Here is a 100,896-nt window from a genome sequence, read left to right as displayed (position 1 = left end):
TGTCCGAAAGGACGACCAGGATTCATTCGGTCTCCTTCCCACTTCAAACCATACACCAGAACCAACACACAGGATTCTAGGGTCTGCGCTGCGTCGCTGCGCTTCTTGCTCCGCCCTAGAATGACGAAGTCGAGGGTGGCGCCACACCCGGGAAGCCGTGGGCGGTGGCCTTCGAGAAACAGGTCGCCTGGTCTTGATCACGCCGCCGGGGCGCGCCGCTCCAGAAGGTCGATGCCGAGCAGATGCCGGACATTCGGCCGCGCCGCGACCATGTCGGCAATCGTGTAGCGGGAAAGCACCGCGAAGAAGGCGTTGAGCGCCTCGCGCAGCGCCGAATTCAGGGCACAGCTGTCGACCAGCGGGCATTCGGCGGCGTCGTTCTCGAAGCATTCGGCCATGGCAAAGCTCTCTTCGGTGACGCGCACGACATCGAAAAGATTGATCTGCTCCGCCGCGCGGCCGAGCCGCACCCCGCCGTTGCGGCCGCGCACGGTCTCGACCAGGCCGGCCTCGACCAGCGGCTGCAGGATCTTGAACAGGAACAGTTCCGACACCGAATAAGCGGCGGCGATCTCGGGGATGCGGCTCAGCCTGTCGGTGTTTGCGGCGCAATACATCAGGATGCGCATCGCATAGTTGGTCTGGCGCGTGAGCCGCATGGTATCCTCGCGAAATATTAGCTTGAGCCGAATATGGCCCATAGTTTGGAACAATTCCAGACTGGACCGGTACATAGCTGAATAATCGCGTCAACTTTTTGTGCAAGCTGGCGCGGATAGTCGCCGGATATCGCTCCTGCGCTTCGAGCGAGCGTTTTGGCAGCGCAGCCACTAGATAGATGCGGGTGCAAACAGGAAACGGCCTTTCCATGTCACAGTCAGCTCCGGCTTTCGCGCCGGTTCGATTCGACGCCGATGCCAAGGCGAAGCTATCGGCGTTGCGGCGGACCAAGTTCATCGCCGCCGCAGCGCTCGCGCTGTGCATCCTCGTCTTCGCGCTCGCCAAGTCCTTCGAGGGCAGCCATCCGTGGCTCGGCTTCGTCGCGGCCTTTGCCGAGGCGGCGACGATCGGCGGGCTCGCCGACTGGTATGCGGTGGTGGCGCTGTTCAGACGGCCGCTCGGGCTGCCGATCCCGCATACCGCCATCATTCCGGAGAACCAGCATCGGATCGCCGACAATCTCGGCCGCTTCATCGAGGCCAATTTCCTGGCGCCGGAGCCGGTGCGCGAAAAGCTCGCCGAGGTCGACTTCGCCGCCCTGGTCGCCGACTGGCTGGCCGATGCCGAGCGCGCAGCCGGCCTGTCGCGATTCGTCGCGCGGCTGGTGCCGCAGACATTGACAGCGGTCGAGCAATCCGGCCTGCGCGACTTCGTCACCAGCCGCATGCTGGAGCAGATCAAAAAGGTGCCGCTGGCGCCGCTCGCGGCGGATCTTTTGTCGGCGCTGACCGACGATCGCCGCCACCAGAAGCTGTTCGACGAGTTCACCCGGGTCGTCGGGCGTTTCCTCAACGACGAACAGGCGCTCGAGACGATGCGCGAAAAGATCCGCGAGGAGTTGCCGTCGCTGTTCAACCTGTTCCGCGCCGATGCCTATCTCTTGAAGAAGATCGTGGCGTCGGCGGGCTCGCTGCTCGATGATGTACGAGCCGATCCAGATCATCCGATGCGCGCCGAATTCGATCGTTTCGCGCTCGGCTTCATCGAGCGGCTCAGGACCTCGAAGCAATATGCAAGGCGCGCGGAGAAGCTGAAGCGCGATTTTCTCGGCCGTCCGGAGGTGAAGGCGCTGGCCGGCGATGCATGGACAAGCCTGCGCCTGTTCATCGAGCAGGATATCAATGCGCCGAATTCGACGATCCGCGCGCACCTCGCCAACATGTTCGTCGAGGTCGGCAGGCATCTGGCCGACGACGCCCAGATCAGGGCCGACATGAACCAGGGCTTTGTCGTGGCGCTGGCTTCATTCGTGGAAAGCCAGAAGAGCGGCGTGTCGACATTCATCGCCGACCAGGTCAAGCGCTGGGACCTGACGCAACTGACACGGCTGATCGAGACGAACATTGGCAAGGACCTGCAATATATCCGTTTCAACGGCATGATCATCGGCGGGCTTGCCGGGCTGGCGCTCTATACGGCGGAGCGGCTGTTTCTCGTCAATTGACGCTGGCCCAAGGCGCACTATTCTCCTTCGGGGTCGCCGCAAACGTGGCAAAACGGGAGGCAAGCATGGCAAAACAACCGGAATCCGACTCGTTCCTCGACATGTTCAGCAGGTTCGGCCGCGACCTCAAGCTGCCGAATGTCGATGTCCAGGCGATCCTGGATCATCATCGCAAGAATCTCGAAGCCCTGGAAAAATCGGCAAGGGCGGGCGCGGCAGGGGCATCCTCGGTGCTGGCGAGGCAGCATGAGATGGTGCAGAATGCCATGCACGAGATCACGCGGATGGCGCAGAACTACCAGACGCCCGGCAATCCGCAGGACCTCATGACCAAGCAGGCTGAATTTGCCCGCAGGTCGTTCGAGACGACGCTGAAGAATGCCAGCGAAGTGGCTGGCCTTGTGCGCAAATCCAGCACCGAATCGGTCGAGATACTGCGCGAGCGGATCAGGGATGCGATGGCGGAGATCCGCGCCGGTTACGAAAAGAAATAGCCTATCCGGCGGTTTCGGACCCACCATCGACCGATATGCGATGCAACCGGTCCAGTCGCCCGAGCGTTCTCGGCATGCCGTAAAAGCATCAACTCTACCGGCGAAAATCGCGGGGCGGCGAATTGACAGAGGCCGCCGCTTCATGGTCGGGAGACAGGCAAGAGTGATGGGAAAGCCGGAATGACGGAAGCACGGCCGAGAACGCCGCCGACCTTCGAACAGTTGCGCACGATGTCCGGGCAGGAACTCGGCGTGTCCGACTGGACGACGGTCGACCAGCAGCGCATCGACCAGTTCGCCGAATGCACGGGCGACCATCAGTGGATCCATGTCGACCCCGAAAGGGCGAAACGGCAGAGCCCGTTCCGCACCACGATCGCGCATGGTTACCTGACTTTGTCGATCATCGGCGCGCTGGCGCTGGAGATGGGCATCGTGCCGGAGAACACCCAGGCCGCCTTCAACTACGGCTTCGACAAGGTGCGCTTCCTGGCGCCGGTCAAAGCCGGCGCGCGCATCAGGCTGCGCACCACGCTGCTTTCGATGGAGGACCGCGGTCCCGGCCAGTATCTGATGAAGGCGGCCAACACCGTCGAGATCGAAGGCGAGCAGAAGCCGGCGCTGACGGCCGAAACGCTGGTGATGATGTACGAGCGCCGCAAGCGGGCCTAAGGTCTGCCGATATTCAGGTGGGGCCGGCCTGCGAACGGTGGCGCACTGCGCCTCAGGTGCTCACGTACTTGAAGTACGCTCCGCTCCGGCCTTCGCCGGCCGTAGCCTTCATTGAGCGGAGACACTTATGAGGACTTCGGCCGGCGTAGGCCGGTTCTCGGAAGCCACCATTCTCGGCTCGGCCTGACCTGAATCTCGACAGACCCTGGGATGCCGATCGCTTCCTTCAGGTCAATTTCGGCCTAAACTGCCCCAATGCAAACAGTGTCGCTAGCGCGAAGCTCGCGGCAAAGCCCGCCAGCGGCCATGCCGTATCGCCACCCAACAAGAAGATGAACAGTGTTCCCGCCGTCGCGACGATCACGCTCTGCGCGCAGAAATAAAGCGCGACCGCTGTCCCTGCTGCTTCGCCGAACGGCGCCAGGGCGCCGTTGGCGGTGACTGAAGCGGTCAGCACAATGCCGAGGGCGATGACGCACATCGGCATGACGAAGCTCGCGAAGGATGGCTCGGCGAACAACTGTCCTATGGCCAGCAGGGCAGCACCCAGGAGCAGCATCGCCATGCCGCGCCTGACGCTGCCTTCGATGCCCCAGCGCGCGACGAAGCTTTTGGCGAAGCGGGTGGCGGCGATCATCACCAGTGCCGCGCTGGCGAAGGCCAGGCTGAAGCCGATCTGGGAAAAGCCGGCCTTGCCGATGAGCACCCTGGGCGCCGTCGAAAAGAACACGAAGAACGAGCCCATGGCGGTGGCGAAGGCCAGCGTGTAGGTCCAGAAGCCGAAGCCGCGCAGGATCGGCCCGAAACCAGCCCGGGCAGGGCAATGGGTCAGCGGGCGCGTTTCGCGCCATCTTGGCCAGGCGTTGAGCGTGGCGGCGACGGCAAGAATGCCGAGGGCGACGAAGATCGCCCGCCAGCCGAAACCATTGGCGATCAAAGCCCCGGCGATCGGTCCCAGCGCCGGCACGAAGGACAGCAGCGAGCCGAGCGTGCCATAGATGACGGCGCCTTCCGGCCTTTGCGCATAGACGTCGCGGACAGTGGCGAAGACAGCGACCAGCATGGCCGAGGCACCGAGTGCCTGCGTGATACGAAGGGCAAGGAAGACCGGTGCAAGCGACGTGACGGCGAGCAGGAAGGAGGTGGCCGCGAACGACAGGGCGCCGCCGATCAGCACCGGGCGCCGACCGATCCTGTCGGAGATCGGTCCGAAAGCAAGTTGGCCGAGCCCCAGACAGATCATGTAGAGGCTGAGCGTCAGCTGCACCACGGCCGTCGAGGTGCCGAGCGCGCCCGGCATGATCGGCACTACGGGCAAGTAGATATCCATGGCGAGGGAGGCCAGGACGTCGAAGGGAGACAAAAGCAGCAAGGCTGCTGGCATGGACAAGGTCCATGTCGGCTGGTTCGGAGAAGACATGAGGAGAGTTCCGCTCAAATAGTGACATTCGGCGGCGATCTGCCTGAGTCTTTTCTGAAGCAATCCCGGACGGAGGCTACGGCGAAGGACCGAGCCCAACCACTTTACACTTTTCCTGGAATTGCTCACGGACGGGACAGACTGCCGCAACAACGAAGCGCTGTTGCGGCTTACACGTCTGCTGACTTGCTGGATCCCATGGCCATCGGTCCCGGTGACGATGCGCATGCCGGCTGGCATGCGTGCTCGCGGTTTCACTACCAGCCGAAGACCGCTCGGGCAACCGACGTCGCGCTTATGCCGCCTTGCGGCGGGATGCGGCGACCGCTCTTTCCAGGGCGGTGAAAATCCGCTCATCCCCGCACTGGGCCACGTTGAAGCGCATGAAGCGGCCGGCGGTGTGCGACAGGCTGAAGGCGTTGCCGGGCGCCAGCACGACATTGTCCGAAAGCGCATGGCGGGCAACGTCGGCGGCGTCGATGCCGTCGGGCAGCCGGCACCAGAGGAACATGCCGGCAGGCTGGTCGATCCAGGGCGTGATGCCCATCGCCTTCAGCCTGCCGGCCGTCTCGGCCATGGCGCGCGACAGGCGGGTGCGCAACTGCTCGACATGTTTGCGGTAGCTGCCGTCCTTCAACAGGCTCAGCACCAGTTCCGAGGACAGCCGGGTGCCGCCGAATGTCGTGGCGATCTTGAGATCGGTGAGGCCCTCCATCCAGTCGCGGGGCGCGGCGATGAAACCGCAACGCACGGAAGCCGACAACGTCTTGGAAAAGGAGCCGATCTGGACGACGCGCTGCAGCCCGTCGAAGGCAGCAAGCCTTGGCGCAGGGCTGTGCTCGAAGTCGGCGAAGATATCGTCCTCGACGATGGTGAGGTCCGCCTGGTCGGCGAGTTTCAGGAGCCGATGCGCGGCGACCGGCGACAGGATCGCGCCGGTCGGATTGTGGATGCCGGAATTGGTGATGTAGAGGCGCGGCCGGTGCTCAGTCAGTGCTTCGGCGAAGTGCTCGATATCCGGCCCCGAAGGCGTGTACGGCACGCCGATCACCTTGGCCTGATGGGCGCGCAACAGGGCGTGGAAGTTGAAATAGCAGGGGTCGTCGACCAGCACCGCGTCGCCGGGCTCGAGCAGGAAACGGCACAAAAGGTCGATCGACTGGGTGCCGCAATCGGTCAGCATGATCTGGTCGGGCGAGGCTTCGACGCCGTGCTCGGCCATGCGCCGTGCCAGCAACTGGCGAAGCGGCGGCAGGCCAAGCGGCGTGCCGTAGTCCGCAAGCGCCACGTCGTCTGCACGGGCCGCGGTCCTCAGTGCCCGGCGCAAGGCGGCTTGCGGCATCCAGGACGCGGGCAGCCAGCCGCAGCCGGGCTTCAGCATCTCCTCGCCCGCTTCGAGCGATTGCCTGGACACCCAGAGCGGATCGACGGCCCGGTCGAGCTTGGGACCGATCTCGGCAAGCGACAGTGGCGCGAGCTGGCCGGCGGCGTAGAAACCCGAGCCCGGCCGCGAACGGATCGCGCCTTCCGCCGCAAGCCGCTCATAGGCTTCGACCACCGTTGATTTCGACACCTGCAAGGACTTGGCGAGAGCCCGGATCGACGGCAGGCGAGCGCCGGGCGTCAGCGTGCGTGCCGCGATGCGATGGCGGATCGTCGCCATCACGCTTTCGAGGAGCGTGCGCGAGCCGTCATTTTCAAGAGCGAGATCTGTCATCCGTACTGCCCGAACTACCATTACAGTTTCGTGGAATTGTACCCCATTGTCTCTGGTAATGCCATGACCTGCCTCGTACGGAAGCGCAAACGGAGCAGATGATGGACAAGAGTTTTGACGGCTGGCTCAGCGGCTTCATCGGGGTGCTGATCTTCAGCGGGTCGCTGCCGGCGACGCGGGTGGCGGTGATGGATTTCGACCCGACCTTCCTGACGGCGGCCAGGGCGGCAATCGCTGGTCTGCTCGGGATTGCGATGCTGCTGCTGTTCCGCGAGAGGCGTCCGGAGCGCAGCGACCTGGTCTCGCTCGTCGTCGTCGCGCTGGGTGTCGTGGTCGGCTTCCCGTTGCTGACGGCGCTGGCGCTGAAGCATGTCACCTCGGCGCATTCGATCATCTTTGTCGGCCTGCTGCCGCTGGCGACCGCCATCTTCGGCGTGCTTCGCGGAGGCGATCGTCCGCGCCCGGCTTTCTGGCTGTTCTCGTGCCTGGGCAGCGCTTTGGTCGCGGGCTTTGCCCTGTCGCAAGGCTTGACTGCCTCGCCGGTCGGCGACGGCCTGATGCTCGGCGCCATCATCGTCTGCGGGCTGGGCTACGCCGAAGGGGCCAAGCTGTCGCGCAAGCTCGGCGGCTGGCAGGTGATATGCTGGGCGCTGGCGCTGTCGCTACCGGTCATGCTGGCGCTGAGCTTTTTGACGCTGCCGCCGTCCTTCGCCGGCATCGGCTCCGGCGCCTGGATCGGCCTCGCCTATGTCTCGCTGTTCAGCATGCTGATCGGCTTCGTGTTCTGGTATCGCGGCCTCGCGCAAGGCGGCATCGCCGCAGTCGGGCAGCTGCAATTGCTGCAGCCCTTCTTCGGCCTGGCGCTGGCGGCGAGCCTGCTGCACGAGAAGGTCAGCCCGATGATGGTGGTCGTCACGCTCGGCGTGGTGGCCTGTGTGTTCGGCGCGAAGAAGTTCGCGCGGTAGGCGCCTACTGATTTGTTTTGACGCAATTCCGGACGGAAAACCGTTTCACACTTTTCCTGGAATTGCTCAGAACTCCGTCACCACCCCGATGCCGATGCCCTCGAAACCGCCCATCGCCATCAGGGCGGCAGGCGCCTCATCTAGGCTGATCTTCTTGCCCACCAGCAATTCGGGCTTGAGCTTGCCGGTGCGGATCATCTCCATCATCGCGGAGTAGCGGTAGGCTTGCATGCCGTGGCTGCCGAGGATTTCGAGCTCGAAGGCGATCACCTTGTCCATCGGCACCTGCGGCCGGGCGTGCTCGCCCAGCATCAGGCCGACCTGAACGTGGCGGCCGCGCCGGCGCAGGTTGGCAATCGAGTTGAAGGACGTGGTCGGGTGTCCCAGCGCGTCCATCGACATATGCGCGCCGCCATTGGTGATCTGCTTGACCGCCTTGACCACGTTCGGCGTCGTCGAGGCGTTGATCGTCGCCACCGCGCCGATCTTCTTCGCAAATTCCAGTTTCTCGTCGGTGAGGTCGATGGCGATCACATTGGCGCCCATGGCGCTGGCGATCATCACTGCCGACAGGCCGACGCCGCCGCAGCCATGCACCGCCACCCATTCGCCGGGCGTAACCCGGCCCTGGTCGACGATGGCCCGGAACGAAGTGACGAAGCGGCAGCCGAGGCTGGCGGCGGTAGCGAATTCCATCTCTTCCGGCAGGCGCACGAGATTGGTGTCGGCGTGCTCGATGCCGACATATTCGGCGAACGAGCCCCAGGCGTTGAAGCCCGGCTGGGATTGATGCTCGCAGACCTGATGGTTGCCCGACGTGCATTCGAAACAGCGGCCGCAGCCGACGGCGAAGGGGACCGTGACACGGTCGCCGGCCTTCCAGCGGCTGACCTGCTTGCCGGCGGCGACGACGACGCCCGCCAACTCGTGTCCGGGAACATGCGGCAGCGTGATGCCGTCGTCATGGCCCATCCAGCCATGCCAGTCGCTGCGGCAAAGACCGGTCGCCTCGACCTTGATGACCACCCCGTCGGCGGCCGGCTTCGGATCGGGCACGGTCTGGATCGTCGGCGCCTCGCCGAATTTCTCGAAGACGACGGCTTTCATCGGCAACTCCCACCGTTGGTGCGTTTTGAGTTGACGATAGCCGATTCCACCGCTGGTCGGCCGGAAATCGATTCTGCCAGGGCCGCGACTGGCGGACTGATCAGTTACTCCGGTTGCTGGCGGAAGTCGGCGCTGGCGTTCTGGGCCGCGACGGTGAGGGTAGGGCGCTAGTTATGGCGGCGGAGTATCGAGCAGCGGCTGCCGTTCGCGAAACCATTCATCAGCCTCGACATCCCACGGCCAAATCCCGGAAGTTGTCGGAAAGATAAGCTGCACGATCCGGAAATCCGGCCCGTCGTAGAACCATATGTCCCAACCGAAATATTCCGGGTGGTGATCGGGATGGACCGCACCGAACTGACAATCGAAGCCTCCTCCCAGGAAACCCGACGCCCGCGCACCGACGCTGAACCTCTCGCCGCCGCGCACGCGTCTGCAGTACTCGTTGATGATGGTTAGCGAAAGGTCCGGCTTGAGCCCGATAACGACCAATTCAGGGACGCCAAAATTGTGCTCTATCCCGACCGAGTATGCGAACGGCGGATGCTCGTCCTCCTCCAGCACATAGAGAATGTGGCAGCCGTACTCTTCGATGTCGGCGAGTGCCTTGGCCTCCTCGGCGTCCTTGGCTTCCCTACTCGGCATCGATCTGGTTCCGCGGCGCAGCCTTCTGGAACGCCGGCAGCGCCATGCAGGCGGCGTTGATGCGCGCGATCACCGGATAGGGGGCCATGTCGACGCCGAAACGGGCATTGTTGGTCACCTGGGCGGCGAGGCAGATGTCGGCCAGGCCCGGCGTGTCGCCATGGCAGAACGCGCCGGTCTCGGGCGACGAAGCCAGAATCTTCTCAAGCGGCTGGAAACCTTCATTCACCCAATGCCGAAACCAGTTGACGACGTCCTCGTCACCGGCCCCGAACAAGGTGCGCAGCGAGGTAAGCACGCGCAGATTGTTCACGGGATGGATGTCGCAGGCGATCATCTGCGCCAGCATCCGCACCCGCGCCCGGCCCAGCGCATCCTTCGGCAGCAGTTGCGGCTCCGGCCGGATCTCGTCGAGATATTCGATGATCGCCAGCGACTGGGTCAAAAGCGTGCCGCCGTCCAGCACCAGCGCCGGCACCAGGCCTTGCGGGTTCACAGCGAGATAAGCGGGCTCGAGATGTTCGCCGTGGCGCAGGTGGTGCGGCACATAGGTGTAGTCCAGTCCCTTCATCTCCAGCGCAATCCGCACCCGGTAGGAGGTGGAGGAGCGGTAGTAGTTGTGAAGGACGAGGTCGCTCATCGCCTCGGCTGCCCGATGGTCACCGTGATCTCGCCGATGCCGTCGACGCCGCCGGTGATCCTGTCGCCGGCCTGGACCGCTCCGACGCCGGCCGGCGTGCCGGTGAAGATCAGGTCGCCGGGCCGAAGCTCGACCGCTTCGCTGCAAATCGAGACGATATCGGCGATCGGCCATATCAGCTCGGCAAGGTCGCCGTCCTGTTTCACCGCGCCGTTGACGGCAAGCCAGATACGGCCTTTTTCCGGACGTCCTGATTTCGCGGCCGGAACCAGCGGGCCGCAAGGCGCCGACTGGTCGAAAGCCTTCGACCAATCCCAGGGACGCGCCGCCTTCTTTGCCTGATCCTGCAGGTCGCGGCGGGTGAGGTCGACGCCGACGCCATAGCCCCAGACATGGGCGAGCGCCTCGGCGCGCGGAATGCGGAAGCCGGCCTCGCCGATCGCGACGACCAGCTCGATCTCGTGGTGCAGGTTCGAGGTCAGCGGCGGGTAGGGGATATCGGCGCCGCTGTCGACCACCGCGTCGGCCGGCTTGGTGAAGAAGAAGGGTGGATCGCGCTCGTCATTGCCGAGCTCGCGCGCATGCGCCGCGTAATTGCGGCCGACGCAGAAGATGCGGCGCACGGCAAACCGCTCCGCCGAGCCCGCGATGGCAACCGAAGCAATCGCCGGTGGCGGAAGGACGAATTCTGGCATGGTTTTTCTCTGTGTTGGCATGAATCGCCCGCACCTTCGGCCGATTTTGCCGGGCGGGCAAGACTCGGGCGTTCCGGCACTTCGGCCTGTCGTTTCAGTGACAATGCGCTGTACCATTGGGCGTATACTATTTGCCAATAATCTGGCCATGGTCATGGGACTATCCTGTGCCGGCTGGAAAACCGAACCGATGCCTGAACCCGTGCAATGACCTCCGTCAGCGATCGCGCCCGCTTCCTGATCATCGACGACCACCCGCTGTTTCGCGAGGCGCTGCACAGCGCGGTGCAGATGGCCTATCCAGACGTCGACACGGTCGAGGCACGCTCGATCGCGGAAGCGATCGAGCTTCTTGCCGACGCCAAGCCGTTCGACCTCGCGCTGCTCGATTTGAGCATGCCCGACGTGCATGGCTTCGAGGGGCTGTTGCAGCTGAGGACCCGTTATCCGCGGCTGCCGGTGGTGATCGTGTCGGGCTATGAGGAGCCGAAGATCATCTCCGAGGCGCTGTCCTACGGCGCCGCCGGCTTCATCCCGAAATCGGCCCGCAAGAGCGATCTCGCCGCCGCCATCCGCTCGGTGATGGATGGCGCGGTCTATGTGCCGGAAAATTACGAGGGCCAGCCGCCCGATCCCGACAGCACCGACCGCGCCGACATGGTACAGCGCCTGGCCAGGCTGACGCCGCAGCAGCTGAGGGTGCTGCAGATGTTGCGCCAGGGCATGCTCAACAAGCAGATCGCCTACGAGCTGCAGGTGGGCGAGACCACCGTCAAGGCGCATGTCTCGGAGATTTTGCGCAAGCTCAACGTCTACAGCCGCACGCAAGCGGTGATCGAGGTCTCGAAGCTCGACAATGCGGAGCTGTTTCGCGACCAGGCCGGGTTTTGAGGGCGGCTGAAAAGTGCACTGTCACCGTAATTCCTCCGATCCATTCGGTGAGATAAACTCCAGCGGCGGCAGAGGATGGTAACTACAGGTCGGCTATTTCAAGAGTTTTAAACATAAAACTAATACTGCCACGTTCCCTACCCCAGCTAGAGCTCCCGCCTCCGAGATTAAGGTTAATATTTGCTAAAATCAAGTCGCCCGTGATGTTTGCGCTTATGTCTCCTATTCTTACTCCTTCCAAATCAACAACATCTATGAAATACGCGGTCGTCCCTCCAAATATTAATCTGCACGGTCTCTTAACATATCCATGACTACCTTCGTAATTCCAATTCATGTCCGGTGTAGAGAGCTCCGCGATCTGACTATCGAAATCGATACTTATTCTATCTAAACTAACATCGTGGAATGAAAAGGAATTTATGAAATCCTCTGGTTTGTCGATTTTCTCCGTTGCCATTATAATATCCGATCTCTGCAAAGCCTGACCCGAAACTTGAGATCAGGGGTGGACGCTGTTGAGTGGCCTCGTCCGTTGTGATCGCTTGAGTTGTCTAGACTTGATCGGATCACAACATGCGTCGGACGGAGACTACCCGGCGGCAGTATTGCCGCACGGGGCATCGAGATGCAAATGCAATGACGGACCGGGAATGGGCGTTGATCGAGCCGTCCTGCCCGGAGCCAAGGCGTACGACCGAGCTGCGGGGGTTGTGGACGCGCTCCTCTATATCGCCTGAACGGGCTGCCAGTGGCGGGCGTTGCCGGACCGCTTTCCGCCGATTTCGAGGGCTCAACGCTATTTCTATGCCTGGCGAGACAACGGGCTGTAGAGAACTATCAACTTCCCACAAGCCTGGTTCATTGGATAGCCTCTCAAGCCAACAGATGCGCCAGCAGCGCTCGCAATTGCGCCGGCTTCAGCGGTTTGCGCATCAGCTCTATGCCGGCGGCGCGGGCGGCCTTGGCGACGAACTCCGAGCCGTCGGCGGTGACGATCAGCGCCGGTACGGGGCGGCCGAGATAGTCGCGCACCTCGGCGATCGTCGCGGTGCCGAGGTCGCCGCCGTCGAGATGCTGGTCGGCGATGACTATGTCGGGCACCCAGGCGGTGTCGCCGAGCAGGTCGAGCGCGTCGTCGGTCGAGGTGGCGGCGCGTACCTGGCACTGCCAGCGCTCAAGCAGCGAGGTCATGGCGGCGAGCACATCGGCGTCGTTCTCGACAAGCAGCACCTTGGTGCCGAACAGGCCGTAGCCGCGCGGGCGATCCATGTCGGCGCTGGCCGTCGCCGGTTCGGCCGGCGCCATGCCGATCGGTACGTCGATGTGGAAGATGGTGCCGCGTCCCACCTTCGAGGAAAAGGTTACCGGGTGGCCGAGCGCAGCCGCCATGCGGCGCACGATGGCGAGGCCGAGGCCAAGCCCGCCGGCAAGTCCGGCATCGGCAAGCGTCGCGGTGCCGCGGTGGAATTCCTCGAAGACCGCCTCGCGCTGGTCCTCGGCAATGCCGCAGCCGGTATCGGCGACGTCGATGCGGATGGTGTCGCCGCGATGCCTGGTGCCGACCAGCACGCCGCCGGAGCGGGTATAACGGAGCGCGTTGGAAAGGATGTTCTGCAGGATACGTCTAAGCAGTGTGCGGTCGGAGCGCACGACGACGTTGACCGGCCGGAATTTCAGCGACAGGCCTTTCTTTTCCGCTTCGGGAAGGAAGTCCGAGCGTAGCGAGGAAAACAGCGCCTCCAGGCCGACATCGCCTATTTCGGGCTGCACTACGCCGGCGTCGAGCTTGGAGATGTCGAGCAGCGTGCGCAACAGGTCTTCCATCGTCTCCAGCGAGCGCTCGACCTGGCGCACCAGCTTCCTGCCTTCGTCGCTGGTCTGGACCTCGGCCAACGCCGAGACCGACAGATGCGCGGCGTTCAGCGGCTGCAGCACGTCGTGGCTGGCGGCGGCAAGGAACCTGGTCTTGGAGAGGTTCGCCAGTTCGGCGCTCTCCTTCGCCTCGCTGAGGTCGATGTTCGACTGTTCGAGCCGGCGCAGCGTCGCGTGCAGTTCCTCGGTGCGGTTGCGCACCCGGTTTTCCAGCGAGATGGCGGTCTGGAACAGCGAGAAGGCATTGCCTTGCTGGTCCATCGAACGCTCGACGCGGCTGACGAGGGCCGCGTTGATCTTCTTCAGCCGTTCGAGGTCGTTGATGTCGCGAAGCGGCATCTCGCTACTCGGCTGCCTGGCGCTCGCCGAAGGCGATGCCGGTAAAGGTCTGGTTGAGGTGCATCGAGCGGTACTGCTCGCCATAGGTGCCGAAGCCGACGACCTTGTTGGCCCGGTAGAGCTCCGAAATGTCACGGTAGACCTGGCGGTTGCGCGCATCGAGCCGGCGCAGCACGCAGTCGAAGCCCAAGATCATGTCGATGCCGCCGAGCTTGCGTTCGGCGTCCTGCAACGCGGCGCGCGTCGCTTCCACCATGTTCTTCGGCTGGGCTATGGACAGAACGACGCCGTCGTCGATGGCGCAGAAGAACGACAGCGAGCCGTCGACATGCATGCGCTGGATGGAGCGGCAGTAATATTCGCCGCCGACCTTCACCACGACCGGGTGCGAGGCGAAGCTCAGCGGCGTCAGCGTCTGCGGCACGATGCCGACGGAGGCGGCATATTCTTCCGCCGCGTTGGTGGCGTTGAATTCGCGCACGATGCGATGATCGGGGTCGGACGCCGTCACCACCAGCTTCTCGTCGGTCGGAATGAAATTGTCGGTCTTGAAGACGTGGAAAGGGATCTCGGTCGCGACCAGCACGATGATGGCGCTGTCGGAAGCGACCTTGCCGTTCGAGATCAGGCTGGTCGTCTCGAATTTCAGGTCGTCGCCCGCCGAGCCGCCTATCAGCGGGATGTCGTCAAGCCCCCAGTGGATGGCCGAGGTCACCGCTTCCTCGGCATAGGAAAGCCCGTCGATGAAGCAGAGGGCGAAGAAGCTCTTCGCCCGTTCCTGACCGGCGCGGCAGCGCAGCAGGCGCCGCAGTTCCACGACCTCGCCGGTGATCCCGTCCATGCCGGAGGAGGAAAGGTTTTCGACCATGGTGCTGACGGTCGAAAACGACGCCGACGGCAAAAGCAGGGCAAGGGCATGCCCTTCCTCCAGTCCCTGCGGCGTGATTTCGCCGGCGGTCGAGCAGCCGGCATAGGCGAGCGACGGCGCATGGACCTTCAGCGCTTGCGCAAGCGCCGCCGCGTCGACCAGGCTTTGGGAGAAGAACAGAAGCGCAAAGCCGGCGTCGACGGCTGCCGCTTCGGCCGCGATGGCCCGTGCAAAGGCATTCGGGTCGGGCTCATCCGTGGTGAGCGCCGAAAGGCCCGATGCATAGCGTGTGCTCGAACTGGCCAGCTGCCGTCTCCGCAATTTCCTCCAACGCTGTTTTGTGCGTGTCTTTTCTTATGCGTGTCAGGCACGCTTCGCGTCGAAGGCATCTTTGCCTTCAATCCCCGATTTGGCAATGGGGCCGGTTGCTGCGTTGCACATAGCTTTTGCCATGATCGAAAGTACAATGGAACCGGCGCTGGCAGCGCTGTTTTGCCCGTTGTACGCTACCCGAATAACGCACTGCCGAAGCACAAGCGCGGCATTCGGCAATGACCAAGGTTGATACCCAGGGAGGTTGCATGTCGGACGTGTCGTTGACTGTGAACGGGAGGCGGGTCAGCGGGAACGCCGAGGACCGAACGCTTCTGGTGCATTTCGTCAGGGAACATCTCGGCCTCACCGGCACGCATGTCGGCTGCGATACCTCGCAGTGCGGCGCCTGCGTCGTGCATGTCGACGGCAGGGCGGTGAAATCCTGTTCCATGCTTGCAGTGCAGGCGTCCGGATCGACCATCGTCACCATCGAGGGGCTCGCCGACGGCGCCGAGCTGCATCCGGTGCAGGCCGCGTTCAAGGAGCATCACGGGCTGCAATGCGGCTTCTGCACGCCGGGCATGATCATGACGGCGACCGACCTGATCGCGCGCCATCCCGAGGGCCTTGACGAGGCGACGGTGCGCGCCGAGCTCGAAGGCAATATCTGCCGCTGCACGGGCTACCACAACATCGTCAAGGCGATCCTCGCCGCGTCGGAGACGATGGCGAAGGGCGCCAAGGGCAGGGCGAAACAGGCAGCTTAGGGAGTAGGCAATAGGCAATAGGGAATAAGGCAAACGGCGATACGACCGGGAGCCCCTCACTACTGCCTAACCCCTACTGCCTATTCCCTTAATTCCGGAGGAATTTCCGCAAATGGGTATCGAAGGCGTCGGCGCCCGCGTGGCGCGCAAGGAAGACAAGAGGTTCATTACCGGCGGCGGCCGCTATGTCGACGACATGGTGGTTCCCGGCATGAAACATGCCGTGTTCGTGCGCAGTCCGCACGCGCATGCGCAGATCAAGAAGATCGATGTGAAAAAGGCGCAAGCGATGCCCGGCGTCGTCGGCGTGCTCACCGGCAAGGAGCTCAAGGCCGACGGGATCGGCAACCTGATCTGCGGCTGGATGATCCATTCCAAGGACGGCACGCCGATGAAGATGGGCGCATGGTCGCCTTTAGCCGTCGACAAGGTGCGCTACGTCGGAGATGCCGTGGTCATCGTCGTCGCCGACACCAAGGGCCAGGCGCGCGACGCGGCGGAAGCGGTCGAGATCACCTACAAGGAACTGAAGGCCGTGGTCGACGCGACGAAGGCCATTCAAGCCGGCGCGCCGCAGATCCACGCCGAGTCCGACAACAATCTGATCTTCGACTGGGAGCTTGGCGACGCCAAGGCGACCGACGCGGCGATCAAGTCGGCGGCCCATGTCACGCGCATGAAGATCGTCAACAATCGCCTCGTGCCCAACGCCATGGAGCCGCGCGCGGCGCTCGGCCATTACGACAAGGCCGAGGATCACTATACCTGCTGGACGACGTCGCAGAACCCGCATGTCGCGCGGCTGGTGATGAGCGCCTTCTACAACGTCGCCCCGGAGAACAAGCTCAGGGTCATCGCGCCGGATGTCGGCGGCGGCTTCGGCTCCAAGATCTACATCTATCCGGAAGAGATCGTCTGCCTGTGGGCATCGAAGAAGACCGGCGTTCCCGTCAAATGGGTCGCCGATCGCACCGAAAGCTTCCTTTCCGACGCGCATGGCCGCGACCATGTCTCGACGGTGGAGATGGCCTTCGACAAGGACAACCGCATCACCGGTCTGAAGGTCGACACGATAGCCAATCTCGGCGCCTACATGTCGCTGTTCTCGTCCTGCGTGCCGACCTATCTTTACGCCACGCTGTTGTCGGGCCAGTACAACATCCCGGCGATCCACGCCAATGTGCGCACCGTCTATACCAACACCGCGCCCGTCGATGCCTATCGCGGGGCAGGGCGGCCGGAGGCCACCTACGTGCTCGAGCGGATGATGGAAACCGCGGCGCGCGAGCTTGGCGTGCCGCCGGCGGAACTCAGACGCCGCAACTTCATCACGTCCTTCCCGCACCAGACTCCGGTGATCATGGCCTATGACGCGGGCGATTATAACGCTTCGCTCGATGCGGCGATGAAAGCCGCCGACTATGCCGGCTTCACCAAGCGCCGCGCCGACGCCGCCAAGCAGGGCAAGCTGCGCGGCATCGGCATGAGCTGCTACATCGAGGCCTGCGGCCTGGCGCCGTCGTCGGCGGTCGGCTCGCTCGGCGCCGGCGTCGGCCTCTGGGAATCGGCGGAGGTGCGCGTCAATGCCGTCGGCACGATCGAGGTGCTGACCGGATCGCACAGCCATGGCCAGGGCCATGAGACGACCTTCGCGCAACTGGTCACCCAGCGCTTCGGCGTGCCGATCGACTCCGTCTCGATCGTGCATGGCGACACCGACAAGGTGCAGATGGGCATGGGCACCTATGGTTCGCGTTCCGGCGCCGTCGGCATGTCGGCCATCGTCAAGGCCCTCGATAAGGTCGAGGCCAAGGCCAAGAAGATCGCCGCGCACCTTCTCGAAGCGGACGAGGGCGACATCGTCATCGAGAATGGCGATGTCAAGGTCGCGGGCACCGACAAGAGCCTGCCCTGGTTCCAGGTGGCGCTTGCCTCCTACACCGCCCACAACCTGCCGGCGGGCATGGAGCCCGGGCTGAAGGAAACGGCCTTCTACGATCCGTCCAACTTCACCTTCCCGGCCGGCTGCTACATCTGCGAGGTCGAGATCGATCCGGAAACCGGCGTGACGGAAATCATCCAGTTCGTCGCGGCGGACGATTTCGGGAACATCATCAATCCGATGATCGTCGAGGGGCAGGTGCATGGCGGCATCGCCCAGGGCGTGGGCCAGGCGTTGCTGGAAGGCACGCATTACGACTCAAGCGGCCAGCTTCTGACGGCAAGCTACATGGATTACACCATGCCGCGCGCGAGCGACCTGCCGTCCTTCAAGGTCTCGACCTCGAACACGCCATGCCCTGGCAATCCGCTCGGCGTCAAGGGGTGCGGCGAGGCCGGCGCCATCGGTTCGCCGCCGGCGGTCATCAACGCCATCACCGACGCGCTCGGCGTCGTCGACATCGCCATGCCGGCGTCGCCCGCGACGGTGTGGGCAACCATCCGCGCGACGAAGCACTGAGGAGGAACGAGCATGTATTCCGTCAACTACCATCGCGCTTCCTCCGTCGCCGACGCCGCCAGGCAACTCAAGAATGGCGACGCCAAGCTGCTCTCCGGCGGCATGACACTGATCCCGGCCATGAAGACGCGGCTCGCGGCGCCCTCGGACCTCGTCGACGTCTCGCGGCTGAAGGACCTGCAAGGCATCAAGGTGTCCGGCAAGACGGTCACCATCGGCGCCGCGACGACGCATTACGACGTCTCCACCGACGACAGGCTGAAGAAGGCCTGCCCGGCGCTTGCGCATATGGCATCCCTGATCGGCGATCCGGCGGTACGCTATAAAGGCACGATCGGCGGCTCGATCGCCAACAACGATCCGGCCGCCGACTATCCGGCTGCGCTGCTGGCCCTGGACGCGACGATCGTCACCAACAAGCGCGAGATCGCGGCGGACAAATTCTTCAAGGGCCTGTTCGAGACGGCGCTGAAGGAAGGCGAGATCGTCACTGCGGTAAGCTTTGCCGCTCCGGCCAAGGCGGCCTACCAGAAGTTCCGCAACCCGGCTTCGCGCTACGCTATCGTCGGCGTGTTCGTGACCAAGGGGAAGGATGGGGTGAGGGCGACGGTGACCGGCGCCGGCGAGGACGGCGTTTTCCGCTCCAAGGAAATCGAGGCGGCGCTGGCGAAGAATTTCGACGTCGCGGCGCTCGGCGGCCTCAAAGTGTCGGCAAAGGGGCTGATGAGCGATATCCATGCCTCCGCCGACTATCGCGCCAATCTGATCGCGGTGATGGCCAAGCGTGCCGTGGCCGCCGCCAACGCCTGAACGCTCTCAGCCTGGGTGAAGGAAAGGGGCCCTCGCGGCCCCTTTTTCTTTTGTATTCGCAACGACTTGGCGGGAATTACCTGAGTATCCGCGGTTTCGCACTTGCACAATAATATCCCGCACTGCAAAATGACCGCGGCGGGAATACCAGACGGTCCCAAACGCGGGCAACGCTTCGCATCCGGACCTCGAGTTGCGAAGGCACGGTATGACCGACATCTCCGCAGCGTCCGTTGTCCTGCCGCGGGCCGCAATCGACAGGGAAGCCAGGGCAAGACTGGCTTACCTCGACGGCTGGCGAGGCCTGTCGATCGCCATGGTGCTGATCGGCCATTTCTTTCCGGTCCCGGGACTCAATCTCGGCGTGCTCGGCGTCGAGTTCTTCTTCGTGCTGAGCGGCCGGCTGATGGGCGAGATCCTGTTCATCGAGCGCTTTCCGCTGAAGAAATTCTTCAAGCGCCGCTTCTCGCGCATCTATCCCGCGCTGCTGGTGTTCGTGATTGCCGCCATGATCGGCCTGATCGGGACCTTCATCGCCTTCAAGTGGAAGGCGGCGCTGACGGCGCTGACCTTCACCTACAATTACGCCGGCGTCCTGATCACCCGTGCCGGCGCGCTCGACCACATCTGGTCGCTCTGCGTCGAGGAGCATTCCTATATCCTGCTCGCGCTGATCAGCGTGGTGGTTACCGGAAGAACGAACGTCGTGCGGCTGCTGATCGTGCTGGCGCTGCTGGCGATGGCCAACGGCGCCATTTCGTACGGGGTTCTCGGCATGAGCTACGAGACCACCTACTGGCGCACCGACGTGCATATCGCCTCGATCCTGCTGTCCGCCGCGATCTGCCTGCTCAAGGCCGACGGGCGCCTGCCGGCTTTCCTGCAAAGCCAGCATGTGGCGCTGGCGGCGGCGGTTGGCGGCGTGTTGCTGTTCCTCGATCCGGTGCCGACCACGATCCACTATCTTGTCGGCGTGCCGCTGCTGGCGCTCGCCGTCAACACGCTCGACTTCGCGGGCGGCTATGTGAAGGGGCCGTTGTCGTCGCGGCCCATGGTTATGCTCGGCCTGTGGTCCTATTCGCTTTATCTGTGGCAACAGCCTTTCTACAAGTTCGTCGATGAACACGGTCGCGCGCCGATGCCGATGCTGGCGGCTGTGTTCGCCTGCGCGCTGGCCAGCTACTACATCGTCGAAAAGCCCGCACGCGGCTGGCTCAACCGCAACTGGTGAGATCAGGTTCCTGCGGCGTGCTTTCGGGGATGTCCCAGCTTTCGTCGAAGCGGAAGACATTGCTCGCCATGATGTCGCCCCCAGCCAGCGGAGCCGCTATATTAGCTGTGGCTTGTTTTCCTAGCCAGCAGCGTTCGGAGCGCCGTTCAGGCGGCGATGGGCTTCGCCCAATAGCGCACCGATTTCTTGCCGCCATGGATCACAGCATCGCCGACCTCGGCGAAACCTAGCGCGGCATGGAAGGCGTCGGAGGCCGGGTTGGGCGGATCGGCATTGACCTCGCAAGTGACGATGGTGTGGCCGGCGAGGCGGGCCTGCTCGAACAGGTCCTCATAAAGCCGGCGGGCGTGGCCCCGGCCGCGGGCGTCCGCGGCCACGACGACACGATCGACATAGACGAAGCGCGGATAGTGCTCGCGAAACCAGAGGAAGTTCGGACTGTCGTAGCTTGCATCCTGGTCGAAGCACAGGATGAAGGCCTCGAGCGCGCCGATGCGGCGGGTGTAGAACGCTTCGCTGAGCAGGAATGAGAGCCGTTCCGGCTCGAGCCAGGACAGTTCGGCCGCATGCTCGTTGTTGAGCGCGAGGATGACGGCCCCGTCGGCGGGCGAAATGCGTTCGATCGGCAGCAATTCCTTGCTCATCGTCTTCGCCATCAGGTTCTCGCGGCTGCGATCGTCGCCGCCACCTTGGCTTGGTCGGTCACCGTGTTGCGGTATTCGCGGTCGAGGTCGGCGCCGCCCATGCCGACATTCGGGTTGCGGTAGCGCATGGCGCTCGGCACGTCCGCCAGTGCCGCGAAATGCATCTCGGTCAGTCCGGTCCGCCTGCGCACCTCGCCGATGGTGTCGGGCGCGAGGGCGCCGCAGCCGAGGATGACGATGCGTGCGCCCGCCTGGCGAACGAGCTCCGCCAGAAGCTTTACGCCTTCGACCGCCGTGTCGCGCTGGCCGCTGGTCAGCACGCGGCCGACCTTGCAGCGGATCAAGGCTTCGAGCGCCTCGGCCGGATCGCGCGTCATGTCGAAGGCACGGTGGCAGGTGACGTTGAGCGGGCCGGCAGCCTCAACCAGCGCGCCCATGCGCGTCTCGTCGATGGCGCCGTCGGCGGTCAGGCAGCCGACGACCACGCCGGCCACGCCGAGCTCGCGAAGCGCTTCGACATCGGCGAGCATCGAGCGGTATTCGGCCTCGCTGTAGAGGAAATCGCCGCCGCGCGGACGCACGATGACATGGAAGGGAATGGTCGCGCTTTCGAGCGCGGCGCGCACCGTGCCCATGCTCGGCGTGATGCCGCCTTCGATGAGGCTGGCGCAGAGCTCGACCCGGTCGGCGCCGGCGGCCTGGGCGGCAAGCAGCCCGTCAATGCCTTCGACGCAGATTTCGATCAGGGGTTTTTGCGTGTCCGCCACCGTTTTCCACCCATGCTTTCGACCAGATGCGCAGCCCTAGCATCGGGCGGGTCGTCGCGAAAGCCGCAACGATCGGTCCAGCCATGGAGGTGCTTGACAATACATAACTGTAAAGTTATGGATAACTCATAACTGAAACGTTATTGATTGATGCGAGCCTTATTGGCCAAGGAGACCGACGATGGAAGCAAGATTGAAGAACCCGGTTATGCTCATTCCCGGCGCGCTGCAGGCGCTGCTGGCGCTCGACAAATCGACCGAAGCCGGCGACGTGCCTTATGTGACGCGCAAGCTCGTTCATCTGCGCGCCAGCCAGATCAACGCCTGCGCCGTCTGCGTCGACATGCATGCGCGTGAGCTGAAGAAGGCCGGCGAGAAGGACGAGCGGATTTTCGCGGTGTCGGCATGGCGGGAGACGCCGTACTTCAACGAAGCAGAACGTGCGGCGCTAGCGCTGACGGAAGCCGCGACGCGCCTGGCCGATCGTTCCGACGCGGTGCCGGACGAGGTCTGGAACGAGGCCGCGCGCCACTATGACGACAAGGCGCTCGCCGCCCTGGTGATCCAGATCGCGCTGATCAATGCGTTCAACCGGCTGAACGCCACCACGCGGCAACCGGTAGGCGCCTGGGGGTGAGGCGAGAGGAGGGTGCCCGCTTCGAAGCCGGCGCTTCGCCGGCTACTGTTTCAGGATCGTGTTCTTGGCGCCTTGCTCGATCTGGTCGATCACCAGAAGCTTCACCGGATCGACACCGGTATTGGTGGCCTGGTGCCATTGGCCGATCATCTCGACGATGAAGTCGCCTGTCTTGTAGGTGTTGGCAGCGCCGGTCTCGACATTGGTGACCTTGAGCGTGCCTTGCTCGACATATGCGTAGCGCGGGAAGGGGTGCTTGTGCATAGGCAAGGTCGCCCCCGGCGCGATCTGGTAGGACGAGACCTGAACCTCGACGTTCTTCTGCGGCAGCGTGATCGGCTGTCCGGAAGCGGTCGTGGTCTTCGACGCCAGCGGCGTCACGACGACCGGCGTATTGCTGCTGTCCAACGCGTTGGCCGCGGTCGCATGGACGGTGGCTATCGCCAGCAGCGCCGATATCGTGATGTTGCGCATGGTCCCCTCCAAAGTTGCCGCACCATCGCCCGACGGAAATTGACGCGCAAGCATCCTTTTGCACGTCAGATTTCGGACGCTGCGGTCTAAGCTGCTCTGGAAGACGTGAAAGGCCCCGGACATGCCGGGGCCTCGCCACTGTATCATCGCCTCAGCCGTTCGGCCGGCTGTTTCGCTGTGCGATGGAAATCAGGGGCGCGCCGGGAAGGTGATCCGGCGGATCAGCTCGGTGCCTTGCCGCCGTTCTTCTTGCAGGCCGAGCGGAACTTCTCGCGATCCTTGCCGTGGAGACCTTTTTGATCCGCGAGCGTCGAGCATTGCTTTGAGATCGCGGTCTTTTCGGGCGTCATGGCGGTTTTCGGTTTCTTCGTGGTTGGCGCCATGGTCGTTGTCGTGGTGGCGGCGGGCGTGGTTGTCGTTGTCGACGTCGCCGCCATGGCTCCGGTGGTGACAAATCCCGCGAGAGCGAAAGAGGCAAGAAGACGAGCTGCTACTTTCATTGCGATCTCCATTGTTTTGAGCTCCCCCCAAGCGGCGGCTAGCATCGGACTGAGGCTCTACCGTGCCGAGCCGTAGCGCGGGGTGGACACTTTGTCGTTACCGGGAGTGGCGCTTAGTGAGCACGCCATCGTGTTGCGGTGAACACTCCAAGCGGCTCTGTCACGCGGCGGGGCTGTCCTGCTGTTTGGCAGGCCCGGGCTTCGGCGCCCGGAGCAGCAAAGCGAGCGGCACGAGCAGCGCCGTCGCTATCGCGCAATAGAAGAAGACGTCGACATAGGCGAGCAGCGAAGCCTGGCGACCGATTTCCTGTCCGATCCAGCCGACGGCCTGCTGCCTGGCTTCGACCAGCGGCGAGCCCTCGGCGACGAAATGGTCCGTCACCTGGCGGAGAGTCTGCTGATAGGCCTCGCTCGACTGCGCCGTGTGGCCGACCAGCACCGACTGATGCAACTGGGCGTCCTGGGCGATGACCGTGTTGGACAGCGATACGCCGATGCTGCCGCCGATGTTGCGGGCGACATTGATCAGCGAGGATGCCTGGTCAGTCTTCTGCGGCGGCAGGCCGACATAGGCGGCGGTGGAGATCGGAATGAACAGGAATGGCAGGCCGATCATCATGTAGACGCGGGCATAGGCGAAGAAACCGAAGCTGACGTCGGGCGTCAGCGAGGTCATGTGCCAGAGCGCGACCGCGACCACCGACATGCCCATCATGATGAGATAGCGCGGCTGCACGACACCGGCGGCAAAGCCCGAGATCGGCATCAGCATCAGCATGGCGATGCCGCCCGGCATCATCGACAGGCCGGAAAGGGTGGCGGTATAGTCGAAGGTGGTCTGCTGCAGCTGCGGCAAAAGCTGCGTGGTGCTGAAGAGCACGGCGCCAACCGCCATCATGACCAGGAACGACATGCCGAACTGCCGGCTGAAAAGCAGACGGATGTCGACGATCGGATCGCGCCTTGTCCATTCCCAGGGAACAAGCAGCAGGAACGACACAGCCGAGATCACGGCGAAGGCGGTGATGAAGGCCGAGGCGAACCAGTCGTTGCGCTGGCCCTCGTCGAGAAAGACTTCGAGGCAACCGAGCGCCATCGCCACCAGGATGAAGCCGATCCAGTCAACCTTCAGCCCCTTGCTCAACCGCTCGCGGCGCTCGCGCTCGAGAATGTCGGGCTCGATCACCAGCCATTGCACGAGCGCCAGCGACATGACGCCGAAGGGCACGTTGATGAAGAAGATCCAGTGCCAGGAGAAATTGTCGGTCAGCCAACCGCCGATGGTCGGCCCCACCGTCGGGGCGACGATCACCGCGATGCCGTAGAGCGCAAAGGCCTGAGAGCGTTTCTCAGGCGGGAAAGTGTCGGCGAGGATCGATTGCTCGCTCGGCGCCATGCCGCCGCCGCCGAGCCCCTGCAGGATGCGGAAGGCGATCAGTGTCGGGAGATTGGGGGCCAGCCCGCAAAGCAGCGACGCCAGCGTGAAGGTCGCCACGCAGATCATGTAGTAGCGCTTGCGGCCGATGACGCTGGTGAGCCAGCCGCTGACGGGGATGATGACGGAGTTGGCGACGAGATAGGTGGTGATCACCCATGTGCTCTCGTCCATGCCGGCGGCGAGGCTGCCGGCGATGTTGCGCAGCGCGACATTGGCGATCGAGGTGTCGAGCACCAGCATGAAGGTCGCGATCGAGACGACGATCGCGATCAGCCAGGGGTTGCGCCCGCCGGCCGCCGACCGGCTTTCGTTACCCTGGGCTGCTGCGGCATCGCTCATCGTACCTTGACCGTCGGCACCACCGACATGCCGGGGCCGAGATAGACGCCGGGCGGCTGGTCGAACACGATCTTGACCGGCACACGCTGCACCACCTTGACGAAATTGCCGGTGGCGTTTTCGGCCGGGAGCAGGCTGAATGCCGTGCCGCTGCCGGCCTGGACGCTGTCGACATGGCCGTGGAAAGTCTTTTCCGGATAGGCGTCGATGGCGATATCGACGGGCTGGCCGGGCCGCATCAGATCGAGCTGCGTCTCCTTGAAATTGGCCTTCACCCAGACGTCGTTGGGCACGAACATCATCAGCACCTGGCCGGGCTGCGCATAGGTGCCTTTCGCCGCCGTGATGTTGGTGGCATGGCCCGCCACGGGCGCCGTGATCGTCGTGCGGGTGAGGGTGGTCTTGGCCTGATCCTCGGTGGCCTCGGCCTGCCGAAGCTTGGCCTCGGCGCTCTTGCCTTGTGCTTGCAATACCGCAACCTGGCTTTTCGCCGCCTCGGCATTGGCGTTGGCCGTGTCCAGCGCTGCCTGGTCCTGGCGTAAGGTCGAAGCGGCCTGCTGTGCCTGCTGTTGCGTCGCCGTGCCCTTGGCGAGTAGCTCGCGGTTGCGCTGGTCCTCGGATTTGGCGAATTCGAGCGCTGCCTGCGCCTGGGCGACCTGTTTCTCAGCGGCATCGATCTTGGCGTTCTGCGCCTGGGTCTGGGCCTGGACGTTGGCGATCTCGGCCTGCGCCGCCACCACGCCGGCTTCCGCTTGTTTGAGCGAAGCCTGATAATCGCTGTCGTCGATGCGCAGAAGCACGGCGCCGGCCTCGACCGGCTGGTTGTCTGTGACGGCAACATCGGTGATGCGCCCGGCAATTTCCGCGCCGATCGTCACGGTGCGGGCGTCGATGAAAGCGTCGTCGGTCCATTCGTACTGACGCGCGTTGATCCACCAGATGACCACGGCCGCGATGACCAACAGAACAAGGATGGCGACGATCGCCGCTATGTAGGGATGGCGTCTGATGAGGCCGGATTTGTTGTCGTCCGACGGACTGTCATTCGACTGCGTGTCTTGCGCTCGCTCGCCGTCGCGCTCGTTATCCATGCGCTTTTCGTCGTCCGGCGGACGTTGCTGCCGATCGGACCGGGGCTGACCCCGCGTTTCCTCGGCGGGAGCGGTTTCGCGCTCTTTTCTTTCAGTTTTTGCGTCCAAGGCAACGGGTCCCAGATATCGTTGGCCCCCTCGCAGCAGGGTCAACGGGCGGTCTCCGCAAAGGTTCCTGCCCTCGGATGCCGGCCGTGGCCCGGCTGGCAGCGTCAGCCCGCCATCCAGCCGCCGTCCACCATCAGGTTTATGCCGGTGACATAGCTCGCCATATCGCTGGCGAGAAAGAGCGCCGCGCCCGCCACGTCGTTCGGATGCCCGAGCCGTGGCCAGGGCGTGCGGCGGCGCGAATAGTCGAGCGCGTCGGGATCGTTGGCGACGCCCGGCTTGCCGGTGATGATCTTGCCGGGAGCAATCGCGTTGCAGACGATCAGGTCGTCGGCATGGTCGACGGCGATCTGCCGGGTCATCTGCACGATGCCGCCCTTGCTCACCGAATAGGGCAGGTCGCCGGGGCAGGCGACCATGCCGTGCTGCGAGGAGATGTTGATGATGCGGCCGCGCACCTCGTTAACCGGCGCCTGGGTCAGCATCTGCATGACCGCGCATTTGTTGCAGTAGAAGAAACCGGTCAGGTTGACGCCGATGACGCGGTTCCACTGTTCCGGCGTGGTCTCGATCAGGTTGGTGCTGGTGTAGATCGCGGCATTGTTGACCATCACGTCGAGCCGCCCGAATTGCGCGACCGTCACGCCGACCAGCGCGTCGACGGCGCTCCAGTCAGAGATGTCGGTCTTGAGGAAGATGGCTGTGCCGCCGGCCGAACGGACCATGTCGACGGTGCCTTGGCCGCCCTCGATCGGCTGCTCCGCCGTGTCGGCGACGACGACGTTGGCGCCTTCCGCCGCGAATTTCAGCGCGATGGCGCGGCCGATGCCGGAGCTCGCTCCGGTGACGATGGCGGTTTTACCTGCGAGCAAGGCCATGGTGTTCAACTCTCCCGAGTGACGATCTTTCCCCGCGCCCGGCCGACCAGCAGGCCTTCGCGCACGATCTCGCGGCCGCGCAGGAAGACACTGGTCAAGCGCGCTTTCACGGTCCAGCCGTCAAAGGGCGTGTAGCCCGCCCGCGACACCTGATCGGCATTGGCGATGGTGCTGGATTGGCGCGGATCGAGGATCAGCAGATCGGCGTCGTATCCGGTGGCAATGCGGCCCTTGCGCCGGCCGAGGCCGAAGCGCTCGGCTGGACTGCTAGCGCACATGCGCACCAGATCGGGCAGGGCGATGAGCCCTTCGTCGACCAACCTCAGCATGGTTGGAAGCAATGTCTGCAGCCCCGGCATGCCGCCCGGAATTTCGGCGAAAGCCGCATAAGCCGCTGCCTTCTCGGCCGGCGCGTGCGGGGCATGATCGGTGGCGACGACGTCGATCAGTCCCGCGCTGAGAGCGGCGCGCAGCGCGTCGGCGTCGTGCGGCGAGCGCAAGGGCGGCGAGGCTTTCAGGTTGGCGCCCTGCGCCTCGTAGTCCTGCGCCGTGAAGAACAGGTTCTGCGGCGTGGTCTCGACGCTGGCGTCGGCCATGCCGCGGAGCCGGCTCCAGGTCTCGACACCGAGCTCGGAATTGATCTGGCGGACATGGATCCTCGCCTCCGCGGAGGCGGCGGTGACAAGGGCGCGGGCGATGCCATTGGCTTCGGCGAGCGGCGGCCGGCTGTCCAGGAAGGCGGCGATGCTGCTGAAGCGATTGCGCTCGCTCCTGCCAGTCAGGATCGATTGATCGCCGGGCGAAATGCCGATCAGCGTGTCGGCGCCGGCGAAAGCCTTCAGCGCCTCAGCGACATTGTCGAGCGAGGCAAAAAGGAAGGCGTCCGGCACGTCGGCGGTGAACAGTTCGAAGGAGACCGGTGCGAGGTCGAGCAGGCGAGGGACGAGCGACAGGTCGCGGCTGACCACGGCCTGCAGGCCGACATCGACATGGATGCAGCCTTCGGCGACCGCCATCTTCTCGGCGAGTTGATCGGACGTGGCCGTCCATGGCTCGTCGGTCGGCATGTCGAGCACCGTGGTCACGCCGCCGAGCGCCGCCGCATGCGTTCCGGAGGAGAAATCCTCCTTGTGGGTCAGGCCCGGGTCGCGCAGATGCGCATGCGTATCGACAAGGCCCGGTAGCAGGAAGCAACCTGAGGCGTCGATGAGCGTGCTGGCTTCCGCGGCTTCGCCGGGCGCGATGAGTGCGGCGACCTTGCCCGCGGCGATGCCTATATCGCGCCGGCCGAGGCCATCGGCGTTCACCACCGTTCCACCGCGGATCAAGGTTTCGAACATGCCCTCAGCCGCGTTGCTCGAAGCGCGTATGGTTCGCGTGCCAGAAGCGGGCAATGTCCTCGCGGCGCGTGAAGGCGGCGCCGTCGGATTTCTGGACATGCTCGATGACCTCGCGCAGGCCCGAGGCGCGATTCGGCTGACCCGTCCAACGGGCGTGGATGCCGATGGTCAGCATGCGGCCGCCGGTCTCGTCGGCTTCGGAGAGCATATAGTCGATGGCGGCGCGGCAGTCCTCGGCGAAGTCGCGCGGATTGCTGTAGCCCGGAGCCACCAGATAGCGGCTGTCGTTGAGCGTCTTGGAGTAGGGGACCACCAGGATCTCGGTGCCCCGGTGATCGAGGAAATAGGGCAGGTCGTCATTGCAGGGATCGGAGTGGTAGAGGAAGCCGCCTTCCTCGACCAGCAGGTCGCGTGTGTTGACACTGGGCAGCGAGCGGCAGTTCCAGCCCAGGGGCCGCTTTCCCAGCAGCTTTTCGTAAAGCGCGATCGCCTCGTGCAGATGGCGCTCTTCCTCGCCGCGCTCCATGGTCGTGTAGTCGATCCAGCGCAGGCCGTGGCCCATCAGGTCATGCCGGCGGTTCTTCATCCATTCGACCAAAGGCGGGTTGCGCTCCAGCGCCACGGCGCAGGCGGAAAAGGTGACTGGAATGTCGTAGCGATCGAACAGCCTGGCCAGGCGCCAGACGCCGGCGCGGCTGCCATATTCGAAATGCGTCTCGGTGCCGAGATCGCGCACCGGCATGCTGCCGCTGAGATTGTATTCGCCCCAATTGTCGTTGCGGCCATCTTCGAGCCACGAATATTCCGAGCCCTCCTCGTAGTTGAGCACGAGGTTGACGGCGAGCTTGACGCCGCCCGGCCAGACGACGAAGGGCGGGTGCGGACCGTAGCCGACGAAATCGCGCGGCTGCTGGAAATCGATCGGCATCTTGCGTTCTCCCTGTCGTTGTTTCTGCGCAATTCCGAACGGAACCGCTCACACTTTTCCTGGAATTGTTCTAGCTCTCGTTGGCGGCAATCCAGTCCATATAGTCGTGGAACGCTTCCTTGCCGGGACGCGGCCGCCATGCTGTGTCGCGCATGATGCGGGCGATGTCATAGGCGCCCCACATGCCGCCTTTCAGCCTCACATCCTGGACGATGTTGGCGTCGTCTCCAGGCGTCACCTCGGCCTTCAGTCCCGGCACGCGTTCCCTTGCCCAGCCGATGATCTCGCCGATGGTCTGGCTGGACCCGGAGCCGATGTTGTAGTGGCGGTAGTTGAGGCGGGGCGCGTCGATCAGCGCGAGGACCGCGGCGGCAACGTCGGTCGAGGCGACATAGTCGCCGACGGGCTCCAGGCTGTTCGGCCTGATCGTCTCGCCGGCCAAAGCCATATGCGCGACGCGGTTGGGGACATGGCGGAAGTTGCGGCTCTCGGTGGCGCGGTCCATCGGGCCGTAGACGGAAGCGAGCCGCACCGAGACCGCCGAGAGGTTGAACAGGTCGGCATAGCGGTTGGTGACCATCTCGGAGGCGAATTTCGAAATGCCGTAGAGCGTCAGCGGCGCGACATAGCCGTCTTCCGGCAGCGGCTCGCCGCCCCAGTCGGGTCCGTTGTGGCGATAGACTGAACCGGAGCTGACATAGACGAAGCGTTTCACATCCGGCCTCTCGCGCGCCCAGTCCAGCATGCGCACGGTGCCCATGAGATTGACCTCAACGATGCGGGCGGGGTCTTGGGCCTCCGGCTGGCGCTTTGCCTCCGAGGCGCTGCCGCGCGAGATCGGCGTGATCGTCGCGCCATGGACGATTGCCGTGATGCCTTGCCTGTCGAGCGTCTCGGACCAGGCTTGCGGGTCGAGGATATCGGCGGAAATCACCGTCAGTCGGTCGCGCACCGGAGCGAAGTGCTTCTCGGCCGCCGCGTCGAGGCCCGACCGGTCGAGGATAACGGCACGGGCGTTGGGATCGCGGTCCAGCCATGCGCGCGCGACCACGCTCATGACAAAGCCGGTGCCGCCGGTGACGAGCAAGGTCATGGAAACTCCTTTGGAAAGGTTGCTGCCTCAGCGCGTCGCATACCCGCCGTCCACGAGCATGTCGGATCCGGTGACGAAGGATGCGTCGGAGGAAAGCAGGAAAGCCGCCGCCGCGGCGATCTCGTCGGGCTCGGCGATACGGCCGAGCAGATGGGCAGGACCAAGGCCGACATTGGCCGCCTCGAAATCGGCGAACCGGCGCAGCAGCCGCGTCGTCGCCACTGCGCCGGGCGACAGGCTGTTGACGCGGATTTTGTCGGGCGCGTGGTCCACGGCCATCGCCTTGGCGAGGTGAATCACTCCGGCCTTGGCCGCGCAATAGGCGACGGCCCTGGTGGTGGCGACGCGCCCGAATTGCGAGCCGATAAAGACGACCGAACCGCCGCCGCTTGCCGCGATCAGCGGCACGGCGAACTTGCTCATCAGGAAGGCGCCGGTCAAGCCGACATCGATCTCGCGCCGCCAGGCGCTTTCGTCGAGATCGACGACGGTGGCGCTGGTCGAGGGTGCTGCGGCATTGTGCACCAATCCGTCGAGCCGCCCGAATTTTTGGCGGGCGAATGCGACCGCCGCCTCCGCGGACTCGATATCCGTCACGTCGCATTGGCAAGCGACGGCGGCAGGCCCCAGTGCGTGAGCAAGCTCGGTGGCCGGCCCGAGGCTGTAATCGGCACAGATGACCTTCGCGCCTTCGGCAATGCAGCGGCGGGCGATTGCCGCGCCGATGCCGCTCGCAGCGCCGGCGATCAGGATGACGCTGCCTTCGAGGCGGTTCGTTGCTGCATCCGCCATCAGGCCCGCTCCTCTACCGCTTGCATCGCCGGCGCGACGACCGGCCGGCGCAGGAGATTGTAGCAAGCAGCTATCGTCACCAGCACGGCGCCGCCGCCCAGAAGCAGGAACATGGCCGGCGCGCCCATATGCTCCATCAGGCCGGCCGAAATGCCCGGCGTCGCGACATTGCCGATCGAATAGAGGAGGAGCAGCGTGCCGGAGGCGCCGACCATGTGCCGGCTGTGCAATTGCGAAGCGCCGAACGCCATCGCCACGGGATAAACGGTAAGCGCCGTGCAGCCATAGAGGAAGAACAGCACGAAGAGCAACGGGACCGAAAAGTTACCGAGCCAGGCGATCGCGGCGCAGAGCGTGACCGACAGGATGCCCTGGACAAGCAGTATGATCCTGCGCTCAAACCTGTCGGACAGCCAGCCGACGGGCGTCTGCGCCAGCATGCCGGCGATGCTGATTGTCGTGACCAGCCCGACGGTCGTTGCCGCCGACAGCCCGATCTGCGTGCCGTAGATCGGCGTCAGCACAAAGATGTTCATATTGGTGATGCCGCCCTGGAAGATCGCCACGACCGTCACCGGCGCCAGCCGGAAAAGCGCCAGCGGGCCGAGGCGCTTGACGGGCCTTGCCGAACTTGCGTGCTCCGGATCGGTGGCAGGCAGCGCGGGCCAGCGGCCACCGGCGAATTTGGAGATCAGCGCCAGCAGCACTGTCGCCGCCGCCACCGGGAACAGATGCGGCGATTGCGGGCCGACCATCGCGACCAGAACCTGCCCGAGCAACACGGCGATTGCCGTTGTCAGCATATAGATCGAAAACATCGCGCCGCGATTGTGGTGCTCGGCATAGAGGTTGATCCAGCTTTCGCAGACGACGAAAAGCGATGCCATCGCGAGGCCGCCGAGCAGGCGAAAGCAGATCCAACTCGGCAGGAAGTCGGTGAAGACGAAACCGGAAGCCGCCAGCAGCGCGACGACGACGATGGCGACGAAGGTTCGCTCATGGCCGTATTGGGCGACGGCCGGGCGGGTCACCAGGCATCCGATGAGAAAGCCCACGGGATAGGCCGTCAAGACGATCTGCACGACCTGGGGAGAAATGCCGGGCTTGCCAAGATGCAGCGAGACGGCGGTGGTCAGCATGGCGCTGCCGATGCAAGCGAGGCAGATGCCGACCATGATCGGCAGCATGGCGCGGGAGCGCTCTGCATTTTGCCAAAGCCTCATCGCGGATTGAGCGATCGACCTCATGAATGCGGCTGCGGCGGCTCCCTGGCGGCACCGTTGACCGACGGCAGCCCGAGCAGAAGCTACACTTTGTGGCGATTGCCACAAACGAAGATTGGCGCGGCTATGGCTAAAATTTTTTTGGCCATGCCGGCGAGGGAAAGCAGCGTCTCGGCGCGCTGTGGGCTTTACAGCGGTTTTGCACCCTCCTTACCATAGGCAAAACCAAATCTGGAAACCAGCGGAAGGGAACATCATGACGATCGAACGCCTGGAAAACGGACAGCGCTTCTGCCGGGTGCTCCGCTATAACGGCACCGTCTATGTGGCCGGGCTGACCGCGGACGATCTTTCGGGCGACACCACCAGCCAGACCAAGCAGATCCTTGCCAAGATCGACGCGCTTCTCACCAAGGCCGGCAGCGACAAGTCGAAGCTGCTCAGCGCGCAGATATGGCTCAGGGACATCGCCGATTTCGAGATGATGAACACGGCCTGGGACGCCTGGATCGACAGGAGCGCCATGCCGGTGCGCGCCACGGTGGAAGCGCGGCTTGCCGGCGACCAGTATCGTGTCGAGATCATGGTGACGGCGGCCGTCGGCTGAGCCGGCCGGCGAGGGTACGCCAATGCATGAGCTGGTGATCAAGGGCGGGCGCGTGGCGCTCGACGACGGCTGGGCCGAGTGCGACGTCGGTATCGACGATGGCCGCATCGCCTCCATCGGCAAGGCCCTTTCCGGCGAGAAGGCGATCGATGCCGGCGGCCGCTGGGTGATGCCCGGCGGCATCGACGCGCATTGCCATCTCGACCAGCCGGCCTGGGGTGGAGCCGGCAATGCCGACGATTTCTATTCCGGTACGATCTCCGCCGCTTTTGGCGGCACGACCTGCATAGTCCCGTTCGGCATGCCCGGGCAGGATATGACGACCGTCGGCGCCATGGACCGCGCGCTGGAGCGCGCGGCGGGACGCACGGTGATCGACTACGGGCTGCATGCCGTGGTCACCATGGGCACCGGCGCGGATGTCGAGGCTCAGCTTGGCGCGCTCGCCCAGCGCGGCATCGCCTCGGTCAAGCTGTTCATGACCTATCAGGGTTTCGCCGTTGACGACGACCTCTTCTTCAAGGTTCTCGATACGGCAAGGCGGTTGGGCTGGATCGTCATGGTCCATGCCGAGAACGACGCCGCGATCCGGCGCACGCGCCAGCGGCTGATCGATCTCGGCCGCATCGACATCCGCTATCACGTCGTTGCCCACAGCGAGACGATGGAGCGCGAGGCGACGCATCGCGCGCTGGCCTTCGCCGAGATGACCGGCGCGCGCATGACCATCGTGCATGTCTCGTCCTGGCAGTCGGCCGAGGAGGTGGCGCGGGCAAAGATGCGCGGCGTCGACGCTATCGCCGAGACCTGTCCGCAATATCTCTTTCTCGGCGCGGCCGATCTCGATCGCTCGGCAATCGATGCGGCGCGCTTCGTCTTCTCGCCGCCGCCGCGCTCGCCGCGCAGCCATGAGCATCTGTGGCAAGAGCTGATCAATGGCGGCATCGACCTCTGGTCGTCCGATCATTCGCCATATTATTTCGCCGACAAGATCGGCCGCTCCGAGACACCCGGTTTCACCACGACGCTGAGCGGCATTCCCGGCATCGAGACACGTCTGCCGCTGCTGTTTTCGGAAGGGCTGCTCACCGGTCGCCTGACGCTCGAGCGCTATCTCGACCTCACTTCGCGCAATGCGGCCTCGATCTACGGCTTCGCCGACCGCAAGGGCAGTGTCGCCGTCGGGCTCGACGCGGACCTGGCGCTGTGGGATCCGACGGCGCGCTGGACGCTCGGGCACAGGGCGCTGCATTCGCGCGTCGACTTCACGCCCTACGAGGGCAGGGTTGTCACCGGCAAGCCAAGCACCGTCCTGGTGCGCGGCGTGCCGGTGGTCGCCGAGGGCAAGCTGCAGGCGGAGCCGGGCTTCGGGCGTTTTGTGGCACGCACCGCCGCCGATCCGGCGCATCTCAGAAAACCAGTCGAGGATTGGACACCATGGCTCGATGCCTGACCATCGCCGTTTGCCAGACCGGACCGATCCAGCGCACCGCCACGCGCGCCGAAACGGTCGGGCGCCTGGTGCATCTCCTGGAGAAGGCTGCTTCCGCCGGCGCCGAGATCGCGGTGTTTCCAGAAATGGCGCTCACCACTTTCTTCCCGCGCTGGCGCATCGACGACCAGGCCGAGATCGATGCCTTCTTCGAAGCCTCGATGCCGGGGCGGGAAACGCAACGGCTCTATGATGCGGCGGCGCGGCTGAAGGTCGGCTTCGCGCTAGGCTATTGCGAGCTTGCGCAGGAAGAGGGCCGCACGCGCCGTTTCAACACAATGGATCTGGTCGGGCCGGACGGCGCCTTCATCGGCCGTTACCGCAAGATGCATGTGCCGGGCTCCAGCGAGCCGGCGGCGGGCACGACCACGCATCTCGAACGCCGTTACTTCGAACCGGGCAATCTCGGCTTTCCGGTCTTCGACTATCGCGGCGTGCGCGTCGGGCTTGCCATCTGCAACGATCGCCGCTGGCCGGAAACCTATCGCATGCTCTGCCTCAACGGCGCCGAGGTGGCGTTGCTCGGGTACAACACGCCGCTTTTGCTCGACGAAGCGCCGGCGCTGGCGCATCTGAGAATGTTCCACAACCATCTGCCGATGCAGGCCGGTGCCTACCAGAACACGCTCTGGGTCGCTGCCGCGGCAAAGGCGGGCCTGGAAGATGGGCAGGCGCTGATCGGCGGCTCCTGCATCATCGCGCCGACCGGCGAGATCGCGGCATTGGCGATGTCGCTCGACGACGAAGTCATCGTCCATCGCGCCGATCTCGATCTGATCGAGGTCTGCCGGAAGGTGAATTTCAACTTCGCGCTCTATCGCCGCCCCGATCAATACAAGCGCATCTCGGAACCGGTCTGAGGCCGCGATGGGCCTCGTCGAAACCAGTCACAACCAGGCCTCGATGCCGCCGTCGGTCGAGCCGCTGACGCTCGGCGAGATCGTCGAGAACGGCCTTTGCATCGGCTGCGGCCTCTGCCGTTCGATCGCAGGGGCGGGCCACATCGACATGGTGATGACGCCGGAGGGGCGCGAGCGGCCCGTGGCGTTGCAGGAATTGGACAAGTCGACATTGGCGAAGATCAACGCCGTGTGTCCGGGAACCCGGATCGCCGGTCCGATACAGGCGCAACTGCATGAGGCAAAGCTGTCGGACCCTGTCTGGGGGCCTGTCGAGCGGCTGGCGCTTGGCCGCGCGGGCGACCCCAAGGTTCGGTTTATTGGCTCCGGCGGCGGGACGCTGACGGCGCTCGGCCAATTCCTGCTCAGTTCGGGACGGGTCAAGTTCGTGCTGCATGTCGCGGCATCGCAATCCATGCCGATGCGCACGGAACGCAAGCTGAGCTTCGACGCCGCCTCGGTGCTCGAAGGCGCCGGCTCGCGCTATGGGCCGGCGGCGACCCTGGTGGATTTCAACGACATTCTCGACCGCGGCGAGCCTTTCGCGCTGATCGCCAAGCCCTGCGACATCACCGCCGTGCGCAATCTGGCGCGGCTCGATCCGCGCGTCGACGAGCATATGCGCTATGCGCTCGCCTTCGTCTGCGGCGGCGCCTCGGAGCTGACCAAGTCGGAACAGGTGCTGCAGCGTTTTGGCCTCGGCGAGGACGAGCTTGCTCTCTTCCGCTACCGGGGCCATGGCAATCCGGGACTCAACCGCATCGAAACTCGAGACGGCCGCGCCTTCGAGATCAGCTACCGGCAGCTCTGGGAAGACGAGGACAAATGGATGATCCAGCCGCGCTGCAAGATCTGCCCCGACGCGATCGGCCAGGTGGCGGATATCGCGGTATCGGATTCCTGGCTGAATGGCGGACCGGCCGTCGAGGATGAGCCGCTCAACGGTATCATCGTGCGCACCAAGCGCGGGCTGGAGCTTTTCGACGCCGCGGTCGAAGCCGGCGCGCTGGAGATCAAGCGCGAGAGCGGGATCGCCGAGATCAGCGAATTGCAGTCGCATCAGGTGCGCAAACGCCGCGCGGTCTGGGCGCGGCTGAAGGGTATGGAGATCGCCGGCAAGCCGGTGCCTTTCGTCACCGGTCTCGCCTTGCGCGAATGCGCGTCGCAGAATTCAGCGGGCGAGAATCTGGCCGAGGGACGTGGCGCCCGCGATCGAGCCCGGCGCGGCCGCCTGGGCGAGCCGCCTGCGGTGGCACGCGAAACAGTTTCAAAGGATGGGCAACCATGAGCGAGCAGACCGACGTGATCGTCATCGGCGGCGGCATGGCCGGGGCCGGTGCTGCCTTCGAGATTTCACGCACTTCGAAAGTCGTGCTGCTCGAGCGCGAGAGCCATTGCGGCTACCACACCACGGGACGTTCGGCCGCAAGCTTCACCGAGAACTACGGCAATGGCGTCATCCGCCGCATCGTGCTGGCAAGCCGGGCGTTTCTCACCGAGCCGCCGACAGGTTTTTGCGATTATCCGCTGCTCAGCAAGCGCGGCATGATCACCGTGGCGCGCGCTGATCAGCTTGATCTGCTGCGCGAGGATCTGGAGGCGGCGCAGGCGCTGGTGCCATCGATTGTGGCGATGACGCCGGCCGAAGCGATCGCGCGCGTGCCGGTGCTTCGCGAGGACTATCTGGCCGGCGCCTACATCGAACCGCATTCGATGGATATCGACGTCAATGGCCTGCACCAGGGGTTCTTGCGCGGAGCGCGCGCGCGCGGCGCCCGCATCCTCACCAAGGCCGGCGTGCGAGCCATCGGCAGGCAGGGCGGGCAATGGCGGGTCGAGACGGAAGCGGGAACATTCCTTGCACCGTTGATCGTCAATGCGGCCGGCGCCTGGGGCGATGAGATCGCGGCGATGGCCGGAGTGCGTCCGGTCGGCCTGCAGCCGAAACGTCGCACCGCCTTCAACATTCCAGCGCCGGCCGGTCTCGACATTAGCGACTGGCCGCTGGTCAACGATGTCGGCGCGGAATTCTATTTCAAGCCGGATGCCGGGCAGCTCTTCGTCTCGCCGGCCGATGCGACACCGTCGGCGCCGATCGACGCCTTTGCGGAAGACATCGATGTCGCGGTCGGCGCCGAGCGTCTCGAACGGGCAACGACGATCGAGGTGCAACGCGTGTCGCGCTCCTGGGCGGGTTTGAGAACGTTCGTCGCCGACGGCTCGCCGGTGGTCGGTCCGGACGACGAGTTGCCGGATTTCGTCTGGCTGGTCGGGCAGGGCGGCTACGGCATCAAGACCTCGCCGGCGTTGTCGCGTGTCTGCGCCAGCCTGATCGCCGACGGCGGGCTGCCCGACGATGTCGCCAGGCAAGGCGTTTCTTTGGACGATCTGACGCCGCACCGGCTGCGCGGCACCGAGGACGAAGCTCGACTGGTTGGTTCATGAGCAAGGCCGCACTGACAGCCGGTGGCAAACTGGCGGGACGCATCCTGGACGCGCTGGCCGAAGCTACGACGGACGCGCCGGGAATCACGCGCGTCGCCTACGGAGCCGGCGAGCGCTTCGCCCATGATCTCGTGCGCAAGGAGGCGGAAAAGCTCGGCGCTGTCGCGCGCGTCGACGCTGCCGGCAACCTCTATCTGACGCTGAAAGGCCGTGACCCGGATTTGCCGGCGATCTTCATCGGCTCGCATCTCGACAGCGTGGCGCATGGCGGCAATTTCGATGGCGCCGCCGGCGTCGTGGCCGGGCTCGCGGCAATGGCCGAACTGGTCGGGCAAAATATCCGCTTGGCGCGCGATCTCATCGTGCTGGCGACTCGCGCCGAGGAAGCGGTCTGGTTTCCGCTCTCCTATCCCGGCAGCCAGGCGGCGCTTGGCCTGCTCGATCCGCAGGCGCTCGAAGCCAGGCGTTCCGATAGCGGCCGTATGCTGGCCGAGCATATGCGCGAGGAGGGTTTCGACCCCGACGCGGTGCGACGCGGCGTGCCAGGCATCGATGCAGGCCGGATCGCTGCCTTCGTCGAGCTGCATATCGAGCAGGGGCCGCGCCTGGTCGCCGCCGGAGCGCCGGTCGGCATCGTTACGGGTATCGCCGGCGGCTTCCGCTATGTCGACGCGAAATGTCTTGGCGCCTATGCCCATTCCGGCGCCGAGCCGCGCTTCGCCCGCCATGACAGCGTGCTGGGCTTTGCCGATCTGGTTGCGGGCCTTGAGGCAGAGTGGGACGCGCTCGAACGCGACGGCCACGAGGCGACGATCACCTTTGGCCGCGTGCAGTCCGATCCGACACAGCATGGCGGCAGCCGTGTGCTTGGCGAGCTTGGCTTCACGCTGGATGTCCGCAGCGCCGAAGCAGCCGTTCTGGATCGCATCGAAAATCGGCTCCAGACCATTTTCGCCAAGGTGGGCGCCACGCGCGGCGTCACCTTCGAGCCCGGGTCCCGCTTCACCTGGGAACCGGCGACCATGTCGCCGAACCTGATCGGCAGGCTCGACCGTGCGGCCGCCGAACTGCAAATCCGCGCCCCGCATGTGCCGAGCGGGGCCGGGCACGATGCAGCCACATTCGCCGGCGCCGGCATTCCGACCGCGATGCTCTTCGTGCGCAATGAGAACGGCAGTCATAACCCGCATGAAGCGATGGAGATCGCCGACCTCGATCAGGCAATCCGGCTGCTCCTGCGTTTCGTCACCGATTTCGACAACTCACCGGACCAGCCATGAACCTCGCCAAGACTGCCTTGCTCGTCATCGACCTGCAGAATGAATACCGTCCCGGAGCGGCCTGGCCGGTCGTCGGCTACGACGCCGTGCTCGCCAACGCTGCCGCGCTGATCGAGGCCGCGCGCAAGGCGGGCGTGCCCGTCATCCATGCGCAGGCGTGGGTCAAGCCGGAAGAGCGTGAAGGCTATGCGCGGCAGGAAGAGATACTGACCGAGGAATTCCGCTCGGCGATCGCGGGCAGCGACGGCGCCGCGATCTGCGCCGAGGTAGCGGCGCAGCCGGGCGATATCGTCATCCACAAGCACTGGCCGAGCGCCTTTCGGCGAACCGAGCTTTCGCAACGGCTCGCCGCGCTCGGCATCGAAAATCTTGTCGTCGCCGGCGTGCTGACCGACAGCTGCGTGACCGAGAGCGTGTTCGATGCGGTCTACCAGGGCTTTCGCGTGTGGCTGGTGAAGGAAGCCTGCGGCAGCATGACGGAGGCGATGCACCGCACCGGCATGCTCGACATGGCGAACCGGCTCTATGGCGGCGGTATATTGCATCTGCCCGAAGCCCTGAAGGCGCTGACCGGCCAGTCCTTCGATGGCTGGCGCTGCACGCGGCCGGTGGAATTCGCCTACACGCTGGAGAGCGTCGACCGGATTTACGAGGCGCTGTGATCGGCGCCGCAGCCGCACGCGCCTCTGACGACCGTTTTTGAAGCCAAAGGCTTGAGAACCGCGCCGGGCAGCGCTCCGGTCGCCATGCCGCCGCGCCAGACCGAGATGCCGTTGACGAAGACATGTTCGATGCCGGCGGCGGGTCGGCGCGGCTCCTCAAAGGTGGCGGTGTCGATGACCGTCTTGGCATCGAAGATGACGAGGTCGGCGAAATTGCCTTCGGCCAGAATGCCGCGCTCTTGGATGCCGAATTCACGCGCGGGCAGGCCGGTCATGCGGAACACGGCCTCCTCCAGGCTGAATAGCCCGATGTCACGCGCGTAGTGCCCGAGCACGCGTGGAAAGGTGCCCCACAGACGCGGATGTGGATGGATGTCGTGCGGCAGGCCGTCCGAGCCGATCATGGTGTGCGGATGCGCGATGATGTTGCGGACGTCGTCCTCGTCGAGCTGGAAATAGACAGCACCTGCCGGCAGCAGACGCTCACCGGCCTCACGCTCGGTGCAGTTCCATTCGCGGGCGATGTCGGCAATCTCGCGCCTGGCCATCTCAGGATGCGGATCGGACCAGGTGACGAGGATCTTCAAGCCGGTGTCGCAGCGCTCCAGCCGGAGCACCGTCGAGCTCGCGGCATAGGGATAGACGTCCATGCCGATGTCCATCGTCTCGCGCGCCTGGTCGATCCTTTCCAGCGAGGGCCGGCTCTTGCCGAAATTGGCGCGGCCGGTGCACTGGTGGTGTGAGATGAACAGCTTGCCGCCGGCATGGTCGGCAATGTCGATGGCTTCCTCGATCGCCTCGTCCATAGTCTCGAAATAGTTACGGGTATGGGTGACGTAAGGGCCGCTAAGGCCGGCCGCCGTCGCGGCGAGCGCCTTCACTTCCTCGGTCGAGGAATTGACGGCCGGCGGATAGTCCAGCCCGGTGCTCAGGCCGAAAGCGCCTTCGGCCATGGCTTGAGCCACGGCTTCCTGCATCAGCGCTGTTTCGGCCTCGTTGGCGGGGCGGTCGGTCACCGGCATGCAGCGCTGGCGTAACGTCGTGTGGCCGACGAGCAGGGCCGCGTTGGTGGCGATGCCGCAGCGTTTCAGCTCGGCGACATAGTCGGCAAAGCGGTCGAAACGGAAATTCTCGCGACCGCCGACCAGCGTGAAGGGCGGTGGCGGCGTCCTGTCGAGCAGCAGCGGCGCCAGGCTGACGCCGCAATTGCCGGCGATCACCGTCGTCACGCCCTGGCTGATCTTCGGATCCATGCCGCGCGGTGTTAGCAGCGCGCCGTCGTCATGGGTGTGCACGTCGATGAAGCCGGGTGCGACCACCTTGCCCTTTGCATCGATTTCCTCGATGCCCTGCGCGTCTTCCAGCCGGCCGATGGCGGCGATCCGGCCCATCGTGACGGCGATATCCGCCTCGAAGCGGTCAGAACCGTCTCCGGAAATCAGCGTTGCGCGGCGGATGAGGAGATCATAGGGCATTGGGCGGCTTTCCTAGCTTTCCGGGTTGGCGGCGATCTCCTCGCGGCGGCGCGCGACATAGGCGTCGAGCTCTTCGCGGATCGCGGGGTCCATCGCCGGTTCCTCGTAGTCGTGCAGGGCCTGCTGCCAGAGCTCGGTCGCCCGCTCCAGCGCATCCTTTCCGCCCGCTTCTTCCCAGGCGCCATGGTTCTGCCAGTTGGACAGCATCGGCTGATAGAAGGCGGTGGTGTAGCGCGACATGGTGTGCTCGGCGCCGAAGAAATGGCCGCCGGCCGGCACCGACTTGATCGCCTCGAAGCCGAGATCGTCCTCCTGGAATGGCAGCGGCCGCAGGAACTCCATCATGTTCTGCAGGATCTCGACGTCGAGCACGAGTTTCTCGTAGGACGCCGTCAGCCCGCCCTCCAGCCAGCCGGCCGCGTGGTAGATCAGGTTGGCGCCGCCGAGAACCGCGCCCCATGTGGCCATCTCGGTCTCGTAGGCGGCTTGCAGGTCGACGACATTGGAAGCGTTCGCGTTGGAGGTGCGGTAGGGCAGGTTATAGCGCCGCGCCAACTGCCCGGCGATGATGTTGGCTTTGGCGTTCTCCGGCGTGCCGAAAGCCGGCGCGCCCGACTTCATGTCGACATTGGAGGTGAAGGCGCCGTACATCACCGGCGTGCCGGGATTGACGAGCTGCGTCAGCACGACGCCGAACAGCGCTTCGGCGTTCTGCTGGCAGAGTGCCGCGGCCAACGTCACCGGCGTCATCGCGCCCATCAGAGTGAAGGGCGTGACGGTCACCGGCTGGCCGTGCTCGGCCATGGCGATCAGCCCTTCCGCCATCGCATCGTCGAATAGGCGCGGCGAGTTGATCGAGATGATCGTCGTCACGCCCGGCGAGGCGCGCATCTCCTCGACGCCGATGCCGCGGGCGATCGCCATCATGTTGATGCCGTCCATCGCCCTGGCGCGGCCGATCGCGGTGCAATGGAAGGAGAGATCGCTGAGCGTCAGATTGGCGTGGTAGGTGTCGAGATGACGCGCATTGGCCGGCAGTTCCATCGGCGCCACCACCTGGTTGCCGATGATGTGGATGGCGTTGAAGTGGTGCGCCAGCCGGATGAAGTTCTGGTAGTCGGGAAGACTGCCCTGGCGGCGGCCATTGATGCGGTCATGCACGTTGGGCGGGCCGGCGACCAGCCCGAAAACCAGCGAATTGTCGCCGAGATGGACCTGCTTTTCCGGGTTGCGGCTGGTCAGCGTGAAGGACGACGGCGCGTTGCGCAGGGCCTCGGTCACCAGGCATTCATCGATCCTGATGGTCTTTTCCTCGCGATCGACGATGGCGCCGGCAGCGGCGAACAGGTCCATCACCTTCTCGCTCATGACGCGGATGCCGAGCTCCGACAGGATGCGCATCGAGGTCTTGTGCAGCTGTTCCATACGCTCCTCGTCGAGAAGCTGCATGGGCGGGTAGGGGTTTTTCACGCTCTGCCAAGGCAGTTGCGCGATGCCACCACCGCTGCGCCCGAGTTTCGATCGGCGACCGCCGCCACGCCTGTCCTGTGACATAAGTTTGTTCCCTTCCGGCTTCAGTACCCGCGCTCCGGATTGACCGCGTTCTCCAGCGGCTCGCCTTTGCGGTAGCGCGCCAGATTGTCGGCGAACATGCGCACCGATTTGATGTCCCAGCCGTCATAGACCGCCGCGCAATGCGGCGTGACGGCGACGTTGTCGTAGGCCCAGAGCGGATGCTCGGCCGGCAACGGCTCGGTGGCGAAAACATCGAGCGCCGCGCCCTTGATCTGCTTGTTGTCGAGCGCGCCGAGCAGTGCGGCTTCCTCGACGACGCCGCCGCGCGAAATGTCGATCAGGACGGCGGAAGGCTTCATGGCGGCAAAGGCGGCCTCGCCAAGCAGGCCGCGCGTTGTGGGCAGCAATGGCACGCAGCAGACGATGAAATCGGCGCGGCCCATCAATGCCAGCAGCCCATCTGGACCGTGCACCTCGTCGAGCGCCGGCATGGCTTTCGGTCGCGCGCGGATGCCGAGCGCGCGCATACCCATTGCCTGCGCGCGGCGCGCGACGGCCTCGCCGGTCTTGCCAAGGCCGAGGATAAGGACGGTCTTGCCCTCGATCGGCTCAACGTGGCCGCCGCCCCATTGGCGGGTCAGCTGCCGACGCTCGAAACCGCGCAGGTCGAGCGAGAAGGAGAGCATCGCGCCGAGCGCATATTCGGCCAGCATGCCGGCGGCGACGCCGGCCGAGTTCGTGACGGTCACATGCGCAGGATCCCAGCGCCCGAGATGGTCGGTGCCGGAGCCGCCGATCGACACCCATTTCACCGTCGGGCTCTCGACGAGCGCCTGGCGCGGATAGCGCGGCGTGCCGTCGAAGCGGATCGAATAGACCACTTCCGCGGCGGTCCGCTCGATCAGCGCGGGAAGACCGGCATAGGTGTCGCAGGCATGGACATCGAGGTCCGGATGCGTTTCGGCGAGCACGGCAAGCGCGCCGGCCGGCTTGTCGGTGTGCAGGATGACGGTTGGGCGCGCCGACATCGCGACCTCACTTGCCGCCGATATGGTCGGCGGCGCTGCCGAGGGCGGCAAGCAGCGCCTGGCCGTTTTCCAGCGTCGCGTTCTCATGCGGCGCGCGCAGGTTCAGCCAGCGCCGGTCGCCGGACTTGACCGCAAGCACCGCCTTCATCGCCGGGATCAGCCCGGCATCCTGGATCACCTTCCGGAACGCCTTGATCGCGGCATCCGCCTCCGCGACGTCCTCGCCCTTCCGGGCCGCGTCATAGAGGCGGCGGATGGCGGCGGCGTTCAGATTGACGGTGGCCGAAATACAGCCTGCAGCGCCGCTGGCGAGACCCTTGGTGAGCTGCGCCTCCGAGCTCGGAAAGACCGAAATACCGGGCGCGGCGGCGATGACGGCGGCCGTGTTGTTCCAGTCGCCGGCGCTGTCCTTGTAGGCGACCACCGTGTCCGGAAAGGCCTTGCTCAGCCTGGCCGTCAGGGCGGGGCTGACCGGCACGCCGGAGTTTTGCGGGATGTGATAGAGGATCACGCGCATCGACGGCTTTGCCACCTTCTCGATCAGTTCGCTGTAGTAGCGCGCCTGACCGTTGTCGCCGGCGCCGGTGTAGAAGAACGACGGCAGCACCATGACCGCGGCGCAGCCGAGGCCAACGGCATGGGCCGATAATTCGACCGTTTCCGGCAGCGCGGTGACGCCGGTGCCGGGCATCAGCCGGTCCGGCGCGATGCCGGCCTCGACCAGCCATTCCAGCGCCTGCATGCGCTCGCGCAGGGAGACAGACAGCGCTTCGCCCGTCGTGCCGAAGGGCGAGAGGAAATGCGCGCCCTGGCCGAGCACCCATTTGGCGTGGGAAATCCAGAGATCGCGCGCGATGCGGCCATCGTCTTCGAACGGCGTCAGGATCGGGGCGATGGTTCCGTGCGGGCGGGTCATGAATGTCCTCTATGCTGGTCTATGTGGCCGGCCATCGCCGCGACGGCGCGAGCGAAGTAGGCCGAGGCGGCGATGTCGAAGAGTATGTCGAAACCTGCCGGCGAACGAAACGTCACGGCCTCGATATGGCCGACGCGCGTCTGTGCGATATCGTCAGCACCGAATTTTTGGGGTCTCAGGTCCAGCGCGCAAAGACTGCTCATCGCTTCGGCATGGCGAGGACCGGAAAGGCGCATCCACGCCCAGCCTTCCTCGCGCCATGAGGAGTAGCCTTTCGGCGCCGCCGCGACATGCCAGGTGTTTTTGAAGTCGGCGACCGTCTCGCCGGCGTCCTCGGCGAGAAGCAGGATGTCTTCGTTGCCGAGGCGAAGGACCCGCATGCCGCGATGGTCGCCGATGCGATTGACGGCCGGCAGCGTGACGCCTTGCGCGGCGAGCCAGGCGGCGCTGCCGCCGCCTTTCAGGCCGAAGCGCGGCTTGTCTGCAAGATCGCTGAGCGCGACCGCGCCGGAAATCAGCTTCGTGCCGGCGGCCGCGCCGCCGGGCATGAAGGGGTAGACGCGTGTCGCGGTGCCGGCGGCCATCTAGATCTCCTGCCGCGCGTTGGTCGGGTCGAAGAAGGCGTGAGCGACGACCGGCGCCTCGACCAGCTCGCCATTGCGGCACTTCACCGTCACGCGGCTGCCTTCCGCCTGGTCGTCGACATGGACATAGGCGAGCGCGATATGAGCCTCAAGCGACGGCGAGTATCCGACCGATGTGATCTGGCCGACAGGGGCGCCGGCGCGCAGCACCAGGCAGCTCTCGCCGGGAATGTTGCGGCTGCCGGCGGGGAATTGCAGGCCGACCAGCTTGCGCGTCTGCCCGAGCCTTGCGCGCATCTCGATGGAGCGCTTGCCGACGAAGAACGGTTTCTTCTTCGAGACCGCCCAGCCGAAGCCCAGCTCGTCGGGCGTGGTGATCGCATCCGTGTCCTGGCCGATCAGGATATGGCCTTTCTCCAGGCGCAATATGCGCGACGCCTCCAGCCCATAGGGACGCAGGCCATGTGGTCCGCCCGCCGCCATCACCGCGTCCCACAGGCTGGACGCCAGGCTCGAAGGGCAATGCAATTCGTAGCTTAGCTCGCCCGTGAAGCCGATGCGCATGACCCGCATCGGGATGCCGCCGACGACGCCTTCGCGGCCGCTGAGATAGGGGAAGGCGCCGCGGCTGAAATCGATGTCGCTGTCCAGCGCCTCAAGCACCAGGCGCGCCTTGGGTCCGGTGACGTTGAGGCCTGAAAACGCGCCGGTCAGGTTGAGCACGTCGACCTTCAGCCGCCATTCGGCATTCCAGAACAGCATGTCGGCATAGACGCGCGCGACCGCGCTGGTGGTCGCCGTCACATAGAACTGGTCCTCGGCCATCCGGTAGGCGACGCCGTCATCGATCACTGAGCCCATCTCGTTGAGCATCAGGCAGTAGCGGACGCGGCCGGTGGGCTGGTTGGCATGCGCCATCGTGTAGAGGCGGTCGAGAAATTCACCGGCGTCCGGTCCGCGGATCTCCAGCTTGCCGAGCGTGGAGACGTCGAGCAGGCCGACGCCTTCGCGCACGGCGAGGATTTCCTCGCGGACAGCTTCCTCGGCACTGCTTGCGTCGCCATAGTAGTAGGGCCGCCACCACGCGCCGACCGGCTTCATCGCAGCCTTCAGCGCGATGTGTCGCGCATGCAGCGCCGTGCGGCGCTCCAGCGCCTCGTGATGGCCGGCGAGCACGCCGAGCGTTTCCGGCCCCACCGGAGGACGCGCCGTGGTGATGCCGATCTCGCCGACCGTCCTACCGGTCGCCTCGGCGACGATGCGGGCCGTCGCAAGGGCCGAATGACGTCCCTGGCTCGGGCCCATGCCGACCGTGGTGAAGCGCTTGACGAGCTCGATCTCGCGATAGCCGTCCCTGGTCGCGTTCTGCAGATCCTTGACCTGGAGGTCCTCGTCGAAGTCGACGAAGTCGCGTCCCTTGGGATCGGCGACGACCGGCTGCACATAGCGTGGCCGAGCGCTCTTCGGCGTGACCGGAGGTTCTGCCGCCACCGCATGGCCGAGCCGCGAAAGCGCTGTTGCAGCCGCATGCCGGCCGCTGGCGATTGCGTCCTGCAACTCGTCCGTTCCGGCAACGGCGCCGGCGAGTTGGACGGGACCTTCCGGGAGCGTGATCGTCATCGTTTGCGTGCCGGCATCGTAGCCGACCTTGCCGCCGGCCTGGCACGGCAACTGCCATGCCGGCGCCTGGCCGACCGAAACGGCCAGCAGGTCGCAGGCGATCCAGTTTCCGCCGACACGGACACGGGCGAGATGGCGGTTTCCGGCCGTGCCTTCCGCCGCCTCGACGGTTGCGCCTTTCCGGACGGCGACACCCTTGCCGCGGAGTTCGGCCTCCAGCGGGCCGGCGTCGCCGGCCGATCCCGGATCGACGAGCTCGACGACCGATACGCCTGCGTCCAGCAGATCGAGCGCCGTCCGATAGCCGTCTTCATTCGCGGCCAGAACCACGGCGCTGTGACCGGGCCGCACGCCATAGTGCCGGATCAGCCGCTGGGCAGCGCCGCCGAGCATGATTCCCGGCAGGTCGTTGTTGCGGAAGACGGCCGGCTGGTCGATGGCGCCGGTCGCCAGGATCACCTCGCGGGCGCGTGTGCGATGAAGCCGATTGCCTTCGATCAGCGGCAGCCAGTTGTCTTCGTACCAGCCATTGCAGACAGTGCCGGTCAGCACCTTGAGATTGGGCAGCGCCTCTAGCCGCGATGACAGGCCGGAAAGGGTGGCTGGATCGCAGCGGCCGTAGCTCAGCGAGCCGCCGACCTCGGGATTCTCGTCGCACAGCACAACATCGGCTCCGGCCTCTGCGGCGGCAATCGCGGCGCTCAGTCCCGCCGGGCCGGCACCGACGACGAGCACATCGCAATGCAGATGCGTCTTGTCGAAATGCCGATGCGGAGCCTTGGTGTCGACCACGCCCAGGCCTGCCTTGCGGCGGATGATCGGCTCCCAGAATTTCAGCCAGCTGTCGCGGCGCGGACCCATGAAGGTGCGGTAGTAGAAGCCGACCGGCAGGAAGCGGCCGAACCTGTCCATGACGGCGTCGCGGTCGCGTTCGAGCGAGCCGTTGACGTTCTGCGCGCTGACCCGCAGCCCTTCGCTGATCGGCGTGCGCTCAGCGGCGGCGTTCGGCTCCGACGGCAGTTGCACCAGCGCGTTGGCGTCGGCCCCGGTCATCGACAAGATGCCGCGCGGGCGATGGTATTTGAACGAGCGCGACAGCACCCATTGACCGGAAGCGGCGAGTGCGCTGGCGATGCTGTCGCCCTCATAACCTTCGAACGGTTTGCCTTCGAACGTGAAGCGGATGCGGCGGCTTCGATCGATCCGACTTCCGAAAGGCGCGGGCAGCCGGTTCATGCGCGATCCCGCTGCTCGGACGCATCGAAGGTGCGGATGATCTCGTTGCTGACGAGATCGCGCTCGGCCAGGAAGAAATAGTTGCTCGGCACGTGCCGCCACCACTCGACCACGATGCCTTTGCGGTTTTCGGCGCGGAACAGGTGCCGCGACCATTCCCTGTCTGCGGTTGCGTTGGGATCGGGCCGCGCGCGCACCGGTCCGAAGGACTGGAACTCGTCGATGTTGCGCGGGCCGTTCATCGGGCAGGTCAAAAGCTTCATCGTCAATGGCTCGCGGCGGTCGCGCCCATTTCATTGAGCGGCCTGAAGGTTTCGAACCGCTCCAATGCAAATGGTTTCAGGATGTCGGGCACACGGCCGTCGGCGATGGTCTGTGCCATGCGTTTTCCAGCGACCGGCGTCGCCTTGAAGCCCCATGTGCCCCAGCCGCAGTCGAGCCACAGATTGGCGAGCGGGCTCGCGCCCATGATCGGGCTGTAGTCCGGCGTCATGTCGGTGATGCCGGCCCATTGCCTCAGCAGCTGCACGCCCTGCAGGAAGGGGAAGAGGTGGACGGCGCCTTCGGCGAGGTGCTCCTTCATGTCGAGTGTCGAGCGCGTCGAGTAGAGCTGGTAGGGATCGGAGCCGCCGCCGATGACGACCTCGCCGCGCGACGACTGCACGAGGTAGGTGTGCAGCGAAACCGACGAGACCAGCGTGTTGAGCCAGGGTTTCAGGGGCTGGGTCACCATCGCCTGCAGCGGATAGCAGCGGATGGGAAGCTCGACGCCGGCCATCAGCGCAACGTCGTAGTTCATGCCGCCGGTGGCGACCAGAACCTGGCCGCAGGCGACGCGGCCCCTGTTCGTCTTGACGGCCTGGACCCGGTCGCCGACGACCTCGAAGCCCAGCACCTCGGTGCGTTGGTGGATCTCGACGCCGCGCCGCGACGCCTGGGCGGCGTAGCCCCAGGCGACGGCATCGTGGCGCGCCGTTCCGCCGTCGGCATGCCAAAGCCCGCCGAGGATTTCGAGCGGGCCGCCATAATCCATATTCAGAAGCGGACAGAGCTCCTCGACGCCCTTCTGGTCGACGACCTCGGTGCGGGTGCCCATGTGCTTGCCCATTTCGGCGCGCATGTGGAAACTGCGCATCGTCGCCTCGCTATGCGCCAGCGTGAGCTGGCCGCGCTGCGAGAACATGACGTTGAAGTCGAGCTCCTGCGACAGGCGCTCGAACAGTTCGACGCCTTCCTTGTAGAAGGCGATGCCTTCCGGCGTGATGTAGTTGGAGCGGATGGTGGTGGTGTTGCGCGCCGTGTTGCCGCCGGCGAGATAGCCTTTCTCCAGCACCGCAACGCTCTTTATGCCGCGATATTTGGCAAGATGATGCGCGCAGGACAGTCCATGCCCGCCGCCGCCGATGATGACGACGTCGTAGGCCGGCTTCAACTCGGGCGTGGCGGGGATGTCGCCGCTGACCGGATAGTCCCTGCTGAGACCGTATTTCAGAAGCCTGAAGGGCATTGCGCGCTCAGCTCAAAGTCTTGGGAGGATCGTAGAGCAGCGCCGAGAGATCGGAGAAGCGGCTGTCGCGGTCGTTGAGCGAGAGCACCGCGTTGCGGATCGCCGCGGCGCGGCCGGATCCGAGCACTGGTGCTGCGAACTGCATGTATTTGGCCTCGACGTCCTGCGCCGTCATCGGTGCTTCCGGGCCGCCGCGCGCATGCACGTCGCCCGACGCCAGCACGCGTCCGTCCGTGGTCGAGATGACGACGTCGGCCCAGCGGCCGGCCGGGAAGCGGGCGGTGTGGCGCTCGGATTCGGTCACCGCGATGCGGGTGAGCATGTCGGCGACCGCGGCGTCGGCGAGCCCGGCGCCGGAAATATGCCCGAGCCCGATACGCCCATGGATGATGAAGGTAGCGACGGCGAAGCGCAGGCTGTATTGCGCCTTCGAAGTCGTGTCCGGCATGCCGTCGAACAGCGTGGCCGCATAATGGAAGCTGTTGACCTGGACGCGGGCGATGTCGGACGGAGCGAGATTGTGCGCCTGGCAGAGCCCGCGCACCGCGTCGATCGCCGCATGCGCCCAGCGGCAGATCGGGTAGGGTTTTACATATTGGTGCAGCGCCTGCCAGAAGACGCCGAGATCCTGCCAGTGCGTCGCGACGTCAGGCGCTTCCACCGTGATCGCCGGCGCGCCGGTGAAGCCGCGCTCGGCAAGCACCGCCGCCGAAAGGCCGATGAGGGCTCCGGGACCGGAGCCGTCATGCAGCATCGTCGGGGTGGCGATCTCGCGCATCATCTGGCTGCGCGGGCCGTGATACTCGGCAATGCCGAGCGCTTCGCGCAATTGCGTTTCATCGAGCCGCCGCAGCCGCGCCGCCACGGCAGCCACGCCCAAGGCGTTCCAGGCGCCGGAGGTATGGTAGTCGCTCACCGTCGCATGCAAGGCGATGCCGGCCCGGCCGGCAACTTCGTAGCCGATCACCAGGGAGGCCAGCGCCTCCGGCCCGGTAAGGTCGGGCCTCGCTTCCGCGAGCGCGGCAAGCGCCGGCACGACCGCGACGCCGATATGGCCCTTGGTCGGGCTGTAGCCGTCGTGGCCGTCGAGATTGTCGGTCTGCGTGGCGACGGCGTAGGCCGCGCCGGCAATGCTGGCGCGGCGTCCGTCGAACAGCATGCGGGCCGAATATTGCGGATCGCTTGAACCATAGAGCAGCACGGCGGCGTCGCGCGCGATCCGGCCCGCGTCCATCGGCCCGGCCGCGATGGCGATGCCGAGTGTGTCGAGCAACAGGTAACGCGCCTGTGCCAGCACCGGTTGGGGAAAGACGGAAGCGGGGCGCCGCAGCACGAAATCGGCGAGGCGCGTGAACGTATCGGAACTGACGACAGGCCCCTCACGCCGGTATGACGGCACAGCCACGCGCTAATCTCCCCTGTCTCTCCACAACATCAATAAATTGGGTTCATCGCGCAAGCACGCGATTAGTTTGGCGGCTTTGACCAAAAATATTGATGCCATGTCGCTTGTCTGCGATTGAATGGCCGGTTGCCCATGCGATAGCTATGGCGATCGTGGAGCAGGAGACCCGGATGAAGCCGCCGCCCCCGTTGAATTATATCCGCTCGTTCGAGAGCTCGGCCCGCCATTTGAGCTTCACCACGGCGGCCAAGGAACTGGGCTACACGCAAGCGGCGGTCAGCACGCATGTGCGTGCCCTCGAACATTATATCGGCCGGCAGCTGTTCATTCGCTATCCGCGCAGCCTGAAGCTGACCGAGATGGGGGAGGCGTTCCTGCCGACCTTGCGCCAGGCGCTCGACCAGATCGACCAGGCGACCGAGGCGATCGTCGCGTCCTCGCGCAACCGCACGGTGGTGGTTTCCTGCCCGATGAGCCTTGCCGAAAACTGGCTGGCCGGCTGCATGGCCGCCTTCCGCAAGAAGCACCCCGAGATCGAGATCGTGCTGCACGGCACGATCTGGGAAGACTTGAGCGAGCAGATCGCCGACATCACCATCTCGACGCGGCGCTTCGACGACAGGCCGCCTTCGGCGATCCCGCTCTGGAACGACGAACTGGTCCTGCTCTGCGCTCCCGCCGTGCTCGAGGGCGAGCATGCGCTGAAGACGCCGCAGGACATGCTCAAGGTGGACTGGATCTTCGTGCATGGCCGTCAGGAATATTGGCAGGTGGTGACCGATGCGCTCGGCGTCGACCTGGAGGAGCACGACAAGGGCCTGTCGACCAATGCTTCCAACATCGCGCTCGAGCTTGCCGCCATGGGGGCCGGCCTCGTCGCCACGCAGCGCTCGCTTGCGCATGCCTATATGCGCCGCGGATTGCTCGTCGAGCCGTTTCCGATCCGGCCGCCAAGTCCCTGGAACTACTATCTGACCGAGAGCCAGTTTTCGAAGGGAAACATAGCGCGCACGGTCAAGGAGTGGATCCTGTCCAGGGCCAGGGAAGACGCCGCCTAAACGCGGCAGCGCCGTCGCCTTCAAAAATTTGACGGGCCAATGGCATTGTTTTTTTAGGCCTTCAAGGCCGGCTTTCTGCGGTTTGTGAAAGGCCGAGCCCTTCCGGGATTTTTGCATCGCCCCTAACATGCGTAACCGCAAGGGGAATGTAACGGGCGGAAAAGCCCTGAACCGGAGAACAACGATGACAATGTTCAAGAGCAACGGTGACCGCGTCCCGACGGTCATCGAAAGCTACGCAGCCGAAGTCAAAAGCGGCCGGATGGACCGCCGCGAATTCCTGGCCATGGCGAGCGTGATGGGCGCTTCCACGGCGCTGGCCTACTCGATGGCGGGGATCGAGCCGGCCAAGGCCGCGGCGATCGTGCCCGGCAAGAAGGGCGGCATCCTGAAGATGCAGATGATCATCAAGGATATGAAGGATCCGCGCGCCTGGGACTGGTCGGAAATCGCCAATGTCATGCGCCAGTGCAACGACTACATGATCCGCTACACCACCGATTTTACCTTCGAGGGCCACCTGGTCGAAAGCTGGGAGGTGAGCGATGACGCCATCGAATACACGCTGCATCTGCGCAAGGGCGTGAAATGGTCGAATGGCGACGACTTCAACGCCGACGACATCGTCCATAATATCGAACGCTGGTGCGATAAGGCGGCCGAGGGCAATTCGATGGCCGGCCGCATGGGCTCGCTGATCGACCCCGCCACCAAGAAGGCGGCCGCCGGCGCCATCACCAAGATCGACGACCACACGGTGAAGCTGAAATGCAACCAATCGGACGTCACCATCATTCCGGGTTTTTCCGATTACCCGGCGGTCATCGTCCATCGCGACTTCGACAAGAACGGCGCCGACATGCTCAAGACGCCCGGCACCGGCCCGTATGAACTGATCTCCTACAAAGTCGGCGAGTCGGCTTCGGTGCGGCGGCGCAAGGACTTCACCTGGTTCGGCGGCGAGCCCTATCTCGATGGCGTCGACTGGACCGACTACGGCTCGGATGCGTCCAACCCCGCCATCGGCAGCGCCTTCGAGGCTGGCGAGATCGATTGCAACTACCAGACCGTCGGCGGCACCGTCGACCTCTATGACAGCATGGGCCTGGTCAAGGAGCAGGTGGTCACCGCCGGCACGATCGTGCTGCGCACCAACGTGACCAACAAGCCTTACGACGACAAAAGAGTGCGCAACGCCATCCAGCTCGCGGTCGACAACGAGACGGTGCTCAAGCTCGGCTATAGCGGCTTGGGCCAAGTTGCCGAGAACCACCATGTCTGCCCGATCCATCCGGAATATTACGCGCTGCCGAAAGTCCCGCGCGACCTCGCCAAGGCAAAGGCGCTGATGGCCGAGGCCGGCCAGACGGACCACGTGTTCGAGCTCATTTCCTATGATGCCGACTATGTGAAGGATCCGGCCGACGTCGTTGCCGCGCAGATGCGCGACGCCGGATTCAAGGTCAAGCGCACCATCATTCCAGGCTCCTCGTTCTGGAACGACTGGACGAAATATCCGTGGTCGACCACCGACTGGGGCATGCGGCCGCTGGGCGTGCAGGTGCTGGCGATCGCCTATCGCAGCGGCGAGGCGTGGAATGAGTCGGGCTACGCCAATCCGGACTTCGACAAGAAGCTCAACGCGGCTATGGCCATCGCCGACCCCGAGAAGCGCAAGGAACTGATGAAGGACGTCCAGTTCATCCTGCAGGACTCAGGCATCCTCGTCCAGGCGTTCTGGCGCTCGCTCTACCGTCACCACGCCGCTTACGTGAAGAACCTTGGCATGCATCAGACGTTCGAACTGCAGCTGGATAAGGTCTGGCTGGACAAGGCCTGAAGCGGTCAATCGCGACAAGTATCTCAGGGGCGCATGTTGCGCCCCTGAATTCGCCGGCGACTGTGATTGCCCAGTCGGCTAAACCAACTCGCAGAGCGTTTCGAAAGAACGCGAGACAAGTCGCCGAACAAAGGAAGAAACCTCGATATGCGTACTCATGCACAAGCCGTTGTCATTGGCGGCGGTCTGATCGGCTGCTCGATCCTCTATCACCTCGCCAAGTTCGGCTGGACGGATGTCGTCCTCCTGGAGCGCAGCGAGCTGACCTCCGGTTCGACCTGGCACGCGGCCGCCAACATCCACGGCCTGCATGATTCCACCAATATCAGCCGCCTGCAGCATTACACGATGGCGCTCTACAAGGAGCTGGAGGCCGAGACCGGCCAGGGTTGCGGCATCTTCCAGCCGGGCTCGCTCTATCTCGCCCAAACGGAGGCGCGCGAGCATCAGCTGAGGCTTCAGGAAGCCAAGGCGCGGCGCTACAAGATGAATTTCTACGAAGTCGGCCGCGACGAAGCCGAGCGGCTGCATCCGCTGGTCGATTTCGACGGCATTCGCTGCATCATGTATGAGCCGGAGGGCGGCAATGTCGATCCGTCGGGGGTGACGGCGGCCTATGCGGCGGGTGCCCGCCAGCGCGGCGCCGAGATCCATCGCTTCACACCGGTCACGGCGACCGAGGCGCAAGCCGACGGCAACTGGATCGTGCGCACGCCGAAGGGCGACATCCACACGCAATGGGTGGTCAACGCCGCCGGCCTATGGGGCAGGGAGGTCGCCGCCATGGCGGGGCTGCAATTGCCGCTGATCCCGACCGAGCACCAGTATTTCGTCACCGAGACCATTCCCGAGATCGCCTCGATGGGCCGGCGCCTGCCGTCGGTCGCCGATCGCGACGGCGAATATTACCTCCGCCAGGAAGGCCTGGGGCTGCTCATCGGCGCTTACGAGCGCAACATGAAGTTCTGGGCCGAGGACGGCACGCCGATGGATTTCGGCCACGAGCTGTTTCCCGACGATCTCGACCGCATCGAGGAGAACATGATGCGCGCCATCCAGCGCGTTCCGGCGATCGCCGCCGCCGGCGTCAAGAAGGTGATCAACGGCCCGATGATCTGGTCGCCGGACAGTGCGGTGCTGTTCGGGCCGGTGCCGGAGCTCAGCAACTATTTCTGCTGCAACGGCATCATCCCGGGCTTCTCGCAATCGGGCGGCATGGGCAAGCTTGCGGCCGAATGGATGATCGAGGGCGAGCCGACGCTCGACATGTTCGGCTGGGACATGGCGCGCTTCGGCCATTGGGCCGGCAAGGCCTTCACCAAGGCCCGCGTGCAGGACCAGTACAGCCATCGTTTCAAGATCCATTTCCCGAACGAGGAGCGCGCCGCCGGCCGTCCGGTGAGGACCCGTCCGGTCTACGAGATGCAGAAGCAAATGGGCGCCGTGTTCGGCCTCAATTTCGGCTGGGAACATCCGCTGTGGTTCGCCGCGGAAGGCGAGCCGCGCGAGGAGACGATCGGCTTCACGCGCCAGAACTGGTGGGGGCCGGTCGGCCGCGAAGCCCGCATGTTGCGCGAGCATGCCGGCATCATCGACATCTCCAATTTCGCCAAATACGAGGTGAAGGGGCCGGACGCGGAAGCCTGGCTGAATGCGGTCTTCGCCAACCGCATGCCGACCACGGTCGGCAACTCCTGCCTGACGCCGCTGATCGGCAAGCGCGGTGGCATCGCCGGCGACTTCACCGTGACCAGGCTCGCGGACGACGCGTTCATGGTGATCGGCTCGGGCATGGCCGAGCGCTTCCACCAGCGCTTCTTCAAGTCCGTGCCGCTGCCGGCGGGCACGACCTTCCGCTCGCGCACGGAGGAGCTTGGGGGCTTCAACGTCGCCGGGCCGAAATCGCGCGAATTGCTGCAGCGGCTGACCAATGACGACCTGTCGAACGAGGCCTTCCCGTTCATGCGTTCGCGCCAGATTACGGTCGCCGGCGTCGATGTCGTGGCGCTGAGGGTCTCCTTCACCGGCGATCTTGGCTGGGAGCTGCATTGCCAGGCAGCCGACCAGATCGAGCTCTATCGGGCGCTGCTCAAGGCAGGCGCGGAGGTCGGCGCCGGGCCGGTAGGCTCGCGGGCACTGATGTCGCTGCGCGTCGAGAAGGGCTACGGCAGCTGGAGCCGCGAATATTCGCCGGAATACTGGCCGCAGGAGGTCAAGCTCGACAGGCTGATCAAGACGGACAAGGAATTCCTCAACCGCGAAGCCTATCTCGCCATCGCCGGCAAGCCGGCCCGGGACGAACTGATCATGCTTTCCGTCTCGGCAAAGGACGCCGATGCCACCGGCGGCGAGCCTATCTTCCTGCCGGACGGCACGCCGATCGGCCAGGTGTCGTCCGGCGCCTATGGCTATTTCGTCGATCAGTCGCTGGCCATGGGCTACGTCAAGGCCGGAACCGCCAAGGCCGGCGACAAGGTAACCGTCGCCATCCTTGGGCGGCCGCATGACGCGGTGCTGCTCGCGCATCCGCCGTTCGACCCGGAAGGCAAGCGGCTGCGCTCGTAGCGGCCGCTATTGTTTGAGAATTGGTCGGCGGCGACCGTGCCGCCGACGGCTCAGCCGCCGAACCGGTCAAGCCAATGGCGGGCGAGGTCGGAGCGGCGGCAGACCCAGATGTCGGGATGGGACGTGACCTTGTCGAGGAAGCGCTCCAGCCCGATCATGCGACCCGGCCGCGCCGCCAGCCGGCAATGCAGCGACACCGTCATCATGCGCGGGGTCTTCTGGCCTTCCTTCAGAAGCCAGTCGACGCCGTCGCTGACATATTCGAAGAACTGGCTGCCCGTCTCCAGGCCTGAACCGCGCGAAAAACGGCTGTCGTTGTTGTCGAAGCTATGCGGCACGACAAGGTGCCGCCTGGCGCCGACATCGACGAAGTAGGGAAGGTCGTCATTGTAGTCGTCGCAGTCGAACAGGAAGCCGCCATGTTCGACCACCAGCCGCCTCGTGTTGAGGCTTGGCCGGCCGGTGTACCAGCCCTGCGGATCGATGCCGGTGACCTTGCGGACCGCATCCACCGTCATGGCGATATGCTGGCGCTCTTCCTCTTCGCTGAGCGGCGCGTAGTCGATCCAGCGCCAGCCATGGCAGACAATGTCGCTGCCAAGTGCCGCGATCGCCTTGCCCGCCGCCGGGTTGAGCTCCAGCGCGCGCCCGACGACGTAGAAGGTCGGGATCACGCCCTTGTCCTGGAACAGCGAGATCAGCCGCCAGACGCCGACGCGCGAACCGTACTCGTAAAGCGATTCCATGTTGCGGTTGCGCAGGCCGGGTGCGGCGGGCGCCACGGCAAGGTCGGACAGGATCGCTTCGGAGACGCCGTCGCCTTCGCCGATGCTGTATTCGGCACCTTCCTCGTAGTTGACGACGATGTTGAGCGCCAGTTTCGCGCCGCCGGGCCACTCAGCCTGCGGAGGCTGGTCGCCATAGCCGATGAAATCGCGGGCGGGCAGATACGGCATATGGGACGTCACGTCTTGTAAACCCCTCAGATGGAGCCCTACCAGCATTGCCGGCCGCGTATGGCGATCAGGGCGCGCAGCGTGCGGTCCATGACGTCCTGCGGCCCGACCGTTATCCTCAGGCAGTCGGCGAGGCCGTAACCGGAGAGGCCGCGCGCGATGATATCGGCGCCGCGCAAAGCGTTGTCGGCGGTGGTGGCTGCCGCCGCGTCGGCAAAGCGGACCAGGACGAAATTCGTCCGGCTTTCGGGGACCTCGTACCCGGCGGCCCGCAAGCCCTGCGCGAAGTGGTCGCGGATATCCGCGGTGCGCGCCACGATGCCGCGCGTATAGGCCTGGTCCTCGACGGCCGCGACGGCCATGGCGAGGCTGACCGTCGAGACCTGGTTCGAGTTCTGCATCTTGCGCACTTCGGCGGCGATCTGGGGCGCGAACAGCCCCCAGCCGATGCGCGCGCCGGCCAGTCCGTAGGCCTTGGACAGGGTGCGCAGGACCACGGTGTCGCCGCGCCCGGCCAGCGCAAAGACGGCTTGCGGATCCTGGTCGTCGAATTCGCCATAGGCCTGGTCGATCACCAGGAGAACGTCGCCGGGAAGTGCCGCGCGCAGGCGCAGCAGCTCGGCGTTCTTGATTCGCGTGCCGGTCGGGTTGCCCGGATTGCAGACGAACACGATGCGCGTTGCCGGCGTGAGAGCCGCAAGGATGGCATCGATAGACACTTCGAAGCCGCGCTCCGCAGCCTTGACATAGGTCGCCCCGACGCGCGCGGCCGCCGAGGCGGCGAAATTATAGGCATAATCCGTGCCCAGCACTTGCGTGCCCAGACCGGCGAAGGCCGCGATGGTGCAGGCGATCAGCTCCATCGAGCCCGCGCCGCACAGGATAAGATCGCGCTCGACCCCATAGGCCCTGGCGATCGCGCCGCGCAGCAAGGTCCAGTCCGGGTCCGGATAAAGGTGGCTGCGCGCCACGGCGTCGCTGCCGGCCTCGATCGCCTTGGGGCTGGGCGGGAAGGCGCTCTCGTTCTGGGCCAGCGTCGGCCGGTCATACCCGCCGAAATTCGCCAGCGCGAAAGCGGACATGGCCTCGATATGGGCGGTGGCTTTCAGGGGCACGGCATAAAGTCCGGCTATCGGCTTGTCGGCAAGGTGTCGCGCAGTGAAGGCTAAGGCAGGGCGGCCAACCCGCAAAGCAAAATTCGCCGGCACAATGACTATGGGAATTTGGCCCATGCGGGGTGTGGAGGCAGCGGCCGACCAGGCTCTCTTTTCTCGACTAGCGGGGCCAGCCAGCCTTATTCGCTATCAGCATGATCGAGACCGTCATCAAAAGCACGATGAATGTCCAAATCACCACGTTTGCGGACAGGCGCCAGCGGCGACCTTGTCTCATGCGTTTTCGCCAACGATCGGCTTGATTGGCGCCCTTGTATTCCCCCAAGCTATCCCCACAGCCGCGGCCTAGCGCGAGCAAGAGCAGCCTGGCGCAGGGGGGTCGGAATTGTGGGAAGGAATGAGGCCGCCCCAATGGGCGCCACGCGGGCACTGACCGCCGATTCCGATTCCCCGCCATGCGCTGCTCAGTGTTTTGGCCAGAGATGGCTAGATGTCGTATCGGGGGACTATCTTCGGCGACCGCAGTTCTTGCGCGATCTTTGCCGCTTGGAAGATTGTCATGAGAACGTAGGTCGTTTCACCTTCGGTCGAGTTTATGGCCAAGACCACGCGGCCAATTTCGTCACTCATGGCGCACGACCAGTCTTTGACTGCAATTGTCCGTTTTCCCGCCATGTGCCCTTGCCTTCCCGTCGCGAGGTTACTTGGCGTTGTGAAGACCAGCAATTTGGACTGAATGCCCATTCCGTTGGGCCTAACGTCGTTCTCTCCCTTGTTTGCCTTCAACTCAGGAGCAATCGAAATGCCCGTCGTCAGATTGGCGAATTGCGGTGGCTAATGATCAAAGCCAGCGCTTCTGGTTCAGCAATCCGAGGCTGGCTGCAAAGTGATAAGGTTCACTGTCACCGTAATTCGTTGTTACGGCGCTTGACGTTCATGCCGCCAAAATTGTGCGCGCGGATTGATCGCCTTACGCAGAGCGCGCGAATTAACCGGTGAAACCAATATGTTAGAAGCGATGGAAGTGAGTTGTGAGCGCAGAATTGGCTCCCCGGGCCGGATTCGAACCAGCGACCAACCGGTTAACAGCCGGTTGCTCTACCACTGAGCTACCGGGGAACGGAGGCTCTGACGTAAGTGGCGCAGCCTATAGCAAACACCTTTCGGCTTTGCAAAGCAGCAATTCGCAATTTTTCTCCAGTTTTTAATGCGGCTATATGTGGCATCGTTTCGGCGCGCACACATATGAAGGGCGTCACACCGGCGCGAAACAAAGCGGTCGGTTACCGCATTGATACGGCATCGGTCGTAGATGGGATCTGATTTTTGAATGACGGCAACTGACGACGACAGCGCCCCGGCGCGGAAAATCACGGTTTTCGGCCGCGAGTTCGCCATGCCCCGGTCGCGCGGCCTGCGGATCGCGATCGGGGTGCTGCTGACCATTGGCGGAATTCTGGGATTCCTGCCGATTCTCGGCTTCTGGATGATTCCGCTTGGCCTCCTGGTGCTGTCCTACGAATTCGCACTGGTGCGGCGTCACCGGCGGCGTTTCGTCGTCTGGTGGGAACGCCGGCGCCGGCCCGACTGAGCGCCTGCGGCGGCTCCGCCTCAGCGATGCCGGACCCATGACAAATGACGCGCGAGCGCTTGACGACCTTTGAGCGCCAACATAATGAGTTCGCTCGGAACGCCGGGAGCATTGCGAGGCCTCGTGGCGGAGTGGTTACGCAGAGGACTGCAAATCCTTGCACCCCGGTTCGATTCCGGGCGAGGCCTCCAGATGCTTGCGGGCTCCAGCGCAACCGCGCCGGAGCAGGGGTTCCAGTCGAAGTTTTGGCCGCGCGTCTGGCGTGGAGAGCGGATTGTTGGGACATGAGCGCTGATTTCTCCGAACGCCGCGTGAAGATGGTCGACGGCCAAGTCCGGACCACCGATGTGACCAGCGCGCCGCTCCTCGAAGCGATGCTGGCCGTTCCGCGCGAGGCCTTCGTCGGTGCCGGGCAGCAGGATCTGGCCTATATCGACGAAGACATCCGCATTTCCGACGGCGCGAATGGCGACGCACGCTACCTGATGGAGCCGTCGCCGCTCGCCAAGCTTTTGCAGCTGGCTGAAATCGACGCGGGCGATTCGGTGCTGGATGTCGGTTGCGGCACCGGCTATTCCGCCGCGTTGCTGTCGCGGCTCGCGCGCTCCGTCGTCGCGCTGGAGAGCGATCCCGCGCTGGCGGAGGCCGCCAAATCCACGCTTTCCAGCCTTGGCTGCCAGAACGTCACGGTGGTCACCGGGCCGCTGCCGCAGGGACAGGCCGCCAAAGGACCCTACAACGCCATCCTCATCGGCGGCAGCGTCGAGGAAGTGCCGTCGGCATTGCTCGACCAGCTTGCGGAAGAAGGCCGCCTGGTTGTGGTCGAAGGGCGGGGCAACTCTGGCGTGGCCCGGCTGTTTTTCAAGGCAGGAGGGGTTGTAACCGGAAGAAGGGCCTTTAATGCGGCAATTAAGCCACTACCGGGCTTCGAACGTGCTCACGCGTTTGAATTCTGAGCGTTTTTGCCTTGCAGCGAATGCGCTGTCATGATCGCTTGCGCCTGACAATCGTTGCTGATTTGGTTAACCGGGTGTTTTCGGGAGGCCGTCAGCGGGGGAACGATAAACAACGCGGCGCCGGCCGATCCGTATGGGTAGGCTGACGTGGCGTGGTTCCCATGCAAAACGAATGAGGGAAATAACGTGCCGCCTCTACGCAAGAGTGTTTTAGTAGCTATCCTTGTTTCGGCCACAGCGCTTTCGCCGTTGGCCGCCTCCGCCGAAACCATTACGGGCGCGCTCGCCAAAGCCTATCAGTATAACTCCCAGTTGAATGCTGCCCGCGCTGGCGTGCGCGTCACCGACGAGGGCGTCGCCATTGCCAAGTCGGGCTGGCGTCCGACCGTCACCGGTTCGGCCAACATCGACTACACCAACATACATGGCTTTGGCACCAGCAGGAGAATAACGACGGGCAGCTTCGGCGTGCAGATCAACCAGACGCTGTTCGACGGGTTTCAGACCAAGAACAATGTGGCCGCCGCCGAATCGCAAGTAAAGGCTTCGGTCGAAAGCCTGCGCAACACTGAAGAGAACATCCTGTTCAACGCGGCCAGCGCCTATATGGACGTGATTCGCGACCGCCAGATCGCGGTGCTGACCGAGCAGAACCTGCAGTTCCTGTCCGAGCAGGCGCGCGCCGCCCGCTCGCGCTTCGAGGTCGGCGAGGGCACCCGCACCGACGTCGCCCAGGCCGATGCCTCCCGCGCGACAGCAGTGGCGCAGTTGAGCGCCGCCCGCGCGACGGCGCTGGCAAGCGCCGCCACCTACCACCAGATCGTCGGCGACGAGCCTGGCAAGCTCAAGGCAGCCTCGCCGCTTGGCAAGCTGCTGCCCGGTGGCGTCGATTCGGCCTTGGCCATCGCTTCCGCCGAACATCCCGCCATTCTGGCCACACAGCATCTCGTCGATGCCGCCGCCTTTTCGGTGAAGTCGTCGGAAGGCGCGCTGCTGCCGCAGGTGACGGCCTCGGCCGGCGTTTCGGACGACTACAGCCACACCGTTCCCAGTTCCATCAGCAGCCCCAACGGTAGTTCGACATCGGCCAATATCGGCGCTTCGCTCACCATTCCGATCTATTCGGGCGGTCGGACCTCGGCGCTGGTGCGGCAGAGCAAGGAATCACTGGGCGAGGCGCGCATCCAGGTCGATGTCAGCCGCGACCAGGTGCGCCAGGCCGTGGTCTCGGCCTGGACGCAATATGTCGCCGCGCGCCAAAGCGTGGATGCCAACAGGCAGGTGATCGATGCCGCGCAACTGGCGCTCAACGGCGTCATCGAAGAGCGCAATGTCGGCCAGCGCACAACGCTGGATGTGTTGAACGCGCAGAACGCGGTCATCACCGCCAAGATCAACCAGGCCAGCTCCGAACGCGACGTGGTCGTGGCGAGCTATGCCATCCTGTCGGCGATGGGCCGGCTGTCGGTCGATCGTCTTGGGCTGGCGGTCACCAAATACAGGCCCGAAGAGCATTACAACGCCGTCAAGGACAAGTGGTTCGGACTGCGCACGCCCGACGGACGCTGATTTCCGGTATGCTTCCAGCAAGCGCCGCGTGTCCGATGGACACGCGGCGTTTTTCTTTCCGGGCGGCTCATGGGGCTGCGTCGCCTAATCTGTTGAAATCCAACGCGTCCCAAGATTGGGGATTCTCGGATGACGATCGGTCGGTTACGCTGTCGCCATTGATTCGAATTCCGACCTGGGCAGGAACGGAATTCCTGAATGGGTCAAGTTCTTGAACGGGTCAGTTCTCGGACAGGGTCGAGTTCTTGGGCAGGTCACTGGGGCGGCGGATGTGACGATGGCGACGGCAAGCAGCGCGCAGCGCGAACCTTCCATGGAAGAGATACTGGCTTCGATCCGGAGGATCATCGAAGACAGCGACACCGGGCGCAAGCAGCCGGCCGAGGCCGGTGAACTGCGTCAGGATCTGGAGCCGGCCGCGGTTAGCGTACCCACGGTCGAGGTCGACGCCTTTCGTTCCGAATTGCATGCCGACACCGGCCCGCGCAAGCCAGCGACGCTGGCGGAGGTCCAGGCCCAGCTGGCCGCGGCCGATCCGGCGGTCGCACGCGTCGAGGCTCGTCCCGAGCCGGTCAAGGCGGCTGCGGCTGCGGTCGATCCCGAGGGCGCCGAGCCGAGCGCGCAAGCGGCCACGAGCAGGCCGGCCGCGGCAAATGCGCCGCAGGCAGCCGAGACCATTGTCGCCGATTGGCGGCGCGAAATAGCGGCGGTCGGCGGCAGCACGGTTACCGCAAGACCGGCCGTCCGGGTCCCGGAAGCCGCGCCGAGGGTCGAGATCGAGAAGCAAGAGCCGGCGTTTGAAGCTGCCGCGCATGCCAGCGCTCCCCGGGCATCCGAACCGGAGGCACAGCCGGCCCGGCCCGCGATCCTTTCCGAGCATACGGGCCGGCAGGTTGCCGCGGCCTTCGGCGAGCTTTCCGATGCTTTTGCCAGCCGCGGCAAGAAGAGTTTCGACGAGATGGCCGAGGAGATGCTGCGGCCGATGCTGCAGGATTGGCTCGACAACAATCTGCCGACGCTGGTCGAAAGGCTGGTGCGCGAAGAGATCGAGCGCGTGGCGCGCGGGGCGCAGTAAGCTGCCGCAACACGCAAGCTGAAAAGCGCCGCCTTCGGGCGGCGCTTTTGCTTTGGGACCCGCTGCGCCCTGCAGTTGACATGCATCAGGCGAGCCGCCATTGCGGCACCGGCCGGGATTGTCGCCGGTCGCGGCATGCCTATCTGTACGAGCGATCGCAGTTCTCGCGGTTGACTCGGCCAAGACCTTCCGATTTACACCGGACGCTTGTTCCCGACAGTTCGGACCTCCTCCATGCTTGATAAGACCTACGACGCCAAAGCCGTCGAGCCGAAGATCGCCAAAATCTGGGAAGAGGCCGATGCCTTCCGGGCGGGCGCCGGCGCGGAGGAAGGGGCCGAAGCGTTCACCATCGTCATCCCGCCGCCGAACGTCACAGGTTCGCTGCATATGGGCCATGCGCTCAACAACACGCTGCAGGACATTCTCGTGCGCTTCGAGCGCATGCGAGGGAAGAACGTGCTTTGGCAGCCCGGCATGGATCATGCCGGCATCGCCACGCAGATGGTGGTCGAGCGCCAGCTCATGGAAAAGCAGATCCACCGCCGCGATCTGACGCGTGAAGAGTTCATCGAGAAAGTCTGGGAGTGGAAGGCCGAATCCGGAGGCGCGATCTTCAACCAGCTGAAGCGGCTCGGCGCCTCGGCCGATTGGTCGCGCGAACGCTTCACCATGGACGAAGGCCTGTCCAAGGCGGTTCTGGAAGTCTTCGTCACCCTCTACAAGGAAGGCCTCATCTACAAGGACAAGCGCCTTGTGAACTGGGACCCGAAGCTGCTTACCGCCATTTCCGACCTCGAGGTCGAGCAGCACGAGGTCAACGGCAATCTCTGGCACTTCCGCTACCCGATCGAAGGCGAGGCGTTCGACCCTGAGAACCCGAAAACGTTCATCACGGTGGCGACGACGCGTCCCGAGACGATGCTCGGCGACACCGCTGTGGCCGTGCATCCGGACGACGAACGCTTCACCGATCTGGTCGGTCGCAACGTCGTGCTGCCGATCGTCGGCCGCAAGATTCCGATCGTCGCGGACGAGTATTCCGATCCGGAGAAAGGCTCCGGCGCGGTCAAGATCACGCCTGCGCATGACTTCAACGACTTCGAGGTCGGCAAGCGTCACAAGCTGCCGGCGATCAACATCCTGACGGTCGAAGCGGACATCAAGCTCAAGGACAATGAGGACTTCCTCGCCGGTCTCGAGGTCACGCCGGAGCGCCAGGCGGTGTGGGACGAGCTGGACGGGCTCGACCGCTTCGCCGCGCGCAAGAAGATCGTAGAGCTGATGGAGGCCGGCGGCTTTCTGGAAAAGGTCGAGCCGCATCGCCATGCCGTTCCGCATGGCGACCGCGGCGGCGTGCCGATCGAGCCTTTTCTGACCGACCAGTGGTATGTCAACGCCGCCGAGCTCGCCAAGCCGGCGATTGCCTCGGTGCGCGAAGGTCGTACCAACTTCGTGCCGAAGAACTGGGAGAAGACCTATTTCGACTGGATGGAGAACATCCAGCCCTGGTGCATCTCGCGCCAGCTCTGGTGGGGACACCAGATCCCGGCCTGGTACGGGCCGGACGGGCGCGTCTTCGTCGAAAAGACCGAGGAGGAGGCTTTAGCCGCGGCGATCGAATATTACCTTGCGCTGGAAGGGCCGTGGAAGGCGTGGGTCGAGGACAAGCTGGAAAACTTCCAGCCGGGCGAGATCCTGACCCGCGACGAGGACGTGCTCGACACCTGGTTCTCGTCCGCGCTGTGGCCGTTCTCGACGCTCGGCTGGCCCGATCAGACGCCGGAGCTCAAGACCTATTACCAGACCGACGTGCTGGTGACCGGCTTCGACATCATCTTCTTCTGGGTCGCCCGCATGATGATGATGGGCCTGCACTTCATGGACGAGGAGCCGTTCCACACCGTCTATGTGCATGCACTGGTGCGCGACAAGAACGGGCAGAAGATGTCGAAGTCGAAAGGCAACGTCATCGATCCGCTCGACCTGATCGACGAATATGGCGCCGACGCGCTGCGCTTCACGCTGACCGTCATGGCGGCGCAAGGGCGCGACGTGAAGCTCGATCCGGCCCGCATCGCCGGCTACCGCAATTTCGGCACCAAGCTGTGGAACGCGACGCGCTTCGCCGAGATGAACGAGGTCGCGCGCGACGACGAGTTCTGGCTGAACGACGCCAAGCTGCCGGTCAACCGCTGGATCCTGACCGAGCTGACGCGGGCGGCGCGCGCTGTCACCGAAGGCATCACCAGCTACCGGTTCAACGAGGCGGCGGGCGCGGCCTATCGGTTCGTCTGGAACCTGTTCTGCGACTGGTACCTGGAACTGTTGAAGCCGGTGTTCATGGGCACGGACGAGGCCGCCAAGGCCGAGAGCCGGGCCTGCGTCGCCTTCGTGCTGGACGAGATCTACAAGCTCCTGCATCCGATGATGCCGTTCATGACCGAGGAACTGTGGGCGCAGACCGCCGGCGAGGGCAAGCAGCGCTCGTCGCTGCTGTGCCACGCCGCCTGGCCGTCGCCCGACTTCGGGGACGAAGAGGCCGCCGCCGACATCAACTGGCTGGTCGACCTCGTTTCGGGCATCCGCTCGGTGCGTTCGGAAATGAATGTGCCGCCGGCGGCGATCGCGCCGCTGATGGTGATCGGCGCCAACACGCTGACGCAAGAGCGGCTGGAGCGTCACGCCCAGGCGATCAAGCGGCTGGCGCGCGTCGGCGATATCGCGCTCACCGATGCGCCGCCCAAGGGCTCGGCCCAGATCGTGCTTAACGAGGCGACGGTGAGCCTGCCGCTCGGCAGCCTGATCGACCTCCAGGGCGAGGCCGCGCGGTTGCAGAAGGAACTGGCGAAGGTGACCGAGGAGATCGCCCGCCTGCACAAAAAGCTGTCGAACGAAAAGTTCGTCGCCAACGCGCCGGAAGAGGTGGTCGGGGCCGAGCGTGAGAAACTCGCCGAATACCGCGAGGCGCAGGAGAAGCTTTCGGTGGCTCTGACCAGGGTCCGCGACGCCGGCTGAGCGTCAAGATTCGGCCTCCCTCCAAAGGCGCTTTCCGGTACGTTAGCTGCCTCGAAAATGGGCGTGCCGCTACGTTAATTTTGACGTAAACGGAAAGTTTGCGCCCCATTGTTGCCATAATGTAACAATGGGAACCGCGAGCCCTAAAATCGGCTGTTTTTGCCCTTTTTTGGGTAGTTTCTTCGGGTTTTTTCGACCGTTCGACCCCGGTTGGCGTGATTCAGACGCCGATTGCGGTGCCAGCCACCATGGCGAAAATACGTGCTGTCAAGATGTACATGTACAGCTCCTGAAATCGTTGTTGCGTCGTTAACCCGAATTGGTTCTAGCTTGAGCCACTTGTATTTCGGGGAGGGATTTCCATGAACATCTTGCGGCTCAAAGCTCTGGCGGGGGCAGGCTGCTTTTCGATCGCGTTGATCGGCGCGGCGATGCATCCCGCGCATGCCGGCGGCCTGGAGCGGGGCGGCTACGACATCGACCTGCTGTTCGACCCGGCGCCGGTCGCGACGGAGGCGGAAGCCACGTATGTGATGCCGGATCGCAAGTACAAGAATGCCACTGGTCCGGGGGGCTTCAACTTTCTCAGTTCCACGGCAGATGGGGCCGAGCCCTATTGGGTACCGCGCATAGGGGTCAAAGCCCAAGTTGTTCAAGGCGTCGACTGTATGGTCGACTATTCACAGCCTTGGGGCGCCCACACCGCTCCTGGCACGTCGTGGAACGGCGCGTTCTCCAATGTCGAAACGGATATCAAGAGCAACAACTACGCCGGTACATGCTCCTACAAGTTTGATGCCGGTAAGGGCCAGCTACGTTTTATCGGCGGCGTGTTTTATCAGGACATTTCAGGCTTCAAGGAAAGCTTGGTGGGTTTCAATCCATTTGGGCCGTCACCGATTGGTCGCGTCGACCTAGAGGCCAGCGGCTGGGGCTGGCGAGCCGGTGTTGCCTACGAAATCCCTGAGATCGCGCTTCGGGCCAGTTTGGTCTACAATTCGCAGGTCAAGCTCGACAACATCTCTGGAACGCTGACTTTGCCGGACGGCTTGGGAGGGACTGCAGCCACGCCAATCTATGGCTCGACGCAGTACATGCCTGACTCGGTCGAGTTGAAATTGCAGTCGGGTATCGCTCCCGGCTGGCTGGCCTTTGGTTCGATTAAGTGGGTTAACTGGAGCACTCTGCAAAGTGTTCCGATCTGTTCCGAACAGACCAAAGGTTTGGCTGCGTGTACAACCGTTTCTCCCCTTCCGGTTCGGCTTACCTCTCTTGACCTGATGTATCGTGACGGCTGGACCGTTTCCGGCGGCATAGGTCACAAGTTCACTGATCAATGGAGCGCCGCTGGTCAGCTTACCTGGGATCGCGGCACGTCGCACGGCTATGGCGTCCAAACCGATACCTGGACGCTCGGCGGCGGTGTTGCCTACACGCCTCGGCCAAACATCGAGCTACGCTTGGCTGGTGCTATCGGCGTCATGACCAGCGGCCATTCTGGCACGCTTACCGACGAGAATGGCTATACCGCGGGCGAAGACGCTACCTATGACGTCGGCAATGATCTGATCACGGCGATTTCAGGCGGAATCAAGATCAAGTTCTAAGTTTCTGAAAATTCATCGAAAAGGCCGGGCAGTGCTCGGCCTTTTTTGCTGTGTCAATGATGCTTTTGGGTTCGCCGCTCCGCCCGCTGTTGCAAATTCGCCGCGCAACCGGCGCCCCGTACGATTGTGGCGTTTTGGCAACAGTTTATGAACAACCCCCGCGCTAAAGGACTTGCCGAGGGAACTGCCCATTTCCCGCCATAAACCCGGAGCACCCGAGATATGTTCCGGGATGCGTGCCAGGTTGGCGCGGCGAGGGGACCGGCCGCGGGGTGTGCGGCAAGGACGATGATGGACGCCAAGGCAATCTCCAAGGCCAAGCTGCCCAGCCGCCACGTGACCGTTGGTCCGGCGCGCGCGCCGCATCGTTCGTACCTCTATGCCATGGGCCTGTCGGCGGCCGAGATCGCGCAGCCTTTGGTCGGCGTCGCCAGCTGCTGGAACGAGGCCGCGCCCTGCAACATCTCGCTGATGCGCCAGGCGCAAGTGGTCAAGAAGGGCGTTGCGGCCGCCAACGGCACGCCGCGCGAGTTCTGCACCATCACCGTCACCGACGGCATCGCCATGGGCCACCAGGGCATGAAGTCGTCGCTGGTGTCGCGTGAGGTGATCGCCGATTCGGTCGAACTCACCATGCGCGGCCATTGCTACGATGCCCTTGTCGGCCTAGCCGGCTGTGACAAGTCGCTGCCCGGCATGATGATGGCGATGGTGCGCCTCAACGTGCCCTCGATCTTCATCTATGGCGGCTCGATCCTGCCCGGCAGCTACCGCGGCCGGCAGATCACCGTGCAGGACGTGTTCGAGGCGGTCGGCCAGCATTCGGTCGGCACGATCAGCGATGCCGAATTGCTCGAGATCGAGCAGGCGGCCTGTCCTTCCGCCGGTTCCTGCGGCGCCCAGTTCACCGCCAACACGATGGCCACGGTCGCTGAAGCAATTGGCCTCGCACTGCCCTATTCCTGCGGCGCGCCGGCGCCCTACGAAATGCGCGACCGCTTCAATTTCGCTTCGGGCGAAAAGGTGATGGAGTTGATCGCCAGGAACATCCGGCCGCGCGAAATCGTCACGCGCAAGGCGCTGGAGAACGCGGCGACCGTGGTGTCGGCCACCGGCGGCTCGACCAACGCGGCGCTGCATTTGCCGGCGATCGCGCATGAGGCCGGCATCAAATTCGACCTGTTCGACGTGGCGGCGATCTTCGAGAAGACGCCCTATATCGCCGACCTCAAGCCGGGCGGCAAATATGTCGCTAAGGACATGTTCGAGGCCGGTGGCATTCCGCTCTTGATGAAGACGTTGCTCGACCACGGCTATCTGCATGGCGACTGCATGACGGTCACTGGCCGCACTTTGGCCGAAAATATGGAGCACGTTGCCTGGAATGAGAGCCAGGATGTTGTGCGTCCCGCCAATCGGCCAATCACCAAGACAGGCGGCGTTGTGGGCTTGAAGGGCAACCTTGCCCCTGAAGGTGCGATCGTGAAGGTCGCGGGCATGTCGGAACTGAAATTCTCCGGTCCGGCGCGTTGCTTCGATTCGGAAGAGGAGTGCTTCGAAGCGGTCACGCAGCGCAACTACCGCGAAGGCGAGGTTCTCGTCATCCGCTACGAGGGGCCGCGCGGCGGTCCGGGCATGCGCGAGATGCTGTCGACGACGGCGGCGCTCTACGGCCAGGGCATGGGCGGCAAGGTGGCGCTGATCACCGACGGGCGCTTCTCCGGCGCCACGCGCGGCTTCTGCATCGGCCATGTCGGGCCGGAGGCGGCGGTCGGCGGGCCAATCGGGCTGATCAAGGATGGCGATTTGATCTCGATCGACGCCGTGAAAGGCACGATCGAAGTGGCCCTGTCGGACGCCGAACTGGCGGCCCGGGCAAAGAGTTGGAAGGCGCGCAAGACCGACTATCAGTCCGGTGCGATTTGGAAATATGCGCAGGCCGTAGGGCCGGCCCGCGACGGCGCGGTGACCCATCCGGGCGCCGCAGAAGAAACGCACTGCTATGCGGACATCTGAGGTGTTGAGGTCGTCTGTCTTGTCGGCACTGGTCGTGATCGCCGGTCTTGGCGCGACCTTGGGCGCCGTCGGGCAGGCCATGGCCTTCGACGACAAGGTGTTCGACGACAAGACCGGCGTGAAGCCGCAGTCGAGCCCCTGGGCGGTGTTCCAGTTCGGCTTCTCCGCCTACAAGAGCGGCCATAAGGAACAGGCGGTCGAAGCCTATAAATACGCCGCCGAGAACGGCCAGATCGGCGCCACCTGGAAGCTTGCGCGCATGTATGCCGAAGGCGACGGCGTGACGCGCGACGACTACGCCGCCTTCAAGTTCTTCTCGGAAATCGTCGATCAGGATGTCGAGCCCGGCTCGCCGGAAGAGAGCTATGTGTCGGACGCGCTGGTGGCGCTGGGCGACTATCTGCGCAAGGGCATTCCCGGCACGCCGGTCGAGGAGAACGACGTCGCGGCGCAGGAATACTACATGCGCGCCGCCGCCAACTACCGCAATCCGAACGCCCAGTTCGAGATCGGCCAGATGTTCCTCAAGGGCGAGGGGGGCGTGAAGGCCAGCGTCAAGCAAGCCGGTCGCTGGCTGCAGCTCGCGGCCGAGAAGGGCCATGCCGGCGCGCAGGCGACGCTCGGCAACCTCCTGTTCCAGAGCGGCAAGGTGGTGCGCGGCCTGGCGATGATGACGGCCGCGCTCGAGCGGGCTCCGGTGGCCGACCAGCCCTGGATCCGCAACATGCAGGAAGAGGCGTTCGCCGCGGCCGGCGAGGCCGATCGCCGGACCGCGATCTCGCTCGCCGACGATATCCTGACCAAGGGCAACAACGGCGACCAGTAAGCGCCGCTTTTCTCACGCGAATTTCAAGAAGATGCCAGCGTCCGGCCTGCGTCGACAAACGTAGCGCAGGATCAGTTCTCGGTCGGCTCCGTCGGCGCAGGGCCAGGCGACGGGGTCGACATCGACGTCGGGTGGGGTTTTGGGGCGTCTCCCGGACATTCGTCCTTGATCCCGGTCCAGGACGTGTTGTTGAGAACCATGTCGCAGCGGGCGAGGTGGCTCTCGCCGGCCAGCGTCAGGCACGCCGTCTCGCCGACATTGAAAGACTTGCCGTTGGCAAGACAGGTTGGTGCCGCCAGCAACGGCGTCGGCGCGACAAGCGCCAAAGCAAGGCCGACCGGCCCAAAAAGAAATCGGATCGCCATTCAACCCCCGAGCAAGCTGTATCAGAGACGGGATTTGTGGCGATATCTGGGTCCTGGAAACTTAAAGCGCGTCGCGCTGAAGCGGATTCAGGCGACGCGCTTTAAGTCTTTGTTTTCATGCATGTCGTTATCGCAAAACCGCTGCACACTTTTGCGCGACATGCATTAACCGTCAGGCGGGCAGCAGGCTGAGCTCGATCGCGACCGGCACATGGTCGGACGGTTTTTCCCAGGCGCGGACATGTTTTTCCACCGAGGCCGACGCAAAACGGTTGGCGGCTTCGGGTGACAGCAGCAGGTGGTCGATGCGGATGCCGTTGTTCTTCTGCCAGGCGCCGGCCTGATAATCCCAGAAGGTGTAGACGCCGGCCGAGTCGGTCACGGTGCGCACCGCTTCGGTGAAACCGAGATTCTTCAACCGGCGGAAGGCTTGCCTCGTCTGCGGCTGGAACAGCGCATCGCCTAGCCAGTTTTCGGGAAACCGGGCATCGGCGGGTTCGGGAATGACATTGTAGTCGCCGGCCAGCACCAGCGCCTCCTCGAGCCGCAGCCGTTCCTGCGCCCAACGCTCCAGTCGCGCCATCCACGCCAGCTTGTAGGAAAACTTCCTCTCATCGTCGATCGGGTTGCCGTTCGGCAGATAGAGCGAAGCGACGCGCAAGGCGCCCTGGTCGGTGGAAAAAACGCCTTCGATGAAGCGGGCATGATCATCCGCATCGTCGCCAGGTAGGCCGCGATTCACCTCGTCGAAGGGAAGCTTCGACAGGAGAGCGACGCCATTAAAACTCTTCTGGCCATTGGTCTCGACATTGTAGCCCAGCGCCTCGATCTCGGCGCGCGGGAACTGGTCGTCGACCGTCTTGATCTCCTGCAGGCACACGATGTCCGGCGCGCTTTCGGTTAGCCAGTGGGTGAGGTTGCCGATGCGGGCGCGAACGCCGTTGATGTTCCAGGTGACGATCTTCATGCAGGCCCCGATGCGGTTCGGACGGAGGGCGTTCGACGGGCTCGATCGTATTGCGTGCGCGGGCCTTTAGAAAGGCTGTCCATTCGCATTCCTGCCAATAGCTGGGCGACAGCATCGGCTGGTTCGCACCGGTCACAGGCTTGCGAAGTTTCGGTCGATCAGATGGAGAAGCTGGTGCCGCAGCCGCAGGAGGCGACAGCGTTGGGGTTCCTGATCTGGAAGGACTGGCCCATCAGGTCATCGACGAAGTCGATCACCGAGCCGCCCATATAAACCAGCGACAGGTCGTCGATCAGGATCGTCGCGCCATCCTTCTCGATGGCGACATCGTCATCGTTGCGGCTGCCGACGAGATCGAATTTGTAGGAAAAGCCGGAGCACCCGCCGCCTTCGACGGAGACGCGCAACGCCGTCTTGCCCGGTTCGCCGGCAACGATCCTGGCGATCCGCTTGGCCGCGGCATCGGTCATTTCGACCTTCATGGCAGTCTTGGCATCCGCGCCCATCGGCGTCACCTTGCTTTCGGTTTCACATGATAGGTATGAAGCGGGCGTGGCCAAGTCAACTGGTGGATCAATGGACGAGCGGCAGGGCAAGGATGCTCTCGGCGACATCGGGTTCGGCTATCGGCCGCGCGCGGTCTATGCGAGCGATCCGGCGCGCTCGCGCGGGCGCCTGTTCGAGGAGGCCGAAAGTCCGACCCGCACGCCGTTCCAGCGCGACCGCGACCGCATTATCCATTCCACCGCCTTCCGCCGGCTGAAGCACAAGACCCAGGTCTTCGTCGCGCATGAGGGCGATCACTACCGCACGCGGCTGACGCATTCGATCGAGGTGGCGCAGATCGCACGCGCACTGGCGCGGGCGCTGCGCGGCGACGAGGATCTCGCCGAAGCAGTCGCCCTTGTACATGATTTCGGCCACACGCCCTTCGGCCATACCGGAGAGGACGCGCTCAACGAGAAGATGGCCGCCTGGGGCGGCTTCGACCACAACGCCCAGTCGCTGCGTGTGGTCACGCGGCTCGAGCGGCGCTATGCCGAGTTCGACGGGCTGAACCTCACATGGGAAACGCTGGAAGGGCTGGTCAAGCACAACGGCCCGCTGACCGATGCGAGCGGGAAGGGATTCAAGGGTCCGGTGCCGCAGGCGATCCGCGACTATTCCGAACTGCACGACCTCGAGCTCGACCGCTTCGCCGGCATCGAGGCGCAGTGCGCCGCGATCGCCGACGACATCGCCTACAACACCCATGACATAGACGACGGCCTGCGTGCCGGCCTGCTGACGCTGGACATGCTGGGGGAGGTCGGCTTGCCCGGCTCGATCCTTGACGGCGTGCGCGCCAGATATCCTCAGCTCGACGATGTCCGCACCGGGCACGAACTGATGCGCCGGCAGATCACGCTGATGGTCGAGGATGTCATTGCATCGACCACCGCCAACATCGAGCGTCTCAAACCGGACAGCGCCGATGCGGTGCGCGCGGCGGGCGAGACCCTGGTGACCTTTTCGCCAGGGATGGCCGCGGCCGAAAAGGAATTGAAGGCTTTCCTCTACAAGCATCTCTACCGGCACCCGGAAGTGATGCGGGTGCGGGCCGAGGCCGAGCGCATCGTGCGCGAGCTGTTCGACGTCTATTTCGCCGATCCACGCGCCATGCCCGACGGCTGGCGCGAAGGGCTCGACAGGGCCGAGGATCGCATCAAGGCGCGCAGCGTGGCCGACTTCCTGGCCGGTATGACCGACACCTATGCGCTCAAGGAACATCGACGTCTGTTTGACCATACGCCCGATTTGAGCTAGGGCGAGCCTCGATTTTGCCGGCCAGGCTGCCGGTCGTCTCTTAAAGCCCAGAGCATATCCAATGAATATCTTCGCCGATTTCAACGCGCGGATCGTAAAGGCCGTCGAAGCCCTTGATCTCAAGGACAAGGAGGGGGCCGCGCTCGACCTGTCGCGTGTCGCGGTCGAGCCGCCGCGCGATGCAAGCCATGGCGATCTCGCCACCAATGCGGCGATGGTACTGGCCAAGCCCACCGGACAGAACCCGCGCGCGCTTGCCGAAAGACTGGCCGAAGCGCTCCGCGCCGATGAAGACGTCGCCTCGGCCGAGATCGCCGGGCCGGGCTTCGTCAATCTCAGGCTCAAGGACGCGTTCTGGCACGTGCATCTGACGACGTTGCTCGGCGAGGGGCGCAACTATGGCCGCTCGACCATCGGCGGCGGCCGCAAGGCCAATGTCGAATATGTTTCGGCTAACCCGACCGGCCCGATGCATGTCGGCCATTGCCGGGGTGCCGTGGTCGGCGACACCTTGGCCAATCTGATGGCCTTCGCCGGCTACGACGTGACCAAGGAATATGTCATCAACGACGCCGGTTCGCAGATCGACGTGCTCGGCCGCTCGGCGTTCCTGCGCTATCGCGAGGCGCTCGGCGACAATATCGGCGAGATCCCGTCCGGTCTCTATCCGGGCGACTATCTGGTCCCCGTCGGCCAGGCGCTGGCCAAGGAATTCGGCCGCGGCCTGCTGCAGATGCCGGAAGAGGAAGCGCTGGCGATCGTCAAGGACCGCACCGTCGACGCGATGATGGCGATGATCCGCGAGGATCTGGCGCTGCTCAACGTGCATCACGACGTGTTCTTCTCCGAGCGCACGCTGCATGCCGACAACGCCAAGAGAATCCGGGCGGCGATCGCCGACCTGACGCTCAAGGGCCACATCTACAAGGGCAAGCTGCCGCCGCCGAAGGGCGAGAAGCCGGACGACTGGGAAGACCGCGAGCAGACGCTGTTCCGCTCGACGGCGGTCGGCGACGATATGGACCGGGCGCTGGTCAAGTCCGATGGCTCGTTCACCTATTTCGCCGCCGACGTCGCCTATCTGAAGGACAAGGTCGAGCGCGACTTCGTCGACCTGATCTATGTGCTCGGCGCCGACCATGGCGGCTATGTGAAGCGGCTGGAGGCGCTGGCGCGGGCGGTTGCCGGCGACAGGGTCAAGCTCACCGTGCTGCTTTGCCAGCTCGTGAAACTCTTCCGCGACGGCGAGCCTGTCCGGATGTCGAAGCGGTCCGGCGATTTCGTCACCCTGCGCGACGTGGTGGAAGAGGTCGGCCGCGACCCGATCCGCTTCATGATGCTTTACCGCAAGAACGACGCGCCGCTCGATTTCGACTTCGCCAAGGTCACGGAGCAGTCGAAGGACAATCCGGTGTTTTATGTGCAGTACGCGTCGGCGCGCTGCCATTCCGTCTTCAGGCAGGCGAGCGAGCAGCTCGGCGAGGCGAACTTCGACCGCAACCGGCTGGCGGCTTCCGTGGCTGCGCTGACCGACGAGGGCGAAATCGCGCTGATCCGGAAGCTGGCTGAATATCCAAGGTTGATCGAATCCGCGGCGCTTTCGCTGGAGCCTCACCGGCTCGCATTCTACCTTTACGATCTGGCTTCCGGCTTCCATGCACAGTGGAATCGCGGCCACGACAACCAGGACTTACGTTTTGTTAAGGTTAACGACCGAGAATCAACTTATGCCAGACTAGGGCTGGTGCAGGCTGTTTCGGATGTTTTGACCTCCGGCCTGACGCTGATCGGGGCAGACGCGCCCACTGAAATGCGTTAGGTTTAACTAAAAAACCTGTCACCTTTTGCCCACATTGCGCTGGTAAGGGCCAACCCTGCGCGACGTCCATGGCGTCCGACTGTGTGCGAGTTCGGGAACAATAATGGCAGACAGAACCCCGCTGAAAGTAGCCGACCACAACGACATCGCCGACGATGATCCGTTCGCGGAGCTGACCCGGATCATGGGTTTCGACCCGCGCCAACCGGTGAGGCAGCCGGCTCCCGCGGCCGAGATGGCCGCACCGGCCAATCAGGCTCCGGCGGCGGACGATTTCGACATCGACCTCGAAAAGGAGTTGATGGGAGAGTTCGATTCCGTCGAGGAAAGCGAGCCGGTCGCTCAGCAGGCTGCCTTGCATCAGATCGGCCATGAGCCGGCTTTCGAGGCCGCCAGCGCCGCTGCGAATGACGACGAGCTGACTGCGTCCTTCGAGCAGGATTTCGTGTTCGACGATGCGGCGGATCATGCCGATTTCGCCGTGGCCCATGTGCCGGAGGCGGATTTCGCGCTGGAGGCGCATTTTGCAGCTGAGCCGCATTTCGCGCCGGAGCCACAAGAAGCTCCCGAGCCGGAAGTCGCTTTTGACGATGATTTCGACAAGGCCGTCGCCAGTTCGCTGGATGTCTCGCCGCTCGAAGACGAGCTTCCGATCGATCAGGAAATGGCGGCTTCGCTGGACCAGGATTTCCAGCTCGACCATCACGAACCCGCCAACCTCGACTATCACGAGCCGGCTGAGGCCCGTCAGGCCGCCGTCGAAGCCGTGCAGGCCGCCAGCGAAGAGGCGTTCAACGCCGATTTCGACAATGCCGTCCAGATGTCGCTCGAAGACGAACTGTCGTTTGAGAGCCACGAGCCGGAGCAGCAGGCGCAAGCCGTCGAGCCGGTCGAAGTCTCCGCGGCCGATCCGCTGATTTCCGAGGACGATTTTGCCGGTCACTTCGACCAGGCGATGACCGATGTCGATGTCAATCTCGGCCAGGCTCAGGATTTTCAGGAGCCGGAGCTGGCGGTTGACGATGACCCGGCGCCGATGGTCGAGGCAGCGACCGAGATGGCCCATTTCGCCGCCGAGCCGGAGTTCGCCGCGCCTGAACCTGCCGCGGCGCTGACCCTCGATGACGATTTCGAACTGAGTTTCCGCGATGCGCTGAACGAGGAGCCGCAAGCTCCGGCCGTCGAGCCCGCCGCCGCGGTCGAGCCGGCTCCTGTCGTCGCCGCTCCGGTTCCGCCTGTCGCCGCCGCTCCGGTTCCGCCTGTCGCCGCCGTCGAACCGGCGAGGCCGGCGGCCAGCGAACGAAGCCTGGAAGACGAGCTCAATGCGCTGCTCGGCGCCATGACCGCGCGACCGATGCCCGCGGTCAAGGAGCCCGCTCCCGCGCCACGTCTGGTTGCGGAACCCGCAAGCTACGCTGGCGGGAAGGCGGCGGCTGATGATCTCGACTGGGATCTCGACGAGCACCAGTCGGCGCAAAACGGGCAGGGCGCTCAGCCGGCAGAAAGCGACATGGACGACCTGCTTGCCAGCGAACTCGATCGCCAGGATTTCTCAAGCTCGGCCAAAACCGAGGCCGATGTTGATTTCGATGACGATTTCGGCGCTGCTTTCGCCAAGAGCATCGAAGCTGAACAGGCAGCTGCCGCCACCGCAAGGTCTCCGGTAAATTCCTCCGATTGGCTGCATTCGACGCCTACGGAATCAGGCAAGTCGTGGAGCCGCTCGACCCCGACCTCGGCTCCGCCGGTGCAGGCTTCGTTTGCCGCGCAGCCGGCGCCCTCGGCTCCGGCGCAGATGGCCGCGCCTTCAGCGCCAGTGCAGATGGCGGCGCCAGCCTACCGCAGCGAACCGGCGACGGATTATTCCGCCTATGCCATGCCGGCGCAGCCGCCGGCGCCTTCGTCGCCGCCTCGCCAGCACGAAGATGTGCCGGATGTCGAGACGGTCGATGTGCCGGAGCGCGTGGTCGCGCTCGCGGACGACCTCGACATTCCGGAGCTCAGCTTCGAGGAAGACCAGCCGGCGGCGGCCGCTTATGACGATCTCGATGCGGAATTCGCCAGCCTGCTCACCGACATGAATGCGACGGAGATCGCGTCGGCGCCCGCGCAGAACCGGGGCTATGATGACGAATCCTACAGCGCCGGCTTCAACGGTTATGACCGTCGCGACTTGCGCACCGAGGCTCCGGCGGCTCCGGTAGCCCCGGCGTCGTTTGCCGTCGCCAACGATTACGACGCCGACGACCTGCCCGGCAGCCGGCCGGTTTCGCAGGCGGAGGATTTCGCCGCCGATGAGCTCGACTACGATCCCGAGCTCGAGGAAGCGATGGCGATCCCCGGGCTTGCCGAGCGCGAGGCGGCGCAGCCGCGCCGGCGCGGCGTGATGATCGCGGCGCTGGTCGGCGCCGTGGTGGTTCTCGGCGGCCTTGGCGCGCTGGCCTTCTCCTTCGGCGGCAAGGGCGGCAGCGAGGCTCCGGTTATCGTCAAGGCCGACAATTCGCCGATCAAGGTGAAGCCCGAAAATCCGGGCGGCACGGTGGTGCCGAACCAGGACAACAAGGTTTATGATGCGGTGGCCAAGGGCGGCGGCGCGGCCAAACCCGCCGAGCCGGTGCAGCAGAAGCTGGTGAACACCACCGAGCAGCCCGTGGACCTGGCATCGAAGGAACCGCCGCCGAGCCGGGTCGTCGATCTCGCGCCCAACGACAACGACGCCGCGGCCGGCACTGACGCCGCCGACGATTCAGCTGCAGCCCTGCCTGGCGTCGCGCAAGCGACCGTGCCGCAAAGCGCGCAACCTGCCGCGCCGGCAAGCGCGCAGCCGGCAGCGCCGGCGCCGAAGGCGGAAGACCGCATCGCCCAGGTGCTGCAGCAGGATGCCGACAACGCCGTCAACAACGACGTCGTCGCCGTCGCGCCGCGCAAGGTGAAGACCATGATGGTGAAGCCGGACGGCTCGCTGGTGCCGCGTGAAGACCCGGCCCCGGCCGCCCCGAAGGTCGCGGCGGCCGAGCCGAGCGATCCGGCGCCGCAGCATGTCGCGCCGGCCTCCGACGGCCAGCAGACGGGAACCGTGGCTTCCGACGCGGGCCAGGCCGGTACGGACCAGGCCGATGCGCCGGCCGTCAAGCCGGCGAAGCCCGCGAAGAAGGCTGAAGCCAAGGCTCAGTCGGCCAACACGCCGGCGGTGGTGCCGGTGGCGCCGGCGCGTCCGTCCGACCAGCCGGTGGATATCGTCGGTGAGGTCAAGCCGGACCAGGTCGCTTCGATCGATCCGGCGGTAGCCGCCGGCGGCGGCTCGTGGTCGATGCAGATCGCCTCACAGCCGACGGTCGAAAGCGCGCAGTCGACCTATCAGGACCTGCAACGCCGCTACGGCAGCGTGCTCTCCGGCCGCACCGCCAACATCGTCAAGGCCGAGGTCGCGGGCAAGGGCACCTTCTATCGCGTTCGCGTTCCGGCCCAGTCGCGCAACGATGCGATCAACCTTTGCACCAGCTACAAGGCGGCCGGCGGCAACTGCTTCGTATCGCGCTGATTGAATCAAGCCTATCAAAGCCGGCGCCGCCGCAAGGCCGCGCCGGCTTTTCGTTGTGGACGGTCGTGGGCTTTGGCTGGTCGGAGGGCAGGGGTGATTCCCTTTGCCCGCTCAAAGCCTTAAGCTTCCGTGCATGAGCGAATCAAAATCCATGATCCTCGGCTGCGCCGGGAAATCCCTCACCGAAGACGAAATCCGCTTCTATCGCGATGAACGTCCCTGGGGCTTCATCCTGTTTGCGCGCAACATCGGCGAAGCCGGGCAGATCCGCGACCTTGTCGCCTCGATGCGCGACTGCGTCGGCCGCCCGGACGCTCCGGTCTTCATCGATCAGGAAGGCGGCCGGGTGCAGCGCCTGCGTCCGCCGCTGGCGCCGAACTATCCGGCCGGCGGCGCGCTTGGCGCGTTGTGGCGCGACGATCGCGAGGCCGGCCGCCGCGCCGCCTGGCTTATGGCGCGGCTGCATGCCTTCGATCTCTCGCGCCTGGGCATCACTGCCGACTGCCTGCCGGTGCTCGATGTGCCAGTCGAAGGCGCCAGCGACGTCATCGGCGCGCGCGCCTATGGCAAGGAGCCCAATGCCGCGATCGAGCTTGGCCGGGCTTCGGCCGAGGGGCTGATGTCCGGCGGCGTGCTGCCGGTGATGAAGCATATTCCCGGCCACGGCCGCGCCTTTGCCGACACGCATTTCGCGCTGCCGACCGTCGATACGCCGTTCGAGGAACTCAGCCGGCATGATTTTGCCCCGTTCAAGGCGTTGAACGAGCTGCCGATGGCGATGACGGCGCATGTCGTCTACAGCGCCGTCGACCCCGACAATCCGGCGACCACATCCGCCAAGGTCGTCGACCAGGTCATCCGCGGCGAGATCGGTTTCGACGGGCTGCTGATGAGCGACGACACCTCGATGAAGGCACTTTCTGGGGATTTCCCGACAAAGGCGGCCTCGATCCTTGCGGCCGGCTGCGATCTCGTCCTTCACTGCAACGGCGTTTTCGAGGAGATGTCGGGGATCGCCTCGCGCACGACGGCGCTGTCGGGCAAGTCCTTGGCGAGAGCCGAGCGGGCGCTGACCTATATAGAGGATCGCGACGTCGCCGACGAAACCGCGATACGCGCAGAATTCGCCACCTATTTCGAAGCGGTGGCCTGAACCGAAGGGACGAAAAGCAAGTGGCGGAGACATTGGAAAGCAAGGCCGCGAAGGCCGCACCGATGGACCGTCTATGGGCCGAGAACGACGATTCACGCCTGACCGGCGACCCGTCGCTGGTCGTCGACGTGGCCGGCTTCGAAGGCCCGCTCGATCTTCTGTTGCATCTTGCACGGAACCAGAAAGTCGATCTGGCGCGCATTTCGATCCTGGCGCTCGCCGAGCAATATCTGGCCTTCGTCGAGAAGGTGCGGGCGCTGAGACTCGAGCTCGCCGCCGACTATCTGGTGATGGCGGCGTGGCTCGCCTTCCTGAAGTCGAAGCTGCTGATCCCGAAGCAGCCGGGCGAAGAGGGCGAAAGCGGCGAGGAACTCGCGGCGGTGCTGCAATTCCGGCTGAAGCGGCTGGAAGCCATGCGCGACGCCGCGGCGCGCCTGGTCAACCGCAACCGTCTCGGCCGCGACGTCTTTTCGCGCGGCCTGCCGGAAATGGTGATCATCGAGAAGCGCAACAGCTTTTCGGCCTCGCTCTACGACCTGCTCACCGCCTACGCGCAGCAGCGCCAGAAGCAGGCGATCAACAATGTGACGATTGCCAGGCGCGCCGTTTGGTCGTTGAAGGATGCGCGTGAGGTGCTGGCGCGGCTGATCGGCTCGGTCGGCGACTGGACGACGCTCGACAGCTTCCTGATCGAATATCTGGCCGCGCCGGAAGAGAAGCGCACGGCGATGGCCAGTTCCTTCGCGGCGACGCTGGAAATGGTGCGCGAGGGGAAATTGGACATGCGGCAGGACCAGGTGTTCGCGCCGATCTATCTGCGCGGCCGCGCGCAAAGGGTAAGGGCAGTCGAGGTGGTATCATGAGCGAACGCGCCAACGCTTCGGTCATCCCGTTCAAGGTCGAGGACGAACCGGAAGACGAGATGGCGGAGCAGGGTTCCATCGAAAACCCGGCCGAGCGGCTGCAATTGTCGGAGGCCGTGCGCATGGCAGAGGCGATCATTTTCGCCAGCGCCGAGCCGGTCAGCGAAAAGCAGCTTGCCGCGCGCCTGCCGGAAGGCATGAACATTGCCGCCGCCATGGCGGATCTGCAGGAAATCTATGCCAAGCGCGGCGTAAACCTGGTACGGGTCGGCGATGCCTGGGCTTTCCGGACCGCAGGCGACCTGGCTTTCCTGATGAGCCGGGACTCGGTCCAGCAGAGAAAGCTTTCGCGCGCGGCGCTCGAAGTGCTGGCGATCATCGCCTATCACCAGCCGGTCACGCGCGCCGAGATCGAAGACATCAGAGGCGTCGAGACGTCGAAAGGCACACTCGATACGCTGCTCGAAACGGAGTGGGTCAGGATGCGCGGCCGCCGCCGCACGCCCGGACGGCCGGTGACCTACGGCACCACCGACGCTTTCCTCGATCATTTCGCGCTGGAGGAGATCCGCGATCTGCCCGGCATGGAGGAGTTGAAGGGGGCTGGCCTGCTTTCGACGCGCATGCCGGCGAATTTCTCGATGCCGGTGCCGCCGGCCGATCCGGACGCGCTCGCCGAAGACGAGGACGCGCTGACCGATATCGACCTCGAGGAGCTCGGGCTGCTGACGCCGCGCGTCACCGACGAGTGATCATCAAATCGCCGCGAATGGTCTATTAGCAGAGGCTGCGCGGATTCGTAGCAAGCCGCTCACGCCGAAAGTGCGTGACATCCGCTAGCCATTTTATCAACTTCGAAGCGGTTGTGTTTGAATCCCCGAGCGAAAACGCATAGATCATCGCCAGGGAAAAACATTCGAGAGAGATTTAGCAATGGGTTCATTTTCGATTTGGCACTGGATGATCGTGCTGGTCATCGTGCTTCTGGTGTTCGGCCGCGGCAAGATCCCGGAACTGATGGGCGACATGGCCAAGGGCATCAAGAGCTTCAAGAAGGGCATGGCGGACGACGACGCCGACGACAAGCGTACCGTCGAACATCGCTCCGACGAGACCGTTTCGCCGGCCAAGGAGAAGGTCAGCAAGAGCTGATCTCGGTTGTTGCTTTGAGCCTGCCGTTGTCCCAAAACCGCTTGGCATTTTTGGGCGGCAGGCGCTCGTCGGAATAGATTGTCATGTTCGAAGTCGGTTGGAGCGAACTGCTGGTGATCGCGGTCGTCATGATCGTGGTCGTTGGGCCCAAGGATTTGCCCAACATGCTGCGCACCTTCGGCCGCACCGCGGCGAAATTGCGCGCCATGGCCGGCGACTTTCAGAAGCAGTTCAATGAGGCGCTGAAGGAAGCCGAACTCGACGATGTGAAGAGTTCGATCGATAGCCTTCGCGGTCTCAATCCGCTGAACGAGGTACGCAAGCAGCTCAATCCGTTCGAGCAGGCCGCGGCCGACGTGCGGTCCGGCGTCGATACGATGATGAAGCCCAAGCCGGCCGCCGATCCGACAGCACCGGCCGCTGAGACTCCGCAGGCCGCCGAGCCGCTCAAGAATGGCGCGACGGACATGCCCGGCGGTAATGGAGCCGAGGCTGCTGCGGCCGCTCCGATCTTCCCGGCCATGACCGACGCCTCCGTCACCGCATCGGTTTCTGAGACCGCCGCGCCGGCCCGGCCGGCGAAAAAGGCTGCGACCGTCAAGGCAAAGACGACCGGCGCCACGGCAAAGGCAGTTGCGGCGGCGAAGGCACCGGCCGCAAAGGCGCCGGCCAAACCCTCGCCGGCCTCGGTTAAAGTCGCGGCGCCCGCCAGGAAGGCGGCGCCCAAGGCTGAGGCAAAGCCAGCCACGGCGAAGAAGCCGGCTGCGAAGAAGGCAACCGACAGCAAGAAGATGGCGGGCGACACCAAGTGAGCGTTTCGGACAAGGAAAAGGAAGAAATCGAAAAATCGTCCGCGCCGCTGATCGAACACCTGATCGAGCTGCGCCGCCGGCTGATCTGGTCGCTGGGTGGCTTTTTCGTCGCCTTCCTCGTCTGCTTCTTCTTCGCCAAGCGCCTGTTCAACCTGCTTGTCGTCCCCTTCAAATGGGCGACACAGTGGGCAGGGCTCGACCCGCACAAGGTCGAGCTGATCTATACCGCGCCGCAGGAGTTCTTCTTCACCCAGGTGAAGCTCGCCATGTTCGGCGGCATGGTGATCGCCTTCCCGCTGATCGCCACGCAGATCTACAAGTTCATCGCGCCGGGTCTCTACAAGAACGAGCGCGGCGCCTTCCTGCCGTTCCTGATCGCTTCGCCCATCCTGTTCCTGATGGGCGCCTCGCTGGTCTATTTCTTCTTCACCCCGATGGTGATGTGGTTCTTCCTGGCCATGCAGCAGACCGGCACCAACGACCAGGTGCAGATCTCGCTGCTGCCGAAGGTGTCGGAATATCTCAGCCTGATCATGACTCTGATCTTCTCCTTCGGCCTGGTGTTCCAGTTGCCGGTGGTGACCAGCCTTTTGACGCGCGTCGGCATATTGTCGTCGCAGGCGCTGGCCGAGAAGCGCAAATGGGCGATCGTCCTTTCCTTCGTCGTTGCGGCGGTGCTGACGCCGCCCGATCCGATGAGCCAGTGCGGCCTCGCCATTCCGACCATCATCCTCTACGAGGTCGCCATCTGGTCCTCGCGCATGATCGAGCGCGCCCAGGCGCGCGACCGCCTGGCGCGCGAGCAGGCGGAGGCGGGGAGTTCGGTTTCGAGCGACACGCCGGACACCTCGGCCTCCTGACCTAAACGGCGCCGCCTGGGGCAGGAAATCGCAGCGGTCCATTTACCGGCCGTCTTGCATCGACGACGGATGCGGTTTACGCCCTCGATCCTTAAAGCGCGCGACGCGGTTTAAGTCTCTATTTTCATGCATGTCGTTGCCCAGAACCGCGGCACACTTGTGGGCGACATGCATTAGTTTGAGGATCGATCATGCTTGACATCAAATGGATTCGCGACAACCCGAAGGCCCTTGTCGAGGCGCTGGTGAAGCGCTCGTGGCCGGCGGGCGAGGCGCAGTCCACGGTCGACGATCTGGTCGCGAAGGACGAGGCGCGGCGTTCGCATCTCAGCGAGTTGCAGGTCAAGCAGGAGCGTCGCAACGCCGCCTCGAAGGAGATCGGCAACGCCATGCGTTCGGGCGATTCAGCGCTTGCCGAGAAGCTCAAGAGCGAAGTCAGCGACATCAAGGTGTTCATCCAGAATGGCGAGGCGCGCGAGCGCGAGCTCGACAAGGCGCTGGAAGACGCGCTTGCCGTGCTGCCCAACGTGCCACTCGAAGACGTGCCTGTCGGCAAGGACGAGCACGACAATGTGGTCAAGCGCATCGTCGGCGAGGTGCCGACGCGGCCGAACTGGGTGAAGGAGCATTTCGAGGTCGGCGAAGCACTCGGCATGATGGATTTCGAGCGCGCGGCGAAACTGTCCGGCTCGCGCTTCACGGTGCTGAAAAGCCAGCTGGCGCGCCTGGAGCGCGCGCTCGGCCAATTCATGATCGACCTGCACACCACCGAGCACGGCTATGAAGAGATCATCCCGCCGCTGATGGTGCGCGACGAGGTGCTTTTCGGCACCAACCAGCTGCCGAAATTCGAGCTGGACCTGTTCTTCACGCCGCATGGCGACAGTCGCCTCGGCCTGATCCCTACCGCCGAGGTGCCGCTGACTAACCTCGTGCGCGAGGAAATCACCGCGCATGAGAAGCTGCCGCTGCGCTACACCGCGCTGACGCCGTGCTTCCGCTCGGAAGCGGGTTCCGCCGGTCGCGATACGCGCGGCATGCTGCGCCAGCACCAGTTCTACAAGGTCGAGCTGGTCTCGATCACCGACCAGGAAAACTCGATCGCGGAGCATGAGCGCATGACGCAATGCGCCGAAGAGGTGCTGAAGCGGCTCGGCCTGCCGTTCCGCACGGTGACGCTATGCACAGGCGACATGGGTTTCGGCGCGCGCAAGACCTACGACATCGAGGTCTGGCTGCCGGGGCAGAACGCCTATCGCGAAATTTCGTCCTGCTCGGTCTGCGGCGATTTCCAGGCCAGGCGCATGGATGCCCGCTACAAGGACAAGGACGGCAAGGGCAATCGCTTCGTCCATACGTTGAACGGCTCGGGCACCGCGGTCGGCCGCGCTCTCATAGCCGTCATCGAAAACTACCAGAATGAGGATGGCAGCGTAACCATTCCTGAAGTGCTGCGGCCTTACATGGGTGGTCTTACCAAGATCGAATCGAAGTGACCGCATGCGCATTCTCCTGACCAACGACGACGGCATCCACGCCGAGGGGCTGGCGTCGCTCGAACGCATAGCCCGCACGCTGTCGGACGATGTCTGGGTGGTGGCGCCCGAGCAGGACCAGTCCGGCTATGCGCATTCGCTGTCGATTTCGGAGCCGCTCCGGCTGCGCAAGATCGGCGAGAAACATTTCGCCGTGCGCGGCACGCCGACCGACTGTGTCATCATGGGCACGAAAAAAATCCTGCCCGGACGGCCGGACCTGATCCTGTCCGGCGTCAATTCCGGCGCCAACATCGCTGACGACGTCACCTATTCCGGCACCGTTGCGGGCGCCATGGAAGGCGCGCTGCTCGGCGTGCGCTCGATCGCGGTCAGCCAGGCCTATTCCTATGTCGGCGAAGACCGCGTCGTTCCTTATGAGACGACCGAGGCGCTGGCGCCGGCGCTGCTCAAGCGCTTGGTGGAAACGCCGCTGCCCGAAGGCGTGCTGCTCAATGTCAATTTCCCCAACTGCGCGCCCGACGAAGTGGAGGGCACCGTCGTTACCGCGCAGGGCAAGCTGGTGCACAGCCTGTGGGTCGACGAGCGGCGCGACGGGCGCGGCCTGCCTTACTACTGGCTGCGTTTCGGCCGCGAGCCGGTCGAAGGCAAGAAGGGCACGGACCTCCATGCGATGCGCAACCGGCTGGTGTCGGTGACGCCGCTGCAACTCGACCTCACCGCCCATGAACTCCGCGACCAGCTGACTAAGGCGCTGTCATGAACAAGGGGTTGGCATGAACACGGTTTTGGCATGAACACGGGCATCGACGACCGCGAAGGTTTCGCCGCTTTCCTGCTCAGGCTGCGCGGTAGGGGCACGGCGCCGAAGGCGCTGGTCGCGGCCTTCGAGGCGACGCCAAGGCGTGGTTTCCTGTCGGCCCAGTTCCATGCGATCGCCTGGTCGGACGGCATGTTGCCGATCGAATGCGGCGAGGCGATCGAGGGCGCCGATCTGCAGGCGGCGGTGATCGCGGCGCTTCATATCGAGCCGGGCAATCGCGTGCTCGAGATCGGCACCGGCTCGGGTTACACGGCAGCCGTCATGTCGAGGCTTGCGGCGCGCGTCATCACCATCGACCGCTACAAGACCCTGACCGAGCAGGCCAAGCAGCGCTTCGAGGCGCTTGCCATCAGCAACGTCATCGCCCGCCAGGCCGACGGCTCCAACGGCCTGCCCAATGAAGGGCCGTTCGACCGCATCGTCGCCTGGGCGGCCTTCGAAAGCCTGCCGCGCTTCCTGCTCGACCAACTGTCGAGCGGCGGCATCGTCATCGCGCCGATCGGCCCGGAGGAGGGCGAGCAGGTGCTGGCCAAACTCACCAAGGTGGGCAGCCGCTTCGAGCGCGAGGACATCGGCATGGTCAGGCTGCAGCCGATCCTGCGCAGCGTCGCGATGGTGATTTAGCGGGCCTCACAGCCCTCGCCAAAATTTCCGCCAATGTTTTAAGAAAATTTTCGTCGGATTCTAATGGGTTAACCGCCCAGTAACATTAACGCGCTTTAATCGTGACCAGTTTGTACCGGGTCTGTGCGGGTTAGTGCGATGCAATTCAATCACTTGAAGGCAAACAGACGTAATCTGGCGCGCGGTTGCGCTGTCCTGATGATTGCCGGCGCGGCGGCCGGGTGCAGTTCCCAGTCGATGCGCTTCAACGGTGTCGATGATGTCTTCACATCCTCCACCAACAATCAGCGCGCCATCATCAACAAGCAGAATGTCGACCAGCCCTATCCGGGCGACACGGTCGCGCCTGCGCCGGTCGACGGCACCCATACCCAGTCGGTGAGCCGCTCGAGCCTCGATCCGGTTACGGCCCAGCAATTGCCGCCTCCCTCGGCGCCGGCTCCAGCAAAGCCGATGCGTACCGCCTCGGCTCCCGCCCTCGCGCCGGCTCCGGCGCTTGCTCCGGCGCCGCATCTCGACAGGACGGCCACCGGCACGGTTGCCACGGCCAAGCCGTTCAAGACCGCGGAGCCCGATGCGGTGCGCAATGCGAGCGCTGCGCCGCACGCGACCGAAATCGTGGTGCGGGACGGCGAGACACTTTCGGGCCTGGCGGCGCACTACCATGTGCCGGCCGATGCCATCGCCAAGGTCAACGGGATCGATCCGAAGAAGGGCATTCGCAGCGGCCAGAAGATCGTCATCCCCGCCTATGCCTATTCGAGCAAGGCGGAGCCGAAGGTCGCCGAAGGCAAGCCGACGAACACGCCGAAGCAGCCCGCTCCGGAGAAGGTCGCCGTGCTGCCGCAGCAGCCCAAGGTCAAGGACGGCAAATCCGCCGCTCAGGTCGATACGTCGGCCGCGGCCGCAGGTTCCAAGAACCCGAAGCCCGCGCCGCAGATGGCCGAGGCCAAGCCGGCAGGCGCCGGCGGCTCCTACACTGTGCAGTCGGGCGACTCGCTGTCCTCGATCGCCAGGAAGACCGGCGTCAGCGTCGTGGCGCTGAAGCAGGCCAACGGCATGCAGGACGGCTTGCTCAAGATCGGCCAGACGCTCAAGGTCCCGGCCGGCGGCACGGTCGTGGCGACCGCCAAGCCTGCCGCTGCCAAGCTTGCCGTCGATCCTGTAACGACGGCGACGACGCAGCCGCCGGCGAAGACCACGCCGTCGCAAACGCTCGCCTCCTACACGCCACCGAAGAAGGACGCCAAGGTCATCCAGCAGGCCGAGGAGGACGATGCGGTGGCGCCCGACGCGACCGGCATCGGCAAGATGCGCTGGCCGGTGCGCGGCCGCGTGATCTCCGGCTTCGGTTCCGGCAAGGACGGCGTCGACATCGCGGTGCCGGAAGGAACGCCGATCAAGGCGGCCGAGAACGGCGTCGTCATCTATGCCGGCGACGGTCTCAAGGAATTCGGCAACACCGTGCTGGTGCGGCACGAGAACGGCTTGGTCACCGTCTATGGCCACGCGAGCTCGATCGAGGTGCAGCGCGGCCAGAAGGTCAAGCGCGGCCAGGAAATCGCGCTGTCGGGCATGAGCGGCACGACCGACTCGCCCAAGCTGCACTTCGAAGTGCGCAAGAATTCGGCCCCGGTCGATCCGACCGGCTATCTCGAATAGAACAAGAACCGTTTTGCGGGCCGCCTGACCTCCAGTCCGGCCCGCCGTCTTCAGCTCGCTCCGCAAGGAGCGGGCTTTTTCAGTTTGTTTCGGCCGTGAGAACCGAAGGTTCGGTTCGCGATCATGGCTAGGCCTAATCCTTCAGCGGCTTGCCAAGCCGACCGGCGAGGTCCTGGGTGAACTGCCAGGCGACACGCCCGGAGCGGCTGCCGCGCGTGGTTGCCCATTCCAGCGCCTCGGCGCGCAACTGCTCGGGGTCGGTCGCCAGGCCGTGATAGCGGACATAGCCGTCGATCATGTCGAGATACTCGTCCTGCGAGCATTTGTGGAAGCCGAGCCACAGGCCGAAACGGTCGGAAAGCGAGACTTTTTCCTCCACCGCTTCCGAGGGGTTGATAGCGGTCGAGCGCTCATTGTCGATCATGTCGCGCGGCAACAGATGCCGCCGATTGGACGTGGCGTAGAAGATGACGTTGGTGGGGCGGCCCTCGACGCCGCCTTCGAGCGCCGCCTTCAGCGACTTGTATGACGTGTCGTCATGGTCGAAGGAGAGGTCGTCGCAAAACAGGATGAACCGATAAGGCGCTGCCTTCAGGAGGCCCATCAGCTTGGGCAGCGTGTCGATGTCCTCGCGGTGGATCTCGATCAGCTTCAGCGGCCGGTCGAGCTTGTCGGAGGCGTTGACGGTGGCATGCACGGCCTTGACCAGGGACGATTTGCCCATACCGCGCGCGCCCCACAAAAGCACGTTGTTGGCCGCGTAGCCGGACGCGAAGCGCTCGGTGTTGTCGAGCAGGATGTCGCGCACGCGGTCGACGCCGCGGATCAGGCCAATGTCGACGCGGTTGACCTTGCGAACCGGTTCCAGATAGCCGGGCTCCGCCTGCCAGACGAAGCAGTCGGCAATGCCGAGGTCGGTCTGCGGAACCGGCGGCGGGGCGAGGCGGGATACCGCCTCGATCAGGCGGTCGAGTTTCTTGTTCAGGGCGTCCAGGCTGTCGGTCATATCAGGTCTTTTTGTTGTGATATTTCAGCACGTGGGAGCAGCTTCCACGGCGTCGCTGCAAGAACCAGGCCCAAGCTTTTGTTGGAGCATGATTTTTTCGGTGGCCTCGAAGCCGCTTCCGCTGCGACGCTCTAGCACGCCGCAAACGGCTGGAAAAGCAACGGATTGGCCTCGCAGCGCAGTTGCATTGGCTAGTTTACCGACTATATTCCGGCCAAATTTTCGCGGGGCCGCTCCGGCGGTATTTCACCATCCAGGAGTTTCTTGATGTTCGTTACACCGGCATACGCCCAGGGCGTCGGCGCTTCGCCAGACATGCTTATCTCGATTTTGCCGTTTGTCCTGATTTTCGTGATCATGTATTTTCTGATCATCCGGCCGCAGCGCGGGCAGCTGAAGAAGCGCCAGGAAATGCTCGCGGCGGTGCGCCGCGGCGACACGGTGGTGACCGGCGGCGGCTTCGTCGGCAAGGTGACCAAGGTGATCGACGACAATGAACTGGAGATCGACCTTGGCGGCGGAACCAAGGTGACCGCGCTGCGCTCGACGATCTCGGACGTGCGCGTCAAGGGCGAACCGGTGGCGAACCAGAACGCCAAGAAGTAGGCGAAATCCAGCGGTGATGGCCGCGGGCAGGGTTCTGACGAACGGCGGCAAATGGTCTATCTTTCGCGCCTGAAGGTCATTTTGATCGGGCTTGCCCTGATCTCGATGGTCTTCGGCGCGCCGAATGTTCTCGCCGCGGTGCCCGGCGCGCATATCTTGTTTCGCCTGGATACCGACCAGGTAAAAAGCCGCCGGCTGGAAGCAATGCGCGACCAGGTCAGGACGCTGCTTCGCGACGCCGAACCCAGGATCAACTATAGCGGCCTTGTCGTATCGGGCCTCACGGTTCAACTGCGCATTGGCGATCCCGTGCAAATCGAGGCCGCCAAAGCGGCACTCAAGGCGGTGGTCGATCCCATTGCCGGCAAGGAAGGCCCGGTCCAGGAATTTGCGCTGGACGATAGCGAGCGCGGCCTGTTGAAATTCACCATGACCGATGCCGGCGCGAAGTATCGAACCTATGCCGCGCTCACACAGTCGATCGAGGTCATCAAAAATCGCCTCAACGAACTTGGCGTTGCCGATCCCGCGGTCCAGTTGACGGATGACGGCATACTGGTTCAGGCGCCAGGCGTCGCGGATCTGCACAGCCTGGCGCATACCCTTGTGCGGCAAGGCCGACTGAGCTTCCAATTGGTCGATACGTCGACGCCTGTGAACGATGCGGTCAACGGCCAGGCGCCTGCCGGTTCAACGGTGCTTTACACGCAGGATGATCCGCCAGTTCCCTATCTGGTCGAAGACCGGGTGCTTGTCTCGGGTGAGAGCGTGCTGGGCGCGGAAGCGATCCGCGACAGTTCGACAGAACAGTTTGTCGTCGCATTCCGGCTCGATTCCAAGGGTACGCAACGTTTCAAGTGGGCAACCACGCGGAATATCGGCAGGCCATTTGCGGTGATTTTGGACGATCAGGTGATTTCAGCGCCTATCATCCGGGAACCCATCGAGCATGGCACTGTCCAGATATCGGGAAATTTCACGGCTGAAAGTGCCAGGGAACTCGCGCTGTTATTCCGCACCGGCGCGCTGCCGGCGAGATTGACAATCGTCGAGGAAGCACGATAGGGCCGGCCATGGCCGGAATGACAACCATAGCTGACTACGAGCCGATGGCGGAACGCTGCCGCTTGTACGCCTGAACGGATAAGAACGAATGCTCTATTTCTCGCGCCTGAAGATGATCCTGATCTGGCTCGCAGTGGCCATTACAGTGATCCTTGCCGCGCCTAACCTTTTCCCGGCAAGCACGCTGGCGCAACTGCCGAGCTGGGTGCCGAAACGGCAGATGACGCTCGGCCTCGACCTTCAGGGCGGTTCGCACATTCTGCTGCAGATGGATCAGAACGACCTGATCAAGGATCAACTGCAGACGACGCGCGACGAGATCAGGACGCTGCTGCGCGACGCCAAGATCCAATATACCGGCCTTGGCGGAACAGGCCGAACCGTGCAGGTGCGCATCAACGATGCGAGCCAGGTCGAGGCCGCCAAGACCGCGCTGAAGCCGATAACCAACCCGGTCACGGCCGGTCTGTTTGCCGGTGGTTCCGTGCAGTCGATGGCGCTGGACGATTCCGAGCCTGGGCTGTTGAAGTTCACCGTTACGGATGCCGGCATCAAATATCGTACCTCGACCGCTCTCTCGCAGGCGATTGAAGTGGTGGAGCGACGCGTCAATGCGCTAGGCACGACCGAGCCGATCGTGCAGCGGCAGGGCGACGATCGCATCCTGGTCCAGGTGCCCGGGCTTCAGAATCCGCAAAGGCTCAAGGACATTATCGGCCAGACCGCGAAGCTGACGTTCCAGATGGTCGACACGTCGGTGCCGGTCCAGGATGCGATGAAGAATCGCCCGCCGGCCGGCGACTCGATCCTTTATTCGCAGGACGATCCTCCGGTTCCTTACCTCGTCGAGAACCGCGTCATCGTATCGGGCGAAGACCTGTCGAATGCGACGCCGACTTATAATTCACAGACCAATGAGCCGGTGGTTTCGTTCACCTTCAATTCCCGCGGAGCGACGCGGTTCGGTCAGGCGACCCAGCAGAATGTCGGCAAGCCATTCGCCATCGTGCTCGACAACCAGGTGATTTCGGCGCCGGTGATCCGCGAGCCGATCCTCGGCGGTAGTGGGCAGATATCCGGCAATTTCACGGCCGAGAGCGCCAACGACCTCGCCGTCTTGCTGCGCGCCGGCGCCCTGCCGGCCAAATTGACCATCATCGAAGAGCGTACCGTCGGCCCGGGCCTTGGTCAGGACTCCATCCACGCCGGCAAGGTGGCTGGTGTGATCGGCTCGATCCTCGTCGTCGCCTTCATGTTCGTCGCCTATGGTTTCCTCGGTTTCATCGCCAATGTCGCTTTGGCCGTGCACGTGGCGATGATCGTCGGCGCGCTGTCGCTGCTCGGCGCAACGCTGACCTTGCCCGGCATCGCCGGTATCGTGCTCACCATCGGCATGGCGGTGGACTCCAACGTTCTGATCTATGAACGCATCCGCGAAGAGCGGCGCAACGGCCGCTCGGTCATCCAGGCGATCGACACCGGCTTCTCCAAGGCGCTTGCGACAATCGTCGATTCCAACGTCACCTCGCTGATCGCGACCGTCGTGCTGTTCTTTCTGGGCACCGGTCCCGTGAAGGGCTTCGCCATTACCTATGCCATCGGCATTCTGACGACGGTCTTCACCGCCTTCACCTTCACCCGCATGCTGGTGTCGATCTGGCTGCGCCGCGCTCGTCCGAAGGAATTGCCGCGCGCGCCGGTCACCTTCATTCCGCCTGGCACCAAAATCCCGTTCATGGGCATCCGCCGCTGGACATTTGCTCTCTCCAGCACGTTGTCGATCCTGTCGGTCGTCGGGTTCCTGACTCTTGGCATCAACTACGGCATCGACTTCAAGGGCGGCTCGCTGATCGAAGTGCAGTCCAAGCAGGGCGATGCAGATCTTGGCGATATCCGCAGCAGGCTGTCCGAGCTCAACATCGGCGAGATCCAGGTGCAGCAGTTCGGCGCGCCGAACGACGTGCTGATCCGTGTCGGCACGCAGGACGCCGGCGAGAATGCCGAGCAGACCGTCATCGACAAGGTGCGGGGCGAGTTGCAGGATCAGTATGATTTCCGCCGCGTCGAAGTGGTGGGTCCGACGGTTTCCGGCGAGCTCGCCAAGCAGGGCACCATCGCCATGCTGATCGCGCTGGTCGGCATCCTGCTTTATGTCTGGTTCCGCTTCGAATGGCAGTTCGCCGTCGGCGCCATTGTCGCCACGGTGCACGATGTGGTGATGACGATCGGCTTCTTCGTCCTCACAGGACTTGAGTTCAACCAGTCGTCGCTGGCGGCGATCCTGACCATCATCGGCTATTCGCTGAACGACACCATCGTCGTCTATGACCGCGTGCGCGAGGATCTTCGAAAATACAAGAAGATGCCGCTGCCGCAGCTCCTGAACAACGCCATCAACGAGACGCTGTCGAGAACCACGCTGACCTCTGTCACCACGTCCCTGGCGCTGTTGGCGCTGGTGCTGTTCGGCGGCGAGGTGATCCGCTCGTTCACGCTGGCAATGCTGTTCGGCGTGGTGTTCGGCACCTATTCGTCGATCTTCATCGCCGCGCCGCTGCTGATTCTGTTCCGCTTGCGGCCGCAGGCCGCCACCGAAGAAGAAAAGAAGCCGGTGAACGGCAAGGCCGTGGCGACCTGACGCCGTCAGAGCCGGATGTTTTCAGGTCGAGCCGACCTGAAATCATCCGGCTCAAATCAAAGAGATAGAGCATGATGTCGCCCGAAAACCGCTCCACACTTTTCGGCATCATGGTCTAGACCCATGGCCAAAGGCATCATCATCCGCGAGGCGCATTTCCCGGGCAAGGCGCCGATCGAGGCCTATGGCAATGGCGGCTTCCGTTTTGCCGACATGTCGCATCGGGGCTCGCTGCTTGTCCTGCCGTCGGGTATCCATGGTTGGGAGCCGGCCGATCCACTGGCGCTGAAGGCCTCGGACTTCGACAGGCTGTTCGCCGAGGTCGGCAGGGTGGAGATCCTGCTGGTCGGCATGGGCAAGGAATTGCGGCCGCTGCCGACGGCGCTGCGCGCCGCCCTCAAGGAGGCCGGCATCTCGGCCGACCCGATGTCGACCGGGGCGGCGGTGCGGACCTACAACGTGCTGCTCGCCGAAGACCGCGCGGTGGCCGCTGCGCTGATCGCCGTAGACTGAATGGCCGGCACGTCCAACATCGTCAAGAATGGCGACGTCGTCATGGATGCGGTGCGCGCCGCCGACCATGACCGGTATCTGTCGGCGCTCTACGCGCCGGCCGACAGGCGCGACGTGCTGCTCGCGCTCTACGCCTTCAACGCCGAGATCGCCGGCGTGCGCGATCGCATCCACGAGCCACTGCCGGGCGAGGTCAGGCTGCAATGGTGGCGCGACGTCATCGCGGCCGACGGGCCGGAGGAGACCGGCCATCCGATTGCCGATGCCCTGAAGGCCGCGATCGTCGGCAATCATCTGCCGAAATCCGCTTTCGACAACATGCTCGAGGCGCGCATCTTCGATCTTTATGACGATCCGATGCCGTCGCGGACCGACCTCGAGGGCTATTGCGGCGAAACGGCCGCTGCACTGATCCAGCTTGCGGCCATGGTGCTCGATCCGGTCGCGGCGCCGCGCTTTGCCGAACTGGCAGGCCGGGCCGGTTGCGCTCAGGCCATCACCGGCCTGCTGCTTCTGCTGCCGCTGCATCGTCGGCGCGGCCAGTGTTTCGTGCCCGCGGACATTCTGGCGGCCGCCGGCACGACGCCGGAAGAGTTCGTCAAGGGCGAGGGCGGGGCTGCCGCGGAACGCGCGGTCGCTGCGATGATCGCGCTGGCGTGGGACCATCTCAACGCCTTCGCGAAAGGCGCGCCGGCGCTTCCTGTTGCGCTGCGGCCTGCTTTCCTGCCGTTGGCGCTGACCCGTATCTATCTCGACAAGATGGAGAAGGCGGGGGGGGCTCCGCTCGGCTCGACGGCGACGCTCTCCGCCCTGCGCCGCCACTGGCTGCTCCTGCGTCATGCGATGCGGGGCTGGACGCCCCTTTGACGTAAACGTCAATCGTGCTAGGGGTTCCGTTTATGTGGACTCGCGTCAAAGAAATGCGGGCCGCCGGAGGAGCCGTCTTTCCATGAGCCTGCCAGTCCTGGTCGTCCTTGTCGTGTTCGGCATCGCGCTATCGGTCGCGGCCGTGCATTTCACCGGCGGCACGACGACCGCGACGCTTGCCGGCGCCGATCATGCGCTCGCACGCTTTGCCGAGGATTTTCCTGACGAAAGACCGGGTTCAATACGGCTGACAGCCGACAGCCATGCCGCGTTTCTCGATCTTGGCCCGCAGCGCTGCGGCATCGTCCGGAGCATAGGCGATTGTTTTCTGACGCGCATCGTCACGCCCCAGGACATTCTGGCGCTGACCAGGGAAGGCAATGTGGTCTCGCTGCGGCTCAATGATTTCACCTGGAAAGGCGGGCGGTTTGCTTTTGCCGACGAAGCCGGCGCGCTGGCCGTGGCGGCGGCATTGCAAAGCCATGATCGGATCCGGGAGGCGGCGTGATGGACGAGTATAATTTCCCGCAGGTCACCCAGCTTGCGATCCCGTTCTTCGTCGCGGCGATCCTGATCGAGCTCTGGCTGGTGCGCACCGGCCGCGCCAGGGGATCGTTCGAAACGCGCGACACGCTGACCAGCCTGATGATGGGGACCGGCAATGTCGTCGCAGGCTTACTGCTCGGCGTCGTGTCCTATTGGGCGCTGCTGTGGCTGTGGCAATTCCGCTTCTTCAATCTCGGCCTGCAGATCTGGGTGTTCGTCGCCGCCTTCCTGCTCGACGACCTGCGCTACTATGTCTATCACCGCATCGCGCACCGGGTGCGATGGGTGTGGGCCGAGCACGTCAACCATCATTCCAGCCAGCACTACAATCTCTCGACGGCGCTGAGACAAAGCTGGACAGGGCTGTTCACCTTCACCTTCATCCTGCAGGCGCCGCTGGTGCTGCTCGGCTTCCATCCTGCGGTGATCGCCTTCGTCTTCGGCTTCAACCTGGTCTGGCAGTTCTGGATCCACACCGAGACGATCGGCAAGATGTGGGGCTGGTTCGAATTCATCTTCAACACGCCTTCGCACCACCGCGTCCACCACGCCACCAATCCGCGCTATCTCGACGCCAATTATGCCGGCACGCTGATCGTCTGGGATCGCATGTTCGGCACCTTCGTCGAGGAATTGGAGGAGGACCGGCCGCGCTACGGCATCGTTAAGAACATCGGCACTTTCAATCCGCTGAAGGTGGCCTTCCACGAATGGATCGGCATGTTCAAGGATGCGCTGGCGCCGGGCCTGACGCCTGGTCAGCGTGTCAACTATCTCATCCAGCCGCCAGGCTGGAGCCATGACGGTTCGCGCGATACGTCCGAGACGCTGAAGGCGGGTTATGTGCGGAGGAATCCGGGAGAGGCGGGCAAGCCGGGATTGCCAGGGCGGGTGCCCGAGCCGGCGGAGTAAGACCCCTTCAGGATGGAGCGCTCGACCCACCGTCTCGAATCAACGTCTCGTAGTCGCGACCGCCGTAGAAGATGTTGATGATGCGAACGACATCGCTTTCGACAATATAGGTGATGACGGCAGAATGCTCGAAAGGGACGGTTCGCAAGCCTAGTACGATATCGTCGCGAGTTCGGCCGCCGCGAGGGGCGTTTCCGATGTTCTGGCAGCGGTCTTCGATGCGCAGAACGAATTTCAACGCGACGTAGCCTCGACTATGTGTCTGAAAATATTAGCGAGATCATCTCTCGCGCTTTGGCTGTATTCGACTTCAAGCCGCTGAATCATCGTCGGGGCTCGAATACTCGGCAAACAGCCCTTGAAGATGAGCGCGCACCTGTTCTCCTGAAAGATTCGGCCTCTTGTCCTCGATCGAAGCCTTCACCCGCGCCCGGATCGATGCCATGCGCTCGGCATGCTCTTCCTCTTCGCGCTGGAAGGCGCGGAGCGCTGCGCGGACGACTTCGCTGGCGGAGCCGAAAGACCCGTCCTCGACTTTCTCGCGGATCATGCGCGCCATGGCAGGCGTGACGGTGATGGATAGTTTCTCGGCAGATTCCATGGCATCGCTCCATGCATATAAAGTGGGATGATATCCTACTTTATATGCATGGCCAATGGGACAGAAAAGCTTATTCGGCTGCCTCAGCCCTGCCCGGCAGCCCCAACCATGCCCTGCATTCAGCCAGGGCGCGGGAGGTGATGGCGTGCCTTTTGGCGACGGTCTTGTCCTTGCCGCGCAGACGCTTGCCTTCGGTCTTCGGTGCTTCCACGGGTGGGAACAGACCGAAATTGACGTTCATCGGCTGGAAGGAGCGTTTGCCGGGCTCGTCGTCGGAGACGATATGGCCGCCGGTGATGTGGTTGAGCAGTGCGCCGAAGGCGGTGGTCGAGGGCGGCAGCGAGGGCGTCTGGCCAAGCCGTTCGGCGGCGGCGAAGCGGCCGGCGAGCAGGCCGATGGCGGCACTTTCGACATAGCCTTCGCAACCGGTGATCTGGCCGGCGAAACGCAGGCCCGGCCGCGATTTGAGCTGCAGCGACGGATCGAGCAGCGTCGGCGAGTTGATATAGGTGTTGCGGTGCAGGCCGCCGAGACGCGCGAAGTCGGCGTTTTCAAGGCCGGGGATGGTGCGGAAGATGCGCACCTGCTCGGCATGCTTCAGCTTGGTCTGGAAGCCGACCATGTTGTAGAGCGTGCCCAGCGCATTGTCCTGGCGAAGCTGCACCACCGCATGGGCCTTGACCGTCGGATTGTGGACGTTGGTCAGGCCCATCGGCTTCATCGGCCCGTAACGCAGGGTCTCGACGCCGCGCTCGGCCATCACCTCGATCGGCAGGCAGCCGTCGAAATAGGGCGTGCCTTCCCACTCTTTGAATTCGGTCTTTTGGCCGTCGAGCAGCGCCTGGACGAAGGCGAGATACTGGTCCTTGTCCATCGGGCAGTTGATATAGTCCTTGCCGGTGCCGCCGGGGCCGACCTTGTCGTAGCGCGACTGGAACCAGGCGGTGTTCATGTCGATCGTGTCGAAATGCACGATCGGCGCGATGGCGTCGAAAAAGGCAAGCGCATCGGAGCCGGTGGCTTCCGCGATCGACTGCGCCAGCGAAGGCGCTGTCAGCGGGCCGGTGGCGATGATCGCCTGGTCCCAATCCTTGGGCGGCAGTCCCGGCACTTCCTCGCGCTGGATGGCGATCAGCGGATGCGCCTCGATCTTCGCGGTGACCGCGTCGGAAAAGCCGTCGCGGTCGACCGCCAGCGCACCGCCGGCCGGAACCTGGTTGGCGTCGCCGGCGCTCATGATCAGCGAGCCGGCAAGCCGCATTTCGGCATGCAGCAGGCCGACCGCATTGTTTTCGGCGTCGTCGGAGCGGAAGGAGTTCGAGCAGACGAGCTCGGCCAGACTGTCGGTCTTGTGGGCGTCGGTGCCGCGCACCGGGCGCATTTCATGCAGCACGACCGGAACGCCGGCCTCAGCGATCTGCCATGCGGCCTCGGAGCCGGCGAGGCCGCCGCCGATGACATGTACGGGATTTTTGCTCATGAGGGGAATTATAACCCCGCGAAGTCGAATGCAATGGCGCACTGGTAGCACTCATCAGTGGAGACTGCCAGTTTGTTCTTGCTTTATTCCTTTGACTGCACATCATGGATTGATTCGCTAAGGAGTCGATCAATGACGCAGTTGGCATACGTCCAATTTTGTTCATTAGTTGGAACGCTCTCAGAAAACCTCACGGCACGTGAGACTATTGCTGCAATTCGAGAAAGCCACAGTAATCAGCTAGAAGCGATTACCCCTCACATTGTCGAGAACGCGATAGTCAATATTCGACGTAACGTTCTACGTCGGAAGGCAAAACTCTTTGTAGAAGGCTATGGCGATCTTTTCGAGCCATACAACGTACCGGCTCGGCTACCCCGACCCGGGGTCGGAAATGCAAGGCCAACCAAAGTACCGCCCGATAAACTGACTAAAGATGAGCTGTGGCAACTCATATTGGAATATCGGCTGCGGCCGCCGAAAAAGGAACGGTACTTGTCTGAGTTGGAAAAAATACACTCGGACATAGATTCCTACTGCTCTGGTGAAGAGACTGTGGAAGCCGGTCTGAAAAGGCGGAAAGGGGAGTAGGAATTCAAAACAACAACACCCGCCGGGGGAGGAGGTCCGGCGGGTGTCGTTTTGGGGGTCGATCCTCGGGAGGAGGTGAAGATCGACCTTATTCGTCATTGCCGGGGAGGAGGTCGGCTTTGACGAAATTCCTTATCGCCCTTGAGGACGAAAATTCTTTTCGTCTTTGAGAAGGGGCGAAGCCTTCGAAGACGAACTACGTTCGCTTCTGGAACAACGCCCGCCGGGGGAGGAGGTCCGGCGGGCGCCGTTTTGGTGGTCAACCCTCGGGAGGAGGTGAGGGTTGGCCGTATCCGTCAGGGTCGGGGAGGAGGTCGACCCTGGCGAAATGCCTTGCTTAGATCGCCTTGCGGGCGACCATCTTGATCTCGTCGCGAACGATGCCGAGATCGTGGAGCTGGCGGTTCGAAAGCCGACCCAGCTCGGTAACGGTGTCGCGGTAGACGCGCCAGTTACGATAGCTGCGGATCAGGTTCATTGTCGTTACTCTCTTCAAAACTGGTTCGGACCATTTGCGGTCCGAAGCGGATTAGACCGCCTTGCGGGCGACGTAGTGGATGTCGCTGCGGCTGATGCCGAGGTCGGTCAGTTCACGGTTCGACAGGCGGCTCAGCTCGGAGACGGTGTCCCGGTAGCGGCGCCAGTTGCGGTAGTTGCGGATCAGGTTCATGGTACTTCTCGTTTCGTCTTTGGTTCGGATCATTCCGTTTGCGTACGAACAGAAAATAGGTGGGATCATATCGGTTTAAAAGTGCCGTTGGCGCATGGCAGCAATGCAAATTGTGCAATGCAACATTAACGGCCATTCACGCCTGCGTCACAAAGAAGACCGAATCGGAAAATGCCGCCGCGTCAACGGCTTGGCTGTTCCGGCTAAGGAAATGACCAGGCTTCGGGGGAAAGCATGGCGGGCTATGCAACACAGGTTAGGGCGGAT

At 64.2% G+C, this 100,896-nt stretch carries 92 protein-coding genes, 2 tRNA genes and 1 pseudogene (1 of these 95 cut by a window edge); 52 read left to right on the top strand and 43 right to left on the bottom strand.

Features of this window, described 5'->3' with window-relative positions:
- Nucleotides 1-197: 197 nt before the first annotated feature.
- Nucleotides 198-659, bottom strand: a complete 462-nt coding sequence (gene rirA / locus FJ957_RS09950) for an iron-responsive transcriptional regulator RirA (protein WP_140830834.1) — start codon at nt 657-659, stop codon at nt 198-200.
- A 209-nt stretch (nt 660-868) separates the two neighbouring features.
- On the opposite strand from rirA, the gene FJ957_RS09945 reads away from it, so the two are divergent.
- The 3 genes from FJ957_RS09945 to FJ957_RS09935 all read left to right on the top strand — a co-directional run bounded on the left by FJ957_RS09945 (nt 869) and on the right by FJ957_RS09935 (nt 3,330).
- Nucleotides 869-2,164 (top strand): DUF445 domain-containing protein, encoded by a 1,296-nt coding sequence (locus FJ957_RS09945; protein WP_140830833.1) that lies wholly within the window; start codon nt 869-871, stop codon nt 2,162-2,164.
- Nucleotides 2,165-2,229: 65 nt separating this feature from the next.
- Nucleotides 2,230-2,658: a TIGR01841 family phasin gene (phaP, locus tag FJ957_RS09940; protein ID WP_140830831.1), complete on the top strand. Its 429-nt coding sequence runs from the start codon at nt 2,230-2,232 to the stop codon at nt 2,656-2,658.
- A 180-nt stretch (nt 2,659-2,838) separates the two neighbouring features.
- Nucleotides 2,839-3,330, top strand: a complete 492-nt coding sequence (locus FJ957_RS09935; RefSeq protein WP_140830830.1) for a MaoC family dehydratase — start codon at nt 2,839-2,841, stop codon at nt 3,328-3,330.
- A gap of 226 nt (nt 3,331-3,556) precedes the next feature.
- On the opposite strand, the gene cml is transcribed toward FJ957_RS09935, so the two are convergent.
- Entirely contained in the window at nt 3,557-4,750 is a 1,194-nt protein-coding gene (cml, locus tag FJ957_RS09930) for a CmlA/FloR family chloramphenicol efflux MFS transporter (RefSeq protein ID WP_140830828.1), read from the bottom strand.
- Nucleotides 4,751-5,045: 295 nt separating this feature from the next.
- Nucleotides 5,046-6,467, bottom strand: a complete 1,422-nt coding sequence (locus FJ957_RS09925) for a PLP-dependent aminotransferase family protein (protein WP_140830826.1) — start codon at nt 6,465-6,467, stop codon at nt 5,046-5,048.
- 101 nt (nt 6,468-6,568) lie between these two features.
- Between FJ957_RS09925 and FJ957_RS09920 the strand changes: the two genes are divergently transcribed.
- A complete protein-coding gene (locus FJ957_RS09920; RefSeq protein WP_140830825.1) occupies nt 6,569-7,432 on the top strand; it encodes a DMT family transporter in 864 nt (287 codons plus the stop codon).
- Between the two features lie 66 nt (nt 7,433-7,498).
- Here FJ957_RS09920 and FJ957_RS09915 read toward each other — a convergent pair whose 3' ends face one another.
- The 4 genes from FJ957_RS09915 to FJ957_RS09900 form a co-directional block, all read right to left on the bottom strand.
- The gene (locus FJ957_RS09915) at nt 7,499-8,539 is read right to left on the bottom strand and encodes a zinc-dependent alcohol dehydrogenase family protein (protein ID WP_140830823.1); all 1,041 of its coding nucleotides are present in this window, start codon (nt 8,537-8,539) and stop codon (nt 7,499-7,501) included.
- A gap of 171 nt (nt 8,540-8,710) precedes the next feature.
- Nucleotides 8,711-9,184: a DUF4262 domain-containing protein gene (locus FJ957_RS09910; RefSeq protein WP_140830821.1), complete on the bottom strand. Its 474-nt coding sequence runs from the start codon at nt 9,182-9,184 to the stop codon at nt 8,711-8,713.
- Nucleotides 9,174-9,824, bottom strand: coding sequence for a maleylacetoacetate isomerase (gene maiA, locus FJ957_RS09905; RefSeq protein WP_140830820.1), 651 nt, complete (start codon nt 9,822-9,824; stop codon nt 9,174-9,176). The genes FJ957_RS09910 and maiA overlap by 11 nt, the downstream gene beginning before the upstream one ends.
- Complete coding sequence (locus FJ957_RS09900; protein WP_140830818.1) at nt 9,821-10,519, bottom strand: fumarylacetoacetate hydrolase family protein; 699 nt, start codon at nt 10,517-10,519, stop codon at nt 9,821-9,823. The genes maiA and FJ957_RS09900 overlap by 4 nt, the downstream gene beginning before the upstream one ends.
- Nucleotides 10,520-10,726: 207 nt before the next feature.
- Here FJ957_RS09900 and FJ957_RS09895 point away from each other — a divergent pair, with 207 nt between their 5' ends.
- Entirely contained in the window at nt 10,727-11,410 is a 684-nt protein-coding gene (locus FJ957_RS09895) for a response regulator transcription factor (RefSeq protein WP_040981753.1), read from the top strand.
- 82 nt (nt 11,411-11,492) lie between these two features.
- On the opposite strand, the gene FJ957_RS09890 is transcribed toward FJ957_RS09895, so the two are convergent.
- On the bottom strand, nt 11,493-11,870 hold the full coding sequence (locus FJ957_RS09890; RefSeq protein WP_140830816.1) for a hypothetical protein: 378 nt from the start codon (nt 11,868-11,870) through the stop codon (nt 11,493-11,495).
- 116 nt (nt 11,871-11,986) lie between these two features.
- On the opposite strand from FJ957_RS09890, the pseudogene FJ957_RS32170 reads away from it, so the two are divergent.
- Nucleotides 11,987-12,240 (top strand): annotated as a pseudogene (locus FJ957_RS32170) (transposase); the annotation flags it as partial.
- A gap of 46 nt (nt 12,241-12,286) precedes the next feature.
- Here FJ957_RS32170 and FJ957_RS09880 read toward each other — a convergent pair.
- Nucleotides 12,287-13,624: a hybrid sensor histidine kinase/response regulator gene (locus FJ957_RS09880; protein ID WP_140830814.1), complete on the bottom strand. Its 1,338-nt coding sequence runs from the start codon at nt 13,622-13,624 to the stop codon at nt 12,287-12,289.
- Between the two features lie 4 nt (nt 13,625-13,628).
- A complete protein-coding gene (locus FJ957_RS09875) occupies nt 13,629-14,813 on the bottom strand; it encodes an FIST signal transduction protein (protein ID WP_140830813.1) in 1,185 nt (394 codons plus the stop codon).
- A 260-nt stretch (nt 14,814-15,073) separates the two neighbouring features.
- On the opposite strand from FJ957_RS09875, the gene FJ957_RS09870 reads away from it, so the two are divergent.
- From FJ957_RS09870 to FJ957_RS09855, 4 genes are all read left to right on the top strand, one after another.
- A complete protein-coding gene (locus tag FJ957_RS09870; protein WP_140830811.1) occupies nt 15,074-15,574 on the top strand; it encodes a (2Fe-2S)-binding protein in 501 nt (166 codons plus the stop codon).
- A gap of 112 nt (nt 15,575-15,686) precedes the next feature.
- Entirely contained in the window at nt 15,687-18,035 is a 2,349-nt protein-coding gene (locus FJ957_RS09865; protein ID WP_140830809.1) for a xanthine dehydrogenase family protein molybdopterin-binding subunit, read from the top strand.
- A 12-nt stretch (nt 18,036-18,047) separates the two neighbouring features.
- Nucleotides 18,048-18,845: a xanthine dehydrogenase family protein subunit M gene (locus tag FJ957_RS09860; protein WP_140830808.1), complete on the top strand. Its 798-nt coding sequence runs from the start codon at nt 18,048-18,050 to the stop codon at nt 18,843-18,845.
- Between the two features lie 208 nt (nt 18,846-19,053).
- Entirely contained in the window at nt 19,054-20,076 is a 1,023-nt protein-coding gene (locus tag FJ957_RS09855) for an acyltransferase (protein WP_140830806.1), read from the top strand.
- A 146-nt stretch (nt 20,077-20,222) separates the two neighbouring features.
- Here the strand turns inward: FJ957_RS09855 and FJ957_RS09850 are convergent, their stop codons facing one another.
- On the bottom strand, nt 20,223-20,732 hold the full coding sequence (locus FJ957_RS09850) for a GNAT family N-acetyltransferase (protein ID WP_246685797.1): 510 nt from the start codon (nt 20,730-20,732) through the stop codon (nt 20,223-20,225).
- The gene (locus FJ957_RS09845; protein WP_140830804.1) at nt 20,732-21,487 is read right to left on the bottom strand and encodes a copper homeostasis protein CutC; all 756 of its coding nucleotides are present in this window, start codon (nt 21,485-21,487) and stop codon (nt 20,732-20,734) included. Before FJ957_RS09845 ends, FJ957_RS09850 begins: the two co-directional genes overlap by 1 nt.
- A gap of 181 nt (nt 21,488-21,668) precedes the next feature.
- On the opposite strand from FJ957_RS09845, the gene FJ957_RS09840 reads away from it, so the two are divergent.
- Nucleotides 21,669-22,124: a carboxymuconolactone decarboxylase family protein gene (locus tag FJ957_RS09840; protein WP_140830803.1), complete on the top strand. Its 456-nt coding sequence runs from the start codon at nt 21,669-21,671 to the stop codon at nt 22,122-22,124.
- Nucleotides 22,125-22,166: 42 nt separating this feature from the next.
- Here FJ957_RS09840 and FJ957_RS09835 read toward each other — a convergent pair whose 3' ends face one another.
- From FJ957_RS09835 to FJ957_RS09790, 10 genes are all read right to left on the bottom strand, one after another.
- Nucleotides 22,167-22,598 (bottom strand): cupin domain-containing protein, encoded by a 432-nt coding sequence (locus FJ957_RS09835; RefSeq protein ID WP_140830801.1) that lies wholly within the window; start codon nt 22,596-22,598, stop codon nt 22,167-22,169.
- 221 nt (nt 22,599-22,819) lie between these two features.
- Nucleotides 22,820-23,110: a hypothetical protein gene (locus tag FJ957_RS09830; protein WP_246685796.1), complete on the bottom strand. Its 291-nt coding sequence runs from the start codon at nt 23,108-23,110 to the stop codon at nt 22,820-22,822.
- A gap of 148 nt (nt 23,111-23,258) precedes the next feature.
- On the bottom strand, nt 23,259-24,875 hold the full coding sequence (locus tag FJ957_RS09825; RefSeq protein ID WP_140830799.1) for a DHA2 family efflux MFS transporter permease subunit: 1,617 nt from the start codon (nt 24,873-24,875) through the stop codon (nt 23,259-23,261).
- Nucleotides 24,872-25,966 carry an HlyD family secretion protein gene (locus FJ957_RS09820; protein ID WP_140830798.1) on the bottom strand — a complete coding sequence of 365 codons (1,095 nt, stop codon included), beginning with the start codon at nt 25,964-25,966 and terminating at the stop codon, nt 24,872-24,874. The genes FJ957_RS09825 and FJ957_RS09820 overlap by 4 nt, the downstream gene beginning before the upstream one ends.
- A gap of 212 nt (nt 25,967-26,178) precedes the next feature.
- The gene (locus FJ957_RS09815; protein WP_140830796.1) at nt 26,179-26,952 is read right to left on the bottom strand and encodes a glucose 1-dehydrogenase; all 774 of its coding nucleotides are present in this window, start codon (nt 26,950-26,952) and stop codon (nt 26,179-26,181) included.
- A gap of 5 nt (nt 26,953-26,957) precedes the next feature.
- Nucleotides 26,958-28,292: a dihydroorotase family protein gene (locus FJ957_RS09810; RefSeq protein ID WP_140830794.1), complete on the bottom strand. Its 1,335-nt coding sequence runs from the start codon at nt 28,290-28,292 to the stop codon at nt 26,958-26,960.
- A 4-nt stretch (nt 28,293-28,296) separates the two neighbouring features.
- Complete coding sequence (locus tag FJ957_RS09805; RefSeq protein WP_140830793.1) at nt 28,297-29,220, bottom strand: allantoinase PuuE; 924 nt, start codon at nt 29,218-29,220, stop codon at nt 28,297-28,299.
- Nucleotides 29,221-29,290: 70 nt separating this feature from the next.
- The gene (locus tag FJ957_RS09800; protein WP_140830791.1) at nt 29,291-30,313 is read right to left on the bottom strand and encodes an NAD(P)-dependent oxidoreductase; all 1,023 of its coding nucleotides are present in this window, start codon (nt 30,311-30,313) and stop codon (nt 29,291-29,293) included.
- Between the two features lie 27 nt (nt 30,314-30,340).
- On the bottom strand, nt 30,341-31,105 hold the full coding sequence (locus FJ957_RS09795) for an SDR family oxidoreductase (protein ID WP_140830789.1): 765 nt from the start codon (nt 31,103-31,105) through the stop codon (nt 30,341-30,343).
- Nucleotides 31,105-32,292, bottom strand: coding sequence for an MFS transporter (locus tag FJ957_RS09790; protein ID WP_246674087.1), 1,188 nt, complete (start codon nt 32,290-32,292; stop codon nt 31,105-31,107). The genes FJ957_RS09795 and FJ957_RS09790 overlap by 1 nt, the downstream gene beginning before the upstream one ends.
- Nucleotides 32,293-32,584: 292 nt before the next feature.
- On the opposite strand from FJ957_RS09790, the gene FJ957_RS09785 reads away from it, so the two are divergent.
- Genes FJ957_RS09785 through FJ957_RS09755 form a run of 7 tightly spaced genes read left to right on the top strand, consistent with a single transcriptional unit; the run spans nt 32,585 to nt 39,713 of the window.
- Nucleotides 32,585-32,935, top strand: a complete 351-nt coding sequence (locus FJ957_RS09785) for a RidA family protein (RefSeq protein ID WP_140830786.1) — start codon at nt 32,585-32,587, stop codon at nt 32,933-32,935.
- 22 nt (nt 32,936-32,957) lie between these two features.
- Nucleotides 32,958-34,388: a dihydropyrimidinase gene (hydA, locus tag FJ957_RS09780; RefSeq protein ID WP_140830784.1), complete on the top strand. Its 1,431-nt coding sequence runs from the start codon at nt 32,958-32,960 to the stop codon at nt 34,386-34,388.
- Complete coding sequence (locus tag FJ957_RS09775) at nt 34,373-35,287, top strand: nitrilase-related carbon-nitrogen hydrolase (protein WP_140830782.1); 915 nt, start codon at nt 34,373-34,375, stop codon at nt 35,285-35,287. The genes hydA and FJ957_RS09775 overlap by 16 nt, the downstream gene beginning before the upstream one ends.
- A gap of 7 nt (nt 35,288-35,294) precedes the next feature.
- Nucleotides 35,295-36,614 carry a Coenzyme F420 hydrogenase/dehydrogenase, beta subunit C-terminal domain gene (locus FJ957_RS09770; protein ID WP_140830781.1) on the top strand — a complete coding sequence of 440 codons (1,320 nt, stop codon included), beginning with the start codon at nt 35,295-35,297 and terminating at the stop codon, nt 36,612-36,614.
- The gene (locus FJ957_RS09765; protein ID WP_140830779.1) at nt 36,611-37,771 is read left to right on the top strand and encodes an FAD-binding oxidoreductase; all 1,161 of its coding nucleotides are present in this window, start codon (nt 36,611-36,613) and stop codon (nt 37,769-37,771) included. The genes FJ957_RS09770 and FJ957_RS09765 overlap by 4 nt, the downstream gene beginning before the upstream one ends.
- Complete coding sequence (locus tag FJ957_RS09760) at nt 37,768-39,051, top strand: Zn-dependent hydrolase (RefSeq protein ID WP_140830777.1); 1,284 nt, start codon at nt 37,768-37,770, stop codon at nt 39,049-39,051. Before FJ957_RS09765 ends, FJ957_RS09760 begins: the two co-directional genes overlap by 4 nt.
- The gene (locus tag FJ957_RS09755) at nt 39,048-39,713 is read left to right on the top strand and encodes an isochorismatase family cysteine hydrolase (RefSeq protein ID WP_140830776.1); all 666 of its coding nucleotides are present in this window, start codon (nt 39,048-39,050) and stop codon (nt 39,711-39,713) included. Before FJ957_RS09760 ends, FJ957_RS09755 begins: the two co-directional genes overlap by 4 nt.
- Here FJ957_RS09755 and FJ957_RS09750 read toward each other — a convergent pair.
- The 9 genes from FJ957_RS09750 to FJ957_RS09710 are packed head-to-tail and all read right to left on the bottom strand — an operon-like array spanning nt 39,698 to nt 50,999.
- Complete coding sequence (locus FJ957_RS09750; RefSeq protein ID WP_140830774.1) at nt 39,698-41,188, bottom strand: D-aminoacylase; 1,491 nt, start codon at nt 41,186-41,188, stop codon at nt 39,698-39,700. The two genes, FJ957_RS09755 and FJ957_RS09750, sit on opposite strands and share 16 nt — an antisense overlap.
- Before the next feature lie 12 nt (nt 41,189-41,200).
- Complete coding sequence (locus FJ957_RS09745) at nt 41,201-42,742, bottom strand: trimethylamine methyltransferase family protein (protein WP_140830772.1); 1,542 nt, start codon at nt 42,740-42,742, stop codon at nt 41,201-41,203.
- Between the two features lie 20 nt (nt 42,743-42,762).
- Nucleotides 42,763-43,731: a D-2-hydroxyacid dehydrogenase gene (locus FJ957_RS09740; RefSeq protein WP_140830771.1), complete on the bottom strand. Its 969-nt coding sequence runs from the start codon at nt 43,729-43,731 to the stop codon at nt 42,763-42,765.
- Between the two features lie 7 nt (nt 43,732-43,738).
- Nucleotides 43,739-44,647 carry a dihydrodipicolinate synthase family protein gene (locus tag FJ957_RS09735; protein WP_140830769.1) on the bottom strand — a complete coding sequence of 303 codons (909 nt, stop codon included), beginning with the start codon at nt 44,645-44,647 and terminating at the stop codon, nt 43,739-43,741.
- Nucleotides 44,644-45,231, bottom strand: a complete 588-nt coding sequence (locus FJ957_RS09730; RefSeq protein ID WP_140830767.1) for a hypothetical protein — start codon at nt 45,229-45,231, stop codon at nt 44,644-44,646. Before FJ957_RS09730 ends, FJ957_RS09735 begins: the two co-directional genes overlap by 4 nt.
- Complete coding sequence (locus FJ957_RS09725) at nt 45,232-48,087, bottom strand: 2Fe-2S iron-sulfur cluster-binding protein (protein ID WP_140830765.1); 2,856 nt, start codon at nt 48,085-48,087, stop codon at nt 45,232-45,234.
- Nucleotides 48,084-48,350, bottom strand: a complete 267-nt coding sequence (locus FJ957_RS09720) for a sarcosine oxidase subunit delta (protein ID WP_140830763.1) — start codon at nt 48,348-48,350, stop codon at nt 48,084-48,086. The genes FJ957_RS09725 and FJ957_RS09720 overlap by 4 nt, the downstream gene beginning before the upstream one ends.
- A 2-nt stretch (nt 48,351-48,352) precedes the next feature.
- Complete coding sequence (locus tag FJ957_RS09715) at nt 48,353-49,594, bottom strand: FAD-dependent oxidoreductase (protein WP_140830761.1); 1,242 nt, start codon at nt 49,592-49,594, stop codon at nt 48,353-48,355.
- A 7-nt stretch (nt 49,595-49,601) separates the two neighbouring features.
- Nucleotides 49,602-50,999 carry an MmgE/PrpD family protein gene (locus FJ957_RS09710; RefSeq protein WP_246685795.1) on the bottom strand — a complete coding sequence of 466 codons (1,398 nt, stop codon included), beginning with the start codon at nt 50,997-50,999 and terminating at the stop codon, nt 49,602-49,604.
- Nucleotides 51,000-51,169: 170 nt separating this feature from the next.
- On the opposite strand from FJ957_RS09710, the gene FJ957_RS09705 reads away from it, so the two are divergent.
- The 3 genes from FJ957_RS09705 (at nt 51,170) to FJ957_RS09695 (ending at nt 56,462) form a co-directional block, all read left to right on the top strand.
- Complete coding sequence (locus tag FJ957_RS09705; protein ID WP_140830759.1) at nt 51,170-52,057, top strand: LysR substrate-binding domain-containing protein; 888 nt, start codon at nt 51,170-51,172, stop codon at nt 52,055-52,057.
- Between the two features lie 184 nt (nt 52,058-52,241).
- On the top strand, nt 52,242-53,897 hold the full coding sequence (locus FJ957_RS09700; protein WP_140830757.1) for an ABC transporter substrate-binding protein: 1,656 nt from the start codon (nt 52,242-52,244) through the stop codon (nt 53,895-53,897).
- A 147-nt stretch (nt 53,898-54,044) separates the two neighbouring features.
- Nucleotides 54,045-56,462: an FAD-dependent oxidoreductase gene (locus FJ957_RS09695; protein WP_140830756.1), complete on the top strand. Its 2,418-nt coding sequence runs from the start codon at nt 54,045-54,047 to the stop codon at nt 56,460-56,462.
- Nucleotides 56,463-56,512: 50 nt separating this feature from the next.
- On the opposite strand, the gene FJ957_RS09690 is transcribed toward FJ957_RS09695, so the two are convergent.
- The 3 genes from FJ957_RS09690 to FJ957_RS09675 all read right to left on the bottom strand — a co-directional run bounded on the left by FJ957_RS09690 (nt 56,513) and on the right by FJ957_RS09675 (nt 59,652).
- Nucleotides 56,513-57,430 (bottom strand): allantoinase PuuE, encoded by a 918-nt coding sequence (locus FJ957_RS09690; protein WP_246685794.1) that lies wholly within the window; start codon nt 57,428-57,430, stop codon nt 56,513-56,515.
- A 26-nt stretch (nt 57,431-57,456) separates the two neighbouring features.
- Nucleotides 57,457-58,533 (bottom strand): histidinol-phosphate transaminase, encoded by a 1,077-nt coding sequence (locus FJ957_RS09685; RefSeq protein ID WP_246685793.1) that lies wholly within the window; start codon nt 58,531-58,533, stop codon nt 57,457-57,459.
- A gap of 1,044 nt (nt 58,534-59,577) precedes the next feature.
- Nucleotides 59,578-59,652 (bottom strand) — tRNA-Asn (locus FJ957_RS09675).
- Between the two features lie 211 nt (nt 59,653-59,863).
- On the opposite strand from FJ957_RS09675, the gene FJ957_RS09670 reads away from it, so the two are divergent.
- From FJ957_RS09670 to FJ957_RS09630, 9 genes are all read left to right on the top strand, one after another.
- Nucleotides 59,864-60,124 (top strand): hypothetical protein, encoded by a 261-nt coding sequence (locus tag FJ957_RS09670; protein ID WP_140830754.1) that lies wholly within the window; start codon nt 59,864-59,866, stop codon nt 60,122-60,124.
- A gap of 117 nt (nt 60,125-60,241) precedes the next feature.
- Nucleotides 60,242-60,315 (top strand) — tRNA-Cys (locus tag FJ957_RS09665).
- A 93-nt stretch (nt 60,316-60,408) separates the two neighbouring features.
- On the top strand, nt 60,409-61,080 hold the full coding sequence (locus FJ957_RS09660) for a protein-L-isoaspartate O-methyltransferase (RefSeq protein ID WP_140830752.1): 672 nt from the start codon (nt 60,409-60,411) through the stop codon (nt 61,078-61,080).
- A 186-nt stretch (nt 61,081-61,266) separates the two neighbouring features.
- Nucleotides 61,267-62,649, top strand: a complete 1,383-nt coding sequence (locus tag FJ957_RS09655) for a TolC family outer membrane protein (protein ID WP_140830750.1) — start codon at nt 61,267-61,269, stop codon at nt 62,647-62,649.
- A gap of 277 nt (nt 62,650-62,926) precedes the next feature.
- On the top strand, nt 62,927-63,724 hold the full coding sequence (locus FJ957_RS09650; protein ID WP_140830749.1) for a PopZ family protein: 798 nt from the start codon (nt 62,927-62,929) through the stop codon (nt 63,722-63,724).
- Between the two features lie 234 nt (nt 63,725-63,958).
- Nucleotides 63,959-66,742: a valine--tRNA ligase gene (locus FJ957_RS09645; protein ID WP_140830747.1), complete on the top strand. Its 2,784-nt coding sequence runs from the start codon at nt 63,959-63,961 to the stop codon at nt 66,740-66,742.
- A gap of 362 nt (nt 66,743-67,104) precedes the next feature.
- Nucleotides 67,105-68,349: an OmpP1/FadL family transporter gene (locus FJ957_RS09640; RefSeq protein WP_140830745.1), complete on the top strand. Its 1,245-nt coding sequence runs from the start codon at nt 67,105-67,107 to the stop codon at nt 68,347-68,349.
- 291 nt (nt 68,350-68,640) lie between these two features.
- Nucleotides 68,641-70,365 carry a dihydroxy-acid dehydratase gene (gene ilvD, locus FJ957_RS09635; RefSeq protein ID WP_140830896.1) on the top strand — a complete coding sequence of 575 codons (1,725 nt, stop codon included), beginning with the start codon at nt 68,641-68,643 and terminating at the stop codon, nt 70,363-70,365.
- Nucleotides 70,352-71,191 (top strand): tetratricopeptide repeat protein, encoded by an 840-nt coding sequence (locus tag FJ957_RS09630; protein ID WP_140830743.1) that lies wholly within the window; start codon nt 70,352-70,354, stop codon nt 71,189-71,191. Before ilvD ends, FJ957_RS09630 begins: the two co-directional genes overlap by 14 nt.
- Before the next feature lie 71 nt (nt 71,192-71,262).
- On the opposite strand, the gene FJ957_RS09625 is transcribed toward FJ957_RS09630, so the two are convergent.
- The 3 genes from FJ957_RS09625 to erpA all read right to left on the bottom strand — a co-directional run bounded on the left by FJ957_RS09625 (nt 71,263) and on the right by erpA (nt 73,029).
- Nucleotides 71,263-71,556: a hypothetical protein gene (locus FJ957_RS09625; RefSeq protein ID WP_140830741.1), complete on the bottom strand. Its 294-nt coding sequence runs from the start codon at nt 71,554-71,556 to the stop codon at nt 71,263-71,265.
- Between the two features lie 172 nt (nt 71,557-71,728).
- On the bottom strand, nt 71,729-72,523 hold the full coding sequence (gene xth, locus FJ957_RS09620; protein WP_140830739.1) for an exodeoxyribonuclease III: 795 nt from the start codon (nt 72,521-72,523) through the stop codon (nt 71,729-71,731).
- 158 nt (nt 72,524-72,681) lie between these two features.
- Entirely contained in the window at nt 72,682-73,029 is a 348-nt protein-coding gene (erpA, locus tag FJ957_RS09615; RefSeq protein WP_140652519.1) for an iron-sulfur cluster insertion protein ErpA, read from the bottom strand.
- A 70-nt stretch (nt 73,030-73,099) separates the two neighbouring features.
- Here erpA and FJ957_RS09610 point away from each other — a divergent pair, with 70 nt between their 5' ends.
- The 13 genes from FJ957_RS09610 to FJ957_RS09550 all read left to right on the top strand — a co-directional run bounded on the left by FJ957_RS09610 (nt 73,100) and on the right by FJ957_RS09550 (nt 89,134).
- Nucleotides 73,100-74,329 carry a deoxyguanosinetriphosphate triphosphohydrolase gene (locus tag FJ957_RS09610; RefSeq protein ID WP_140830737.1) on the top strand — a complete coding sequence of 410 codons (1,230 nt, stop codon included), beginning with the start codon at nt 73,100-73,102 and terminating at the stop codon, nt 74,327-74,329.
- A gap of 61 nt (nt 74,330-74,390) precedes the next feature.
- Nucleotides 74,391-76,148 carry an arginine--tRNA ligase gene (gene argS, locus FJ957_RS09605; RefSeq protein ID WP_140830735.1) on the top strand — a complete coding sequence of 586 codons (1,758 nt, stop codon included), beginning with the start codon at nt 74,391-74,393 and terminating at the stop codon, nt 76,146-76,148.
- 103 nt (nt 76,149-76,251) lie between these two features.
- On the top strand, nt 76,252-79,689 hold the full coding sequence (locus FJ957_RS09600) for an SPOR domain-containing protein (protein ID WP_140830734.1): 3,438 nt from the start codon (nt 76,252-76,254) through the stop codon (nt 79,687-79,689).
- A gap of 133 nt (nt 79,690-79,822) precedes the next feature.
- Nucleotides 79,823-80,842, top strand: a complete 1,020-nt coding sequence (nagZ, locus tag FJ957_RS09595) for a beta-N-acetylhexosaminidase (protein ID WP_140830732.1) — start codon at nt 79,823-79,825, stop codon at nt 80,840-80,842.
- Between the two features lie 62 nt (nt 80,843-80,904).
- A complete protein-coding gene (locus FJ957_RS09590) occupies nt 80,905-81,705 on the top strand; it encodes a ScpA family protein (RefSeq protein WP_140830894.1) in 801 nt (266 codons plus the stop codon).
- On the top strand, nt 81,702-82,457 hold the full coding sequence (gene scpB / locus FJ957_RS09585; RefSeq protein WP_140830730.1) for an SMC-Scp complex subunit ScpB: 756 nt from the start codon (nt 81,702-81,704) through the stop codon (nt 82,455-82,457). Before FJ957_RS09590 ends, scpB begins: the two co-directional genes overlap by 4 nt.
- Before the next feature lie 181 nt (nt 82,458-82,638).
- Entirely contained in the window at nt 82,639-82,857 is a 219-nt protein-coding gene (locus FJ957_RS09580; RefSeq protein WP_140830728.1) for a twin-arginine translocase TatA/TatE family subunit, read from the top strand.
- Between the two features lie 83 nt (nt 82,858-82,940).
- Entirely contained in the window at nt 82,941-83,669 is a 729-nt protein-coding gene (gene tatB / locus FJ957_RS09575; RefSeq protein WP_140830727.1) for a Sec-independent protein translocase protein TatB, read from the top strand.
- Nucleotides 83,666-84,529, top strand: a complete 864-nt coding sequence (gene tatC / locus FJ957_RS09570; protein ID WP_140830725.1) for a twin-arginine translocase subunit TatC — start codon at nt 83,666-83,668, stop codon at nt 84,527-84,529. Before tatB ends, tatC begins: the two co-directional genes overlap by 4 nt.
- Before the next feature lie 191 nt (nt 84,530-84,720).
- A complete protein-coding gene (gene serS / locus FJ957_RS09565; RefSeq protein ID WP_140830723.1) occupies nt 84,721-86,025 on the top strand; it encodes a serine--tRNA ligase in 1,305 nt (434 codons plus the stop codon).
- Between the two features lie 4 nt (nt 86,026-86,029).
- Nucleotides 86,030-86,788: a 5'/3'-nucleotidase SurE gene (gene surE / locus FJ957_RS09560; protein ID WP_140830721.1), complete on the top strand. Its 759-nt coding sequence runs from the start codon at nt 86,030-86,032 to the stop codon at nt 86,786-86,788.
- A gap of 30 nt (nt 86,789-86,818) precedes the next feature.
- The gene (locus FJ957_RS09555; protein ID WP_140830720.1) at nt 86,819-87,472 is read left to right on the top strand and encodes a protein-L-isoaspartate(D-aspartate) O-methyltransferase; all 654 of its coding nucleotides are present in this window, start codon (nt 86,819-86,821) and stop codon (nt 87,470-87,472) included.
- A gap of 138 nt (nt 87,473-87,610) precedes the next feature.
- Nucleotides 87,611-89,134, top strand: coding sequence for a peptidoglycan DD-metalloendopeptidase family protein (locus FJ957_RS09550; RefSeq protein WP_140830718.1), 1,524 nt, complete (start codon nt 87,611-87,613; stop codon nt 89,132-89,134).
- 133 nt (nt 89,135-89,267) lie between these two features.
- On the opposite strand, the gene FJ957_RS09545 is transcribed toward FJ957_RS09550, so the two are convergent.
- Entirely contained in the window at nt 89,268-90,140 is an 873-nt protein-coding gene (locus FJ957_RS09545; RefSeq protein WP_140830716.1) for an ATP-binding protein, read from the bottom strand.
- Nucleotides 90,141-90,407: 267 nt separating this feature from the next.
- Here FJ957_RS09545 and yajC point away from each other — a divergent pair, with 267 nt between their 5' ends.
- From yajC to FJ957_RS09510, 7 genes are all read left to right on the top strand, one after another.
- Nucleotides 90,408-90,746 carry a preprotein translocase subunit YajC gene (gene yajC / locus FJ957_RS09540; protein WP_140830714.1) on the top strand — a complete coding sequence of 113 codons (339 nt, stop codon included), beginning with the start codon at nt 90,408-90,410 and terminating at the stop codon, nt 90,744-90,746.
- 51 nt (nt 90,747-90,797) lie between these two features.
- The gene (locus tag FJ957_RS09535) at nt 90,798-91,811 is read left to right on the top strand and encodes a hypothetical protein (protein ID WP_140830712.1); all 1,014 of its coding nucleotides are present in this window, start codon (nt 90,798-90,800) and stop codon (nt 91,809-91,811) included.
- An 88-nt stretch (nt 91,812-91,899) separates the two neighbouring features.
- Nucleotides 91,900-94,449, top strand: coding sequence for a protein translocase subunit SecDF (gene secDF / locus FJ957_RS09530; protein ID WP_140830710.1), 2,550 nt, complete (start codon nt 91,900-91,902; stop codon nt 94,447-94,449).
- A 123-nt stretch (nt 94,450-94,572) separates the two neighbouring features.
- Nucleotides 94,573-94,962, top strand: coding sequence for an Mth938-like domain-containing protein (locus FJ957_RS09525; protein ID WP_140830707.1), 390 nt, complete (start codon nt 94,573-94,575; stop codon nt 94,960-94,962).
- Complete coding sequence (locus FJ957_RS09520) at nt 94,963-95,829, top strand: phytoene/squalene synthase family protein (RefSeq protein WP_246685792.1); 867 nt, start codon at nt 94,963-94,965, stop codon at nt 95,827-95,829.
- 82 nt (nt 95,830-95,911) lie between these two features.
- Nucleotides 95,912-96,337, top strand: coding sequence for a hypothetical protein (locus FJ957_RS09515; protein ID WP_140830705.1), 426 nt, complete (start codon nt 95,912-95,914; stop codon nt 96,335-96,337).
- Nucleotides 96,337-97,287 carry a sterol desaturase family protein gene (locus FJ957_RS09510; RefSeq protein ID WP_181180532.1) on the top strand — a complete coding sequence of 317 codons (951 nt, stop codon included), beginning with the start codon at nt 96,337-96,339 and terminating at the stop codon, nt 97,285-97,287. The genes FJ957_RS09515 and FJ957_RS09510 overlap by 1 nt, the downstream gene beginning before the upstream one ends.
- A 7-nt stretch (nt 97,288-97,294) precedes the next feature.
- Here the strand turns inward: FJ957_RS09510 and FJ957_RS09505 are convergent, their stop codons facing one another.
- From FJ957_RS09505 to trmFO, 3 genes are all read right to left on the bottom strand, one after another.
- On the bottom strand, nt 97,295-97,525 hold the full coding sequence (locus FJ957_RS09505) for a type II toxin-antitoxin system RelE/ParE family toxin (protein ID WP_348642551.1): 231 nt from the start codon (nt 97,523-97,525) through the stop codon (nt 97,295-97,297).
- Nucleotides 97,526-97,597: 72 nt separating this feature from the next.
- Nucleotides 97,598-97,888, bottom strand: a complete 291-nt coding sequence (locus tag FJ957_RS09500) for a type II toxin-antitoxin system ParD family antitoxin (RefSeq protein WP_140646717.1) — start codon at nt 97,886-97,888, stop codon at nt 97,598-97,600.
- Nucleotides 97,889-97,958: 70 nt separating this feature from the next.
- The gene (trmFO, locus tag FJ957_RS09495; protein ID WP_140830701.1) at nt 97,959-99,368 is read right to left on the bottom strand and encodes a methylenetetrahydrofolate--tRNA-(uracil(54)-C(5))-methyltransferase (FADH(2)-oxidizing) TrmFO; all 1,410 of its coding nucleotides are present in this window, start codon (nt 99,366-99,368) and stop codon (nt 97,959-97,961) included.
- A gap of 132 nt (nt 99,369-99,500) precedes the next feature.
- On the opposite strand from trmFO, the gene FJ957_RS09490 reads away from it, so the two are divergent.
- Nucleotides 99,501-99,959, top strand: coding sequence for a hypothetical protein (locus tag FJ957_RS09490; RefSeq protein WP_140830698.1), 459 nt, complete (start codon nt 99,501-99,503; stop codon nt 99,957-99,959).
- Nucleotides 99,960-100,296: 337 nt separating this feature from the next.
- On the opposite strand, the gene FJ957_RS09485 is transcribed toward FJ957_RS09490, so the two are convergent.
- Both FJ957_RS09485 and FJ957_RS09480 read right to left on the bottom strand, forming a co-directional pair.
- Entirely contained in the window at nt 100,297-100,437 is a 141-nt protein-coding gene (locus FJ957_RS09485) for a DUF1127 domain-containing protein (protein WP_084508100.1), read from the bottom strand.
- A gap of 51 nt (nt 100,438-100,488) precedes the next feature.
- Nucleotides 100,489-100,629, bottom strand: a complete 141-nt coding sequence (locus FJ957_RS09480; RefSeq protein WP_006335194.1) for a DUF1127 domain-containing protein — start codon at nt 100,627-100,629, stop codon at nt 100,489-100,491.
- Nucleotides 100,630-100,863: 234 nt separating this feature from the next.
- Between FJ957_RS09480 and FJ957_RS09475 the strand changes: the two genes are divergently transcribed.
- Nucleotides 100,864-100,896, top strand: partial view of a DUF2157 domain-containing protein gene (locus FJ957_RS09475; RefSeq protein ID WP_140830696.1) — the start only. The gene runs 1,086 nt beyond the window's last position; only the first 33 of its 1,119 coding nucleotides appear in the window; its start codon is at nt 100,864-100,866; its stop codon lies off the right edge, out of view.

The organism is Mesorhizobium sp. B2-4-6, from assembly GCF_006442775.1.
GTDB lineage: Bacteria > Pseudomonadota > Alphaproteobacteria > Rhizobiales > Rhizobiaceae > Mesorhizobium.
Note: the sequence above shows the minus strand (reverse complement) of the source record. Positions and strands in the feature narration are given on the sequence as shown.

Excerpts from the sequence above, each read along its gene's own strand:
- rirA (WP_140830834.1), bottom strand. The coding sequence starts at position 659 with ATGCGGCTCACGCGCCAGACCAACTATGCGATGCGCATCCTGATGTAT.
- FJ957_RS09945 (WP_140830833.1), top strand. The coding sequence starts at position 869 with ATGTCACAGTCAGCTCCGGCTTTCGCGCCGGTTCGATTCGACGCCGAT.
- phaP (WP_140830831.1), top strand. The coding sequence starts at position 2,230 with ATGGCAAAACAACCGGAATCCGACTCGTTCCTCGACATGTTCAGCAGG.
- FJ957_RS09935 (WP_140830830.1), top strand. The coding sequence starts at position 2,839 with ATGACGGAAGCACGGCCGAGAACGCCGCCGACCTTCGAACAGTTGCGC.
- cml (WP_140830828.1), bottom strand. The coding sequence starts at position 4,750 with ATGTCTTCTCCGAACCAGCCGACATGGACCTTGTCCATGCCAGCAGCC.
- FJ957_RS09925 (WP_140830826.1), bottom strand. The coding sequence starts at position 6,467 with ATGACAGATCTCGCTCTTGAAAATGACGGCTCGCGCACGCTCCTCGAA.
- FJ957_RS09920 (WP_140830825.1), top strand. The coding sequence starts at position 6,569 with ATGGACAAGAGTTTTGACGGCTGGCTCAGCGGCTTCATCGGGGTGCTG.
- FJ957_RS09915 (WP_140830823.1), bottom strand. The coding sequence starts at position 8,539 with ATGAAAGCCGTCGTCTTCGAGAAATTCGGCGAGGCGCCGACGATCCAG.
- FJ957_RS09910 (WP_140830821.1), bottom strand. The coding sequence starts at position 9,184 with ATGCCGAGTAGGGAAGCCAAGGACGCCGAGGAGGCCAAGGCACTCGCC.
- maiA (WP_140830820.1), bottom strand. The coding sequence starts at position 9,824 with ATGAGCGACCTCGTCCTTCACAACTACTACCGCTCCTCCACCTCCTAC.
- FJ957_RS09900 (WP_140830818.1), bottom strand. The coding sequence starts at position 10,519 with ATGCCAGAATTCGTCCTTCCGCCACCGGCGATTGCTTCGGTTGCCATC.
- FJ957_RS09895 (WP_040981753.1), top strand. The coding sequence starts at position 10,727 with ATGACCTCCGTCAGCGATCGCGCCCGCTTCCTGATCATCGACGACCAC.
- FJ957_RS09890 (WP_140830816.1), bottom strand. The coding sequence starts at position 11,870 with ATGGCAACGGAGAAAATCGACAAACCAGAGGATTTCATAAATTCCTTT.
- FJ957_RS09880 (WP_140830814.1), bottom strand. The coding sequence starts at position 13,624 with ATGCCGCTTCGCGACATCAACGACCTCGAACGGCTGAAGAAGATCAAC.
- FJ957_RS09870 (WP_140830811.1), top strand. The coding sequence starts at position 15,074 with ATGTCGGACGTGTCGTTGACTGTGAACGGGAGGCGGGTCAGCGGGAAC.
- FJ957_RS09865 (WP_140830809.1), top strand. The coding sequence starts at position 15,687 with ATGGGTATCGAAGGCGTCGGCGCCCGCGTGGCGCGCAAGGAAGACAAG.
- FJ957_RS09860 (WP_140830808.1), top strand. The coding sequence starts at position 18,048 with ATGTATTCCGTCAACTACCATCGCGCTTCCTCCGTCGCCGACGCCGCC.
- FJ957_RS09855 (WP_140830806.1), top strand. The coding sequence starts at position 19,054 with ATGACCGACATCTCCGCAGCGTCCGTTGTCCTGCCGCGGGCCGCAATC.
- FJ957_RS09850 (WP_246685797.1), bottom strand. The coding sequence starts at position 20,732 with ATGGCGAAGACGATGAGCAAGGAATTGCTGCCGATCGAACGCATTTCG.
- FJ957_RS09840 (WP_140830803.1), top strand. The coding sequence starts at position 21,669 with ATGGAAGCAAGATTGAAGAACCCGGTTATGCTCATTCCCGGCGCGCTG.
- FJ957_RS09835 (WP_140830801.1), bottom strand. The coding sequence starts at position 22,598 with ATGCGCAACATCACGATATCGGCGCTGCTGGCGATAGCCACCGTCCAT.
- FJ957_RS09830 (WP_246685796.1), bottom strand. The coding sequence starts at position 23,110 with ATGGAGATCGCAATGAAAGTAGCAGCTCGTCTTCTTGCCTCTTTCGCT.
- FJ957_RS09825 (WP_140830799.1), bottom strand. The coding sequence starts at position 24,875 with ATGAGCGATGCCGCAGCAGCCCAGGGTAACGAAAGCCGGTCGGCGGCC.
- FJ957_RS09820 (WP_140830798.1), bottom strand. The coding sequence starts at position 25,966 with ATGGATAACGAGCGCGACGGCGAGCGAGCGCAAGACACGCAGTCGAAT.
- FJ957_RS09815 (WP_140830796.1), bottom strand. The coding sequence starts at position 26,952 with ATGGCCTTGCTCGCAGGTAAAACCGCCATCGTCACCGGAGCGAGCTCC.
- FJ957_RS09810 (WP_140830794.1), bottom strand. The coding sequence starts at position 28,292 with ATGTTCGAAACCTTGATCCGCGGTGGAACGGTGGTGAACGCCGATGGC.
- FJ957_RS09805 (WP_140830793.1), bottom strand. The coding sequence starts at position 29,220 with ATGCCGATCGATTTCCAGCAGCCGCGCGATTTCGTCGGCTACGGTCCG.
- FJ957_RS09800 (WP_140830791.1), bottom strand. The coding sequence starts at position 30,313 with ATGACCTTGCTCGTCACCGGCGGCACCGGCTTTGTCATGAGCGTGGTC.
- FJ957_RS09795 (WP_140830789.1), bottom strand. The coding sequence starts at position 31,105 with ATGGCGGATGCAGCAACGAACCGCCTCGAAGGCAGCGTCATCCTGATC.
- FJ957_RS09790 (WP_246674087.1), bottom strand. The coding sequence starts at position 32,292 with ATGCTGCCGATCATGGTCGGCATCTGCCTCGCTTGCATCGGCAGCGCC.
- FJ957_RS09785 (WP_140830786.1), top strand. The coding sequence starts at position 32,585 with ATGACGATCGAACGCCTGGAAAACGGACAGCGCTTCTGCCGGGTGCTC.
- hydA (WP_140830784.1), top strand. The coding sequence starts at position 32,958 with ATGCATGAGCTGGTGATCAAGGGCGGGCGCGTGGCGCTCGACGACGGC.
- FJ957_RS09775 (WP_140830782.1), top strand. The coding sequence starts at position 34,373 with ATGGCTCGATGCCTGACCATCGCCGTTTGCCAGACCGGACCGATCCAG.
- FJ957_RS09770 (WP_140830781.1), top strand. The coding sequence starts at position 35,295 with ATGGGCCTCGTCGAAACCAGTCACAACCAGGCCTCGATGCCGCCGTCG.
- FJ957_RS09765 (WP_140830779.1), top strand. The coding sequence starts at position 36,611 with ATGAGCGAGCAGACCGACGTGATCGTCATCGGCGGCGGCATGGCCGGG.
- FJ957_RS09760 (WP_140830777.1), top strand. The coding sequence starts at position 37,768 with ATGAGCAAGGCCGCACTGACAGCCGGTGGCAAACTGGCGGGACGCATC.
- FJ957_RS09755 (WP_140830776.1), top strand. The coding sequence starts at position 39,048 with ATGAACCTCGCCAAGACTGCCTTGCTCGTCATCGACCTGCAGAATGAA.
- FJ957_RS09750 (WP_140830774.1), bottom strand. The coding sequence starts at position 41,188 with ATGCCCTATGATCTCCTCATCCGCCGCGCAACGCTGATTTCCGGAGAC.
- FJ957_RS09745 (WP_140830772.1), bottom strand. The coding sequence starts at position 42,742 with ATGTCACAGGACAGGCGTGGCGGCGGTCGCCGATCGAAACTCGGGCGC.
- FJ957_RS09740 (WP_140830771.1), bottom strand. The coding sequence starts at position 43,731 with ATGTCGGCGCGCCCAACCGTCATCCTGCACACCGACAAGCCGGCCGGC.
- FJ957_RS09735 (WP_140830769.1), bottom strand. The coding sequence starts at position 44,647 with ATGACCCGCCCGCACGGAACCATCGCCCCGATCCTGACGCCGTTCGAA.
- FJ957_RS09730 (WP_140830767.1), bottom strand. The coding sequence starts at position 45,231 with ATGGCCGCCGGCACCGCGACACGCGTCTACCCCTTCATGCCCGGCGGC.
- FJ957_RS09725 (WP_140830765.1), bottom strand. The coding sequence starts at position 48,087 with ATGAACCGGCTGCCCGCGCCTTTCGGAAGTCGGATCGATCGAAGCCGC.
- FJ957_RS09720 (WP_140830763.1), bottom strand. The coding sequence starts at position 48,350 with ATGAAGCTTTTGACCTGCCCGATGAACGGCCCGCGCAACATCGACGAG.
- FJ957_RS09715 (WP_140830761.1), bottom strand. The coding sequence starts at position 49,594 with ATGCCCTTCAGGCTTCTGAAATACGGTCTCAGCAGGGACTATCCGGTC.
- FJ957_RS09705 (WP_140830759.1), top strand. The coding sequence starts at position 51,170 with ATGAAGCCGCCGCCCCCGTTGAATTATATCCGCTCGTTCGAGAGCTCG.
- FJ957_RS09700 (WP_140830757.1), top strand. The coding sequence starts at position 52,242 with ATGACAATGTTCAAGAGCAACGGTGACCGCGTCCCGACGGTCATCGAA.
- FJ957_RS09695 (WP_140830756.1), top strand. The coding sequence starts at position 54,045 with ATGCGTACTCATGCACAAGCCGTTGTCATTGGCGGCGGTCTGATCGGC.
- FJ957_RS09670 (WP_140830754.1), top strand. The coding sequence starts at position 59,864 with ATGACGGCAACTGACGACGACAGCGCCCCGGCGCGGAAAATCACGGTT.
- FJ957_RS09660 (WP_140830752.1), top strand. The coding sequence starts at position 60,409 with ATGAGCGCTGATTTCTCCGAACGCCGCGTGAAGATGGTCGACGGCCAA.
- FJ957_RS09650 (WP_140830749.1), top strand. The coding sequence starts at position 62,927 with ATGGCGACGGCAAGCAGCGCGCAGCGCGAACCTTCCATGGAAGAGATA.
- FJ957_RS09645 (WP_140830747.1), top strand. The coding sequence starts at position 63,959 with ATGCTTGATAAGACCTACGACGCCAAAGCCGTCGAGCCGAAGATCGCC.
- FJ957_RS09640 (WP_140830745.1), top strand. The coding sequence starts at position 67,105 with ATGAACATCTTGCGGCTCAAAGCTCTGGCGGGGGCAGGCTGCTTTTCG.
- ilvD (WP_140830896.1), top strand. The coding sequence starts at position 68,641 with ATGGACGCCAAGGCAATCTCCAAGGCCAAGCTGCCCAGCCGCCACGTG.
- FJ957_RS09630 (WP_140830743.1), top strand. The coding sequence starts at position 70,352 with ATGCGGACATCTGAGGTGTTGAGGTCGTCTGTCTTGTCGGCACTGGTC.
- FJ957_RS09625 (WP_140830741.1), bottom strand. The coding sequence starts at position 71,556 with ATGGCGATCCGATTTCTTTTTGGGCCGGTCGGCCTTGCTTTGGCGCTT.
- xth (WP_140830739.1), bottom strand. The coding sequence starts at position 72,523 with ATGAAGATCGTCACCTGGAACATCAACGGCGTTCGCGCCCGCATCGGC.
- erpA (WP_140652519.1), bottom strand. The coding sequence starts at position 73,029 with ATGGGCGCGGATGCCAAGACTGCCATGAAGGTCGAAATGACCGATGCC.
- FJ957_RS09610 (WP_140830737.1), top strand. The coding sequence starts at position 73,100 with ATGGACGAGCGGCAGGGCAAGGATGCTCTCGGCGACATCGGGTTCGGC.
- argS (WP_140830735.1), top strand. The coding sequence starts at position 74,391 with ATGAATATCTTCGCCGATTTCAACGCGCGGATCGTAAAGGCCGTCGAA.
- FJ957_RS09600 (WP_140830734.1), top strand. The coding sequence starts at position 76,252 with ATGGCAGACAGAACCCCGCTGAAAGTAGCCGACCACAACGACATCGCC.
- nagZ (WP_140830732.1), top strand. The coding sequence starts at position 79,823 with ATGAGCGAATCAAAATCCATGATCCTCGGCTGCGCCGGGAAATCCCTC.
- FJ957_RS09590 (WP_140830894.1), top strand. The coding sequence starts at position 80,905 with ATGGACCGTCTATGGGCCGAGAACGACGATTCACGCCTGACCGGCGAC.
- scpB (WP_140830730.1), top strand. The coding sequence starts at position 81,702 with ATGAGCGAACGCGCCAACGCTTCGGTCATCCCGTTCAAGGTCGAGGAC.
- FJ957_RS09580 (WP_140830728.1), top strand. The coding sequence starts at position 82,639 with ATGGGTTCATTTTCGATTTGGCACTGGATGATCGTGCTGGTCATCGTG.
- tatB (WP_140830727.1), top strand. The coding sequence starts at position 82,941 with ATGTTCGAAGTCGGTTGGAGCGAACTGCTGGTGATCGCGGTCGTCATG.
- serS (WP_140830723.1), top strand. The coding sequence starts at position 84,721 with ATGCTTGACATCAAATGGATTCGCGACAACCCGAAGGCCCTTGTCGAG.
- surE (WP_140830721.1), top strand. The coding sequence starts at position 86,030 with ATGCGCATTCTCCTGACCAACGACGACGGCATCCACGCCGAGGGGCTG.
- FJ957_RS09555 (WP_140830720.1), top strand. The coding sequence starts at position 86,819 with ATGAACACGGGCATCGACGACCGCGAAGGTTTCGCCGCTTTCCTGCTC.
- FJ957_RS09550 (WP_140830718.1), top strand. The coding sequence starts at position 87,611 with ATGCAATTCAATCACTTGAAGGCAAACAGACGTAATCTGGCGCGCGGT.
- FJ957_RS09545 (WP_140830716.1), bottom strand. The coding sequence starts at position 90,140 with ATGACCGACAGCCTGGACGCCCTGAACAAGAAACTCGACCGCCTGATC.
- yajC (WP_140830714.1), top strand. The coding sequence starts at position 90,408 with ATGTTCGTTACACCGGCATACGCCCAGGGCGTCGGCGCTTCGCCAGAC.
- FJ957_RS09535 (WP_140830712.1), top strand. The coding sequence starts at position 90,798 with ATGGTCTATCTTTCGCGCCTGAAGGTCATTTTGATCGGGCTTGCCCTG.
- secDF (WP_140830710.1), top strand. The coding sequence starts at position 91,900 with ATGCTCTATTTCTCGCGCCTGAAGATGATCCTGATCTGGCTCGCAGTG.
- FJ957_RS09525 (WP_140830707.1), top strand. The coding sequence starts at position 94,573 with ATGGCCAAAGGCATCATCATCCGCGAGGCGCATTTCCCGGGCAAGGCG.
- FJ957_RS09520 (WP_246685792.1), top strand. The coding sequence starts at position 94,963 with ATGGCCGGCACGTCCAACATCGTCAAGAATGGCGACGTCGTCATGGAT.
- FJ957_RS09515 (WP_140830705.1), top strand. The coding sequence starts at position 95,912 with ATGAGCCTGCCAGTCCTGGTCGTCCTTGTCGTGTTCGGCATCGCGCTA.
- FJ957_RS09510 (WP_181180532.1), top strand. The coding sequence starts at position 96,337 with ATGGACGAGTATAATTTCCCGCAGGTCACCCAGCTTGCGATCCCGTTC.
- FJ957_RS09500 (WP_140646717.1), bottom strand. The coding sequence starts at position 97,888 with ATGGAATCTGCCGAGAAACTATCCATCACCGTCACGCCTGCCATGGCG.
- trmFO (WP_140830701.1), bottom strand. The coding sequence starts at position 99,368 with ATGAGCAAAAATCCCGTACATGTCATCGGCGGCGGCCTCGCCGGCTCC.
- FJ957_RS09490 (WP_140830698.1), top strand. The coding sequence starts at position 99,501 with ATGACGCAGTTGGCATACGTCCAATTTTGTTCATTAGTTGGAACGCTC.
- FJ957_RS09485 (WP_084508100.1), bottom strand. The coding sequence starts at position 100,437 with ATGAACCTGATCCGCAGCTATCGTAACTGGCGCGTCTACCGCGACACC.
- FJ957_RS09480 (WP_006335194.1), bottom strand. The coding sequence starts at position 100,629 with ATGAACCTGATCCGCAACTACCGCAACTGGCGCCGCTACCGGGACACC.